The organism is Vibrio sp. ED002 (genome assembly GCF_023277445.1).
Taxonomy (GTDB): domain Bacteria; phylum Pseudomonadota; class Gammaproteobacteria; order Enterobacterales; family Vibrionaceae; genus Vibrio; species Vibrio jasicida.
The window spans coordinates 3,517,959-3,633,301 of sequence record NZ_CP080238.1; the positions used below are offsets into that span (position 1 = coordinate 3,517,959).

At 45.4% G+C, this 115,343-nt stretch carries 96 protein-coding genes (2 of these 96 cut by a window edge); 57 read left to right on the forward strand and 39 right to left on the reverse strand.

The features are described 5' to 3' along the window. Both ITG12_RS16370 and ITG12_RS16375 read left to right on the forward strand, forming a co-directional pair. A protein-coding gene (locus tag ITG12_RS16370; RefSeq protein WP_038881604.1) for a phosphatase PAP2 family protein crosses the window boundary here: on the forward strand, positions 1-952 show its 3' portion. Its footprint begins 155 nt before the window's first position; 952 of the gene's 1,107 nt are visible here — the last part of the coding sequence; its start codon lies off the left edge, out of view; the stop codon is at positions 950-952. Positions 953-1,044: 92 nt separating this feature from the next. Continuing rightward, entirely contained in the window at positions 1,045-2,319 is a 1,275-nt protein-coding gene (locus ITG12_RS16375; protein WP_038881606.1) for an MgtC/SapB family protein, read from the forward strand. A 70-nt stretch (positions 2,320-2,389) separates the two neighbouring features. On the opposite strand, the gene pta is transcribed toward ITG12_RS16375, so the two are convergent. Both pta and ITG12_RS16385 read right to left on the reverse strand, forming a co-directional pair. After that, the gene (pta, locus tag ITG12_RS16380; protein WP_038869401.1) at positions 2,390-4,555 is read right to left on the reverse strand and encodes a phosphate acetyltransferase; all 2,166 of its coding nucleotides are present in this window, start codon (positions 4,553-4,555) and stop codon (positions 2,390-2,392) included. A 135-nt stretch (positions 4,556-4,690) separates the two neighbouring features. After that, complete coding sequence (locus tag ITG12_RS16385) at positions 4,691-5,887, reverse strand: acetate kinase (protein WP_038869402.1); 1,197 nt, start codon at positions 5,885-5,887, stop codon at positions 4,691-4,693. A gap of 344 nt (positions 5,888-6,231) precedes the next feature. Between ITG12_RS16385 and yfbV the strand changes: the two genes are divergently transcribed. From yfbV to ITG12_RS16415, 6 genes are all read left to right on the forward strand, one after another. Further along, positions 6,232-6,684, forward strand: coding sequence for a terminus macrodomain insulation protein YfbV (yfbV, locus tag ITG12_RS16390; protein ID WP_038869403.1), 453 nt, complete (start codon positions 6,232-6,234; stop codon positions 6,682-6,684). Between the two features lie 319 nt (positions 6,685-7,003). Next, positions 7,004-7,969 carry an ABC transporter substrate-binding protein gene (locus tag ITG12_RS16395; protein ID WP_038869404.1) on the forward strand — a complete coding sequence of 322 codons (966 nt, stop codon included), beginning with the start codon at positions 7,004-7,006 and terminating at the stop codon, positions 7,967-7,969. Between the two features lie 54 nt (positions 7,970-8,023). Further along, positions 8,024-8,959: an ABC transporter permease gene (locus tag ITG12_RS16400; protein WP_038881609.1), complete on the forward strand. Its 936-nt coding sequence runs from the start codon at positions 8,024-8,026 to the stop codon at positions 8,957-8,959. After that, positions 8,956-9,750 (forward strand): ABC transporter ATP-binding protein, encoded by a 795-nt coding sequence (locus tag ITG12_RS16405; RefSeq protein WP_038869408.1) that lies wholly within the window; start codon positions 8,956-8,958, stop codon positions 9,748-9,750. The genes ITG12_RS16400 and ITG12_RS16405 overlap by 4 nt, the downstream gene beginning before the upstream one ends. A gap of 139 nt (positions 9,751-9,889) precedes the next feature. Next, positions 9,890-11,716, forward strand: coding sequence for a maltodextrin glucosidase (malZ, locus tag ITG12_RS16410; RefSeq protein ID WP_248873248.1), 1,827 nt, complete (start codon positions 9,890-9,892; stop codon positions 11,714-11,716). A gap of 113 nt (positions 11,717-11,829) precedes the next feature. Further along, the gene (locus ITG12_RS16415) at positions 11,830-13,290 is read left to right on the forward strand and encodes a GGDEF domain-containing protein (protein WP_061035823.1); all 1,461 of its coding nucleotides are present in this window, start codon (positions 11,830-11,832) and stop codon (positions 13,288-13,290) included. A 75-nt stretch (positions 13,291-13,365) separates the two neighbouring features. Here ITG12_RS16415 and dusC read toward each other — a convergent pair whose 3' ends face one another. Then, the gene (gene dusC, locus ITG12_RS16420) at positions 13,366-14,325 is read right to left on the reverse strand and encodes a tRNA dihydrouridine(16) synthase DusC (protein ID WP_038869415.1); all 960 of its coding nucleotides are present in this window, start codon (positions 14,323-14,325) and stop codon (positions 13,366-13,368) included. Between the two features lie 187 nt (positions 14,326-14,512). Between dusC and ITG12_RS16425 the strand changes: the two genes are divergently transcribed. Beyond that, the gene (locus ITG12_RS16425) at positions 14,513-15,121 is read left to right on the forward strand and encodes an SEC-C metal-binding domain-containing protein (protein WP_104048537.1); all 609 of its coding nucleotides are present in this window, start codon (positions 14,513-14,515) and stop codon (positions 15,119-15,121) included. Between the two features lie 79 nt (positions 15,122-15,200). On the opposite strand, the gene dsbB is transcribed toward ITG12_RS16425, so the two are convergent. Together dsbB and nhaB are read right to left on the reverse strand one after the other, a co-directional pair. Continuing rightward, entirely contained in the window at positions 15,201-15,737 is a 537-nt protein-coding gene (gene dsbB, locus ITG12_RS16430) for a disulfide bond formation protein DsbB (protein WP_038869418.1), read from the reverse strand. 86 nt (positions 15,738-15,823) lie between these two features. Further along, positions 15,824-17,410: a Na(+)/H(+) antiporter NhaB gene (nhaB, locus tag ITG12_RS16435; protein ID WP_038881618.1), complete on the reverse strand. Its 1,587-nt coding sequence runs from the start codon at positions 17,408-17,410 to the stop codon at positions 15,824-15,826. 639 nt (positions 17,411-18,049) lie between these two features. Between nhaB and fadR the strand changes: the two genes are divergently transcribed. Then, positions 18,050-18,889, forward strand: coding sequence for a fatty acid metabolism transcriptional regulator FadR (gene fadR, locus ITG12_RS16440; protein ID WP_038869421.1), 840 nt, complete (start codon positions 18,050-18,052; stop codon positions 18,887-18,889). Positions 18,890-18,960: 71 nt separating this feature from the next. Here fadR and ITG12_RS16445 read toward each other — a convergent pair whose 3' ends face one another. Further along, on the reverse strand, positions 18,961-19,767 hold the full coding sequence (locus tag ITG12_RS16445) for a hypothetical protein (protein ID WP_039977055.1): 807 nt from the start codon (positions 19,765-19,767) through the stop codon (positions 18,961-18,963). Between the two features lie 212 nt (positions 19,768-19,979). Next, positions 19,980-22,040: a methionine--tRNA ligase gene (metG, locus tag ITG12_RS16450; protein WP_104027004.1), complete on the reverse strand. Its 2,061-nt coding sequence runs from the start codon at positions 22,038-22,040 to the stop codon at positions 19,980-19,982. 157 nt (positions 22,041-22,197) lie between these two features. On the opposite strand from metG, the gene apbC reads away from it, so the two are divergent. The 3 genes from apbC (at position 22,198) to ITG12_RS16465 (ending at position 26,375) form a co-directional block, all read left to right on the forward strand. Continuing rightward, complete coding sequence (gene apbC / locus ITG12_RS16455) at positions 22,198-23,274, forward strand: iron-sulfur cluster carrier protein ApbC (RefSeq protein ID WP_248873250.1); 1,077 nt, start codon at positions 22,198-22,200, stop codon at positions 23,272-23,274. 181 nt (positions 23,275-23,455) lie between these two features. Next, positions 23,456-24,097 (forward strand): uridine kinase, encoded by a 642-nt coding sequence (udk, locus tag ITG12_RS16460; protein ID WP_038869428.1) that lies wholly within the window; start codon positions 23,456-23,458, stop codon positions 24,095-24,097. A gap of 190 nt (positions 24,098-24,287) precedes the next feature. Beyond that, the gene (locus ITG12_RS16465; protein WP_248873251.1) at positions 24,288-26,375 is read left to right on the forward strand and encodes an AsmA family protein; all 2,088 of its coding nucleotides are present in this window, start codon (positions 24,288-24,290) and stop codon (positions 26,373-26,375) included. A 77-nt stretch (positions 26,376-26,452) separates the two neighbouring features. Here ITG12_RS16465 and cobO read toward each other — a convergent pair whose 3' ends face one another. After that, a complete protein-coding gene (gene cobO, locus ITG12_RS16470; RefSeq protein WP_038869430.1) occupies positions 26,453-27,058 on the reverse strand; it encodes a cob(I)yrinic acid a,c-diamide adenosyltransferase in 606 nt (201 codons plus the stop codon). 117 nt (positions 27,059-27,175) lie between these two features. Between cobO and ITG12_RS16475 the strand changes: the two genes are divergently transcribed. After that, positions 27,176-27,625: a low molecular weight protein-tyrosine-phosphatase gene (locus ITG12_RS16475; protein ID WP_248873252.1), complete on the forward strand. Its 450-nt coding sequence runs from the start codon at positions 27,176-27,178 to the stop codon at positions 27,623-27,625. An 89-nt stretch (positions 27,626-27,714) separates the two neighbouring features. On the opposite strand, the gene ITG12_RS16480 is transcribed toward ITG12_RS16475, so the two are convergent. Continuing rightward, positions 27,715-29,274 (reverse strand): SulP family inorganic anion transporter, encoded by a 1,560-nt coding sequence (locus tag ITG12_RS16480; protein ID WP_038869435.1) that lies wholly within the window; start codon positions 29,272-29,274, stop codon positions 27,715-27,717. Positions 29,275-29,594: 320 nt separating this feature from the next. Further along, positions 29,595-32,636 (reverse strand): ribonuclease E, encoded by a 3,042-nt coding sequence (gene rne, locus ITG12_RS16485; RefSeq protein WP_248873253.1) that lies wholly within the window; start codon positions 32,634-32,636, stop codon positions 29,595-29,597. 636 nt (positions 32,637-33,272) lie between these two features. Between rne and rluC the strand changes: the two genes are divergently transcribed. Next, positions 33,273-34,217, forward strand: a complete 945-nt coding sequence (rluC, locus tag ITG12_RS16490; protein ID WP_248873254.1) for a 23S rRNA pseudouridine(955/2504/2580) synthase RluC — start codon at positions 33,273-33,275, stop codon at positions 34,215-34,217. Between the two features lie 223 nt (positions 34,218-34,440). Here the strand turns inward: rluC and ITG12_RS16495 are convergent, their stop codons facing one another. Continuing rightward, positions 34,441-35,022 (reverse strand): nucleoside triphosphate pyrophosphatase, encoded by a 582-nt coding sequence (locus tag ITG12_RS16495; protein ID WP_042602463.1) that lies wholly within the window; start codon positions 35,020-35,022, stop codon positions 34,441-34,443. 149 nt (positions 35,023-35,171) lie between these two features. On the opposite strand from ITG12_RS16495, the gene yceD reads away from it, so the two are divergent. The 15 genes from yceD (at position 35,172) to ITG12_RS16570 (ending at position 48,337) form a co-directional block, all read left to right on the forward strand. Then, complete coding sequence (gene yceD, locus ITG12_RS16500) at positions 35,172-35,696, forward strand: 23S rRNA accumulation protein YceD (RefSeq protein ID WP_038869444.1); 525 nt, start codon at positions 35,172-35,174, stop codon at positions 35,694-35,696. 59 nt (positions 35,697-35,755) lie between these two features. Further along, complete coding sequence (rpmF, locus tag ITG12_RS16505) at positions 35,756-35,926, forward strand: 50S ribosomal protein L32 (RefSeq protein WP_005396978.1); 171 nt, start codon at positions 35,756-35,758, stop codon at positions 35,924-35,926. 10 nt (positions 35,927-35,936) lie between these two features. Continuing rightward, positions 35,937-36,962, forward strand: a complete 1,026-nt coding sequence (gene plsX, locus ITG12_RS16510) for a phosphate acyltransferase PlsX (protein WP_038869447.1) — start codon at positions 35,937-35,939, stop codon at positions 36,960-36,962. A 5-nt stretch (positions 36,963-36,967) separates the two neighbouring features. Continuing rightward, complete coding sequence (locus tag ITG12_RS16515) at positions 36,968-37,918, forward strand: beta-ketoacyl-ACP synthase III (protein WP_038869448.1); 951 nt, start codon at positions 36,968-36,970, stop codon at positions 37,916-37,918. Between the two features lie 76 nt (positions 37,919-37,994). Beyond that, the gene (fabD, locus tag ITG12_RS16520; RefSeq protein WP_038869450.1) at positions 37,995-38,918 is read left to right on the forward strand and encodes an ACP S-malonyltransferase; all 924 of its coding nucleotides are present in this window, start codon (positions 37,995-37,997) and stop codon (positions 38,916-38,918) included. A gap of 34 nt (positions 38,919-38,952) precedes the next feature. Then, positions 38,953-39,687 (forward strand): 3-oxoacyl-ACP reductase FabG, encoded by a 735-nt coding sequence (fabG, locus tag ITG12_RS16525; protein ID WP_026000247.1) that lies wholly within the window; start codon positions 38,953-38,955, stop codon positions 39,685-39,687. Positions 39,688-39,932: 245 nt separating this feature from the next. Then, positions 39,933-40,166 carry an acyl carrier protein gene (acpP, locus tag ITG12_RS16530; protein WP_004406112.1) on the forward strand — a complete coding sequence of 78 codons (234 nt, stop codon included), beginning with the start codon at positions 39,933-39,935 and terminating at the stop codon, positions 40,164-40,166. Positions 40,167-40,259: 93 nt separating this feature from the next. After that, complete coding sequence (fabF, locus tag ITG12_RS16535) at positions 40,260-41,507, forward strand: beta-ketoacyl-ACP synthase II (protein ID WP_038869452.1); 1,248 nt, start codon at positions 40,260-40,262, stop codon at positions 41,505-41,507. Positions 41,508-41,613: 106 nt separating this feature from the next. Continuing rightward, complete coding sequence (gene pabC / locus ITG12_RS16540; RefSeq protein WP_248873255.1) at positions 41,614-42,429, forward strand: aminodeoxychorismate lyase; 816 nt, start codon at positions 41,614-41,616, stop codon at positions 42,427-42,429. After that, positions 42,426-43,442 carry an endolytic transglycosylase MltG gene (gene mltG / locus ITG12_RS16545; RefSeq protein ID WP_038881630.1) on the forward strand — a complete coding sequence of 339 codons (1,017 nt, stop codon included), beginning with the start codon at positions 42,426-42,428 and terminating at the stop codon, positions 43,440-43,442. Before pabC ends, mltG begins: the two co-directional genes overlap by 4 nt. After that, positions 43,439-44,071, forward strand: coding sequence for a dTMP kinase (gene tmk, locus ITG12_RS16550; RefSeq protein WP_248873256.1), 633 nt, complete (start codon positions 43,439-43,441; stop codon positions 44,069-44,071). Before mltG ends, tmk begins: the two co-directional genes overlap by 4 nt. Before the next feature lie 24 nt (positions 44,072-44,095). Next, entirely contained in the window at positions 44,096-45,058 is a 963-nt protein-coding gene (locus ITG12_RS16555; protein ID WP_038869460.1) for a DNA polymerase III subunit delta', read from the forward strand. Further along, positions 45,049-45,816: a YchF/TatD family DNA exonuclease gene (locus ITG12_RS16560; RefSeq protein WP_038869462.1), complete on the forward strand. Its 768-nt coding sequence runs from the start codon at positions 45,049-45,051 to the stop codon at positions 45,814-45,816. Before ITG12_RS16555 ends, ITG12_RS16560 begins: the two co-directional genes overlap by 10 nt. 445 nt (positions 45,817-46,261) lie before the next feature. Continuing rightward, entirely contained in the window at positions 46,262-47,692 is a 1,431-nt protein-coding gene (ptsG, locus tag ITG12_RS16565) for a PTS glucose transporter subunit IIBC (protein ID WP_038869464.1), read from the forward strand. Between the two features lie 243 nt (positions 47,693-47,935). Continuing rightward, entirely contained in the window at positions 47,936-48,337 is a 402-nt protein-coding gene (locus ITG12_RS16570) for a hypothetical protein (RefSeq protein ID WP_038869518.1), read from the forward strand. A 58-nt stretch (positions 48,338-48,395) separates the two neighbouring features. Here ITG12_RS16570 and ITG12_RS16575 read toward each other — a convergent pair whose 3' ends face one another. The 3 genes from ITG12_RS16575 to ITG12_RS16585 form a co-directional block, all read right to left on the reverse strand. Beyond that, entirely contained in the window at positions 48,396-48,491 is a 96-nt protein-coding gene (locus ITG12_RS16575) for a MetS family NSS transporter small subunit (protein WP_095760653.1), read from the reverse strand. Further along, complete coding sequence (locus ITG12_RS16580) at positions 48,491-49,951, reverse strand: sodium-dependent transporter (RefSeq protein WP_038869467.1); 1,461 nt, start codon at positions 49,949-49,951, stop codon at positions 48,491-48,493. The genes ITG12_RS16575 and ITG12_RS16580 overlap by 1 nt, the downstream gene beginning before the upstream one ends. A gap of 465 nt (positions 49,952-50,416) precedes the next feature. Beyond that, positions 50,417-51,007, reverse strand: a complete 591-nt coding sequence (locus tag ITG12_RS16585) for an outer membrane beta-barrel protein (RefSeq protein ID WP_038881634.1) — start codon at positions 51,005-51,007, stop codon at positions 50,417-50,419. 127 nt (positions 51,008-51,134) lie between these two features. On the opposite strand from ITG12_RS16585, the gene ITG12_RS16590 reads away from it, so the two are divergent. Together ITG12_RS16590 and ITG12_RS16595 are read left to right on the forward strand one after the other, a co-directional pair. Further along, complete coding sequence (locus ITG12_RS16590) at positions 51,135-51,227, forward strand: YnhF family membrane protein (protein ID WP_248873257.1); 93 nt, start codon at positions 51,135-51,137, stop codon at positions 51,225-51,227. A 22-nt stretch (positions 51,228-51,249) separates the two neighbouring features. Then, a complete protein-coding gene (locus tag ITG12_RS16595) occupies positions 51,250-52,395 on the forward strand; it encodes a patatin-like phospholipase family protein (protein WP_038869472.1) in 1,146 nt (381 codons plus the stop codon). A gap of 69 nt (positions 52,396-52,464) precedes the next feature. Here ITG12_RS16595 and pyk read toward each other — a convergent pair whose 3' ends face one another. After that, entirely contained in the window at positions 52,465-53,907 is a 1,443-nt protein-coding gene (gene pyk / locus ITG12_RS16600; protein WP_038881636.1) for a pyruvate kinase, read from the reverse strand. A 319-nt stretch (positions 53,908-54,226) separates the two neighbouring features. On the opposite strand from pyk, the gene ITG12_RS16605 reads away from it, so the two are divergent. Continuing rightward, positions 54,227-55,444 (forward strand): ROK family protein, encoded by a 1,218-nt coding sequence (locus ITG12_RS16605; RefSeq protein WP_038869476.1) that lies wholly within the window; start codon positions 54,227-54,229, stop codon positions 55,442-55,444. A 232-nt stretch (positions 55,445-55,676) separates the two neighbouring features. Beyond that, positions 55,677-56,618 (forward strand): chemotaxis protein CheV, encoded by a 942-nt coding sequence (locus tag ITG12_RS16610; protein WP_038869478.1) that lies wholly within the window; start codon positions 55,677-55,679, stop codon positions 56,616-56,618. A 355-nt stretch (positions 56,619-56,973) separates the two neighbouring features. On the opposite strand, the gene ITG12_RS16615 is transcribed toward ITG12_RS16610, so the two are convergent. The 4 genes from ITG12_RS16615 to ITG12_RS16630 form a co-directional block, all read right to left on the reverse strand. Next, the gene (locus ITG12_RS16615) at positions 56,974-60,048 is read right to left on the reverse strand and encodes an error-prone DNA polymerase (RefSeq protein ID WP_248873258.1); all 3,075 of its coding nucleotides are present in this window, start codon (positions 60,046-60,048) and stop codon (positions 56,974-56,976) included. 27 nt (positions 60,049-60,075) lie between these two features. Continuing rightward, positions 60,076-61,479, reverse strand: a complete 1,404-nt coding sequence (locus ITG12_RS16620; RefSeq protein ID WP_248873259.1) for a DNA polymerase Y family protein — start codon at positions 61,477-61,479, stop codon at positions 60,076-60,078. Between the two features lie 4 nt (positions 61,480-61,483). Then, entirely contained in the window at positions 61,484-62,176 is a 693-nt protein-coding gene (gene imuA, locus ITG12_RS16625) for a translesion DNA synthesis-associated protein ImuA (RefSeq protein WP_248873260.1), read from the reverse strand. Positions 62,177-62,306: 130 nt separating this feature from the next. Continuing rightward, positions 62,307-63,053 carry a YciK family oxidoreductase gene (locus ITG12_RS16630; RefSeq protein ID WP_248873261.1) on the reverse strand — a complete coding sequence of 249 codons (747 nt, stop codon included), beginning with the start codon at positions 63,051-63,053 and terminating at the stop codon, positions 62,307-62,309. A gap of 274 nt (positions 63,054-63,327) precedes the next feature. Between ITG12_RS16630 and sohB the strand changes: the two genes are divergently transcribed. Then, positions 63,328-64,389 carry a protease SohB gene (gene sohB, locus ITG12_RS16635; protein WP_248873262.1) on the forward strand — a complete coding sequence of 354 codons (1,062 nt, stop codon included), beginning with the start codon at positions 63,328-63,330 and terminating at the stop codon, positions 64,387-64,389. Positions 64,390-64,469: 80 nt separating this feature from the next. Here the strand turns inward: sohB and ITG12_RS16640 are convergent, their stop codons facing one another. Further along, positions 64,470-65,513: a polysaccharide lyase family 7 protein gene (locus ITG12_RS16640; RefSeq protein WP_039977034.1), complete on the reverse strand. Its 1,044-nt coding sequence runs from the start codon at positions 65,511-65,513 to the stop codon at positions 64,470-64,472. Positions 65,514-65,806: 293 nt separating this feature from the next. On the opposite strand from ITG12_RS16640, the gene cmk reads away from it, so the two are divergent. The 8 genes from cmk to ITG12_RS16680 all read left to right on the forward strand — a co-directional run bounded on the left by cmk (position 65,807) and on the right by ITG12_RS16680 (position 74,589). Next, positions 65,807-66,487: a (d)CMP kinase gene (cmk, locus tag ITG12_RS16645; RefSeq protein WP_038881643.1), complete on the forward strand. Its 681-nt coding sequence runs from the start codon at positions 65,807-65,809 to the stop codon at positions 66,485-66,487. A gap of 110 nt (positions 66,488-66,597) precedes the next feature. After that, the gene (gene rpsA / locus ITG12_RS16650; protein ID WP_005533588.1) at positions 66,598-68,268 is read left to right on the forward strand and encodes a 30S ribosomal protein S1; all 1,671 of its coding nucleotides are present in this window, start codon (positions 66,598-66,600) and stop codon (positions 68,266-68,268) included. A gap of 213 nt (positions 68,269-68,481) precedes the next feature. Next, on the forward strand, positions 68,482-68,766 hold the full coding sequence (ihfB, locus tag ITG12_RS16655) for an integration host factor subunit beta (protein WP_038869491.1): 285 nt from the start codon (positions 68,482-68,484) through the stop codon (positions 68,764-68,766). 140 nt (positions 68,767-68,906) lie between these two features. Next, entirely contained in the window at positions 68,907-69,200 is a 294-nt protein-coding gene (locus ITG12_RS16660; protein ID WP_038869494.1) for a lipopolysaccharide assembly protein LapA domain-containing protein, read from the forward strand. 18 nt (positions 69,201-69,218) lie between these two features. Beyond that, positions 69,219-70,394, forward strand: a complete 1,176-nt coding sequence (gene lapB / locus ITG12_RS16665; RefSeq protein ID WP_005431114.1) for a lipopolysaccharide assembly protein LapB — start codon at positions 69,219-69,221, stop codon at positions 70,392-70,394. Between the two features lie 83 nt (positions 70,395-70,477). Beyond that, positions 70,478-71,179: an orotidine-5'-phosphate decarboxylase gene (gene pyrF / locus ITG12_RS16670; protein WP_248873263.1), complete on the forward strand. Its 702-nt coding sequence runs from the start codon at positions 70,478-70,480 to the stop codon at positions 71,177-71,179. A 429-nt stretch (positions 71,180-71,608) separates the two neighbouring features. Next, positions 71,609-73,456, forward strand: a complete 1,848-nt coding sequence (locus tag ITG12_RS16675; RefSeq protein WP_038881646.1) for an extracellular solute-binding protein — start codon at positions 71,609-71,611, stop codon at positions 73,454-73,456. Between the two features lie 119 nt (positions 73,457-73,575). Next, entirely contained in the window at positions 73,576-74,589 is a 1,014-nt protein-coding gene (locus ITG12_RS16680; protein WP_102778931.1) for an IS110 family transposase, read from the forward strand. A gap of 254 nt (positions 74,590-74,843) precedes the next feature. Here ITG12_RS16680 and ITG12_RS16685 read toward each other — a convergent pair whose 3' ends face one another. The 3 genes from ITG12_RS16685 to ITG12_RS16695 form a co-directional block, all read right to left on the reverse strand. Next, positions 74,844-75,083, reverse strand: coding sequence for a hypothetical protein (locus tag ITG12_RS16685; RefSeq protein WP_038880670.1), 240 nt, complete (start codon positions 75,081-75,083; stop codon positions 74,844-74,846). 157 nt (positions 75,084-75,240) lie between these two features. Beyond that, positions 75,241-75,723, reverse strand: a complete 483-nt coding sequence (locus ITG12_RS16690; protein WP_038880668.1) for an SRPBCC domain-containing protein — start codon at positions 75,721-75,723, stop codon at positions 75,241-75,243. An 82-nt stretch (positions 75,724-75,805) separates the two neighbouring features. After that, entirely contained in the window at positions 75,806-76,585 is a 780-nt protein-coding gene (locus ITG12_RS16695) for a hypothetical protein (RefSeq protein WP_038880666.1), read from the reverse strand. Positions 76,586-77,024: 439 nt separating this feature from the next. Here ITG12_RS16695 and ITG12_RS16700 point away from each other — a divergent pair, with 439 nt between their 5' ends. Both ITG12_RS16700 and ITG12_RS16705 read left to right on the forward strand, forming a co-directional pair. Beyond that, positions 77,025-77,411 (forward strand): DUF4345 domain-containing protein, encoded by a 387-nt coding sequence (locus ITG12_RS16700; RefSeq protein ID WP_038880664.1) that lies wholly within the window; start codon positions 77,025-77,027, stop codon positions 77,409-77,411. A gap of 54 nt (positions 77,412-77,465) precedes the next feature. After that, positions 77,466-78,923, forward strand: coding sequence for an arylsulfatase (locus ITG12_RS16705; RefSeq protein ID WP_227741147.1), 1,458 nt, complete (start codon positions 77,466-77,468; stop codon positions 78,921-78,923). Positions 78,924-79,037: 114 nt separating this feature from the next. Here ITG12_RS16705 and ITG12_RS16710 read toward each other — a convergent pair whose 3' ends face one another. The 10 genes from ITG12_RS16710 to dsrO all read right to left on the reverse strand — a co-directional run bounded on the left by ITG12_RS16710 (position 79,038) and on the right by dsrO (position 91,360). Continuing rightward, complete coding sequence (locus tag ITG12_RS16710; RefSeq protein ID WP_038880660.1) at positions 79,038-79,610, reverse strand: TetR/AcrR family transcriptional regulator; 573 nt, start codon at positions 79,608-79,610, stop codon at positions 79,038-79,040. A 95-nt stretch (positions 79,611-79,705) separates the two neighbouring features. Beyond that, positions 79,706-80,275: an ABC-type transport auxiliary lipoprotein family protein gene (locus ITG12_RS16715; protein ID WP_038880658.1), complete on the reverse strand. Its 570-nt coding sequence runs from the start codon at positions 80,273-80,275 to the stop codon at positions 79,706-79,708. Further along, positions 80,275-81,921 carry an intermembrane transport protein PqiB gene (pqiB, locus tag ITG12_RS16720; RefSeq protein WP_038870551.1) on the reverse strand — a complete coding sequence of 549 codons (1,647 nt, stop codon included), beginning with the start codon at positions 81,919-81,921 and terminating at the stop codon, positions 80,275-80,277. The genes ITG12_RS16715 and pqiB overlap by 1 nt, the downstream gene beginning before the upstream one ends. Then, a complete protein-coding gene (locus tag ITG12_RS16725; protein WP_038880656.1) occupies positions 81,914-83,245 on the reverse strand; it encodes a paraquat-inducible protein A in 1,332 nt (443 codons plus the stop codon). Before ITG12_RS16725 ends, pqiB begins: the two co-directional genes overlap by 8 nt. 132 nt (positions 83,246-83,377) lie before the next feature. Next, positions 83,378-84,382, reverse strand: a complete 1,005-nt coding sequence (locus ITG12_RS16730) for a substrate-binding domain-containing protein (RefSeq protein WP_038880679.1) — start codon at positions 84,380-84,382, stop codon at positions 83,378-83,380. Positions 84,383-84,533: 151 nt separating this feature from the next. Beyond that, a complete protein-coding gene (locus ITG12_RS16735) occupies positions 84,534-85,595 on the reverse strand; it encodes a c-type cytochrome (protein WP_038880654.1) in 1,062 nt (353 codons plus the stop codon). Continuing rightward, entirely contained in the window at positions 85,592-86,215 is a 624-nt protein-coding gene (locus ITG12_RS16740) for a c-type cytochrome (RefSeq protein WP_038880652.1), read from the reverse strand. The genes ITG12_RS16735 and ITG12_RS16740 overlap by 4 nt, the downstream gene beginning before the upstream one ends. A 173-nt stretch (positions 86,216-86,388) precedes the next feature. After that, entirely contained in the window at positions 86,389-89,481 is a 3,093-nt protein-coding gene (locus tag ITG12_RS16745; RefSeq protein ID WP_248873264.1) for a tetrathionate reductase subunit A, read from the reverse strand. Between the two features lie 17 nt (positions 89,482-89,498). Next, on the reverse strand, positions 89,499-90,596 hold the full coding sequence (gene nrfD, locus ITG12_RS16750) for an NrfD/PsrC family molybdoenzyme membrane anchor subunit (protein ID WP_038880648.1): 1,098 nt from the start codon (positions 90,594-90,596) through the stop codon (positions 89,499-89,501). Further along, positions 90,593-91,360, reverse strand: coding sequence for a sulfate reduction electron transfer complex DsrMKJOP subunit DsrO (dsrO, locus tag ITG12_RS16755; RefSeq protein ID WP_038880646.1), 768 nt, complete (start codon positions 91,358-91,360; stop codon positions 90,593-90,595). Before dsrO ends, nrfD begins: the two co-directional genes overlap by 4 nt. A gap of 171 nt (positions 91,361-91,531) precedes the next feature. On the opposite strand from dsrO, the gene ITG12_RS16760 reads away from it, so the two are divergent. Beyond that, on the forward strand, positions 91,532-93,424 hold the full coding sequence (locus ITG12_RS16760; RefSeq protein ID WP_104026629.1) for a sensor histidine kinase: 1,893 nt from the start codon (positions 91,532-91,534) through the stop codon (positions 93,422-93,424). Next, a complete protein-coding gene (locus ITG12_RS16765; RefSeq protein WP_104026628.1) occupies positions 93,417-94,013 on the forward strand; it encodes a response regulator in 597 nt (198 codons plus the stop codon). The genes ITG12_RS16760 and ITG12_RS16765 overlap by 8 nt, the downstream gene beginning before the upstream one ends. Positions 94,014-94,112: 99 nt before the next feature. Here the strand turns inward: ITG12_RS16765 and ITG12_RS16770 are convergent, their stop codons facing one another. The 3 genes from ITG12_RS16770 to ITG12_RS16780 all read right to left on the reverse strand — a co-directional run bounded on the left by ITG12_RS16770 (position 94,113) and on the right by ITG12_RS16780 (position 99,482). Next, entirely contained in the window at positions 94,113-97,205 is a 3,093-nt protein-coding gene (locus ITG12_RS16770; RefSeq protein WP_248873265.1) for a beta-galactosidase, read from the reverse strand. Positions 97,206-97,295: 90 nt separating this feature from the next. After that, a complete protein-coding gene (locus ITG12_RS16775; protein WP_104026626.1) occupies positions 97,296-98,171 on the reverse strand; it encodes a MalM family protein in 876 nt (291 codons plus the stop codon). Positions 98,172-98,240: 69 nt separating this feature from the next. Beyond that, positions 98,241-99,482, reverse strand: coding sequence for a carbohydrate porin (locus tag ITG12_RS16780; RefSeq protein ID WP_248873266.1), 1,242 nt, complete (start codon positions 99,480-99,482; stop codon positions 98,241-98,243). 838 nt (positions 99,483-100,320) lie between these two features. On the opposite strand from ITG12_RS16780, the gene ITG12_RS16785 reads away from it, so the two are divergent. The 3 genes from ITG12_RS16785 (at position 100,321) to ITG12_RS16795 (ending at position 107,520) form a co-directional block, all read left to right on the forward strand. Then, complete coding sequence (locus tag ITG12_RS16785) at positions 100,321-102,438, forward strand: alpha-galactosidase (RefSeq protein WP_248873267.1); 2,118 nt, start codon at positions 100,321-100,323, stop codon at positions 102,436-102,438. A 395-nt stretch (positions 102,439-102,833) separates the two neighbouring features. Continuing rightward, complete coding sequence (melB, locus tag ITG12_RS16790) at positions 102,834-104,207, forward strand: melibiose:sodium transporter MelB (protein WP_038870574.1); 1,374 nt, start codon at positions 102,834-102,836, stop codon at positions 104,205-104,207. Between the two features lie 178 nt (positions 104,208-104,385). Then, positions 104,386-107,520 carry an HD domain-containing phosphohydrolase gene (locus ITG12_RS16795; RefSeq protein ID WP_248873268.1) on the forward strand — a complete coding sequence of 1,045 codons (3,135 nt, stop codon included), beginning with the start codon at positions 104,386-104,388 and terminating at the stop codon, positions 107,518-107,520. Between the two features lie 66 nt (positions 107,521-107,586). On the opposite strand, the gene ITG12_RS16800 is transcribed toward ITG12_RS16795, so the two are convergent. Further along, a complete protein-coding gene (locus tag ITG12_RS16800; RefSeq protein WP_248873269.1) occupies positions 107,587-108,492 on the reverse strand; it encodes a LysR family transcriptional regulator in 906 nt (301 codons plus the stop codon). Positions 108,493-108,631: 139 nt separating this feature from the next. Here ITG12_RS16800 and ITG12_RS16805 point away from each other — a divergent pair, with 139 nt between their 5' ends. The 7 genes from ITG12_RS16805 (at position 108,632) to ITG12_RS16835 (ending at position 114,318) form a co-directional block, all read left to right on the forward strand. Next, positions 108,632-109,030 carry a hypothetical protein gene (locus tag ITG12_RS16805; RefSeq protein WP_038870581.1) on the forward strand — a complete coding sequence of 133 codons (399 nt, stop codon included), beginning with the start codon at positions 108,632-108,634 and terminating at the stop codon, positions 109,028-109,030. 67 nt (positions 109,031-109,097) lie between these two features. Next, positions 109,098-111,209, forward strand: a complete 2,112-nt coding sequence (locus ITG12_RS16810) for a protein-disulfide reductase DsbD domain-containing protein (protein ID WP_248873270.1) — start codon at positions 109,098-109,100, stop codon at positions 111,207-111,209. Beyond that, entirely contained in the window at positions 111,206-111,718 is a 513-nt protein-coding gene (locus ITG12_RS16815) for a protein disulfide oxidoreductase (protein WP_039975310.1), read from the forward strand. Before ITG12_RS16810 ends, ITG12_RS16815 begins: the two co-directional genes overlap by 4 nt. Positions 111,719-111,823: 105 nt before the next feature. Continuing rightward, positions 111,824-112,453, forward strand: a complete 630-nt coding sequence (locus ITG12_RS16820) for a class I SAM-dependent methyltransferase (protein ID WP_045405764.1) — start codon at positions 111,824-111,826, stop codon at positions 112,451-112,453. Between the two features lie 21 nt (positions 112,454-112,474). Next, entirely contained in the window at positions 112,475-112,909 is a 435-nt protein-coding gene (locus ITG12_RS16825; RefSeq protein WP_248873271.1) for a GNAT family N-acetyltransferase, read from the forward strand. Positions 112,910-112,976: 67 nt separating this feature from the next. Then, the gene (locus ITG12_RS16830; protein WP_052478899.1) at positions 112,977-113,747 is read left to right on the forward strand and encodes a phospholipase A; all 771 of its coding nucleotides are present in this window, start codon (positions 112,977-112,979) and stop codon (positions 113,745-113,747) included. Between the two features lie 46 nt (positions 113,748-113,793). Continuing rightward, on the forward strand, positions 113,794-114,318 hold the full coding sequence (locus ITG12_RS16835; RefSeq protein WP_248873272.1) for a GNAT family protein: 525 nt from the start codon (positions 113,794-113,796) through the stop codon (positions 114,316-114,318). 43 nt (positions 114,319-114,361) lie between these two features. Here ITG12_RS16835 and ITG12_RS16840 read toward each other — a convergent pair whose 3' ends face one another. Beyond that, positions 114,362-114,871 (reverse strand): GNAT family N-acetyltransferase, encoded by a 510-nt coding sequence (locus ITG12_RS16840; RefSeq protein ID WP_248873273.1) that lies wholly within the window; start codon positions 114,869-114,871, stop codon positions 114,362-114,364. A 108-nt stretch (positions 114,872-114,979) separates the two neighbouring features. Further along, on the reverse strand, positions 114,980-115,343 hold the 3' portion of the coding sequence (locus ITG12_RS16845; RefSeq protein ID WP_104037891.1) for a TetR/AcrR family transcriptional regulator. 176 nt of this gene lie beyond the right edge of the window; 364 of the gene's 540 nt are visible here — the last part of the coding sequence; the start codon falls outside the window, past its right edge; the stop codon is at positions 114,980-114,982.

Sequence of the window (115,343 nt, forward strand, 5' to 3'; positions counted from 1 at the left end):
TTTCAGTAATCATATTTCACTATTTGCCTATATGTATGCGATGCCATTCGTTGTGCTTATTACGCTCTCTGTTGTTGGTGTTGGCTACTTTTTTATTTTAGCGGCACGCCGCGAGCCTAGACCTATCCAATGCTATTTGAATCTTCTGAAAGTTGCGCTTAATCATCGTGCTAGGCTGTGTGCAGCTTTTGTCTTGCTAACTGCAATTAGTGTGTTTATTTCAAGCTTTTCGACCATGAAAGGCTTAATTCCTCTTGTTCATCCTTTTGAGTTTGACCTTCTCTTTCACGATCTCGACTTCTGGTTACTTGGTGGGCACGAACCTTGGCTTGTTTTTCATTCAATATTTACATCGCCATATGTCATTTTAGCCATCAACTATAGCTATAAAATTTGGTTTTTTCTTCTATGGGGAACACTAAGCTATTTCCTTCTTCTTAGGCCATCAGTTCTTCGTTCACAATATTTATTAAGCTGGATACTTTGTTGGACTATTTTGGGTATGGTTGTCGCAATGACCCTGTCGTGTGCTGGGCCTGCCTTTACCGCAAGACTAAACCCAACTAACCATGATTATGACGCACTGATGTTTATATTGAATCAACACAACCTTTGGCTGGAGTCACATCAATTAACTGGAGTAATGGCACTCAAAACTCAAGATGACCTATGGCACGCTTATGCCAACGGGAAAGAAATGCTTGGAAGCGGTATTTCAGCAATGCCAAGTATGCATGTATCGATGGCGGTTTTAATGATGCTTGGGATGAATAAGGTAAATAAAAAGCTAGGTATCCTATTTGGCTTGTTCGCTAGCATTATTTTTGTTGGTTCATTTTCGCTAGGGTGGCACTACATGATTGACGGCCTTGTTAGTGGGCCAATGACATTATTTATATGGCGTGCGACAGGGCGTTTCGTTAGCTCATTATCCTTGCAGAAGAAAATCTAGTTTATAGTTTGCTTTTTATGGAGATACTCACAACATTAGGAGCGAAACGACTTAAACTTATGATATGAAACCGATCTTTTGTGAGGTGGGAAATGGATATCAATGAGTTCGTCAGTGGTGAGCAGCTAATTTGGAATCTGTTTATTGCACTATTACTGGGTGCGATTGTGGGCACACAACGTGGTTGGGTGATGCGCAATAGTGTCGAAGGTAGCCGTGTGGCAGGTATTCGAACCTTTTCCTTAGTTGGATTACTTGGTGGTTTGGTTGGGATTCTTGCCAATATCTATACCCCTTTACTGATTGGCTTTGCTTTAATTGCACTGGTTATCCTTGCTTGTATCGCATTTGTCATTCAACAACGAAAGAGTGAGGACATTAGCATCACAGGTGTGGTTAGCTTAGTGATTACTTTTGTTCTTGGCTGTTTGACCGTTTCTGGCGAACCTGTTTTGGCAGCTGCAGCAGCGGTCATTACTGCGGTTGTACTCGATAATAAGAAAGAGCTTCACCATGCCCTGCAAAGGCTGCAAGAGTATGAGCTTGACGCAGCTTTACGTCTGCTACTCATTTCCATCGTTTTATTACCACTTCTTCCGAATCAAGCTTATGGTCCTTGGAGTGCGCTCAACCCTTATGAAATCTGGTGGATGGTCGTACTAATTGCCAGTATTTCATTTGTGGGTTACTTCGCGATTAAGATTGGTGGCGCGAAGCGGGGCATTTTGTTTACGTCTGTCTTTGCGGGGTTAAGTTCTTCTACTGCACTTACGCTACAGTTCTCTCACCTCTCTCGTGAGCAAGCCAATATAAGCCCTTTGCTTGCCAGTGGCATACTACTGAGTTGTGGGACTATGTTCCCTCGTTTGTTAATCGTTCTCTCGGTGATTAACCCGCAATTAGTCGCTTTATTGTGGCCAATAGTGCTTATCATGATGGTCGCTCTTTATCTGCCTGCTTGGTGGATATGGCGTCGGAGCGAGATAGGGAAAGTGGAGCAATCTAATAAACAGCGTAACCCTTTAGCACTTCAATCGGCACTGTTCTTTGGCGTAGTGTTGGCGGCCATTATGCTGTTGTCCCATGCGCTGTCAGACTGGTTTGGTAATGCCGGGGTATTGATATTATCTGCGCTTTCAGGCATCACCGATGTCGATGCAATCTCGTTGGCTCTTGGACGACAAAGTACCCAAACCTTGAGTGTGACGACTGCCGCACTTGGTATTTTGATTGCTGCGTCTGTAAATACCATCGTTAAGATGGGGATGGTCGTTGCGATAGGGGATAAAGCGCTGTCGGCAAAAGTGGCACCGGTAATGATTGGCTGTGTGCTTTCTGGGGCTGCTTTGTTTTTGGTGATTTATTGATTAATCAAACCAAAAGGCAAAAAAAACCTCGCCGAGGCGAGGTTTTGTTATCTTGCAAGAAGCGCGGTTATTAGTTAACTGCTTTCTCTTTTGCTTGGTCAGCTTGATCTGCCTGAATCGCAGTTAGAGCAACTGTGTATACGATATCGTCTACTAGTGCACCGCGAGATAGATCGTTTACAGGCTTACGCATACCTTGCAGCATTGGACCGATAGAAACTAGGTCTGCTGAACGTTGTACCGCTTTGTAAGTCGTGTTACCAGTGTTTAGGTCTGGGAATACGAATACTGTCGCTTTACCTGCAACTGGAGAGTTTGGTGCTTTAGAAGCAGCAACGTTTTCCATGATAGCTGCGTCGTACTGTAGAGGACCGTCGATTACTAGATCTGGACGTTTCTCTTGAGCAAGTTTTGTTGCTTCACGAACTTTATCTACGTCTGCACCCTTACCAGATTCACCAGTAGAGTAAGAGATCATAGCAACGCGAGGGTCGATACCGAATGCCGCTGCAGAATCAGCAGATTGGATAGCGATTTCAGCAAGCTGTTCCGCTGTAGGATCTGGGTTGATCGCACAGTCACCGTAAACCAGTACTTGGTCAGGTAGCAGCATGAAGAATACAGAAGATACGATAGACGCATCAGGTGCAGTCTTGATGATTTGGAACGGAGGTACGATAGTATTCGCTGTGGTGTGAACCGCACCAGAAACTAGACCGTCAACTTCGTCGTTCTCAAGCATCATAGTGCCTAGGAATACTGAATCTTGTAGCTTCTCACGAGCAACAACTTCAGTCATGCCTTTCGCGCCACGTAGCTCAACTAGACGAGCAACGTAGTTTTCACGAACTTCATCAGAGTTGATGATCGTTACGCCAGCACCTAGTGTTACACCTTGCTGCTCAGCAACGCGACGGATTTCGTCTGGGTTACCTAGAAGCACACATTCTGCAATGCCGCGCTCAGCACAGATCGCTGCAGCTTTCACTGTACGTGGCTCGTCGCCTTCAGGAAGAACGATACGCTTGCCTGCTTTACGAGCGAATTCAGTTAGCTGGTAACGGAATGCTGGTGGGCTTAGACGACGAGACTTCTGAGTGCCCTCAGTCATAGACTCGATCCAGTTACCGTCGATGTGACCCGCAACGTGTTCGTTGATGAACTCGATACGCTCTTTATCGTCAGCAGGAACTTCGATGCTGAAGCTCTGTAGGTTTAGAGAAGTCTGCCAAGTGTTACCTTGTGCTTTGAAGATCGGCAGACCTGTTTCGAATGCTGGCTTACATAGACCAGAAATCTCTTCAGGGATGTCGTAACCGCCAGTCAACAGAATAGCACCGATATCAACGCCGTTCATTGCCGCAAGCGCTGCTGCAACGATAACGTCTGGACGATCTGCTGAAGTAACAAGTAGAGAACCTGGTTTGAAGTGCTCAATCATGTTTGGCAGAGAACGTGCACAGAAAGTGATGCTCTTAATACGACGAGTCGCAATGTCACCTTCGTTGATGATGTCAGCATTTAGGTGCTGAGCCATATCAATAGCACGAGTAGCGATCAGATCGATGCTCCATGGCACACAACCTAGTACACGAATTGGAGAAGTGTTGAAGATTTCCATCACTTTCATTTCGTTTTGCTTCGCGCTGTCTGCATCGTCAAAGATTTCAGATAGGTCAGGGCGAGTACGGCCAGCTTCGTCAACAGGTGCGTTTAGCTTGTTGATGATAACGCCAGAGATATTCTTGTTCTTAGTACCACCGAAGTTAGAACATGCTACTTCGATGCGCTCTTTAAGTTGAGCTGGGTTATCGGTACCTGGAGTTGCAACAAGAACGATTTCCGCACCTAGAGTTGCTGCGATTTCCGCGTTCACTTGGTTAGCGAATGGGTGCTTACGAGTTGGTACTAGACCTTCGATAAGCGTCACGTCTGCGTCTTTGTTGATTTGGTTGTAACGTTCAACAACCGTTTCTAGCAGCTCGTCCATGTTGTCGTTACCGATTAGGCTTTCTGCAACAGACATCGCTAGAGGTTGACCGATCTTCATATCGCTGTTGTAACCAACGATTGTTGAAGTTAGATCAGGTTGATCGCCGCCAGAACGTGGCTGTGAAATTGGTTTGTAGAAAGAAACCTTAACGCCTTTGCGCTCCATAGCGCGAAGAACACCCATGCTTACGCTAGTTAGACCAACACCAGCACTTGCAGGGATAAGCATAATAGTACGAGACATTCGTAGAGTACCTTTAGCTATTGGGGGATAAAAGCTCAACTCTTATTCCATGAGGTTCAGAGAATAGGAGTTGAGCCCCTAAGAAATTCGTTTGGAAGAAAAACTGGCTAGCCGAGGGCTAGCCAGTTCATTCTATTAAAGACCTGCTAGGCGTGCAGTGTCTTCAGCAATTACTAGCTCTTCGTTAGTAGAGATAACCATTGCTGGGATACGGCTGTTTGCTGTAGTGATAGTACCTTCGCCGCCGAAACGCGCTTTAAGGTTAGCTTCACCATCAACTTCGATACCGAAGATACCTAGACGGTTTAGAACCATTTCACGGATAGGGCCAGAGTTCTCGCCGATACCACCAGTGAAAGTGATTGCGTCTAGACGACCTTCCATAGAAGCCGTGTAACCCGCTACGTATTTAGCTAGACGGTGACAGAACACGTCCATTGCACGAGTTGCTTCTTCTTTCTCACCGTAGTTGTCTTCAACGAAACGACAGTCAGAAGTCACTTCAGTTAGACCTTGTAGGCCAGACTCTTTAGTTAGCATGTTGTTGATTTCTTCAACAGAGTAACCTAGAGCGTCGTGTAGGTGGAATACGATAGCTGGGTCGATGTCACCACAACGAGTACCCATTACTAGACCTTCAAGAGGAGTAAGACCCATAGAAGTATCTACAGATTGACCGTTCTTTATCGCACAAACAGATGCACCGTTACCTAGGTGACAGTTGATGATGTTAACTTCTTCAACTGGCTTGTTTAGTAGACCTGCAACTTCACGAGTGATGAATAGGTGTGAAGTACCGTGCATGCCGTAACGACGGATACCGTGTTCTTTGTATAGTTTGTAAGGAAGAGCGTATAGGAAAGACTCTTCAGGCATAGTTTGGTGGAACGCAGTGTCAAATACAGCAACGTTTTGAAGCTCTGGGAAGTTGTGCTTAGCAGCTTCGATACCGATGATGTGCGCTGGGTTGTGAAGCGGTGCGAAAGTCGCAGCGTCTTGAATACCCTTAAGTACTTCGTCAGTGATCAGTGCAGATTGAGTGAACTGTTCGCCACCGTGAACGATACGGTGACCGATAGCGCCTAGGTTAGCTTTAAGCTCTGGCTTAGAAGCAAGAATAGTTTCAACCATGAACGCTAGCGCTTCTTCGTGTGCTGCACCGTTGCCTAGTTGAGCTTCGTGTTTACCATCAAGTTTCCACTTGATACGTGCTTCAGGAAGGTGAAGACATTCAGCAAGACCTGATAGGTGCTCTGCACCTGTTTCTGCATCAACAACAGCAAATTTAAGAGAAGAACTACCGCAGTTTAAAACTAAAACTAGCTTAGACATGTGTGACTACCTGTTATTCGTCTGATCAAAATCAGTTAAAGGATGAAAAATTAATCACAAGAATAGACGATACCATCGAGGGTGCGTACTAATCTTGGTCAAAAATCGTTCTAATTCCGTATAAAAGAATAGTGATGAACCCATCCATCACTATGATGCGATCCGTGCAGATAGGAATCTCAAGTTGCTTAAATTGTAAATAACGGCAACAATGAGATTGAGGGTCTGCAAAGGATAGCGATAATAGGCAATGATAACAAAAAAATTTTGAAAGAATATTAACTTTCATCAATTTTTTGCGCCTTCAGTTGAAATGTTCAACTATTTTTTAGTGAGAGAGTGGTATGAGTAATAAAGTCGGATTGTTCCATAGCCTGAAAGATGGCCAAAACTACATGGAGATCTGGCCGGTTCGTAAAGAGCTGACCGCCATTTTTCCCGAACAACGCATTATCAAAGCAACGCGTTTCGGCATTAAAGTGATGCCGGCAGTAGCGGCGATCAGTGTTCTCACTCAAATGGCTTTTAACAATTACAATGCGTTACCGCAAGCCATTGTCGTCGCATTATTTGCCATCAGCATGCCTTTACAAGGGATGTGGTGGTTAGGCAGTCGTTCTAATACCAAATTGCCTCCAGCACTTGCGTCTTGGTACCGAGAACTGCATCAAAAGATCACTGAGACTGGCTTTGCACTTGAGCCAGCAAAAGCAAAACCAAGATACAAAGAATTGGCGATTATCTTGAACAGAGCTTTCCGTCAGTTAGATAAAACTGCGCTGGAGCGCTGGTTCTAATCTCGACAACAACAACCCTCAAGTCAATGTTATGAAAATGGAGTGAGCCTTTGTCACTCCATTTCTGTCTGTTCTACATTTCTCCATCCCACCGTTTTCTGTGCTGTCAAAACTATCTTTATAGCGGCGTCGCGATCACAAATGTTACTTTGTTGTTAAATCTTACTTTTATTTACCGAGAGTTAGCGTTAATAATGAAAACAAGATGCACAAAAAGTGCACAGAAAACACGACATCCCATCTTCTGAACAACCATGCTGGCATCATAATTTTTACGAACGCTCGTGGTACAAGGATGAAGAGACATCAAGGAGTAATGATGAGAACGAAACGTTTACTAGCCACCGCCATTTTAGCTGCTACGGCGACTTTTTCTTCCGCCAGCGTGTTTGCCAACACCGCAACCGTAGCGGTGTCCCAAATCGTTGAGCATCCAGCGTTAGATGCTACCCGACAAGGCTTATTAGACGGTCTAAAAGCCAAAGGTTACGAAGAGGGCAAAAACCTCGAGTTTGATTATAAAACTGCCCAAGGTAACCCCGCGATTGCCGTACAGATCGCTCGCCAATACGTCGGTGAGAATCCAGACGTTTTAGTGGGTATTGCAACGCCCTCTGCTCAAGCTCTGGTTTCAGCGACACGTTCAATTCCTGTGGTATTTACTGCGGTAACGGATCCGGTGGGCGCAAAGCTTGTGAAATCCATGCATCAGCCGGGGAAAAACGTCACTGGCCTTTCTGACTTATCACCTGTGGCACAGCATGTTGCTTTGATTCAAGAAATACTCCCAGCCGCTAAAACCATTGGTGTGGTTTACAATCCAGGAGAAGCAAACGCGGTGACGCTGGTACAACTGCTAAAAGAAAGTGCAGCAGCAAATGGATTAGAAGTCGTGGAAGCGACAGCATTGAAGAGTGCGGATGTTCAATCGGCGACGCAAGCCATTGCCGCTAAGTCGGATGTGCTTTATGCGCCAACAGACAACACAGTCGCAAGTGCGATAGAAGGGATGATTGTTGCGGCAAATCAGGCGAAGAAGCCAGTGTTTGGTGGTGCAACGTCTTACGTTGAAAAAGGTGCCATTGCCAGCCTCGGGTTTGACTACTATCAGGTCGGTGTGCAAACCGCGGATTATGTTGCTGCGATATTAGAAGGTAAAGAACCGGGTGAGTTAGATGTCAAAGTTGCGACAGGCTCTGACTTAGTGGTGAATGAAGGTGCTGCGACCAAACTCGGTATACAGTTACCTAGCGCTGTAGTGAAACGTGCAACTAGCATGCAATAAGAGTCCTTATCAGGTCGGTAAAATGCTGACCTGATTTATGCAGAGGGAGCAGTTATGTCTGCATTTGCTTTTTTTGGTGCGCTTGAGATCGGCTTGATTTATGGCTTGGTTGCATTAGGCGTTTACCTAACTTTTCGTGTTCTCGACTTTCCCGACTTAAGTGTTGATGGCAGCTTTCCAATGGGTGCTGCCGTGGCTGCAACTGCGATTGTAGCGGGCATCAATCCTTGGATTGCCACCGGAATGGCTGTTATTGCTGGTGGGATGACAGGGTGGGTAACGGCTTTTCTAGCGGTTCGATGTGGCATTCTTCACCTATTAGCTTCCATCCTTACCATGATTGCGGCGTTCTCTATCAATATTCGCATCATGGGCAAGCCCAATATGGCCCTTCTAGGTGAAGACACCATTCTTACCCCGTTTGAAGCCATAGGGGACTCTATGTACATCCGGCCGTTAGTTGTCGGTGTACTGGTCTTGTTCTCTGCTTGGTTTGTGGTGCGTTTACTGAACAGTGATTTTGGCCTTGGTTTAAGGGCTACAGGCGTCAATGCGCGTATGGTTGCAGCGCAAGGAGCCAGTACAGGGTTTTACACCTACTTTGGCTTGGCGCTATCTAACGGTTTTGTTGGCTTTGCTGGGGCCTTGTTTGCTCAGACCAATAGCTTTGCTGATGTGACCTCTGGTGTCGGTACGATAGTGGTTGGTCTTGCGGCAGTGATTCTTGGCCAGACACTCATTCCAGGTCGCAAAATATGGGTGGCGGTATGTGCGGTCATTATTGGCTCGGTTTTATACCGACTTGCTGTCGCGTTTGCTCTGAGCTCTGGCATGTTTGGCTTACAGGCTTCCGACCTGAATCTCGTTACGGCGGTGCTTGTAGCTGTAGCTCTAATTGCACCAAAGCTAAAACAAAAAATGAAAGCCAAACAACGCGTTAATGACGCCAAACAAACGGCATCTAAAAATGGTTCAGGGGAGGCGCTATGATTGAGTTAAGTAATATTCAGGTAACCTTTAACCCCGGAACGATTTTGGAAAACCGAGCGTTAAAAGGCGTATCTCTGGATGTGCCTGAGCACCAGTTCCTCACTGTGATTGGGTCTAACGGTGCGGGAAAGTCGACTCTGCTTGGTGCGGTGACTGGTGAAACACCGATGATTGGTGGGCAAGTCATTATCAACGGGCAAGACGTAACACGAAAGAGTGTGGACCAACGTGCTACGCAGTGTGCGAGAGTTTTCCAGGATCCTTTAGCAGGGACTTGTGGGGACTTATCCATCGAGGAGAATATGGCTCTAGCGTACATGCGCGGTAAGCGTCGTGGTTGGGGAATGGCGATTTCTTCCAAACGACGTAAACTTTTCCAGGAGAGAATCAGTATTCTTGGCTTGGGTTTAGAGGACCGGCTAGGAGACAGTATTGGTCTGTTGTCAGGCGGCCAACGTCAAGCCGTGAGTTTGGTCATGGCAACACTATCAGACAGTAAGCTGTTGTTGTTAGATGAGCATACTGCTGCGTTAGATCCGCGCATGGCGGCTTTTGTTATCGATCTAACCAAGCGTATCGTCAGCGAGTTCAACCTCACAGTGATGATGGTGACGCACTCAATGAAAGACGCGCTGGCTTGTGGTGACAGAACGGTCATGCTGCACCAAGGTGAGATTGTTCTTGATGTCGCAGGTGAGCAACGTGCCAATATGCAAGTTCCGGATCTCCTAGAGATGTTCTCAAAGGTGCGAGGAGAGGAGTTAGCGGACGACAGTTTATTGTTGAACTAATCTAAGCAAACACAGAACTACGCCTACCAAACGTGATCCTCCTTGAGAAATAACCTAAATGGTCGTTTTAAAAGGAGGATTTTTCGGTAAATACTCTTAATTAAAATAGTGGAATATTCCAATACTAAGAGCACTTGCCATGACCCTTCCATTTATCTTCCATAGCCAAACTGATGATGGCCTCACTTTTGATGGCGATTTGCTAACCGTCATCCTGAAAACCGAGAACACTGATTTTGATAGCGTGCACGTTCGTTGTGAACCGGATAATGAAGAATACCTGATTAGCATGTCACGCAGCGGAGAAGCTGGTGAGCTTACTCTCTGGAAAGCTCAGTTTGCGTCAAATAAAGACCGTGATGTGACTCACTACGTCTTCAAACTGCTCAAAGGCAAGCAGCAGTTTTGGCTCGATGGCAGAGGTGTACATAAACATATGCCGCCCAAAGAGTTTCACTTCAAACTCAACACTCAATCTCAACCGCCAAGTTGGGTACAAGAGCAGGTCTTTTACCAAATTTTCCCGGACCGTTTTGCCTCAAGTCGTTCTGAGCAAGTCACCCAAGATGATTATGCTGCCTATGACCCAGACGCACTCGTTAAGTCATGGGGAGACCCTGTTGGTTCTCATAAAAATACGGGTGCGCGCGAGTTCTTTGGTGGCGACTTAAAAGGCGTAGAGAAAAAACTGGATTACTTGGCCGAACTTGGTGTAACAGCACTTTACTTCAACCCAGTTTTCACAGCGCCAAGCAACCATAAATACGACACCACAGACTACTTCAAGATTGATCCAATGTTTGGCTCGAATGAGCAGTTTGCGCAGTTGTGTGAGCAAATTCGTGGTAAGCAGATGAAGATTGTTTTGGATGCGGTGTTTAACCACACATCAGTTCATCACCCTTGGTTTGATCTTAAACAAGAAGGCCAAGGGGCTTATGGGAATCCAAATTCTGACTTTCGTGATTACTACTTCTTCGAGGGACAAACCAACAATTACATTGGATGGAAAGGTATTGGCAATCTACCGGTTCTGAACTTTGAGAATGAACAAGTTCGTGACCATATCTACCAAGGTGAAGAGTCGGTCATCAAATATTGGCTTAAACCGCCTTATGCTGTCGACGGTTGGCGCTTCGATGTGATTCATATGTTAGGTGAGGGCGATGGCGCAAAGAACAACGCACACTATGTGGAAGCTTTTCGCAAGGCCACAAAAGAGGTCAATCCCGATGCCTATGTGTTAGGGGAGCATTTCTTTGAAGCGACACAATGGCTTCAGGGGGGACAAGAAGATGGCGCGATGAATTATTACGGCTTTGCTCATCCAGTTCGCGCTTTGATTGCCAAACAAGACATCATGTATGACCCAATTGATATTGATGTCATGGAGTTTAAAGAGTGGATAGATGAAGCTCGGGCTAAAATCCCATTTGCAAACCAACTCTCTCAACTTAATCAGTTAGATAGCCATGATACTGCCCGTTTTCTGACGCTTTTGAATGGCGATGAAGAAAAAATGCGAGTGGCATTGTTATTGTTAATGACTTATGTCGGTACTCCATGCCTTTACTATGGTAGCGAAGTGGGGTTAGAAGGGAGTTTAGATCCGGACAATAGACGTTGCTTCCCTTGGGAGGAATTAAATGGTTCTCAGTGGTTTCCTTTCTATCAGGTATTGATTGGAATTCGTAATAAATACAGCTCATTACAGTCAGGGAGTATACAATGGTTGCACTGTGATGAAAGCACAATGGTGTATGCCAGACAGTGGAAAGAAGAAACAATAGTTGTGGCATTTAACTTAAGCGAATACGACAAAATTGTTAATTTACCTTTATGGCAACTTGGCTTAAATGCAAAGCACTTGCATCAATTATTAGACAATGGTGAAGTTATCGATGCGCAACGTCATTTTTCTGTCAATATCCCAGCAATGAACTGCAAATTATGGCAGTTGGAGTGACACGTTAGCTCAGATTTATTAAAATTTATGAATACATAAATGAAAAACTATAAATAGCCCTTTGGTAACTTACGCTGTCGAAGGGCAAATAATAACTGAAACAATGGTGTTTAATGGGTAATAAAAGGCGATTTAGCCTCAAGTTTGTCATCTTCTTCCCGCTATTTTTGTTTATCGCAGTCATGATCGTGACTGCGAAGAACTATTACGATGCAATGAATCGCTACATTACGTTGGAATATGCGCAGATTGATCGCGCGCTTAACCGAGCGATTAAAGTACTTACCGCTTTAGACTACAGCTTTGTTAATTACTCAAATCCAGCCCATCCTTTGTTTCAAGAACACAATCACATGATAAGAAATGGCATGTGTTACGTATGGCCCATCGATGTATTGCTCTTAGAAAATAAACATTCGGGAGGTTTACCTGCGGTCGAACTGGATTACATGATTGTTGGTCAAAAAGAATTGTGTGAGCAAGGTTCTGATCTGTTTAATTTGGCAGAAAAGAAAGCGGGTTTTGCGCCGTCTTTGTCGTTCCTGCATGATATTGAATCGCACATTATAGGTATCCACTATATCGACCAGCGTGGCTACGTTATCTCATCACCAGACACCTATGCAGAGAACTTTTCCCAAGAGCTATGGAATACGCTAAAAGCGCGACCATTTTGGCAAAAGACAGCTCAAGAAACCGTAAAAGTCACCATGTCTGGCCCTGCGCCGATGCTGGCACGTCGTGATGGTCAAGTTATCAGCTTAACAGTGCCGATTTATGAGAAGGCTGTTCATCAAGGGGTTCTATCCATTGATTTTGATGTCGATGCACTACTCAAGACCAATGAGAATCTCGCGGGTAAGCTGCATATTATTTCTAACGTTACGCCGATACCTCAAAACGCAATGCGAATTCAACCTGTGGAGCACGACCGTTTAAGTGCTAACCACAGTATTTTTTATGAATACAAGCTTTGGGATGAATTTAAAAACCTGATTGCGTTTGAGAAATACAGTGTGGCTGTGGCTTTCTTTATTTACGTTTTGAGTACAGTGGCGTTGTTCCTAGTGAATACACAAACAGAGCGCCGTTACTTCAAGGAATTGGCCGCTAAAGACCCCATGACAGGACTATTAAACCGCCGCGGTATTCAAGCGGTGTGGCGAAACAAAATGACCAAAAAGCACGTTGCTTTAGCAGTGTTTGATATTGATGATTTTAAGGCGATTAACGATACTTATGGTCATGATGTAGGTGATGATGCGATTCGCTTAGTCGCCAAATGTATTCGAGATAACATTCGACATTCCGATGTTGCGTCACGCTTTGGTGGAGAAGAGTTTGTCTTGGCTATCTATGATGAAGACTTTGACAGCATGCTAAGAATTTTAGAGCGTGTAAGAAAAGCGATTGCCAAACACTCCATTAAAATCGTCGACGGAGGCTTTACGGTTTCGGGTGGGGTTGAATTTAAGTCTGCGGCTCAATTGGAAGGTTTTGATGAGCTGTTTAAGCTTGCTGATGAAAAGCTTTATGAAGCGAAAAGTACAGGTAAGAACAAAATCTGTTATTAAGCGACTTAAGCAATTTGTTGTTGGAAATTAGACATAAAAAAGGGCGAATTCATCGCCCTTTTTTATGTCGGTAGGTTAAGCGACGCGCGCGTGCAATTCATCTCGATAACGTTGAATGTACTCGACAATAGGGGCAGCTTTGTTAAACGTACGGATTTCTCGGAACAGTTCTTTCGCTTCTGGATACGCTTGTCGCAGATAAGAGAACCATTGTTTTACGCGATTCGGGTAGTACAAGCCTTTGTCGCCCTTCATTTCAAACTGTGAGTAGTAAATCAATAGATCAACCACTTCTGACCAAGGCATAGGCTGGTGGTTGTGTTTAACCATGTTTCCAAGGTTAGGAATGTTGAATGCACCTCGGCATACCATCAAAGAATCAACGCCTGTGGTCGCAATGCAACGTTGGCCATCTTCATAATTCCAGATTTCGCCGTTAGCGATTAATGGGATATCGAAACGCTCACGAATCTTCGTAATGTATTCCCATTTAATTTCAGAAGCTTTGTATCCGCCTTCTTTGGTACGAGCATGAACCGTGAGCTCATTCGCTCCAGCTGTTTGAATTGCGTCTACAATCTCAAAACAGTCTTCAGGGTTCTCCCAGCCAAGGCGAATCTTTGCGGTCACTGGAATATCATTAGGCACGGCATCGCGACATGCTTTAACCACATTATGGATGAGTTCAGGGTGCTGTAACAAGGCTGCACCACCTTTACTCTTGTTCACCAACTTTGCTGGGCAGCCAAAGTTCAAATCAATACCGCGCGCGCCAAGCTCCGCTGCTTTTATCGCGTTTTCAGCCATCCAGTTTGGTTCTTGTCCGAGTAGTTGGACATGGACAGGTACACCAGATGCAGTTTGAGAGCCTTGCAGAAGTTCAGGGCATAAGCGATGGAAAACATGATCTGGAAGAAGCTGATCGATCACACGAACAAACTCTGTCACACAAAGATCATAGTCGTTTATTTCAGTCAGGATTTGACGCATCAAATGGTCCAAAACCCCTTCCATCGGGCCTAATACAACTCGCATAGTTTGCCTAATACAGTTTGGTGAGAAAAAGGAGGGCGATTGTAGCGATGTGAGTGAAGTTTGTCATTAAAAGAGTCATCCGCTTGGAGTGACATCAACTAGCATTCTATATACCCAAGCATCTCGAGGTTACTTGGGTATAAGCTCTGAGGTATAATGCCGCCAAATTCATGGGAAACCAGATGTCATGCAATATACATTGATAGAAAAAGGTGAAGTCCAGCTAGATGAGTCTTCACTTTTTATTGAAGGCGCGGTACTTGCAGCCAACTTAACGACGAAACCTTTAGCTCCAGAAACTTGGCTAGAGCCGCTATTAGGTGAGGGTTTTAAAGCGATTCAACCAGTAGTAGAAGAACAGATTCACAAGCAGCACAACTATATCCTGCGTAATGAATACTCGATTCTGGAGTTAACTGATAGCAATACAGAGCAGCTAGCAGACTTTGCAGAAGGCTTTATGTCTGTATGGGCAACCATTGAGGAACAATGGCATGACGTTGCGCTTAATGATGGCTTAGAGCGCATGCTGCAAGCATTATTGACGACAATGATGTTGGCGATTGATGAAGAGCAAACACAGCAACAAATGCGTGATGCTGGCATCGTAACACCGCCTGCGCTTTCTGATTTTGTGGACCAGCTTGACTTGATGATCAATGAAGTCGCATTAGGCGCTGATGAGCTGATGGTCGGTAAAAAGTCGAAGAGCTTAAATCCATTCAAAGGTGTAGGCCGTAATGATGCATGCCCATGTGAGAGTGGTAAGAAATTTAAGCAGTGCTGTGGGAAGTAGATTTCACTCGCTGACTTGACGTGAAAAAGCCGACCTGAGGTCGGCTTTTTCATAACTATCGCTTGGTTATTGAACCGTGTTATTGGATCGGGTTCTTTCTTTTTGGGCTTACAAATTGAGCAATAAGAACAAAAGCAAAAGCGATCAAGTTGCCGGCAAAAATAACCACGAGCCATTGTGGCATCGATAATCCAAAGAATTGCCATACGATTTTTGCACAATCACCATACGCTTCAAACATCCATGGTGCCCATTGATTTAATGGCGCCCAGCTTGGGAACGTAACAAAGAGATCGCATGTAGCAAACGGCGATGGATTAAATTGGTAATCGACATGCTGCATTGCCAGCATTAAACCCTTATATGCACTTGCTCCCCAAGCTGCAAGCGCAATCCAACGCGTGATTGGGTTGTTTGGTGCAATAAGGCCGAGCATTGCAGCTGCCCCAATACCTAGCATGGCTACGCGTTCATAAATACACATAACACAAGGGGCTAGCATCATAATGTGCTGGAAAAATAGGGCACAGGCTTCAAAGAAGACAATAGCAAGAAGAAGTAGAAGCCAAGATAAGCGTCCCTTCGAAAACTGGTTTAGTGATGCGAAAATAGTCACGGGTTTCAATCCTGTCTGAAATATAAAAAAGCTCTGATTACTCAGAGCTTTTTAACGTGGATAAGTTTCCTAATCAACTCATATTTTTAGTGTCCACCTGACACAACGGGTGCTAGATCACCACTACTAGGCACAATCCAACCAGCATCGTAGAAGAATGCGGTTGCAGGTTCTAGGAAGAACATGATGCCCATCAAACCTACAAGAGCAAGTACGATAGTGTATGGCAATGCCATGACAACCATGCGGCCGTATGATAGACGAATCAATGGTGCCAGTGCAGATGTTAGCAAGAATAGGAAGGCTGCTTGACCATTTGGAGTCGCAACAGAAGGTAGGTTAGTACCTGTGTTGATTGCTACTGCAAGTAGGTCGAATTGTTCACGTGTGATTTGACCGTCGATCAATGCCGCTTTCACTTCATTGATGTAGACTGTCCCTACGAATACGTTATCCGATACCATCGACAATAGACCGTTTGCGACATAGAACAACGCAAGTTGCGTACCTTTGTCTTCAACGGCGAGAACCGCGTCGATAACAGGTTTAAACAACTCTTGGTCAATGATAACGGCTACAATCGCGAAGAATACCGCTAGTAGTGCCGTGAATGGCAGAGCCTCTTCAAAAGCTTTACCCATTGAGTGTTCTTCAATCACACCCGTGAACGAAGTCGCGAGGATAATTACCGAAAGGCCAATCAGACCAACTGCTGCCAAGTGTAGTGCAAGTGCTGCAATTAACCACACGGCAATAAGACCTTGAATCCAAAGTTTAGCGACGTCTTGATTTGTACGTGTTTTGCGTTCTTCTCGGTCGAAATCAACAAGGATTTGACGAACGTTATCAGGCAGTTGTGCACCGTAACCACAAATTTTCAGCTTCTCTACAACTGCACAAGTGATCAAACCGCAGAAGAAGACTGGAAGTGTTACCGGTGCCATGCGAATCAAGAACTCACCAAAGAACCAACCAGCTTGGTCAGCAATGATTAAGTTTTGTGGTTCGCCAACCATCGTCGTTACGCCACCTAGTGCGGTACCTACACCAGCATGCATAAGCAGTGAACGTAAGAAAGCACGGTAGTTTTCTAGGTCGTCACGAGTTAGCTCAGTGATGGTGTCATCTTGAGTATGATCGTGGTCGCCAATTGGGTTTCCTGAAGCCACTTTGTGGTAAATCGAGTAGAAACCAACGGCAACGCTGATAACAACTGCGATTACGGTCAGCGCATCTAAGAATGCTGACAAAAACGCGGCAGCGAAACAGAATGCGAGCGAAAGTAACGTTTTAGAACGGATACCAAGCAGGATCTTCGTAAAAATGAACAGCAGAAGCTGTTTCATGAAGTAGATACCCGCAACCATGAATACCAATAGTAGAAGTACTTCGATATTGGCAACCAGCTCATGCTTCACCTGGGCAGGGCTAGTCATACCGATAGCAACCGCTTCTATTGCGAGGAGGCCTCCGGGTTGAAGTGGGTAACACTTCAGCGCCATTGCTAATGTGAAAATAAATTCCGCTACTAGCAACCAACCTGCAACAAATGGGTCAATTAAGAAGAAAACAATCGGGTTAATAATTAGGAAGGCTATAATGGCAACTTTGTACCAATCAGGCGCTTTACCAAGGAAGTTCTTGATAAAGGCATTTCCGAGCGACATCGGCATGATAATTCTCTTTATAACAAAATTATGAATAGACACTACAATAGTGCTTAAGTATCTGTTTGTTAGACTTATTATTTAGTCTTTTAAAACAATAACTTAGAAAAACAACAATCCATTGTCTTACTGTAGTCTTGCCAAGTTACTTCCCCTGAACTTAAGCACCGCTCACTTTCGACCGCAACTCTACACCTCGGCATTTTATAGTCAATAACAAAACGTGATGCTTCCGACTAAAACTGCTTTTTATTTGTAATAACGCGATCAAAACGGCGTTACTATACCACGAAAAGCTTAAAAAAAATCACCTTGGAATTTAAAACGAAGTCAATTACGAGAAAAGATCAATTAAGAAAGAATATTAATCGTAAAACACAAATTTATTTTGCATATTTTGAGCAGAAAAATGTGACGAGGTAGGCTTTATTTTATATGACTTTATGACTGCTGTATTTTATACAGAATATGACTTTTGCGCCTTTGGTTCCAAGTGGTTGGTATTTTAAATTGAAGATATATGTAGAGTATTAACTCTATATTGAGAAATCGTTTCATTTATTGATCGTTAATTTTCGCTAATCGTTAAGTAGTGGTATGATGAGTGGTATCGACCCTTAGAAATCAATATTGGATAAAAACAGAATGGTCATTAAGGCTAAGAGCCCTGCGGGTTTCGCAGAAAAATACATAATCGAGAGCATTTGGAACGGCCGTTTTCCTCCTGGCTCAATTTTACCCGCTGAACGTGAACTATCTGAACTGATCGGGGTTACTCGAACTACACTACGTGAAGTATTGCAACGTCTTGCTCGTGATGGATGGTTGACTATCCAGCATGGTAAACCAACCAAAGTGAACCAATTCATGGAGACTTCTGGTCTGCATATCTTGGACACGCTAATGACGTTAGATGTTGATAACGCGACAAACATCGTTGAAGATTTGCTTGCGGCACGTACGAATATCAGTCCAATTTTTATGCGCTATGCATTCAAAGCAAACAAAGAGGCGTCTGAGCGTACAATCCAGAACGTAATTGAATCTTGTGAAGCACTTGTTAGCGCACCTTCTTGGGATGACTTTATTGCCGCGTCTCCATATGCAGACAAAATCCTGCAAAGTGTCAAAGAAGACAACGAAAAAGATGAAGCAAAACGCCAAGAGATTCTGATTGCTAAGACGTTCAACTTCTATGACTACATGCTGTTTCAACGCCTTGCATTCCATTCTGGCAACCAAATTTACGGCTTGATTTTTAACGGTTTGAGAAAGCTTTATGATCGTGTAGGCAGCTACTACTTCTCGAACCCAGCATCACGTGATCTGGCATTGAGATTCTACCGTCAGTTGTTTGAAACCTGTGAAACAGGTCAGCGTGATCAGCTACCGATTTTGATTCGTCATTACGGTATGGAAAGTGCACAGATCTGGAATGAGATGAAGCTGCAACTTCCAACCAACTTCACTGAAGACGACAGCTAAGCTTCAACTTAACGACGTTTTCAAGAATAAAGAAACCGCAGTCACTCGACTGCGGTTTTTTATTTTAACTACTAGGCTAAAGATAACTTTGGTAGCGGTTGATACAGGACTTCAATAATATCTGACAGAATGTGGTCGTAAGTGTTAAATATGGTCAAAGATAAATCCGAAGTAATATCATACAACTTCTCTACTTTAAGCGTGTTGATATCCCCATCAATGTATTCGTTGAGTGCCTGTATGGAACTTACTGATGTAGGAGAGGCAAGGCTCAAAGGGCTGATAACCGCAAGCTGATTAAGCCTTCTTATCATTACTGACGCATAATTGCGCATTCGTTCAGGACCGCCGCGATCTTCCATATCTTGGATACTGATCCGTAACTGAGTTAATGTTTCTAAGCTGTCGATGACAGTTTGCCAATTCATGTGATATTCGTCATTAAGTTCATCTCTTTGAGCGATAGCCAACCACGCAATGGTCACTTCATCCATCAGGAACAAACAGTGACGAATTAACCGGCCATGTTCCATCTGATTACGTGCTACAGAGTTATCCTCCCACTGCTCCATCAGTTTATCGATTTTGATTTGCAGCACGCGATACATGGGTTTGTTCTCGAAGTGTGACGTATCAAGTAATAGGTGTAACTTATTGCTCAACTCACGATGGACGTGTTCTATCTCATTTTCGTGGTTTTGATGATATTGGAGAGAGTGGTGAGTCATTGCTCGATGACGTCGTAATAGGTAGACAACATCACGCAATAAACTGAGTAGCTGGTATTTACGAGCATGTTGCTTCTCGCGCTTCGCAGCCAAGTGATAAATCCCCGCCAGAATGGCAATTGAAATGAAAGTTGAAATCAAAACAAACATAACCAACTCCTTGTTAGTGCTTTTGACCTAGCAAGTAAGTAGGAGCAGTTTTAATGCCAATAATTAAAGTCAATAAAAACAGTATTTTATGATTTTTGATTGAAATCGGGCGTACAAGTTTGGTGCGTACTCTCACCAAAAGTGTGAATTTGGTCAAAAAAAATCCCCGCCGAATTGGCAGGGATTTTTAAGCAATACGATAACGTAATGAATTACATTACACGCATACCTGGCTGAGCACCTTCGTGTGGCTCAAGGATCCATAGGTCGCTGCCGCCAGGGCCCGCTGCTAGGATCATGCCTTCAGACATACCAAACTTCATCTTACGAGGTTTTAGGTTCGCTACCATTACGGTTAGCTTGCCTTCTAGCTCTTCAGGTTTGTATGCTGACTTGATGCCAGAGAATACTTGGCGAGTCTCACCACCGATGTCCAGTTGGAACTTCAGTAGCTTGTTTGCTTTTGGCACTTCTTCACACGAGATGATGCGCGCGATACGCATATCAACGGCTGCGAAAGCATCAAACTCAATCTCTTCAGCGATAGGATCTTTGTCTAGCTCAGTTTGGCTAGCTTTGTTCTTTTCTGCTTCCGCTTTTTCTTTTGCTGCCATTTCTGCCGCAGCGTCTTCCTTCGATGCTTCGATCATTGCTTCGATGTTCTTAGGATCGATACGGTTAAACAACGCTTTGAACTTAGTGATCTCGTGATCAGTTAGCGGAGTAGCAACGCCTTCCCACGTTAGCTCTTCGTTTAGGAAAGCTTCAGTGCGAGCCGCAAGCTCAGGCATCACTGGTTTCAGGTAAGCCATTAGTACGCGGAATAGGTTGATACCTACAGAAGAAACCTCTTGAAGCTCTTTCTCTTTACCTTCTTCTTTTGCAAGAACCCAAGGTGCTTTCTCATCGATGTACTGGTTAGCTTTGTCTGCTAGCGCTGTGATTTCACGGATAGCACGGCTGAATTCACGAGTTTCGTACAGCTCACCGATACGCTCAGCAGCTGCAACAAATTCGTTGTAAAGCTCTGGTTCCGCAAATTCAGCAGATAGCTTGCCTTCAAAGCGCTTAGTGATGAAACCTGCGTTACGAGAAGCTAGGTTAACAATCTTGTTTACTACGTCAGCGTTTACACGTTGAGTGAAGTCTTCAAGGTTAAGGTCAAGGTCGTCGATACGGCTATTTAGTTTCGCTGCGTAGTAGTAACGTAGACACTCAGGGTCTAGGTGGTTTAGGTACGTGCTCGCTTTGATGAATGTGCCTTTAGACTTAGACATCTTAGCGCCGTTTACTGTTACGTAGCCGTGTACGAATACGTTGTTTGGCTTACGGAAACCAGAACCTTCTAGCATTGCTGGCCAGAATAGGCTGTGGAAGTAAACGATGTCTTTACCTATGAAGTGGTAAAGCTCAGCAGTGCTGTCTTTCTTCCAGTATTCGTTGAAGTCTAGGTCATCACGCTTGTCACATAGGTTCTTGAATGAGCCCATGTAACCGATAGGTGCATCTAGCCATACGTAGAAGAACTTGTCTTTTTCACCAGGAATTTCGAAACCGAAGTAAGGCGCATCACGAGAGATATCCCACTGTTGCAGACCAGACTCGAACCACTCTTGCATTTTGTTTGCTGTTTCAGCTTGCAGTGAGCCAGAGCGTGTCCACTCTTTTAGCATGCTTTCGAACTGAGGTAGGTCGAAGAAGAAATGCTCAGAGTCTTTCATTACTGGAGTTGCGCCAGATACTGCTGATTTTGGGTTAATCAGTTCAGTTGGGCTGTACGTCTCACCACAGTTATCACAGTTGTCGCCATATTGGTCTTCTGACTTACACTTAGGGCAAGTACCTTTAACGAAGCGATCTGGTAGGAACATTTCCTTCTCAGGATCGAACAACTGAGAAATAGTACGGCTAGAGATAAAACCGTTTTTCTTCAGCTCAAGGTAGATGTGAGAAGCCAGTTCACGGTTCTCTTCTGAGTGTGTGCTGTGGTAGTTATCAAAGCTAATATCAAAGCCAGCGAAGTCTTTTTGATGCTCTTCGCTCACTGCAGCGATCATCTCTTCTGGCGTAATACCCATCTGTTGTGCTTTTAGCATGATTGGCGTGCCGTGAGCATCGTCAGCACAGATGAAGTTTACAGTGTTGCCACGCAGGCGTTGGTAGCGAACCCAGATGTCTGCTTGAATGTGCTCAAGCATGTGACCTAGGTGAATCGAACCATTAGCGTACGGAAGGGCACAAGTTACCAGCAGTTTTCTTGGATCGTTTGCCATACTTAATAATCGCTTTTTGATAGGTATAAAAAATAGAGACTAATACTACCCCATGAGTTCCCTAACGCCAAGGCATCAAACCATGGATTGCCTTAGTTTTTTTGGGGTTCTGAATCTCGCCGCTGGGTGCTACGATTAGATGCATAAAGGAGGCCTCATGCATCAGTTCACTTCAAAACAAGATTTTTGTCATTGGCTTAACCAGTTTCAACATCCGCAGTTGGTGGAAAACTGGGCAGATATTAATGGTATGGTTGCGATCCCCGCGCAAGGTGGTATTCAAATTACCTTGCCGTTTGCGAGCAACGAACTCCAAGTTGCGTTGAGCCATTGGGTTAAAGAGCAACAAGCATCGGGTGATGTTCCAGCGTTCGATTGTCAAATCGAGTTGAATATCAAAGCGCTTGAGACGCAAGTTACCAATGCCGTTAAAGGCGTGAAAAACATTATCGCAGTTAGCTCAGCAAAGGGAGGCGTGGGTAAATCGACAACGGCTGTCAACCTTGCTTTAGCCATTGCACAGTCGGGGGCGAAAGTTGGCTTGTTAGATGCTGATATCTATGGCCCATCGGTTCCTATGATGCTAGGTCAAGAAGACGCAAAACCAGAAGTTCGCGATGCGAAATGGATGGAGCCTATTTTCGCACATGGTATCTATACTCATTCTATCGGTTACTTAGTGGCTAAGTCGGAAGCTGCCATTTGGCGCGGCCCGATGGCCTCTAAAGCGCTTTCACAGTTGCTGACGGAAACCGATTGGCCAGAGCTTGATTACTTGGTGATTGATATGCCACCTGGTACGGGTGATATTCAATTGACGTTGTCACAGCAGATTCCAGTAACAGGTACTGTGCTTGTTACGACACCACAAGATCTTGCATTAGCGGATGCTCGTAAAGGGGCGGCGATGTTCCATAAAGTGAACGTCCCAGTTGTCGGTGTAGTTGAGAACATGAGTTATCACATTTGTGGTCAGTGTGGTGCGGTCGAGCACATTTTTGGTACTGGCGGAGCTGAAAAAATGTCGCAAGAGTTTGGCTTAGCCTTACTGGGTCAAATCCCATTGCACATTTCAATGCGGGAAGACATTGATTTGGGCACTCCAACCGTCGCAAGACGTCCGGAGAGTGAGCATGCTGGCAACTACAAGCAATTGGCCGATCGTGTTTGTAGCATCATGTATTGGCAAGGAAAGACCAAGCCAGATGCAATCAGTTTTACAATGGTAAACTAAGTTCTTAAACAGTACTGGTTGAAAACTGTTCGTTTTATCGTTTGCCTAGAGGTTGATCCTCTAGGTAGACAGAAACTTATAACGAAACTCTAATTCCAGCTAGTAACTATGGGGTGAACTCCCTATAATCACGCAGTTTATCTTTTTATGTGACTAGAAAATCATCATCGGGTGCAAACTAATGTCTGATAATAATCAATGCGTCATCGTAGGTATTGCTGGCGCTTCTGCTTCTGGAAAAAGTCTGATCGCGAGCACGATTTACAATGAGCTTCGCGAGAAAGTGGGCGATCATCAAATCGGTGTCATCACGGAAGATTGCTACTACAACGACCAAAGCCAACTAAGCATGGAAGAGCGTGTAAAGACTAACTACGATCACCCGAGCGCGTTAGACCACGACCTACTTTGTGAACACTTGGAAAAATTGGTGCGTGGCGAAGCCGTAGAAGTGCCTGAGTACAGCTACACTGAGCACACTCGTACAAGTAACACCACACCAATGACCCCTAAAAAGGTAATCATTTTAGAAGGCATCTTGCTGCTAACGGACCCACGCCTGCGTAACCTAATGCACGCAACTGTGTTTATGGATACGCCTTTGGATATTTGTCTACTTCGTCGTGTTAAGCGTGACGTTGAAGAACGCGGTCGTACAATGGACTCTGTTCTTAAGCAATACCAACAAACTGTTCGTCCGATGTTCATGCAATTTATTGAACCTTCAAAGCAATACGCAGATATCATCGTTCCTCGTGGTGGTAAAAACCGTATCGCAATCGACGTTCTTAAAGCGCACATTGCAAAACTTCTGAAAGCTTAAGCCTTTAGACGGCTATATCGCTTTATTTTTGTGATAAGAAGTGGCACCTTAGGTGCCACTTCTTTTTTTTGTTTTTAAATTAGTCAGTTGCAGATAAAAATTGGATGTTTTTCACGCTTTTGCGGAACTGTCTGCGATAAGTGGCGTCAGCTATTATAATTTTAAAAACACACGAGCAAGGAAAAAGCGAATGAAGAAACTGCTCTTAATTATCGCCATACCTGTTGTGGCAATTTTGGCCGTTGTTTTAGCATTAATTATTTTCGTCAATCCGAATCAATTTAAACCCCTTATTGTGGAACAAGCGCAGAAGCAAACGGGTTTAGAGTTGGTGATTGAAGGCGATATCAGTTGGCAGTTTTTCCCATCGATTGGTTTCGAACTGGGACGCACCGAGCTGCGCAATCCTCAAGGTTTTAGCCAACCAAACTTATTCAAAGTCGACGCCGTCGGTGTGGATGTCTCAGTTACGCCTCTGTTGAGCAAACAATTAGAAATTGGCAATGTCACACTGGATGGCGCTGAGTTCTATTTAGAAACCTTGAAAGATGGCAGCAAAAATATTGATGCTCTTACCAAGGCGCAAACTCAACAAGCTGAGCAAACAACGAATACTACGCCGAAGCAGGAGAGTGCAACGCAAGGTTCTGGCTCCGATTGGACAATCAATCTTGCAGGAGTCAGCATCTCAAATGGTTATGTTGAAATCCAAGACAAGCAAGCAGATAGCCATATTAAGCTTTCTGATATCTCTTTAAATCTCTCCCAGTTTGCTTTTGATAACTGGACCACCGCAGATTTTGGTGTGAAAGGTGAGATGAATGAGCAGAAGTTTACCGCCCAAGGTAAAGCTGACTTTAAGTTGGCGAAAGGTCTTGCAAACTATGCTCTGAAAGACATTAACTTTGATGCGACTTATGCGGATGCGACAAACAAGATTGATTCGGCAACTATCGGTCTGGACACTTTTGAGTTCGATAAGGCCAATAACCTAAGCTATGCGCTCAAAGGCGAAGCGGGTGGCATGAAACTCGATATGAAAGGTGGCGGTGAGCTGAACGTTGATAAGGCGATTAGCAAAGTGCAATTAAACAAGTTGACGCTCAACTCAACTTTTGAGGGGGATACGCTGCCGCAATCACCAATGAAAGTGGATATGGCTTCGGATCTTTCGTTTGACCTAACTAAGAGTCACCTGAGCTTTGTGTTGGAGAAGCTAACGGCGAACGCCATTGCACTTGATGGTAAAGCGGATGTCACTCTGGGGGATATTCCTAAGGTACGCTTTGCTGTGCACAGCCCTAATATCGACTTAGATGAATTTTTTGGCTTGAATAATCAAGCTCCTGCGGGTGATAAACCAGCATCTGGTGGTAGCAAAGCACCAGCAGGACCAGAAGTTGAACCGGACCTGTCTGCATCGAAAACGTTAGACGTGAAAGGCGATATCACGATCGATAAATTCAAAGCGGCGAATGCAAAGATGGAAGCCGTAAAAGCAAGCTTCTCTATCAATCGTGGTGTGTTTGATCTGAACTCGTTCACCTCTAAGCTATATCAAGGTACGATTTCTGCAACAGCTAAGTTGGATGCTCGTAAATCACCTGCGACTTATACGGCTAAGAAGTCGATCAAAGGTATTCATGTTCAACCGCTACTTATTGATGTAGCGAACAACGATATGCTTGAAGGAACAGGTAATATTGACGTTAATGTCAAGGGCAGCAGCCTCACTCCAACAGGCATCAAAAAGAACTTAGTTGGTACTATCGCGATTAACTTTACCGATGGTGCAGTTAACGGCATTAACGTTGCTCAATTGATTCGTGAAAACTACGCACGTTTTAAAGGGCAGAGCTTAGACGGCACAGATGAAGTGAAGAAAACCGACTTCAGTGCTATGACAGCAACATTGAAACTGAATAAAGGTGTCGTTTCAACGGATAACATGAAAGCCCAATCACCGTTATTGCGTGTGCGCGGTAAAGGTAAAGCCAACTATCTGAATGAAACCGTCGATTTTACGATCAGTACCTCAGTGGTTGGTTCTTTAGAAGGGCAAGGTGGTAAGAACATCGATGAACTTAAAGACATTACCATTCCTATCAATGTATCTGGAAAATGGGCAGAGCCTAAATTCAAACTGGTCTTTGATGATGTGTTAAAACAAAAAGCGCAGAAAGAAATTGATCGTGGTGTAGAGAAGCTAACGGACAAGATCAAAGATGAGAAGACCAAAGAAGCCGTTGATGGCCTATTGAAAGGCTTGTTCAATTAACTGCGGTCTAAGTCTAAAAGAGAAAAGGGTTGGCAATACGCCAACCCTTTTTTATTAATTATTGCACGATGAATAGATTACCAATCCACACCTTTTAAAGCTTTTACGCCAGATTCAAAAGCGTGTTTGACGTTCTTTACTTCCGATACTGTATCGGCCATTTCAATCAGAGTGCGGTGTGCTCCGCGGCCAGTGATCACGACAGACTGCATTTTAGGACGGTTGTTTAGGGCTTCTACGACCTCATCCAAGTCTATGTACCCATAGCTCACCATGTAAGTTAATTCGTCAAACAGAATCACATCGATCGATTCGTCTTTAAGCATACGCTTACATTCTTGCCAAACTAACTGAGCAGCATCTGTATCCGCCGTTTTATTCTGTGTTTCCCATGTAAAACCCGTGGCCATCACTTGGAATTCTACCCCAAGTTTTTCAAGTAGATTACGCTCGCCGTTGTCCCAAGTACCTTTAATAAATTGAGCAACGGAACAATTCAAACCGTGACCAACTGCACGAGCGATCGTTCCGAAGCCCGAAGTTGACTTCCCTTTACCGTTACCTGTGATAACCAGTAGCAAGCCTTTTTCCTCTTGAGCCGCAGCAATTTTTGCGTCTACCTGTTCTTTTACTTTTTGTTGGCGAGCCTTATGGCGTGCTTCTTTGTTTTCTTCGATAGACATATTACTTCCTCAATTCCTTGTCGTGCCTTGCCCAAACTGACTTGGGTTCATTGGATTATCTCGCTATGATAGACCAACACATCGTGAAGAAAAACCATCGATAATTCAGGGAATAAAATGAAGAAAATACTCGTTGTTTGTATGGGAAATATTTGTCGCTCTCCAACTGGAGAGGCGGTACTGAGAGCGAAAGCCGAAAAGCTTGGTGTGGATGTCGAAATTGACTCGGCTGGCACAATTGGTTACCACGCAGGTAATTCACCAGATGCACGCTCTATGCAAGCCGGTAAGCAACGAGGCTATTCTTTTAAAGGAATACGTTCACGTCAGGTAAAGGTTGAGGATTTTGGAGAGTTTGATCTTGTACTCGCAGCAGACAAGGCGAATCTTGCGGATCTTCTGGATATTTGCCCGGTAGAGCATCGCCATAAAGTCTCGCTATTTTTGAGCCATTCGGACTCCAAATACGATGAAATTCCTGACCCATATTACGGTGGAGAAAGGGGGGTTGAATTGGTATTAGATTTGATTGAAGAAGCTTCAGAAGCGATTTTGAACAAGCTATAAATGTAAATAACAGATAACAAAAAGGGACGAGTATGACTCATCCCTTTTTCGCTTTCTAAAGAACTATACCTGAACAATCTAATTTGGGATTAACCCGCTAGAATGTCTGTTGCTACTTTATAGCTTGGATCTTCTTTCACATTGATTTCAACCAAGCTACCAGCTTTATCAAGAAGCTTGCGACAGTCAGGACTTAGATGACGCAGATGAAGCGTTTTACCAAGTGCGGCATAGCGCTCTGCAAGCGTTTCAATCGCTTCGATTGCGGAGTGATCTGTTACGCGAGAGTCTGCGAAGTCAACGATAATATCTTTTGGATCGCCGTGCGCGTTAAACAGTTCTAGGAAGTTAGCCGCTGAGCCGAAGAAGATAGGGCCATGGATTTTGTATTCTTTAGAGCCTTCTTCATTCAAACGAGTGTCTGCGTAGATGTGTTTTGCGTGCTGCCATGCAAACATCAGCGCTGATGCAATAACACCGACAGCAACGGCGACCGCAAGGTCAGTCAGCACCGTAACGACAGTTACTAGAACGATAACGAAGAAGTCTTGTTTAGGAACACGTCGTGCAAGCTTGAAGGTCGCCCATTCAAATGTGCCGATTACAACCATGAACATCACACCGACTAGCGCAGCTAGAGGGATCATTTCGATAAGCGATGATGCAAATAGGATAAAGATCAGAAGTGCACTTGCTGCAACGATGCCAGAAAGTCGACCACGACCACCTGAATTTACGTTGATCATTGATTGACCAATCATTGCACAGCCACCCATCGCACCAAATACTGAACACGTCATGTTTGCCATGCCTTGACCGATACATTCACGGTTCGATTGACCGCGAGTATTCGTCATTTCATCTAGAACAGTCAGCGTCAACAGAGACTCAATCAGACCGATAGCTGCAAGGATGATTGCGTACGGCAAAATGATTTGTAGTGTTTCAAGTGTCAATGGTACCGCTGGAATGGAGAATGTAGGGAGAGAGCCCGCCAAAGTCGCTGCTTCGTCACCAGACATAGTACGTAGGAAGTCTACTACTGTGCGAGTTTCCAGATCCAAACCAACAACAAGCGCTGTCACTGTCACGATCGCAACAAGCGAAGATGGCACAGCTGTGGTGATCTTAGGTAGGAAGTGGATGATGCCCATCGTCAAAGCAACCAAACCTAGCATAAGGAACATTTGGTCCTGTGGTAACCAAGTTAGCATACCGTTGATATCAGGCGCTTTAAACTGACCTAACTGTGCTAGGAAGATAACAATAGCTAGACCGTTTACAAAACCAATCATTACTGGATGTGGAACGATACGGATGAATTTACCTAGTTTGAATAAACCAGCAGCAATCTGAAGAATACCCGCCAGCATAATCGCGGCAAATAGATATTGCACTCCGTGGGTTGCAACTAGCGATACCATTACCACTGCCATTGCACCGGTCGCACCTGAAATCATGCCAGGACGGCCACCAAAGATAGAGGTGATAAGGCCTACAATGAATGCAGCATACAGACCGACCATTGGATCTACACCTGCAACGAAGGCGAATGCTACTGCTTCAGGAACCAGCGCAAGCGCAACGGTTAAGCCTGAAAGCACATCATTTTTTACGGAGTGCTTAGAAAATTGAGGAAATTCGAACATGGTTTGTATTGAGTTCTCTTGGCGATGAATTTCTCTCGACACATATTCATATTTGCACAAGTACTGATAGGTGAAGTGTTAGCCACTTCGATCAGCACAAACCGTAGTAAAAAAGAGCAGCATCAGAATGGTGTCGAAAACTTGAGTCGGCGAATGCTACCGAAAAGTGTGATTAAGTTCAAGAATGATAGGGATAATGACCGACAAATGTGATCAGTCGTTGATATTAATATGAACAATTTCAGTTAACACGATAAGTAACAAAAAAGGCTGCCAAATGGCAGCCTTTTATTTAGCTTTAAGCTATGACAGTTTTAAACTTAGTTAAAGTTCGGTTTTGTCATTGCCGCTGTTGCACTGTTTGTTGCTACTTGGCTACCAGCGCCTTTCGACGTGTAACGTTCAGCTTTAAGTGGTGCTGCGGTAACAGAAATTTCGCGAATTTCTTGAGGGCCCGGTGCTTTCGTCATTGGTGCGCTAGCTTGTGGTTTAGTTACAACTTTGATGACTTCTGCTTTTGGCTCTGCTGTTACTGCTGGTGTTTCGATTGCAACGGCAACTTCTTCTGCTGCTTCTTCAATCGCTTCTACCACAGGTGCTGCTTCTACAACGGTTTCTGTTGCATCAACAACTGGAGCTTGTTCAGCCACGACTGGTGCTTCAACAACAACCGTTTCTACAACTGGTGTTTCAGTTTTTGCTTCAACAGTCTCTTGAACTTTCGGTTCAACAGCTGGTGTTTCAGTAACAATAGGTTGTTCACGACGAATGATAACTTTACCCATCGCCATTTCTGGACAAGCAAAGCCACCTTGCATTGCTGGTACCGCTGATGTTGCAATAACGGTTTCTTCCTGAACTCGCTCTTCCTTCTTAGGCGCTGGTTTTGGAATGTAACGTGGCATTACTTTACCCATTGCCATCTCTGGAGAGGCTACACCACCTTTACGTAGGCGGAATGGGTTAGGGCGGCGATCACGACCACGACGACGACGTTGACCACTTGCACGTAGGTGACGTGGAGAACGACGGTTACGACGTTGCTTCGACTCTGCCTTGTTGTCTTGTTGTGCTTCTGCTGCTGCCTCTACTGGCTTTTCAACTGGCGCTTCAACAGGTTCAACGGCTTTTACAGTTTCAACTGCTTGCTCGGCGGCTTGTTGGTCCTTCACACGAACAGATTTGTTCAGTTTGCGACGTTGACGACGCTCTTTCACTTTTTCTGCTTTCGCGTTTGGCTTCGCTTTGTTTTCTTCAGGCTTCGCCTCTGAACCAGTACGAGCTTCGGCAGCTAGTTGTAGACCTTTTTCCGCAACTTTAGCGTTTGCCTTTTGCTCTTGAGCTTTTTCAGCTTGTTGAGGTTTTGGCTTGCGCTTTTGGTTACGGTTTTGCGGTTTATTAGACTGCTGCTGTGTTTCGTTCTGCTCTGTTGACTGCTCTTCACGTGGTTTACGACGACGTTTGTTGTCGCGGTTGCCATCACGGTTATCTCTGTCACCACGATTCTCACGGTTTTCGCCACGCTGATTGTTGCGACGGCGGTCGTTGCGATCACGTTTGTTGCGTTTATTGTCGCGGTTTGGTTTCTTCTCTTCTTGTTTCGGCTCTTCTTTAACTTCTTCAGAACCACCAAATAGGAAGCTACCTAGTGCTTTGAATAGACGGCTGAACAACCCAGGTTTCTCTTCCTGTACCACTTCTTTCTTCTTAGCAGCTGGTGCTGGTTTAGAAGCCGGAGCTGGTGCAGTTTGAGTTGGTGAAGCGAAGCCTTTTAGTACTGGTTCTTCAATACGTTTTGGTTTGATTTCAACTTCAACAGGTTCTTTGCCTTCTGCTTCTTTCATTGCTTCCAATTTCTTAGGAAGTAGGTAAGAAAGCAGGTCAAACTCTTCACCTTCGCGTACACGAATCACTTCGAAGTGTGGCGTTTCCATATCAGAGTTAGGAACAACGGTGATCTTAACTTCTTGGATACGCTCGATGTGGTTTACTGAGCGACGCTTTTCGTTCAAAAGGTAAGAGGCAATCGGAACAGGTACAACGGCAAGAACTTGCGCGGTGTTGTCTTTCAGTGCTTCTTCTTCGATTAAACGAAGGACGGATAGAGCTAGGGATTCATTATCACGAACGACACCTGTACCGCTACAGCGAGGACAGATATGGTGGCTCGCTTCTGCAAGAGAAGGGCTCAAACGTTGACGAGACATTTCTAGAAGGCCAAAGCGAGAAATACGACCAATCTGAACGCGAGCACGGTCTAGGCGAACAGCTTCACGTAGACGGTTTTCAACTTCACGTTGGTGGCGAACTGGTGTCATATCGATAAAGTCGATAACAACCAAACCACCAAGGTCACGTAGACGCAATTGACGAGCAATTTCGTCTGCTGCTTCTAAGTTAGTATTCAATGCTGTTTCTTCGATATCACCACCCTTTGTTGCGCGAGCAGAGTTGATGTCGATAGAAGTTAGCGCTTCTGTTGGGTCGATTACGATAGAACCACCGGATGGTAGACGCACTTCACGTTGGAAAGCCGATTCAATTTGGCTTTCGATTTGGTAGTGGCTAAATAGCGGTACTTCGCCTTCGTATTTTTTAACGCGACTGATGAAATCTGGGCGTACCAGCTGAATGTGCTCTTTAGCACGTTCGTAGATGGTATTGCTGTCGATTAGAATCTCACCGATATCACGACGTAGGTAGTCACGGATTGCACGAACGATTACGTTACTTTCTTGGTGGATTAGGAATGGAGCAGGGTTAGAATCTGCTGCGCCCTTAATCGCACCCCAGTGGTTAAGTAGTACGTTCAAGTCCCACTCAAGTTCTTCTGCACTCTTACCTACGCCTGCAGTACGTACGATTAGACCCATACCTTGTGGTAGTTCTAACGTGCTTAAAGCGGCTTTCAGTTGAGTGCGCTCGTCACCTTCGATACGGCGAGAAATACCGCCAGCACGAGGGTTATTAGGCATGAGAACAAGGTAGCTACCCGCAAGAGAAATGAACGTAGTTAGGGCTGCCCCCTTACTACCACGTTCTTCTTTTTCCACTTGCACGATTACTTCTTGACCTTCAGTCAGCACTTCTTTAATGCTTGGGCGACCTTGGTAAGTGTAACCTTCAGGGAAATATTCGCGGGCAATTTCTTTGAGAGGGAGGAAACCGTGACGCTCAGCACCGTAATCAACAAATGCGGCTTCTAAGCTTGGTTCGATACGTGTGATACGTCCTTTGTAGATATTCGCTTTTTTAGATTCATGACCTGGACTCTCGATATCAAGATCGAAAAGTCGCTGGCCATCAACCAGAGCGACACGCAACTCTTCTTTTTGAGTTGCGTTAATTAACATTCTTTTCATTGAAAATTTCTCGTTGTCTTTTCTTTTATATTTCTTTGCAACTTGTCACTGGTTTTTCGCTCTTTCACGGTGCCTGATCCCATGGCTTATATTTTGCAGCCTCCCGGCTGGAAGGGGATGCTCTCGGGCACTTCAGTCATCACAAATTCTTTTGGGTTTCGTTGGAAACGGAAACTTGTGACCCGCTATTCGGGCGGTTGATACTCAACGTGAATATGCGAGGAGTAGAGTGACAAGTGTGTTGAACTCAATGTGTCTTACGCCAATGCTGCACCTGACATTCAACAACCTACTCACATTGCTTGGGGTAAATGATTGGTAATGAACAAAATGTAACCAAACCTTCCTTAGCAGCTGTGAACTATAGCAGCGCAGGTTGATATCAGCAATCTGCTTTAGCGCAAACGATGGAAAAATTGGCGCTAAATTCAATTTTTGTAATTTATAACTGGCTGTTTCATAAGCACTTGAGTCTCGCAAACTGAGAAAGACGAGAAACAAATAGAGAAGTTGATAAAGACTTTTAATAATCTAAACAAAAGCTTGGCGTGTTTTGGGGCTATTTATGACTACAAGTGTTTCTTTTGCAGCAAGAATAATGTGAAGTCACACAGATTTGGGTTTACAATAGCGGCCATGAGCGAAATAAGAACACAAGTCCAGTTCGTCGATATCGACGAAGATATGGCGGGTCAACGCATTGATAATTTCTTGCGTAACCAATTAAAAGACATCCCAAAGAGCATGATTTATCGAATTGTGCGCAAGGGCGAAGTACGCGTAAATAAAAAGCGCATTAAAGCAGAGTATAAACTAAAAGCAGGCGATCTTGTTCGTATTCCTCCAGTTACGGTAGAAAAGAAAGAAGACGACGTTGCACCAAGTACGAAGCTAAATAAAGTGGCAGAGTTAGAAGATAAGATCATTTTTGAAGACGATCATCTTTTGATTCTCAACAAGCCATCCGGTACGGCAGTACACGGGGGAAGTGGTTTGAAGTTTGGTGCGATTGAGGCACTCAGAGCACTGCGTCCACAAGCTCGCTTCCTTGAACTTGTTCATCGCATTGACCGTGATACATCCGGAATCTTACTTGTTGCGAAGAAGCGTTCAGCACTGCGTCACCTGCAAGCACAGTTCCGTGAGAAAACAGTGAAGAAGTTTTACTTCGCGCTTGTGATGGGCGAGTGGAAAAACAGCTGCAAAGTTGTTAATGCGCCACTTCTTAAAAACGAAGTGAACAGTATTGTTCGAGTGAATCCAAACGGTAAGCCGTCTGAGACGCGTTTTAAAGTGTTGGAGAAGTTCGAGCAAGCAACGTTGATTCAAGCCAGCCCAATTACGGGGCGTACTCACCAGATTCGTGTGCATACTCAATACACGGGCCACCCAATTGCATGGGATGACCGCTATGGGGATCGTCGTTTTGATGCGTACACTGGTCAGGTTGGTTTGAACCGTTTGTTCCTACACGCAGCTAACATCAAGTTCCAGCACCCATCGAATGATGAGTGGGTGGAAATCAACGCGCCGATGGAAGCGAAATTAGAGAAAGTCTTAGCGGGTTTGCGTAAAAAGTAGAGGTAAGAGTATCTACTCCTTCTGGACTGCAAAAAGCTATGTAAAAGCCGATGTTAATACATCGGCTTTTTTGATCGTTGAGTTGGATTACAAGGGCGTTCGGAATGCAGCGCTCTAATATTCGGAAGCGCTCCGTTGGAGGGCATGTGAAAGAAGCTAAGTTCTAACTGGAGTTGACAGAATTGGTATGTAGAAAGACAAAATAGAGCTGATTCCTGATTCCCTACAAAATATCTAGCCCTTGTTTTTGCAGCATGTCGATCAAATCAATAAGCGGCAGCCCGACTAACGTATTCGGATCTTTGCCGACTAACTTCTTAAACAGACAAATCCCCATGCCTTCACTCTTAAAACTGCCTGCGCAGTAAAATGGTTCTTCTCTATCGACGTAACGTTCGATTTGTTCTTGGGTTAACGCTCTAAAATGCACTTCAAACGTATCGAAGCCGACCTCAGTATGGTTCGTATTAGTGTTGTGTACGGCAAGGCCAGTATAGAAAGTGATAGTTTTACCGCTTTGAGCTAATAATTGCTTAATGGCGTTTTCTCGGTTCAACGGCTTGCCAACTATATTACCGTCAATAACACAGACTTGGTCACTGCCTATCACTAAGCTGTTATCGGTTGTGTCACAAGAGGTGGCTTTACTAATTGCGAGCCTTTGCACCAATTCTAAAGGTGTCTCGTTCGACAAAGGTGTCTCGTCGCTGTTCGGTGACAAGCAAGTAAAAGGCACTGCTAGTTTTTCCAGCAGTTGTTTACGAAAAGGGGAGGTTGAGGCTAAAACCAGTTGGTAATTTTTCATTTTGAATTACAATTCGCACAAGCATTTCCAATAGGATAATCGATCAAAATCGATTCTGGCTAATGCTCTGTATGTTAAGCGTAAAAAAGTACAACTTTTTTGCCTTTTTCTTTGACTAATTTTGATTTGGAAGATAATATTCGCGCCCTATGCAAAAGGTAAAAATACCGCGAACGGTTGATCCGGCGAAGTCCGCACAGAAACGATTAGATTACGATGGCATCATCCAAGCTAGTCTTTTCAAGCGCTTAGCGGAAACAACTGAAGGCGTAAAACGCGACGCAGAAGTCTCATTGTCATTTGATCTTGATGAACAGCGACTTGTTGTTATCTCTGGTAAAGCTAACATCGAAGTCGATTTAGAGTGTCAGCGTTGTAATGAGGTATTCACACATCAGTGTGAAGTTGAATTCCTTTACACTCCTTACTACGGTGAGAAGACGGAAGAGGAAGCACCAGAAATTTATGATTTGGTAGATCTAAATGAGTACGGTGAATTAGACCTTATACAACTAGTTGAAGACGAGTTCATCTTAACATTGCCTCAAATCGCAATGCACGACGAAGCGGATTGTAGCGTTGATTCAAATAACATGGTTTTTGGTGAGATTCCTGAAGAAATTGAGGAAGAAAAACCGAATCCATTCGACGTTTTGAAAAATCTGAAAAAGTAACTGGTGTGGTAGCCGCTTCTTCTTTAGGTTTTTAACCCAATAGTATAGGAGTAGGGTCAATGGCCGTACAGAAAAACCGTAAAACTCGTTCTAAGCGCGGTATGCGTCGTTCACACGATGCGCTAACTACAGCTGCACTATCTGTAGACGCGACTTCTGGTGAAACTCACCTACGCCACAACGTAACTGCTGAAGGTTACTACCGTGGTCAAAAGGTTATCAACAAGTAAGGTTGAACCTTTGCAAAGTATTACCGTTGCACTTGATGCAATGGGCGGGGATTTCGGTCCACGCGTAACAGTGCCTGCCGCCGTGCAGGCACTGTCTCATTTCCCAGAGCTAAAAGTGATTCTTATAGGTGATCAACCTCTGATCACGTCTCAATTATCCCAACTAGGCACCTCGACCAGTTCTCGTTTGAGCATTCTTCATAGCGAGAAAGTGATTTCAAATTCAGAAAAGCCTTCATTAGCATTACGTAACAGCCAAAACAGCTCTATGCGTATGGCTATCGATCTCGTTTCTGAAAACGGAGCAGATGCATGTGTGAGTGGTGGGAACACCGGTGCCCTTATGGCGCTCTCACGATTTATTCTTAAACTGCTTCCTGGTATTGAGCGTCCTGCTTTAGTTTCCGCATTACCAACCATCAGTGGCAAACGTACTTGGATGTTAGATCTTGGTGCAAATGTGTCGTGCGATGCTGACAGTTTATTTCAGTTTGCTGTAATGGGCAGTGCATTAGCCGAAGAGCATCTTGGCCACCCACCTCGAGTGGCGGTACTGAATATTGGTGCTGAAGAAATTAAAGGAAACGATTTAGTCAAACGCTGTGCAGAAATGCTTTCTCAAACCGACGCAATTAATTTTGTGGGTTATATTGAAGGTAATCAAATTTTGCATGACGTGGCCGATGTCATTGTTTGTGATGGCTTTGTCGGTAACGTATGCTTAAAAGCCAGCGAGGGAACAGCGCAACTCTTTATCGAAAAACTAAAAACCAGCATGATGGCATCAACGATAAAGGGATGGATTGCTAGAAAACTGTTTTCTCGGCTATTTAATGAACTAAAAACACTGAACCCCGACCAGTATAACGGCGCAAGTTTGCTAGGATTGCGCGGCATCGTCATAAAAAGCCATGGAAGTGCGGATGTATCTGCGATTGTCAATGCACTTGGCGAGGCAGTACACGAGGTCAAACGACAAGTACCAAGCCGTATTAGCGATCGTTTGGAAGCGGTTTTACTCGAGAGGCATTATTAGTCTTCATGTATAGCAAAATTTTAGGTACTGGCAGCTACCTGCCATCTCAGGTGCGTACTAACGCAGACCTAGAGAAAATGGTAGATACAAGTGACGAGTGGATCGTAGCTCGTACTGGTATTAAAGAGCGTCGAATTGCAGCTGAAGATGAAACAGTTGCAGATATGGCATTCTACGCAGCTGAAAACGCTATCGATATGGCCGGCATCGACAAAAACGATATCGACCTGATTATCGTTGCTACTACTAGCAGTAGCCATACTTTCCCTTCATCTGCGTGTCAGGTGCAAGGAAAGCTTGGCATTAAAGGTTGTCCTGCATTCGACTTAGCCGCTGCTTGTTCAGGCTTTGTATACGCATTGTCTGTTGCTGATCAACACATCAAATCTGGCATGTGCAAAAATGTGCTTGTGATTGGTGCAGACGCATTGTCGAAAACATGTGATCCAACGGATCGCTCAACTATCATCTTATTTGGTGATGCTGCGGGTGCCGTTGTCCTTGGTGCAAGCGAAGAGCCTGGTATTATCTCTACGCACGTATATTCAGACGGCCAGTTTGGCGATCTATTGAGCCTGCCTGTTCCTGAACGTGGTAAAGATGCGAACAAGTGGCTGCATATGGCTGGAAACGAAGTGTTCAAAGTAGCCGTTACTCAGCTTTCAAGGCTAGTAAAAGACACGCTTGAAGCGAACGACATGCATAAGTCTGAACTAGACTGGCTGGTTCCGCATCAAGCGAACTACCGCATCATTTCAGCGACAGCGAAGAAGCTTTCGATGTCACTAGACCAAGTCGTGATTACACTTGATAAACACGGCAACACATCAGCAGCAACCGTGCCAACAGCACTGGATGAAGCGGTACGTGATGGTCGTATTAAACGTGGTCAAACTCTGCTTCTTGAAGCGTTTGGCGGCGGATTCACTTGGGGCTCAGCTCTGGTGAAGTTCTAACTTTCACAAGAATTCAAAATTTAAGATGCGCTGCGGTGCATCTTATTTCTTTTTACTTTGCTTAAAGGAAAACAACATGAGCAAGTTTGCTATCGTATTTCCAGGTCAAGGTTCACAAGCTGTAGGTATGCTTGCTGACCTAGGCGAACAATATGACGTAGTGAAACAAACATTTGCAGAAGCATCTGACGCACTAGGTTACGACCTATGGGCGCTTGTTCAAAATGGACCTGCAGAAGATCTAAACCAAACTTTCCGTACTCAGCCTGCATTACTAGCATCATCTGTGGCTATCTGGCGTGTATGGCAAGATCTTGGTCTAGAGCAACCAGCAAACCTAGCGGGTCACAGCCTAGGTGAGTATTCAGCGCTTGTGTGTGCTGGTGTGATTGACTTTAAAGAAGCAATCAAACTGGTTGAGCTACGTGGTCAACTGATGCAAGAAGCGGTACCTGCGGGTACTGGTGCAATGTACGCGATTATCGGTTTAGATGACGAAGCCATTGCAAAAGCTTGTGAAGAAGCAGCACAAGGTGACGTCGTTTCTCCAGTAAACTTCAACTCGCCTGGTCAAGTTGTTATTGCAGGTAGCAAAGACGCAGTAGAGCGCGCCGGCGCACTATGTAAAGAAGCAGGTGCTAAACGTGCTCTTCCTCTTCCAGTTTCTGTGCCTTCACACTGTGCACTAATGAAACCAGCAGCAGAGAAACTAGCTGTTGCGCTAGAGTCTATTGAATTCAATGCGCCACAGCTTCCAGTAATCAACAACGTTGATGTGGCAGCAGAAACAGATCCTGCAAAAATCAAAGATGCACTTGTTCGCCAGTTACACAGCCCAGTTCGCTGGACTGAGAGCGTGCAGCTAATGAGTGAGCAAGGCGTAGAAAATCTTCTTGAGCTTGGTCCTGGTAAAGTACTTACAGGTCTAACAAAACGTATCGTGAAAACACTAAGCGCAGCAGCTGTTAACGACGTCGCGTCGCTAGAAGCCGCTAAGTAATTTACTCACGATAAGAAAAGGGAAACACAACATGATGAATCTAGAAGGTAAAATTGCCCTAGTGACAGGCGCGAGCCGTGGCATTGGTCGTGCAATTGCTGAACTTCTTGTTGAACGCGGTGCGACAGTTATCGGTACTGCAACGTCTGAAGGCGGCGCAGCAGCGATCAGCGAATACCTAGGTGAAAATGGCAAAGGCCTTGCACTTAACGTAACTGACGTTGAGTCAATCGAAGCGACACTAAAAAACATCAACGATGAGTTTGGTGCGATCGATATCCTAGTTAACAACGCTGGTATCACGCGTGATAACCTACTTATGCGCATGAAAGATGATGAGTGGAATGACATCATCAATACGAACCTAACGCCTATCTATCGCATGTCTAAAGCGGTTTTACGCGGCATGATGAAAAAACGTGCGGGTCGTATCATCAATGTAGGTTCAGTTGTTGGTACTATGGGTAACGCTGGTCAAACTAACTATGCTGCAGCAAAAGCGGGCGTGATTGGCTTTACTAAGTCGATGGCTCGTGAAGTTGCTTCTCGTGGCGTGACAGTCAATACAGTAGCACCTGGTTTTATTGAAACTGACATGACTAAGGCGCTAAATGATGACCAACGTGCAGCAACGTTGTCAAACGTGCCTGCAGGTCGTCTAGGTGACCCACGTGAAATTGCATCAGCAGTTGTGTTCCTGGCTTCACCTGAAGCGGCTTACATTACTGGTGAAACTTTGCATGTAAATGGTGGCATGTACATGGTTTAATGCACAGTTCGCGCAAAATAAGCTGTTTTACTTTGTGAAAAATAGCCTATAGTTGCTGTTAACTGTCATTAAGTTGTCATGCTCATGCGCAAGATTTGTGCATGATTTAAGTCAAAAATGTATTGAAATTCGGTTAAATTCGCTAATTTTGTGGTTTGACCAGCAAGGACCCCCTTGCAACTTTCAATAGTTCGAATAAACTACGGAATCATCGCATTAGGCGAAATCTGTAAAGGAAAAGAAAAATGAGCAACATCGAAGAACGCGTAAAGAAAATCATTGTTGAACAGCTAGGTGTAGACGAAGCAGAAGTTAAAAACGAAGCTTCATTTGTTGATGATCTAGGTGCTGATTCTCTAGACACTGTAGAGCTAGTTATGGCTCTAGAAGAGGAATTCGACACTGAGATTCCTGACGAAGAAGCTGAGAAAATCACTACTGTTCAAGCTGCAATCGACTACGTAAACAGCGCTCAGTAATTATCTCTCCCAGGCGGTCTCCTAGACCGCCTGTGTTCTTTCTAACTTCTTCTATCCTCTCATAGAAACATTCAATTCCCGGAGAATTATATCGTGTCCAAGCGTCGTGTAGTTGTCACTGGCATGGGTATGTTGTCACCGGTAGGCAACACAGTCGAATCATCTTGGAAAGCCCTGCTAGAAGGTCAAAGTGGTATTGTTAACATCGAACATTTCGATGCAACAAACTTCTCAACTCGTTTTGCAGGTCTTGTAAAAGATTTCGATTGCACAGAGTACATGTCTAAAAAAGATGCGCGTAAAATGGATCTATTCATCCAATACGGCATTGCTGCTGGTATCCAAGCGCTAGATGACTCTGGCTTACAAATTACCGAAGAAAACGCGGCTCGAGTTGGTGTTGCAATCGGCTCAGGTATTGGCGGCCTAGACCTTATCGAAACAGGTCATACAGCACTTGTTGATAAAGGCCCTCGCAAAGTTAGCCCATTTTTTGTTCCTTCGACCATCGTAAACATGGTTGCAGGTAACCTATCTATCATGCGTGGTCTTCGTGGTCCAAACATCGCGATCTCTACAGCATGTACTACTGGTCTTCACAACATTGGCCACGCGGCACGTATGATCGCATACGGTGACGCTGAAGCTATGGTTGCTGGTGGTGCTGAAAAAGCATCTACTCCACTAGGTATGGCTGGTTTTGGTGCAGCAAAAGCGCTTTCTACTCGCAATGACGAACCACAAAAAGCGTCTCGTCCTTGGGATAAAGGCCGTGATGGTTTCGTTCTTGGTGACGGTGCCGGTATTATGGTTCTTGAAGAGTATGAACACGCGAAAGCACGCGGCGCTAAGATTTACGCAGAGCTTGTTGGCTTTGGCATGTCTGGTGACGCTTACCACATGACTTCTCCAAGTGAAGATGGTTCAGGTGGCGCTCTAGCGATGGAAGCAGCAATGCGTGACGCAAACATCACAGGTACTCAAGTTGGTTACGTGAATGCTCACGGTACATCAACGCCTGCGGGTGACGTTGCTGAAATCAAGGGTGTGAAACGTGCTCTTGGTGAAGAAGGCTCTAAGCAAGTACTTGTCTCTTCGACTAAATCGATGACTGGTCACCTACTAGGTGCTGCAGGTTCGGTTGAAGCTATTATTACGGTTCTATCGCTGGTTGACCAAATTGTTCCACCAACGATCAACCTTGATGATCCAGAAGAAGGCTTAGATATCGACCTTGTGCCGCACACAGCGCGTAAAGTTGATATGGAATACGCTATCTGTAATTCGTTCGGCTTCGGCGGAACAAACGGTTCGCTTGTATTCAAAAAATTTGCTGAGTAAAAATCTCTAACACTGTTTAGAGACACGAAACTTGTATTCTAACGGCTCGATGCTTAGCATTGAGCCGTTTTGTTTTATTTGGCGCTCACAAAGCAAGGGTATTTGAATGTTCTGGGTAAATGGACTTCCACAAACGCACGTTTCAGTTAGCGATCGTTCTTTTCAGTATGGCGATGGTTGCTTCACCACTATTTTGACTAAAAAAGGTGAACTGGTTTATTGGCCAGAACATATCGAGCGGTTGGAGGCGTGCCTAAAAACATTACAAATACCTTCTCCAAATTGGTGCACTGTCCATGAATGGGCTACCCAAGCTGTTTTGAAAGATGAATTGGCAGGTATCAAAATTCACATCAGCCGTGGTGAAGGTGGGCGAGGGTACAGTCCAAGTGGCATTGAGGGACCTACGGTCAGTGTCTCTAACTTTACGTTTCCTTCTCATTATCCTTTTTGGCAAGAAAATGGTGTTCACTTAGGGGTCTGTGAAACCCGCCTTGGTATTCAGCCGCTTCTGGCCGGACATAAGCATAATAACCGAATAGAACAAGTTCTCGCCAAAGCAGAAATAGAGGGCTCTGAATTTACCGATGCTGTGACGTTAAATGTGCAAAATCATGTCATTGAAACTACAATGGCAAACCTTTTTTGGGTTAAAGATAATAGTGTTTTTACACCGGATTTGAGCTTATCTGGTGTCGCTGGCGTCCAGCGCCGTAAAGTTCTGGAATATTTAGATGTTATTGGTATTAAAGTGGCAGTGAGTACTTATTCGCTTGCCGCGCTGCTTGAGGCCGATGAGATCTGGATGTGTAACTCTCTATTAGGTGTTGCTCCTGTTAGGAGTATTACGTCGCAAAACAATAAGACTCTATTTCCAATTGGAAAATTGACACAACGACTTCAAGGGAATCTAAATACGTGATTAAAAAACTGTTTGCTTTTGTTGTACTGATTGCCGTTATTGGTGCAGCTGGTGTTTTTTACGTTGTTTCACAGACTAAGCAATATGTTAACTCGCCAATTCTTATAGAGCAGCCTCAGCTGTTTACCGTAGAAAATGGCACCAGCTTTCACCGAGTGATGCGTGATCTTGTAAAAGACGACATCATAGAAGCTGCTGATTACATTCGTTTAATGCCCCACCTTTACCCAGAGCTTCTTCAGGTGCGAGCAGGCACTTACCAACTTGAGCCTAGTGTGTCGTTGTACGAAACTCTCGAACAACTTAATACTGGCAAAGAGCATCAATTTGCGATTACGTTTGTTGAGGGGAGCCGTTTTTCTGAGTGGGTCGAACAACTGAGTGCTGCGCCATATGTTAAGCATGATATGACAGATTTATCTGAAAAACAGATGGCGGAAAAATTGGGTATTAAACGAGATAAGCTAGAAGGTTTGTTTTTAGCAGAGACGTATCACTACACTGCGGGCGCAAGTGAAAGTCAAATTCTGAAGCGTGCTCATGATAAGTTGAATGCCATTTTGGATGCTCACTGGGGACAACGCCAAGAAAAACTGCCAATCAAAGATAAATATGAAGCATTGATTTTAGCGTCTATCATCGAGAAAGAGACGGCGATTGATTCTGAGCGTGAACGTGTAGCTTCTGTGTTTGTAAACCGTTTGAATAAACGTATGCGCCTACAAACAGACCCGACGGTTATCTATGGTATGGGCGATGCGTATGATGGCAACATCCGGAAGAAAGACTTACGAACACCAACGCCATACAACACTTACACGATTAATGGCTTGCCGCCAACACCAATTGCCATGGCTGGTGAAGCATCGATTGAAGCGGCTTTAAACCCAGAAAACAGCAACTATCTATATTTCGTAGCAAGTGGAAAGGGCGGACATGTATTTTCGAAATCCCTTGCTGAGCACAATCGTGCTGTACGTGCCTATTTAAGAGAACTAAGAAAGAACAAATGATGAAAGCAAACTTTATTGTCGTTGAGGGCCTAGAAGGCGCGGGTAAAAGCACTGCCATTAAAACAGTTTTAGATACGCTAAAGATGGCGGGTATCGAAAACATTGTTAATACTCGTGAACCTGGTGGCACACCGCTAGCAGAAAAAATGCGTGCGCTTGTAAAAGAAGAGCATGAGGGTGAAGACCTAAAAGACATGACCGAACTGCTTTTGCTTTACGCAGCGCGTGTTCAGCTAGTCGAAAACGTCATCAAGCCAGCTCTAGCAAACGAACAGTGGGTGGTGGGCGATCGTCATGATTTGTCCTCTCAGGCTTACCAAGGTGGTGGTCGTCAAATCGATGCATCTCTTATGGAGAACCTACGTGATACCACGTTAGGTGAGTTCAAGCCTGCATTCACACTGTACATGGATATCGATCCGCGTGTCGGTCTTGAGCGTGCTCGTGGTCGTGGCGAACTTGATCGTATTGAAAAGATGGACATCAGCTTCTTTGAGCGTACTCGTGAGCGTTATTTAGAGCTGGCGAATGCAGACGATTCTATTGTTATTATCAACGCACAACAGACGATTGAAGAAGTGTCACGAGACATCAAAGCCGCTCTTAATGAGTGGTTAGAGCAACAATAAGTGATATCTGGATTGAGGTGATTCATGTTGAATGATTTTCCATGGTTACAGCCAGTTTGGGATAACCTAAAAACGAGCCTAGATTCCGAACGGGTTCCCGGCGCTTTGATGCTGCAAAGTGAGAAAGGTTTGGCCGTGGATAAGCTCGTGGAAGTTTTCAGTCATGCTTTGTTGTGCCAAAACTACGCCAGCGAAGCTTGTGGTTTTTGCCATAGCTGTCAGTTGGTGAAGTCTCAAAGCCATCCCGATTTACACTGGATAAGGCCAGAGAAAGAAGGCAAAGCGATTACGGTTGATCAGATTCGCGCCTGTAATCGTCTTGCTCATGAGTCTTCTCAATTGAATGGCTATCGTGTGTTTATTATCGAGCCTGCGGATGCAATGAATGAGTCTGCATCTAATGCTTTGTTAAAAACACTCGAAGAACCAGGACACAAATGCTTGTTCTTACTTGTCACGCACAATCAAGAGCGATTACTGCCAACGATTCAAAGTCGTTGTCAGCAGTGGGTGGTGGCATCCCCTTCGACTGAACAGGCAATGAACTGGATTAAAGAGCAAGGCGAGTCAAATGTGCCTGCTTATGCGCTGAAGTTGAATATGGGGTCTCCAATAAAAACCCTAGAAGCTGTGAAAAGTGGCGAGTTAGATGAATATCAAACGTTTGAACGCTGTTTTATCGACACGCTATCTTCGCCGATATCGGATGTTTTTCAGTGCGCGACTATGATTGCGAAGAACCCTGATAAAGCGTTGGGCTGGGCATGGTATTTATTAACAGATGCGCAGAAGGCTCAGTTTGGCGTTGTCGAGGTGGATCAACTGCCTGGCGCGACGAAGTTCCCAACAAATAATTATGATGGGTTGTACCTATCAACGAAAAAGCTCCTTGAGCTTAAAGCACAGGTCCAGAATTTTCCGGGTTTGAACCTTGAACTACTATCAATGAACTGGTTAATTGAATCACGAGAGGCATTATGTTCGTAGATTCGCATTGTCATTTAGACAAGTTGAATTACGACGATCTTCATATCAATGTTGAAGACGTTATTAACAAAGCAAAACAAGCTAACGTAACCGAACTTCTATCGGTCGGTGTGACGTTGGACTCTTTCCCTAAGATGTTAGAGCTGATCACGCCTTACGATAATGTATACGCGTCTTGTGGTGTGCACCCACTTGATGTGGAAAGTGCATTTTCACTAGAGACGCTGCATCGTCATGCTTCTCACGAGAAAGTCGTGGCGATTGGTGAAACGGGGTTAGATTATCATTACAAACCAGAGACAGCGGGACTGCAAAAAGAGCGTTTTGAGCAGCAAGTTGAATTAGCGGTAGAACTAAATAAACCACTCATCATTCATACTCGTAACGCTCGTGAAGATACATTAGAAATTCTACGTAAAGGTGGAGCGGATAAATGTGGTGGTGTGATTCATTGTTTTACGGAAGATCTGCCATTTGCAGAAGCTGCGTTGGATTTGGGGTTCTACATCTCAATTTCGGGTATTGTGACTTTCCGTCAAGCGACAGAATTGAAGGAAGTAGTGAAAGCATTACCGCTAGAAAAGCTACTTATTGAGACGGACTCACCGTATTTAGCTCCCGTGCCACATCGTGGAAAAGAGAACCAACCCGCTTACGTAGTCGAAGTTGCAGCCTATATCGCACAGCTAAAAGGATGCTCGCTAGCAGAGGTAGGGCAAAAAACCACCGAAAACTTCCGAAATCTTTTTTTGCGATGAAAAATCAATAAGCGTAGTAAAAAAGGGGCAATAGCCCCTTTTTTGTTTAGAAATACGCCAAAAAGATCATTTAGTTTAATGTTTACTAAATTTGTTGATTTAACCGCATTCAAATCCCTCAAATGTAATTTTGTTACTAAAAATAACATCAGTCTTTATTTTATTTACGCCTTAAAATTAATTCTGTTGATAATAAAGTCTTTATAAAACAGTAATATAAGTTTAATGCAAACCTTTTCATTAGCGCTTTTTCGGTGTGATCTGAGACTTGTTTTGAAACTAAATTTCGTAACTGTGTGGAAAGTTTGAGGGCCATCAATATATATTTAGAGCCGGAAAATATAATGCAACGTGTGGTTACATTTTCATTGGGTGCTAACATTGAGGCTACGGGGGTGTGCCGTTAGTGCCCAAATAATACTTATAATTTATCAGGAGCATAAACATGTTTAAGAACCTTTTTGCAAACCTGCAAAAAGTTGGTAAAGCTCTGATGCTACCAGTATCAGTTTTGCCAGTCGCAGGTATTCTACTAGGTGTTGGTGCTGCCCACCTTAGCTTCATTCCAGAGATCGTTTCGAATCTTATGGAACAAGCTGGTGGTTCAGTATTCGGCCAAATGGCACTTCTATTTGCTGTTGGTGTAGCACTTGGCTTCACAAACAACGACGGTGTAGCAGGTCTTGCTGCTATTGTTGGTTACGGCATTATGACAGCAACGCTTGGCGTTATGGCTGGCATCATGGGCGTTGAAAAAATCGATACAGGCGTACTAGGTGGTATCCTTGTCGGTGGTGTTGCTGCTTGGGCATTCAACCGTTTCTTTAAAATTCAACTTCCAGAGTACCTTGGTTTCTTCGCTGGTAAGCGTGCAGTGCCAATCATCACTGGTTTTGCTGCGATTTTCCTTGCGGTAGTACTTTCTTTCGTATGGCCACCAATCGGCGGTGCAATCTCTGCATTCTCTGACTGGGCTGCACATCAGAACCCACAACTAGCATTCGGTATTTACGGTGTTGTTGAACGTTCTCTAATCCCATTCGGTCTACACCACGTATGGAACGTACCATTCTTCTTCGAAGCTGGTACTTGTGTGAACGCTGCGGGCGAAACTCAAAACGGCGTACTAACTTGTTACCTAGTTGCTGATGAAGCATCTCGTGCTGCTGGTAATGGCTTCGGTCAGCTAGCGGGTGGTTACATGTTCAAGATGTTTGGTCTACCAGCTGCAGCAATCGCAATTGCTCACTGTGCTAAACCAGAAAACCGCGCGAAAGTAATGGGTATCATGGCATCTGCTGCGTTGACTTCATTCCTAACAGGTATTACTGAGCCAATCGAATTCTCATTCCTATTCGTTGCTCCACTACTATACGGTATCCACGCTCTACTAGCTGGTTCTGCATACGTTGTTGCTAATACTCTAGGTTTCGTACACGGTACATCATTCTCACACGGTCTGATCGACTTCCTAGTTCTATCTGGCCACGCTCAGAAGATGGGTCTGATGGTTGCTGTTGGTCTAGTTTACGCGGTCATTTACTACGTAGTATTCCGCACAGTAATCACTGCTCTTGACCTAAAAACTCCTGGTCGTGAAGATGAAACAGAAACTGCTGCGGTTGCGACTGGTTCAGACATGGCTGGTGAGCTTGTTGCTGCATTCGGCGGTAAAGCTAACATCACAGGTCTAGACGCATGTATCACTCGTCTACGTGTAGCAGTTGCTGATACAGCAGCCGTTGACCAAGACAAGCTAAAACAACTTGGCGCTGCTGGTGTTGTAGTTGTTGCAGGTGGTGTACAGGCTATCTTCGGTACTAAGTCTGACAACCTGAAAACAGAAATGGATGAGTGGATTCGTAACCACGGCTAATCTCAGTCATTCATAAAAAAGGAGGCTTCGGCCTCCTTTTTTGATCTGTAAATTTTGGTCTACCTTTTTCTTTTCTATTGTTACTGCTTTCTCTCTTAGTCACTTCCTTAGTTACAGTGCGTGATCTTCTTCTCAGCCTTACCTTTGTAGCTTTATTCGTACGTCATCCTTACTCGTTACTGACAAAATAAAATGGTGTTATGTTTGAATTATGCACGCTGTTTTTTAGAGGGGGAGATGTTGATGAAAAAACTAATTTTGTTGGCAGCAGCTGCATTGCCAAGCGCCGTAATGGCTGCAGATGGACCAAAGAATTTTTCTGTGGGTATGGCTGTTGATCAGCAGTTGAGTGTCGTGATTGAAATTGAAGATAAGTATCGCGGCATCATTGGTAATGATGGGATGGCGTTTGACTACATTGCGAAGCGCGGGACGTTCGATCAAAGCATGCCACTGACCTGGTACGTCGGTATTGGTGGTTGGTATGAGTGGGATGACGAATTTGGTGTCCGTGTTCCATTGGGTTTGAACTGGGACTTATCTAAAGGTTGGGACCTCTACGCTCAAATTCACCCAGAACTTGAGCTTTATAAAGGACCTGACCTACAAATCGGTGGGGCACTTGGTATCAAGTATAATTTCTAACAGACACAAAAATGCCGGCTTTGTCGCCGGCACTTTATTTTTTAACTTCTAATTATGATTATTGCTTGTTCATTGCACGTTTGATGCAAATTGCGGCTCCGCCCCAAGTAATACCCAGACCGATAATCATCATGATGATTGCACTTGTCGTCATTACGCTTTCTCCTTGCTCATTACGTTAATTAATACACCAAACACGAACAGCGCAGCAATCATTGCCCAACCTAGGGTTAGGTCGTAGCCACCGTAGCCTTCTGTTAGAAGCGCGTACAGTTTTGTTGCCAAGATAATCGCTAGCATGATAGGCGTCACGAAACGTAGACAGATTTCAAACCATTGACCGATAGAGAAGTCAGAGCGTTCATTAACGTAATTGCGAACTTCTGGCACTTGTTTCAATAACCAAGCCATCAGAACGATTTCTACAAGGCCGCCAACCATAATACCAACGTTGTTTGCGAAGTGGTCGACAAGGTCAAGTAGAAGCAGTCCGCCGTTGGTCGCGAATGCCATCGAGACAACAAATCCCGCACCAATTACGACGTTAGCGGCTTTTTTACGACTCCATTTTAGCTTGTCGATAACCGCTGAAGTGACTGCCTCCATGATCGAAATGTGCGAGCTTAAACCAGCAACAACCAAAGCAAAGAAGAACAGCGGGCCAAGAATGTATGGTGCTGGTAATAAGTTAATTGCCGCAGGTAATGTCACAAATGCCAATCCAACACCTGCAGATACAACTTCAGTGAGTGGTTTGCCTTGCTCTTGCGCCATATAACCCAACACCGAGAAAATCATGATACCCGATAGAATTGAGAAGCCACAGTTGATCAATACCGTCATAAAGGCGTTATTGGTGATGTCCGATTTCTCTGGTAGGTAGCTTGAGTACGCCAGCATGATCGCAAAGCCAATGCTCAACGTGAAGAAGATTTGACCATAAGCCGCAGCCCATACCTTCACATCCCAAATTTTGCTGAAATCAGGCTCGAACATGTAGTTCACACCATCTAGCGCACCAGGTAGGAAAATCATGCGGCCAATCAAGAAGATCACCATAACAAACAAAATAGGCATCATGATCTTAGAAGCGCGTTCAATGCCCGATTTAACACCGCTCACAATGGCTGTGTAGGTAATCGCCCAAGCAATCAACATAGATACTGCGATCTTCCATTGAATACTGCCTAAATCCGTTGGTGAATTATCACCAAGCTTTAGGTATTCACTAAAGAAGAATGCATTCGTATCTGAGCCCCAACTTTGAGTAAACGACATACCAAAATAAGAAATTGCCCAACCAATAACGGCAACGTAATAGACTGCGATAACTGCAGCAACACCCACCTGAAACCAACCTAACCACTCAAACTTAGAGTGGATCTTCGCGAGTGTTTTTGGCGCAGAACCACGGTACTTTTGACCCATACTGAACTCTAGGATCATGAATGGAATACCTGCTGTGATCATGGCAAAAAGGTAAGGAATAAAAAAGGCACCGCCACCATTCTCATAAGCCATATAAGGGAAACGCCAGATGTTACCCAAACCGATGGCTGAACCGACTGCGGCTAAAATGAATCCCGCACGGGATCCCCATTGTTCTCGCTTCATATTTGACTCCTGTACAACTCCCTAAGGAATGAAGCTCTTTCAGGCATTATGAAAAAACCAGCAGAAGAAAGGGCAACTGTTATCCATCAGTTTTTGTTCTTAATTCCGAATTGTTACAAAATTCTGGTGTTTTACTTTGTAATGCATGCAAAGAAATAGAATTAAATGCTTAGTATTTTGATGTGTGTCTGTAAAAGCTGAAATATTCTTCTGCTCTCTGTGGTTAGACTAACTTTTTACATTATTTAGCGCAATAGATTCTAAATGTTAATGGCAGGGTTTTATGTGGTTTAAATATTGTTAAATGGTGTTTTTGTAGGGCATCCGATCGGTAATTAGTGGTTGTTTTTGAAATAAATATCTAAATTATCAATGTGATCTTGGTCTAATAAACTGTTTTTGTTTTATAGGGCGTCTGTCTGTATTGATGACACCCTATAGAAGATATTACGTTAAAACGACGTGTTAGAAGCGGAAGGTAAAACCAATATTTGACTGGAATTGGTTCATCCAATCGGTTTCAAACTTGATAATACAAGATGAACCGTCAGTCGGTAGGACGCAGGCTCCTGATGTGTCGTTATCGACAACAGTGCCCAACCAACGGATCTGAGCTGTCATCGCAAAGGTTTTCGAGAATTCGTATTCAAGACCGGCGAAAGCACTGCCAGAAAACCCGTATTTGTCATTAACCCAATCAACATCGGCATAAGAGGCTCCTAATCCCAAGCCAACATAGGTTTGCCATCCTTGAGAAAGAGGGTAGTAAATACTGCTTTGAAATTGGAGATAGTGAATATCTGCGGAGTTATTGATGTCTTGTAGCTCTGAGGATTGGTTTGAATAGAAAAAACCAATACGACCCATCTCGAAAGGTGTTTCTACGGATATCGCATAATTGATGGAAGGGTCTAAATCGTAGGTACGGCTGTTTTCATCCTCTACTTTTCCGCCCCCTGTAAAGCCGACGTAGGGAGTAACGATAACGTTTGCTTGAGCAGCCATAGAACTGCTCAATAAGATACTCCCAACTAGCCAGCCAATTTTATAGTTCATTTGCTATCTCCTTATTATGACTAAGCTAATTGTGATGCCTTAGTCAAAATCGTGCGACTAAATTAGGCAATTCTTGAACATAATTCACACTGGTGTTATTAATTTGTTACAACTAAAGGAGGTGTCTATGGAACACGATCTAAAATCCGCCCTATTCATTGTCGTCACGGTGTTCGCAGTTTTACTGTCTTTTGGCATTATTGCGATTACTACGGCTTAACTAACATACTGGCATCACGCCTATGATACGTAACAGCGGTATAATCACCGACAGCCATGCAGAGCTTGATGTAGATGTTTACGAGCGCTTTAGAAATGGCAAAACTGCCCTTGTCGCACAAGGTGGAGGGCAGAGAGGGATTTTTACCGCTGGTGTATTGGATGCATTTCTTCTTTCCAATTTCGACCCGTTTGATGAGTTCTATGGAACTTCAGCCGGCGCGCTTAACCTCTGTGCTTATCTCTGCCGACAACACGGAATGGGGAAAGCTTTCATTACTGACCTCACGACATCTGACGAATTCTTCAATCTCTTCCGCTACATCCGTAAAAAGCAGTATTTGGGGCTAGAATGGGCCTTAGAGCGGATTCAGGATTACCCTTACAAACTTGACTTAGATATGGGTAAAAGTGTGTTAGGAGCCCGTAGCGCCTTCGCAGCGGTTACTAACGCCGACACTCTCTCAGATCAATACCTGCCGATTTTGAGCCAAAATTGGGTTAATACCATGGTAGCGACGTGCGCCATACCAAAATTGTACCAAAGCCCCGTGAGTATTAATGGTCAGCAGTTTGTGGATGGAGGTGTATCTGCGTCTATCCCAGTGCAAGAAGCATGGCGACAAAATGCACGTAATATTATTGTGATTCGTACCGAGCCTTTTTCTGAATCAGAAGCTAAAGCGCAAAGTGAGATTGGTGATGGTGGCGTTGAGTGGTATCGAGAATCTATCAATTCAGTACAAGAATCTTGGCAACAAAAAGTTACTCAATGGAAAGATGATTGGAGTGACTTCCTTCAACAAAAAATCAATGCCGCTCATGACTCTAAGTTAACTGGCCACAAACTGCTGAATGGCGGACGTTGGTTGTTTGGGGCGGACAATTTGTATCGTTTGAGTCATTTGATCGGAGAGAACTTCGACTCCGGGCTGGCAGATATGTTGATGATTCACTACCAAACGTTCGAACTGACACAAGCTTTCTTGTCTGCGCCGCCGGATGATACCTTTATCCTCCAGTTGGCTCCTAAAGAAGAACTCCAGTCCTCTTCTCTACTTAGTGACCCAGAAGCGCTAGAGCATGACTACCAACTCGGACTACAAGCGGGTTTTAACCTAATTCAGCTCTATGATAAGTTAAACGTAGATGGCCGAGAGACCGCTTAGGTTTGAATCCGTAATTCGATAAAAGAAAAGGCTCCAGTTGGAGCCTTTGTCATGTATTCGAGTCAAATGCTACGCAGATAGGATTCGCATACAGTTCGTTGAACCAACCACATCCATGACATCACCTTGAGTGAAGATCACGAGATCCCCTTCATCGAGCAATCCTTGTTCTTTAAGCGTTACAATTGCCGCGTGAGCGGTCGTCAATCCAGCGCCCCCCTTAGAATCAAAGAACACTGGTGTTACACCACGGTATAGTGCTGCACGGTTCAATGTGGACTCGTTACGAGAGAGTGCGAAAATCGGTAGACCAGAACTCAAACGTGACATCATCAATGCTGTGCGGCCTGATTCTGTTAATGAAATCATCGCTTTTACGCCTTCCATATGATTGGCAGCATACATAGTCGACATTGCAATGGTCTCTTCTGCGGTCGCAAACGTGCGATCCAATCGGTAAGTCGAGAGGCTTGCTTCTGACATTTTTTCTGCACCCATACAGACTTCTGCCATGGATTTAACGGTTTCTACTGGGTATAAACCCGCAGCTGTTTCACCTGAAAGCATAACGGCGTCTGTACCATCAAGCACGGCGTTGGCAACGTCCATTACTTCTGCACGAGTTGGCATCGGTGCGGCCATCATAGATTCCATCATTTGGGTTGCAGTGATAACAATGCGGTTTAAGCTACGCGCACGGCGGATCAGCTTTTTCTGTACGCCGATAAGCTCTGGATCGCCAATTTCTACCCCTAAGTCACCACGAGCCACCATCACCACATCGGAAGCGAGGATGATGTCATCAATTGATTCATTGTTCGCTACCGTCTCTGCTCGCTCGACTTTAGCGACAAGCTTCGCTTCTAAGCCAGCGTCACGCGCTAAACGACGTGCGTAGTTCATGTCTTCCCCGTTGCGAGGGAATGAGATGGCTAAGTAATCCACTTTGATTTCTGCTGCGGTTAGGATGTCTGCCTTATCTTTTTCTGTTAGAGCATCCGCAGAAAGACCGCCACCTTTTTTGTTGATGCCTTTGTTGTTGGACAATGGACCACCAACAGTGACTCGGGTGTGAACTTTATTTCCTTCAACGCTGGTAACTTGGAGCTGTACTCGGCCATCATCAAGTAACAGTATATCGTTAGTTGAGACGTCCTGTGGAAGTTCTTTGTAATCTAAGCCAACCGATTCTTGGTTGCCTTCGCCTTTAGGTAAGTCACTATCTAAAGTGAACTTGTCTCCGACACTGAGGATGATTTTACCATCTTGGAAAGTTGAGACTCGTATTTTAGGACCTTGTAAATCGCCGAGAATAGCAACTTGTCGACCCAGTTTAGCCGCAATCGCACGGACTTTATTGGCTCGTTGAATATGGTCTTCGCTCGTACCGTGGGAAAAGTTCATACGTACGACGTTTGCGCCCGCTTTGATGATTTCTTCAAGGACATTGTCTTTGTCGGTTGAAGGGCCTAGCGTTGTGACGATTTTTGTTCTTCTCAATATAGAAGTCATAGATTCTCCGAAGAATGCAGGTGTAGGACGAGATAACTGGAATTCTATTCTCGCTAAGTATATGCACACTATGTACATATTGTTCGTATTTAGGTCAAAGTGCTGAAAAAACGCTGAGTCTCAGGCTTTGCTTCCTAATTTGATGAATAAAATAAGTCAATTTTCAAACAATTTAACAGGAGTAGATTTCTCGTTATTTGATTGAATACACAAACAAACATGTTTATACGTGATGCTTGTCACGGGGATTTATCAATTCACTTCACAATTACTTCGCAAAGTAAAAAAATTATCCCGTTATAGAATTTCGGAGTGCAAGATGTACATGGCTCAACCGGGCCATATTGATCATATCAAACAGGTCAATGCTGGTCGTGTATACAAACTAATTGACCTGAAGGGTCCAATTTCTCGAATCGATTTATCCAAGAAAAGTGAGCTTGCACCTGCGAGTATCACTAAGATCACTCGAGAGTTGATTGAAGCACATCTGATTCATGAAACTACCGTGCAAGAGGCGACCAGTCGTGGCCGTCCAGCGGTAGGTTTGCAAGTCAATAATGAAGGCTGGCAATTCTTATCGATGCGTTTAGGGCGAGGGTATTTGACCATTGCTTTGCATGAACTTGGTGGGGACGTGCTTATCGATACCAAAATCGATATCCACGAGCGCGATCAAGATGATGTTTTGGAACGCTTACTCTACGAAATTGATGAATTCTTTCAAACCTACGCCGATCAACTTGATCGTGTGACTAGTATTGCTATCACGTTGCCTGGTCTGGTGAACTCAGAGCAGGGTATTGTGCTGCAAATGCCGCATTACAATGTTGAGAACCTTGCTCTAGGGCCTGAGATCTACAAAGCAACAGGTTTACCAGTGTTTATTGCCAACGATACACGTGCGTGGGCATTGGCTGAGAAGCTGTTTGGTCACTCACAAGAGAACGATAACTCGGTTCTGATTTCGATTCACCACGGCTTGGGGGCCGGTATCATCTTAGATGGGCGTGTCCTACAAGGCCGTCATGGTAACATTGGTGAACTTGGCCATATTCAAATTGACCCGAATGGTAAACGTTGTCACTGTGGTAACATTGGCTGCTTAGAGACCGTTGCGAGTTCACAAGCTATTCGTGAAGAAGTGGTGACTCGTATTGCTGATGGCGAACCCTCAATTCTTGCTGATCAGGAAGAAATGAGCATCGAAAGTATTTGTGAGGCGGCGGCAAATGGCGATCCTTTGGCTGTCGATGTTATCGAGAAGCTTGGTCGTTACTTGGGATCTGCAATTGCTATTGTGATCAACTTGTTTAACCCAGAGAAGATTTTGATTGGTGGGGTAATCAACCAAGCGAAAGAGGTGCTTTATCCTGCCGTTCGCCGCTGCATTGAAGAGCAGAGTTTACCGGTCTACCACCAAGATCTTGAGCTGGTGGAATCTCGTTTCTACAAACAAGCGACCATGCCGGGTGCCGCGCTTATCAAACAAGCTTTGTATGATGGTCAGTTACTGATGAAGGTAATTGAAGGCTAATTTCCCGTATTGTTGTGGCGTAGTTTCAAAGGGTGAGCTTTAAGAGTTCACCCTTTTTTGATCGCCAATTTGATGCAAAGCGCCAATCTGAGCTTTGCTTCATTGCTATATCAATAGCATTAATGTAATTTCCCTAAGTAATGTAAAACACTCATACAAAAGTTTTACTTTGTTGTTTCAGCACGGTTTTCTTTAAAGAGTGAAGGATAGTTATTCAGAGTTAGGTAGTGGTATGTCCGGAGTGTTAAATACAGTGGATCAGCGTACGAATCTAGTGGGTGAGAACCGACTGGAGCTTTTGCTGTTCACATTAAATAGTCGCCAGTTATTTGCGATCAACGTTTTCAAAGTGAAAGAGGTGATCAAACTGCCGCCACTGACCAAGCTACCTGGTTCGCACTACAATATTCGTGGTGTCGCTTCTCTCCGTGGTGAAGCAGTACCTGTGATTGATTTGCGTGGTTCAATTGGCTTTCCCCCTTTGCGTGGTGAAGCGGAAGAAGAAAACCTGATCATCACGGAATATAACCGCTCAGTTCAAGGCTTCCTTGTTGGGCCTGTACGAAACATCATCAATACAGCTTGGACCGAAATTCAGCCTCCACCTTCCACATCTGGTCGCTCTAACTACCTCACGGCAATTACCCAAGTGAAAGAAGGGGATAGCTCTCAAATCGTCGAAATCATCGATGTAGAAAAGGTGTTAGCGGAAATCATCCATTACGATGTCACGATTTCTGAAGGCGTGTTAGACCACGAACTTGCTCAAGCTATGATTGGTCGTAATGTGCTGATTGTGGATGACTCCTCAACAGCTCGTAACCAAGTACGTGATACCTTGTCTCAATTAGGTTTGAATATTATTGAGTGCCGAGATGGCCTTGAAGCATTGACGGTATTAAAACGTTGGTGTGACGAAGGTAAAGATGTCGCGAACGAGTTACTGATGATGATTACTGATGCTGAAATGCCAGAAATGGATGGCTATCGACTGACGCATGAAGTCCGTAGTGATCCGAGAATGTCCAAACTGTTCATCACGCTAAATACTTCTTTAAGTGGGAGTTTTAATGAAGCCATGGTGCAAAAGGTGGGCTGTGACCGCTTTATATCTAAGTTCCAACCAGATCTTCTTGTTGAAGTCGCACAAGAACGTTTGCGTCAGGTGGTTTAGGTTATCCAAGGTATAATTATCTTGTTACAAACTCATTCATAAGTTTTTATGATGTCTGCTTCATGAGTTGCTATACTTTACTTACATATTTTTTACAGTGAAATATGTCAGGTATATCACGTTACTTTTCACCTACGAGTCAACTCGACTCATCAGTATAGGGTACTTCCTTTTAATGATATGGCTAACATCTAAAGTTATTATGACTTTATCCTTGTTACTGTATAGGGAATACAAGAAAAAACGTACGGAAGCGGAAGCTGATGACTAATTTCAGCGGAATTGAAAGGGAGGGTCGACCTCCCTTTATTTTATTCAGTTTACCCTGTGTCAATCTGTCTCTATTCTCATTTCTTTAATGAAAATCCCGCGATTTATTTTGCAGTCCCGCAAGGTGTTGAGTGCAATCAATGAGCCTACCTGCAATGATGTGCGTGACTTCTCCCTCTCTTTCTAAAATTCCTTTTACCATTAACACCTTTGAGGTGAGATAAGCTTGTTTCTGCGCGCGCGCTGTTGCTCGCCACACAACCACATTAATGTTACCAGTGTCGTCTTCTAACGTGAAAAAGGTGACGCCAGCTGCAGTGCCAGGGGATTGCCTGCCTGTGACGACACCGACAACCGTCACCAAGGACTTGTGCTCTTTTTCTACTAGCTGCTTCATACGAGTAAAGCGTGGTAGTTTGCCAGCTTCCTCCAGTAGGGTAATTGGGTGACGGCTAAGTGATAACCCTGTACTGGCATAATCTTCAATGAGATTTTCGTACTCAGAAGGCTGAGGTTGATAGCTCACCTCAGGCTCTTCAATTTGATTAAATAAGGGCAAGTCTGATAACGAATCCATAGCTGACCAGCGTGCGTTATATCGGTTACCTGAGAGTATTTGAAAAGCATTCGCAGAAGCTAATAACTCAATATCACGACGACTTCTCAGAATTTGTTTTACCTCTTGGATAGAACGATAACCATGAGTTGGGCGGTGTTCAACCAAGCGGATAGCGTTTTCTTCATTAAGGCTTTTGACTAACCGCAAGCCTAGTTGGATACCAAGGCGTCCATTGGGGCGTTTTACCAAGTGATGCTGGTAGTGTGAGTGGTTCACGCAAGTAGGCAGTACTTCCACTCCGTGTCGACGTGCATCCTGAACCAGCTGTGAAGGGCTATAAAAGCCCATGGGTTGGCTATTCAGTAGCGAAGTATAAAACTCAGCGGGATAGTAGAACTTTAGCCATGCAGAGCAATAAGCCAGTACCGCGAAAGAGGCGGAATGGCTCTCAGGAAAACCATACTCACCAAAGCCACAAATCTGATCAAAGATACGTTCGGCAAACTCAAGATCGTAGCCGCGTTCAAGCATCCCATCGATAAGCTTTGGTTTGAATTTAGCGAGATCGCCGTTCTTCTTCCATGCTGCCATTGCTCTACGCAATTGATCCGCTTCACCGCCGCTAAAACCAGCCGCGACCATTGCCAACTTGATCACTTGTTCTTGGAAAATCGGTACGCCCATGGTGCGCTCTAGTACGTTTTTCACTTCTTCCGATGGGTAGCTGATCGGTTCTTCACCATTTCGTCTTTTTAAAAACGGGTGCACCATATCTCCTTGGATTGGGCCCGGACGAACAATGGCAATCTGCACGACTAAGTCGTAGTAACGTGCAGGTTTTAAGCGTGGCAGCATGCTCATCTGCGCGCGAGATTCAATCTGGAATACGCCAACAGTATCGGCTTTTTGGATCATGCGGTATACGTGCGGATCGTCTTGCAGGCGTGTGATCTCGGCAATCGACAGGGATCGCTGGTGGTGCTTCTCGACTAATTGAAAGCATTTACGGATCGCGTTCAACATGCCAAGTGCAAGTACATCGACTTTCAATAGCTTTAAGCTTTCTAAATCATCTTTATCCCATTGAATAATCGTGCGATCTTCCATCGAAGCATTCTCGACAGGCACCAGTTCATATAAAGGGCCAGATGAAATCACAAAGCCGCCGACATGCTGAGATAAATGGCGCGGGAATCCGATGATCTCATTCACCAACTGGATAAACTGCTGGCCTTTTAATGACTCTGGTTGTAACCCCAATTCGATGATTTGCGCTTGCCAACCTTGGTTACGATCACGGCGATTGACGTTTTTAATGAAAAAGTCGAGTTGAGTTTCTTCAATCCCCAACGCTTTTCCTACTTCACGCACTGCACTTTTAAAGCGATAACTGATCACGGTGGCTGCCAAAGCAGCACGTTCGCGCCCGTACTTTTTGTAGATGTATTGAATCACTTCTTCACGACGCTCGTGCTCGAAATCCACATCGATATCTGGCGGCTCGTCTCGCTCTTTACTAATAAAACGCTCGAATAAGACAGAGATTTGCCTCGGGTCAACCGCTGTGATTTCTAAGCAGTAGCACACCACGGAGTTAGCCGCGGATCCACGTCCTTGATAGAGGATGCCTTGCTGCTTAGCGAACATCACAATGTCGTGAATGGTTAGAAAATAATAATGGTACTCTAGCTCTTTAATGAGTGTGAGTTCACGCTCAATCGTTTGATTGATGTCTGTTGGAACCCCTTCGGGAAAGCGTCGTTGCTTACCTCGATCAACTAAAAAACGTAAGTAAGAGTCTGGTGTGTAACCATCTGGAATGAGTTCGGCTGGGTATTCGTATTTCAGGTCAGACAGCTCGAATTCGCACAAATCTGCGATGGTTTTGCTTTCTGCAAGCCACTCTGGTTTATAGATGCGGAGTAGCTTATTCATTGGGCGCAACGCTCTTTCTGCATTGGATAGGCGATCAAAACCAAGTTTATCGACATTGCATCCATGCTTAACGGCAGTGAGTACGTGCTGTAGAGGTAGGCGTTCGACAGCATGCATCAAAACACCACCACAAGCGGTAATAGGAAGCTGAAATTCATTAGCCAATAACTCACAATGAGTTGTGTATGCTTCATCACTTCCACTGAGGTGACGTTGAATCGCGACCCATAATCGTTCGGAATGGTGTTGATTAAGCCAACGTCCCCAGTAGTGATCACTTTCCTGATGTGCAGGTAACCACAGCACGAAACAGTGACGAATCGACATTAAATCCCATTCGGAAAGTTGGTAGCTGCCTTTCTCGCTGCGTCTTCTTGAATTGGTGATGATACGGCACAGCTCAGCGTAGGCTTTTCGACAAGGGCAAAGCAGCACGACTTGGCATTCCTCGTTCAACCAAAACATGCTGCCGACGATTTGTTTAATATCGAGCTTGTGCTGTTTAATAGTCGCGTACGCTTTGACGACACCGGCAACAGAGCATTCATCAGTAATCGCAATAGCTTGATAACGATAAAAAGCGGCTTGCAGTACTAACTCTTCCGCATGAGAAGCCCCAGTGAGAAAGGAAAAATTGGACTGACAAAATAGTTCTGCGTAACTCATAACAACCTAACAAAAATAACTGCCGATTTAACAAAAATAGCCATGAAGAAACCAATGCTTGTGTTGATCGCGAAAGACCCATAACCAGCGCCCTTGCTTGGTATGTGCTACGTAGTAATCACGCATGATTTCATCGCCATCCCACCATCCAGAGACAATTCGCTCCGGTCCATGAATGAGAGATACTTGCTCTTGTAGCGCGATAGGTTCGGGTAATTGCATCGCTGGGCGTAACAACGCAGGGATGGTGTTAATCGACACATCCGGCTCATCGGCTGGGCGATACTGACTGGCTTTCTCTGGTCTTGGGTCGCAGGCGATATTCGGTTTGAGTACTGCGCTTTTACCCAATTTAGCTTGCAGTAGAGAGAGCAACTCTAATGCATTCATTTGGCCCTTTTGCCCGGCAAAGAGATCACGAGTTGCGCTTAAAGGCTCTCCTTGACGGACGATTTTTAACGTTAAGCCCATCACTGGGCCGTTTAAGGTCAGTGATTCTAGATTCAAACTGGCCAGTTGTTGCCAACGCTGATATAAGTAATCGCCCTGCGCTGAAGTCAATTGAAGATGTTGTTCTTGCTTATCTCGCTGGTGGAGCGTCAAGCACAGCTCAAACGCGACTTTATCGCGCAGCTTGAGGAAGGTTTCGAGCTGCTGAAGGAGCTTGGCTAACGGTCTTTCCACCCATTGCACGTTTTCAATTTCAAACAGCAATTCTAGATAGACTTGGAATGATTCCGTTGGATGATAAAAATCAACAGGATGTTTGAACTGGCCTGTTAACCGCCCAACGTAGTTGACTAAATCGATATCAAATCGGCGTGCAATATCTTGTAACGGCAACTCAAGCAAACCTTCGAGGGTTGTAACTCCAACGCGCTGTAGCTTATCGACAGTGGAGGTCGACAAATCGGTCAATGTCAGTGGCAAAGGTTGTAACGCTTGTAGCATGAAGGCTTTATCTTCACTCAAACAATTACTGCCAGATAAGGCCATCAATTTGGCTGAAAAGGGTGAAAAGCCGCAGCCGAACTGAAAGCTCAGCTTGAGCGTTGCTAGGTGAGTCGTGACTTTTTGCCAGTAATTTTGCAGCCCTTCATATAAGTTAAGCATCGGGGTTGCGCGTAGTAGAACCCCTTGGCTTGGCATCAATACGACATCAGACGTAATCAAATACAGCCATTGAGCAATTTCTTGTAACTTGCTCAATTCGGTTTGCGGATGATAAGGATGCACTTGCAAATCCCGGCACAAAGAAGCCGCGCTACCCAAGCCCATATTTGGCTTAATGCCTTGTTGCTCGGCAATCTTGTTGTATTGAATGATCCGACAACGTTGGCTTTCTACAATCACCACGGGCTGCTCTTGGTTATCACCAAAGAGTGCATCTAACTGTAGGCGAGGGAAGTGCAAGTATATCCACAAAGTCATATCACTAACCTTGATTCGCCAATGGGAAATTGACCACCGTGGATGGAATACGAGTTGTGCTTGGCATCACCAGTTGCGGGTAGTGGTGCTGGAAGTTGATATCGACGCTGCCTTTGCTCCAACCGCCTTTTCTTTTGAGCACTTCTACACTCACACCTTGCTCGTGACCGTGAAGTTTTAAGCTGAGTGACACAGGCAAAGACAAGCGATTTGTCATGTTAGGTTTGAGCATAAACAGAGGGCAAGCGCCTTGCTCACTTGCCACTTGCAGACGTTTTACTTGGTGGATCTCTAGTTCATCTTGCCATAGCAAAACGTTAGTACATACGCCGCTTTTGAGGCATTGCTCTGCTGCCCATAAGGCATCGCGTTGATGTTCCGGTGTGACAACCCATACTTGGTTGATGTCCACCCCAATGCTGTGTAGGAACAATGAGTTCATCAATGCGGGAGGCTGAATGAATGCCGTTACTCCTCTTGCCAGAGATGCTTTTAAATAAGGCGCTAAAAGACGCAATTCACCAATACTGCCAACGGACTCCATTTCCACGACACCATGGGGAGGAAAACCGCCCCCAAGCAAGGTATCTAACTCAGGAAAACCTGAGCTATGGAGAGTCTGGTGTGTATCAGCTTTGGTTAAATTTGCTTGCCAAACAAGATGTTGGCTTTTTAAATTCTGGATAATGTCTTGCATAATAAAATACCTGTATATATGTACAGTATATTTCTGTAATGGAAAGTCGCAAGATTTTTATGGGCAGAAATACGAAAAAAGGCAGCGTTTGCTGCCTTTTCAATCGATTATGCGAGGTCGTGAGAATTTATCACTTACGCTTTGGTTGTGCGTCAATACACTGACCGTTGATATCAGTGACGGCTGGATCCATTAAATGCAGGTACAACGGCATAATATCTAAAGGTGTTTTTAATGTATTTGAATCTTCACCAGGGTAGGCTTTTTCACGCATACGAGTACGAGTTGCACCGGGGTTAATGGCATTAACTCGCATTGGTGTGTCACTCAGTTCGTCGGCGAGAACCTGCATCATACCTTCTACGGCAAATTTGGAGATGGCGTACGAACCCCAGAAAGCACGGCCAGAATGGCCCACTGTTGAAGACGTAAAGATAATACGACCTGCATCTGAATTACGCATAATAGGCAGCAGTGCCTGAGTCATTAGGACTTCTGCTTTCACGTTAATCTGCATGATGTCGTCAAAGTCTTCTTCATTGATTTGCTCAAACGGGCACAGCGTGCTTAAAACACCGGCGTTGTGCAGCAGGCCATCCAAACGACCAAATTGACCTTCGATGGTTTCTGCCATATCGATGTAGTGCTGCTTAGTTGCGCCTTTTAGATCAAGTGGAATGATCGCGGGTTGAGGGTAACCTGCAGATTCGATTTCATCGTAGATGGATTCAAGGTTTTGAACGTTTCGACCAAGTAGAATCACAGTCGCACCGTGCTGAGCGTAAGAAAGTGCCGCTTGGCGACCAATACCATTGCCTGCACCAGTGACAAGAATGACTTTACCTTTTAGGGCATCTGCTGAAACGGAGTAGTTCACGGTAGTTAATCCTTATTATTGTATCTAATTCCGACGAACAGACGTCATCTTGGTGTAGAAATGCGCCTGTTTCTCAATGGAAAATCTTGGTAATCGTGACAAGTTGGTTACAATACACCAATTCATGTGTTATACCAATTCCAGAACGGTTGTCCGGTATGTTATTTGAACACCATCAATCAGAACAAGAGGTTACTGATTTTCTTGCCTTCTCTCTGATTTTTCTACGTAACATATTGATGACTATTACTGGTATGAGATAGAGGAACTCTCATTGGAATTTTTATTAGATTATGGTCTGTTTTTAGCCAAGATTATCACCGTTGTTGCGGCCGTGGTTGTGCTGCTGATTATTGCAAAATCGGCGGGTGGTAAATCGGGTGCTGCGAAAGGCGAATTGGAAGTCACCAATCTTTCTGAGCGTCATAAAGATGCAATCGAACAGTTAGAACATCACCTGCACGATGACGCTTTCATCAAAGCTCGTGATAAAGCGGCTAAGAAGGAAGAGAAAGAAAAGAACAAATCTCGTGAGAAAGAAATCAAACAAGCGAGCAAAGAAGGTTCTCTTGATAGCAAGCGCGAACCGCATCTGTTCGTGTTGGACTTCAACGGAAGTATTGATGCAAAAGAAGTGGGCTCTCTACGTGAAGAGATCACTGCAGTATTAGCAGTAGCTCGTGAAGGCGATGAAGTGCTGCTTCGTCTAGAGTCTGGTGGTGGTATGGTCCATGGCTATGGCTTAGCAGCTTCTCAACTTGATCGAATCAAAGCTGCAGGTCTGCCTCTGACGATTTCTGTCGACAAAGTGGCAGCAAGTGGTGGCTACATGATGGCATGTGTGGCAGACAAGATTGTGTCTGCGCCGTTTGCGATTGTAGGTTCTATCGGCGTTATCGCGCAGATCCCTAACTTCAACAAACTGTTGAAAAAACACGATATCGAATATGAGCAGCTAACAGCTGGTGAGTACAAGCGTACACTAACGATGTTTGGTGAGAACACCGACAAAGCGCGTGATAAGTTCAAACAAGAACTTGAAGAAACACACGTACTGTTCAAAGACTTCATCAGTGAACGTCGCCCAGCGCTAGAACTTGAAAAAGTCGCAACCGGTGAGCACTGGTTTGGTACGCAAGCGAAAGAGCTAGGGCTGGTGGATGAAATCAGCACTTCTGACGATCTGGTTGTTGCGGCATGCAAAGAGAAAACCGTACTAGCAGTGCATTACGTACAGAAGAAAAAACTGGCAGACAAGCTTGCCGGTGTTGCAAGTAAAGTGGCTGATAGTGTCGTACTTAAACTTGCAGAACGCGGTCAAAAGCCAATTGTGTAATGCTTAAGAAATAACAAAAAAAACCAACTGTTTAGTTGGTTTTTTGTTTCCGCTGAGGGTTGTTAGTTCAGCTCTAACCGTTATTGGTTCAGTTCTAACTGATAGAAGCTTGCTTGAGCATAATCACCCGCTTCCATGCCGCGCCATTCACAGTCTGAACTACTCTTCTTCGTGTTACATTGGTTGTAAGCACCGGCTTTGTAATACATCCAATCGTTACCATAGCCTTGGTCTACTTCATGACCTTGGTATTTGCCTTCTGCTAGATTCACATCAAATGTCTTAGTGACTTCATTTTTCTCACCAGGGTTCTTAGTGAAAGTCAGGTGCATGATCTCACCTTCCACATTCACGCTGTATGAGAAGATTTCACCCAGTTTGATGCCGTCTTGTGGGTCTGCGTCGCCTTTACGTAAGTTGTATTGTCCGAACACGTTGTGGCGGATGTCTTGGCGAAGTTTCTTACCATTTTCATCTTTCGCGTCTTGAAGTTCTTTGGTTGGGTTTAACTCGTAGTTCCACGAAAGAGAGCCGTATTCATGCTCAGGCAGTTTTCGGTAAGAAATCTTTAAAGGCTCATTGTCAGAGCCATGAATTTGGCCAATCACGACAGCGAATGCGCCATTCTTTTTGTAGTTGCCACTTGTACTTACTTGGTCAACAGATAGGGTCGCGTTTAGCTCGCCACCAATCGCACCATACTCAGCAGCATTTGGGTGAGAAGCGACGACAAAGTTGTTTTTTGGCTCACCGTAGTGCGTAGCAAGCATGGCACGAAGTTCACTACGGGTGTTCTTACTATTAGGAGTGGTCGGTGCTTCATTTGGTGCAACAAAAACCACGGCGCCTGTTTCTTTGTTGGTATAGAACCACTCAGGGTGAACATAAGGGTTTTCTGTATTGCCCAGCTCATCTTTGGCTATTTCTAATGCTTTACCTTTGCGTTCACCTTCTTTAGTTAGTTCAGGCAAGGTAATTTTCCAATTCGTCATATCAAAGTTTTGAGCTGGAGCCTTTGTCGGATCTAGCTCATATTTGTTCGCTAATTCATTAGACGAAGTTGCAGCCATAGCAGACGCAGAGGCAATGCTGGCAGCAAGAAAAGTAAGCGCTAATTTCTTCATATTGTGTTCTCAATTTTTATAGGGTCGTCGATAAGATGATTTAATATACAATAATATTGTATTACTAATATGTGATCGGGTCGGAAAAATGAAACTTAGAGAAAATCCGCCATTTGGTATTGCGTTTTAAAGAGAAAAAATCAGAAGAGAGAAAACGGCAAATTCTGAACCGGGGAGAGGGCAAAGAAATGGTATCCTGAGGCTATTAGGTATATACTCCCGCACCGTAAAATTAAGAATGAAATGAATTTGGGTGGAAGCACCGAAATTCGCACATCAACGTGGAGAAAAACATGTCCTCTCAAACTCCGGTTGTTACCGTAGATGGACCTAGTGGTGCAGGTAAAGGCACTTTATGTATGTTGCTGGCGAAGAAGTTGGGCTTTCATCTTCTTGATTCTGGCGCAATTTATCGTGTCCTTGCACTCGCAGCGATTCACCACGGCGTAGACACTGAGTCAGAAGATGCGCTTGTTCCACTTGCTACTCATCTAGACGTTCAGTTTGTTGCTGAAGGTGACCTAGTAAAAGTGATTCTAGAAGGCGAAGACGTCTCTGGTGAGCTTCGTAAAGAAGAAACGGGGATGGCGGCGTCTAAAGTAGCAGCTCTGCCACGCGTTCGTGAAGCATTATTGCGCCGTCAGCGTGCATTTGAGACTGCTCCGGGTCTGGTTGCTGATGGCCGTGATATGGGTACGGTCGTATTCACGAATGCACAAGCGAAAATTTTCCTTGATGCGAGCGCAGAAGAGCGTGCAAATCGACGCCTTAAACAGTTGCAAGAGAAAGGGTTAGATGTTAGATTTGCTGACCTTTTGAGCGAGATCCAAGAGCGTGACGATCGCGATCGTAACCGCCCAGTGGCACCACTACGCCCTGCAGAGGATGCGCTTGTGCTAGATTCTACGTCGATGAGTATCGACGAAGTAGTAGAAAAGGCACTACAATATATCGAATCGAAGCTAGCTGAGTAATAACACTCGGCTAGACTAAGAGCGTTGGTCGCAAGGATGATGACTGGCGAATTTAATAACCCCATGCGGTAGGATACCCGTGGACGTTTAATTTATTGAAGATTAAATAAATGACTGAATCTTTTGCTCAACTCTTTGAAGAGTTTCTAAACGAAACAGAATTCCAACAAGGCAGCATCGTTAAAGGTACTGTAGTAGCTATCGAGAACGGTTTCGTTCTTGTTGACGCTGGTCTTAAGTCTGAATCTGCTATCCCTGCTGAACAGTTCAAGAACGCTGCTGGCGAACTTGAAGTTGAAGTTGGTGCTGAAGTAGACGTAGCTCTAGACGCTGTTGAAGATGGTTTCGGTGAAACTCAACTTTCTCGTGAGAAAGCTAAGCGTCACGAAGCTTGGATCGTTCTTGAGAAAGCTTACGAAGAAGCTGAAACTGTTGTTGGTATCATCAACGGTAAAGTTAAAGGCGGTTTCACTGTTGAACTAAACGGTATCCGTGCTTTCCTTCCTGGCTCTCTAGTAGACGTACGTCCAATCCGCGACACTGCTCACCTAGAAAACAAAGAGCTAGAGTTCAAAGTTATCAAACTTGACCAAAAACGTAACAACGTAGTTGTTTCACGTCGTGCAGTTATCGAATCTGAGAACAGCGTTGAGCGTGACGAGCTTCTAGAAACTCTACAAGAAGGTTCTGAAGTTAAAGGTATCGTTAAGAACCTTACTGACTACGGTGCGTTCGTTGACCTAGGTGGCGTTGACGGTCTTCTACATATCACAGATATGGCTTGGAAGCGCGTTAAGCACCCATCTGAAATCGTTAACGTTGGTGACGAGATCCAAGTTAAAGTTCTTAAGTTCGACCGTGAGCGTACTCGCGTATCACTAGGTCTTAAGCAACTAGGCGAAGATCCATGGGTAGCAATCGCTAAGCGTTACCCAGAAGGTCACAAACTAACTGGTCGCGTAACTAACCTAACTGACTACGGCTGCTTCGTTGAAATCGAAGAAGGCGTTGAAGGTCTAGTACACGTTTCAGAAATGGATTGGACTAACAAGAACATCCACCCATCTAAAGTTGTTAATGTTGGCGACGAAGTTGAGGTTATGGTTCTTGAGATCGACGAAGAACGTCGTCGTATTTCTCTAGGTCTGAAACAGTGTAAAGCTAACCCATGGCAGTCATTCGCTGAAGCACAAGCTAAAGGCGACAAAGTTACTGGTAAGATCAAGTCTATCACTGACTTCGGTATCTTCATCGGTCTAGAAGGCGGCATCGACGGTCTAGTTCACCTATCTGACATTTCTTGGAATGTTGCTGGCGAAGAAGCTGTACGTGAGTACAAGAAAGGCGACGAGATCTCTGCAGTTGTTCTAGCAGTAGACGCTGAGCGTGAGCGCATTTCTCTAGGCGTTAAGCAAATGGAAAACGACCCATTCAATGCTTACGTTGCTGACAACAAGAAAGGTGTTCTAGTTAACGCTACTGTAACTGCTGTTGACGCTAAAGGCGCTACAGTTGAAATCGCAGAAGGCGTTGAAGGTTACATCCGTGCTTCTGAAGTATCACGCGATCGCGTAGAAGATGCTTCTCTAATCCTAAGTGCTGGTGATGTTGTTGAAGCGAAGTTCACAGGTGTAGACCGTAAGAACCGCGTAATCAACCTATCTATCAAAGCTAAAGATGAAGCTGATGAGCAAGAAGCAATGGCATCTATCAACAAGCAAGACGAAGCTGCTTTTGGTAATGCAATGGCTGACGCTTTCAAAGCTGCTAAAGGCGAATAATTTACTCGCTTAAGCTAAAAAGGGGCCGCAAGGCTCCTTTTTTATGCTTGCTATAAACTAAGTAGTAATACTAATGTTGATAAACTATGCTAAAAAAAGACATTTTTTGATTGCACATTTTGTGTAAAAATTGTCTAGAATTGATAGCAAGTGTTTGTTGGAATTAGTATTACTTACTATAATGAGTGATAAAGATACTCAAAGAGGGCAACTATGACTAAGTCTGAACTGATTGAAAGACTCTGCGCTGAGCAAACACATTTATCAGCGAAAGAGGTAGAAGATGCTGTAAAAGATATTTTAGAGCACATGGCCTCTACACTAGAGACCGGTGACCGTATTGAGATCCGTGGCTTTGGTAGTTTTTCTCTTCATTACCGCGAGCCTCGCGTAGGTCGCAACCCTAAAACGGGCGACAAGGTGGAGTTAGAGGGTAAATACGTTCCTCACTTCAAACCAGGCAAAGAGCTTCGTGAACGCGTAAATATGGATAGCTAAGGCTCTCTTATTAGTTTGAAAAAGCGGCATACTCTCGTGTATGCCGCTTTTTTATAACTAGATTATTGGTAATATACATGGTCTGAAGAAACATTTTACTGCATAATCTTACCTACTTACTCCTCGAAGGGTGATGTAACATGAAAATTATAAAAATCATTGCTGTTTTAGCTCTCTTTTTAATTGCACTGGCTTTAGGTTCTCAAAACCAAGAGATCGTAACCTTTAATTATCTTCTGGCGAAAGGTGAGTTCCACTTATCAACCTTGCTGGGTGTAGTGTTTGTCGTTGGTTTTGGCATAGCATGGGTTATCTTTGCTAGCATTCAGTTCAAAACTCAACTGCAAGTGCGTCGTCTGAAAAAGAAACTTAAAAAGTATGAGCCCGCTGAAGCAGAACAACCTGCAAAACCAGCAGTAGAAAAACAGGCATAAGGATAAGGCTTAACTTTAATGCTTGAACTACTCTTCTTGTTATTGCCAATAGCCGCCGCCTATGGTTGGTACATGGGCCACCGTAGCGCTCAGCAAGACAAGCAGAAGCAATCTCATCAGATATCCCGTCAGTATGTGACGGGTCTTAACCTGCTCCTATCTGATCAATCAGATAAGGCGGTTGACCACTTCATTGAATTGCTCCAAGTTGATAACGAAACGATAGATACTCACCTAGCGTTGGGTAATCTTTTCCGTTCTCGTGGTGAAGTCGACCGAGCAATTCGAATCCACCAAAATCTCATTTCTCGTTCTGGCCTCACGCTAGATCAGAAGAACCTCGCACTTCAGCAGCTCGCAAAAGATTACATGGCCTCTGGTTTCTTAGACCGTGCAGAAAAAATCTTTGAACAGTTAGTTGAGGAGCCAGACCATCGTGAAAGTGCACTTCAGCAACTTGTCACCATCTACCAACAAACGCGTGAGTGGGAAAAAGCCATTCATTACGCAAACCAGTTGGCGAAGATGGGTAAGAAGCGCACTCGTATTCGTGCCAACATTGCACATTTCTGGTGCGAGTTAGCCATGCTTGACCAAGCTGATGGTAACACCAGTAAAGCGATTCAACATTTCAAGAAAGCACTGTCAGAAGACCCTAAATGTGTTCGTGCGAGTATTGCCCTTGGCCGGGTGTATTTAGAGTCAGAAGATTACAAACACACCATCAAGTACCTGACAGGCGTGCTTGAGCAAGATAAAGACTTTATTAGTGATGTCCTACCAACGATTGCTGAGTGTTATCACCATTTAGGTCAGGAAGATGAACTCGTAGAATTCTTACGTGCCTGTATCGATAAAAAGGCGGGTGTATCGTCCGAATTAATGTTGGCGCAACTTGTCGCGCATCATGAGAGCGTTGGTGCCGCGCAAGAGCTGTTGACGAAACAACTACTGAAAAACCCAACGATGAAAGGCTTCTACCGCCTTATCGACTACCATATTGCTGAAGCAGAAGATGGCCGTGCGAAAGACAGCTTATCGACGCTACAAGCGATGGTTGGTGAACAGTTAAAAGTTAAACCGCATTACCGATGCAGGAAATGTGGTTTCTCCACCCATTCTCTTTACTGGCATTGTCCATCATGTAAAGGATGGGGGACGATCAAGCCAATCCGAGGATTGGACGGTGAATAGTTTTAATGCAGCTGGCAGAGTTTCTGTCCGCTGCATTTTTTTGACCTTTATTTAATAAGAACCAAAAACAGTTAGGAGATGAAATGATCGACCAAAAAGTTATTGTCGCACTGGATTATGATAACCAAGCAGATGCGCTTGCGTTTGTGGATAGAATTGATCCTGCGTCATGTCGCCTAAAAGTAGGCAAGGAAATGTTTACGCTATTTGGTCCTGATTTCGTACGTGAGCTTCATCAACGTGGTTTCTCTGTATTTCTAGACCTGAAGTTTCACGATATCCCGAATACGTGTTCAAAAGCAGTTCGCGCTGCGGCTGAACTGGGTGTATGGATGGTGAACGTGCACGCGAGTGGTGGTGAACGCATGATGGCGGCATCACGTGAAATTCTTGAGCCTTACGGTAAAGACCGTCCGTTGCTGATTGGTGTGACGGTATTGACCAGTATGGAGCAAAGCGACCTTGCTGGTATTGGCTTGGACGTTGCGCCTCAAGAGCAAGTGATTCGTCTAGCTACGCTGACTAAAAACTCTGGCCTAGACGGCGTAGTCTGTTCAGCTCAAGAGTCTTCAATGCTTAAGAGTGAGCTTGGTAAAGAGTTTAAGCTCATTACTCCTGGGATTCGCCCAGCAGGTTCTGAACAAGGCGACCAACGTCGTATTATGACACCAGTCGATGCGATTCAAGCAGGCTCAGACTACCTAGTGATTGGTCGTCCTATTACACAAGCTACCGACCCAGCAGCAGTGCTTAAATCCATCAACGAAAGTTTGGCGAATATGTAAACATTGTTGAAATGGAAGATGGAAAGGTGAAGTGAAAGTGCTTCACCTTTTTTGTTTTTTTTAACACGGAAAATCTGAGGTGTAAGCTTGAATTGAATATCGCCGGATAGTGTTAGATTAGGCGATAGGACTGCTACGATCACACTTTGGTAACATAACTCGCTGTGATGATGTGAAATTGCAAGCATGTGTTATGGATGGGTTGCGTTACAAATGTGTAACGAATACTATGAGGTTGATGCATTCACTGCGTTGTAAGGTCTAGGATGACCTCGTGAAACTCTCTGATATTAATACGTAAAGTGGACAGGAATTCACTTGGTATTAGCGCTTATTATTTCCTTTACTGTGCCTTGGCATAGCCTCTCCGAGATTCACTTGTTGTCGCTCCATCAGTCTTACCGCGTAAACACAACAAGGAAGAATACAATGATAAAAACCCTGCCATTTGCAGCACTGGCAACCTTGATGGCAACCAGCTTTCAAGTTAGCGCAGCTGAGCTACCAGCAGAGGTAGAATGGATTTCAAACAATAATGAGCCTCTGTTTGCTTCAGAAGAAGCGGTACGAGGTGGAACATACCGTACTTTTATTCGAAGCTTCCCTCAAACGTTACGCAGTGTCGGTCCTGATGCGAACTCTGGTCTTCGCCAATACTTAATGGATGGCACTCCTAAACTCGCTCAGCGCCATCCTGATACGGGTAAATGGATTCCCCAACTTGCTAAGGAATGGGCATTTGGCGATGACAACAAAAGCGTTTATTTCAAGTTAGATGAGACGGCAAGATGGTCCGATGGTGAGAAGATAACCGCCGATGATTACGTGTTTATGATGAAGTACTACACGTCAGAAGACATCATTGATCCGTGGTACAACGATTTCTTTAAAACAAGCATTGTAAGCGTAGAGAAAATCGATGACTACACAATCCAAGTAAACCTTGCTGTGGAACAGAGCCAAGATGCTTTGATGGTTCTGATCAACATGCCAAGTAATGGTTTTCAGCCTCGCCCAGAGCACTTTTTTGAAGGGGAAAAAGATGAAAACAAAGATGGTATGCCGGACAACTTTGTTCGTAAGTTCAACTTCAAATCAGAGCCTACCGCGGCACCTTATTACATTGATAAAGTAAAGAAAGGTAAGAGCGTGACGTTTAAACACGTTGGTGAAGATTGGTGGGGTTATAACAACCGTTACTACAAAAATCGTTACAATGTAGACAAGGTTCGTATTACCGTGATTCGTGATGAAGACATCGCAATGAAGCACTTCGAGAAGGGCAATTTAGACTACTTCGAGATGGTGTTACCTAACTTCTGGCATGATAAAACAGACAGTGAAGTGTACAAGAAAGGCTATGTACAAAAATACTGGGGCTTCAACCAGTCGCCTCAGGGGGCGGGTGGTCTGTGGATGAACACGGCAATGCCGATGCTAGACAACTTAGAAGTGCGTAAAGGTGTGATGGCAGCAACAGACTACGACGGTATGATCGCAAACATAATGCGTGGTGACTACTCTCGTAAGCCACATGGTCTTGGTTTTGGCCACGGTGAGTATGATGATCCAAGCAACACACCACCGAAGTTTGATGCTGCAGAGGCAGTAAAACATTTCGAGAAAGCCGGCTTTGGTAAAATTGGTTCGGATGGTATCCGCGTCAATGATAAAGGTGAGCGTTTGAGTTTTGCGATTACCTACGGTTACAACTCACACACTCCACGTATTGCGTACTTAAAAGAGCAAGCGAAGTTGGCAGGTTTGGAGTTTACCTTAAACCTTGTTGATGGTTCTTCGGCGTTTAAATACATTCTGGAGAAGAAGCACCAACTAGCATTTTTGAATATGGGCTCTGGTGAGATCCCTGCGTACTGGGAATACTTCCACTCAGATAATGCGAATAAGCCTCAAACTAATGCACATACAAACTACAGCAGCCCAGAGCTAGATAAGCTAATTGAAGCGTATGATAATGAGTTTGAACAACAAAAACGCTACGACTTGTCTCGTCAGATCCAAAAATACATCGGTGATGCAAACGTCATTGTTCCTGGTTACATGGTCCCTTACACACGTGATGCCCATTGGCGTTGGGTTAAGATTCCTAAGAATGGGATGACAAAAAATACCGAATGGATTTTGCACCCAATGGATATTTCAAACTTCTGGATTGATAAGTCTGTGAAGAAAGAAACAGAGAAAGCGATGAAGGCGGGCAAATCGTTCCCTGAAGTGACGGTTATCGACGATCGTTATAAGCTTTCAGCAAATTAGTTATTTAGTAAGTAGACAGTAAAAAGCCCCGAAACTCGATTGAGTCGGGGCTAATTATATGGTCCGCCTCACTCTCAAGCCCTACGCTTAGAGTAGGCTCTCAGAACGAGGTGAACCATATGTCTACCATTCACATCTTAGGTATCGATTTAGGCAAGCACTGCTTTCATGCGGTTGGCAACAATCACACTGGCAAAGACGTTATTCGCCGTAAGTTTAGTCGAAGCCAACTACTCCGTTTCTTATCTGTACTTGAACCTACCATCATCGCTTTTGAAGCCTGTGGTGGTGCTCACTGGCTTGCGAGAAAGTGTGAAGCCTATGGGCATCGAGTTCGACTTATCCCGCCTCAATATGTAAAACCTTACGTCAAAGGTAATAAGAACGACTTTATTGATGCGGCTGCGATAGCAGAAGCAGCGAGTCGACCAAGCATGAGATTTGTCTCTGCCAAGTCAGAGGAAGCTCAGGTAATCGCAGCTATCCACCGAGTGAGGGATGGCTATATCAAAGAACGAACGGCTTGTATGAGCCGAATTGGAGCAATACTACTTGAGTTTGGGCTGAGTTTTCCTAAAGGCCATGCCAAGATGAAAGCGCTATTTCAGTGGTTGGCCGAGCAAGATATAAAGTTACCACCGAGCCTGGTCGCTGAGTTGCTCTCGATTCATGAGCACTATAAATACCTAAATGAGCAAGTATCTACTCAAGATAGAAAACTGAAAGCGATTACTGAAAATAATGAAAATGCTGAACTTTTGAAGAGTATTCCTGGTATTGGTGATTTAACAGCAACGTTGTGTGTGGCCAATATCAGTTCTCCTTCAAACTTTGGTGGAGGTCGCGAGATGGCTGCATGGCTAGGACTCGTTCCAAGGCAGTATTCAACGGGTGGCAAATCAAAGCTATTAGGCATGAGTAAACGAGGGAACAAACACCTTCGCGCTCTATTTATACATGGAGCGAGGTCCGTGCTATCTAGGATAGAAACAACAGGAAAAGTGTTTGGAGATTGGTTAGTCAATTTACGAGCAACAAAGCCGTTTAATGTAGTGGTAGTCGCACTTGCCAATAAGCTAGCAAGAATAGCTTGGGCGGTGTTGTACCACCGCCAAGCTTTTAAGGCTGTATAGCCATAACCAAGTTTGCAACGCCAATGAACGTGATGACAAAAACGGTCGAACGGCCAGATTAGTAACCTGATACAAAAAATAGCACCTAGTTGCTTTGGGGCTTTTAAGGATAATCTGGCGCGGATATCATCGTGGAGCTGGGAAGCTAGTGTTCCCAACAAGGACTCCGAATACATTAGCGCAAACCAACTCCGTTATTACTTAATTGTAGTTGCAATAACGGGGCGGACCATACATTTTTATTCTTGAGGCATTTAGCTTACTAGGTAAGAGGCTTCTAGCAGGTAAGTTTTAGCATCGCCCAACAAAGCAAATTCTTTGTCGATAGCTTTAAAACGTTCATCAATAGAGTCCGTTGCCACAATTTGGCTAAAGGCCTTTACCGAGAAAGTTTCGTTAGACTTAAAAAACTGATGCACGTTTTCCAATTGAACTTTGTGGATGTGCTCCACCTTGCTTAATGCGGTGGTTAGATCTGAAATGTTAATCGACATTGCTGCTCAAGCGCCTTATCTATTGACCATGGGGTCATATGATTGGGTTTTATAGTTTTCGCTAAGGGTATCTCATGCAATGTGTCTCAAATATGATTGAGATCAGGGAGGGAGCATTTATTGTACATATCCGTCGGTAGGCGGGGGGCATTGGTGCTTATTTGCCGCAGTGACCATGAGACTGACGACATAACTCTTCTAGCCATTTGAGCTGGTATCTTCTCAACCTTTTTGGTGCAAAGTATTTGGTAAGCCAAGTCATGCCACCACGTTGTGTGCTTTCGGTGACAATACTGCAACCGGTTTTGGTTGGTTCCAACACCCACGCGTGATACATATCAACGCCGCCTTTTTTCCCTTTCCAAGCCAAGCGCTGATGCTGTGTGTATTCGACAACCGTACAATGAAAGTCTAGCCAAGAGGCTTTCCAACGAAACATGGTGTTTTTGCACAATGTGCTGTCGCCACTTAGGATCTGCACCATGGTTTTTCCGTCTCGCCATGCGGGCCATTCATGAGCACGAACTAAGTGTTGCCAAACAACCTCGGGAGGTTCAGGGATTTCGATTTGGCTACGCACATGAATATGAGAATGTTTGGGATGATAATAATCCGGCCAGATAACTTCCGGTTTGTTCATCTAAGCAACACCTTATGACACTCGTTCTTATTAGCTTAGGAGAATCCGGTACGAAGTGCCGAAACACTTCGCCCTAAAGTGATTAAAAGTACAAACCAAGACCGATTAAGAAGCCGTGCGAGGCGGTATCGTATTCAAAGGTTCCTTCGTTTACGTAATCAACCCAAGTGGATTTGTAAGCGAGGTTAACGTCTGACCAATCATTAATGTGGTAACGCAAACCAAATTGGGTCGCATAGGTAAAGTTGGTGTCTTTACCTAAACCGGCATCCAAGCTGGCATGAAAGCGCCAATCTTTGGTTAGGTCATTGATCCATCTAACACCCATTAGAAAATCAACCCAGTCTTCTTTGATGTTGAGCCTATCCACCAGAATGCGGTTATCGTTGCGGTAAACCTTGCCCTTGATGTCGTTATCCCACCAACGTAAGCCAAACATGTAATCGATCATGCCGAAGGAGTAGGTTTCTCGCTGAAATGCTTTTGCTTCTAGAACGCCTTGGCGGATCTCCAAATCAGCACGATAACTGACATTAGGGAGAATACCTGACAGGTTATTTACGTCACCACTGAGATCCATAAAACTGTAATCGATGTAGTAACCCCATTTGTTTTGATATACCCCTTCAAGTCTTGCCATAGCACCAATGTCGAGATGATCCATGATGAACTTTGGATCGACATCGAGACTGGAAGAGAAGTTACCCATGGTGGTATCACCATTGATATTTAAGGCGAGCATGTAGATCTCGACACTGTGTTGCCAGTTGCTTGGTGAGGATTGCGTATCTTCTGCTATTGCGCTTGGCGCCACTGCAAGCGAGGAAATAAGGGCGATAGAAGGGAAGGTCATCTTAGCCATATCAACGTCCGTGTTTGTAATCGTTATTAAATGAATTGCACAAAATTAGCGTAGAGCATGGATTGCAGTAATTCAAAATCTCAGGTTTATGGATAACTTTCTTTTCAATTCAGTGTGATACCAATTCTCTATGATCGAGCTAAGATCTTTTTGTAAATAACACTAGACCGACCGGTTTGTATTGTGTATTCTTTGACCATCGAAGAGCGTGGTAACGCGTTCAACATTCAACGTCGATGGAATGACATTTGACGGAGAATCCCAGATGAAAATCGAAAACGTCCTGCTATCCGGTTTGTGTATTTTGGCGCCTTTATTGATGTTTGCTTAAAGACACACAGGCTTCATCAAGCCTCTTTCAAAAACGCATTAGCTATGCAACTTGTTTAATTTGTTAATTTAACTACGCTGTATGTGAAACAGCGAATCAGGAGACGTCATGAAAATTCAAAGTATTTTTCTTCTCTTAGCTGCGGCAGGTCTTACCCCAATTGCACTTTCTTATGGTTTTTCACCAGTTGACTCGCTCTCATTTTTATTTGGGATTGATGTGTCCTCGGTGAACGTTAGCCACATTTTTCGAGCGGTTATGGGATTGTATTTAGCGCTCGCTATGTTTTGGGTAATGGGGGCGATGAGCACCAAATATCGTCTACCTGCACTGTATAGCTTGGTCATTTTTATGTGGGGCTTAGCGATGGGAAGGCTCTTGAGTTTGCTAGTAGACGGAATGCCGCATTGGTTGTTAGTCGTGTATCTATTTTTGGAGTTCGGCTTTGGCTTGGTGGGGCTGAAGATGATCAGAAAAGAAGAGCAAACAGCATAAGGAAAATCTATGAAAGGGATACTTCGTCGTATAGCGCTAGGATTGGCTTCATTGATGTCCTTCGCTGCAACTGCAGGGCAGGGCCAACCCAATATCTTCGTGATATTTACTGATGATATTGGTGTCTCTAACGTCAGTGCTTATCACCGTGGGTTGATGAGTAGCCAGACGCCAAACATTGATAGCATCGCTGAAAAAGGCATGCTACTTACCGATTATTACGCCCAGCCATCTTGTACTGCTGGGCGTTCTGCTTTTTTAACTGGGCAATTACCGGTAAGAACAGGCATGCACACTGTCGGCTTACCTGGTGGTCCTGTTGGGCTTAACCAAAATACTCCAACTCTGCCTGAGTTACTTAAAGAGCTTGGCTACGTCACAGGGCAGTTTGGAAAAAACCATTTAGGTGACCGCGATGAGTTTCTTCCAACTATGCACGGCTTTGACGAGTATTGGGGTTGGCTTTACCACCTAAACGCAATGGAATACACCGAAGATCCTGATTGGCCGAAGGATGAAGCTTTCCAAAAGTTTGCGCCACGTAATGTCATTCATGCGAAAGCCGATGGAAAAGGTGGTCAGTCGATTAAAGATGATGGCGCTCTCACCATTGAGCGAATGCGTACTCTTGATGATGAGGTCAACAAGCATGCGATCGATTTTATTGAGCGTGCGGTGAAGGCCGAAAAACCTTTCTTTACTTGGTACTGCCCATCAAGAGGTCATGTATGGACGCATCTCTCTCCGAAATATGAAGCGATGCTTGGTACTAACGGTTGGGGATTGCAAGAGGTCGTAATGAAAGACCTCGATGACCACGTTGGAGAAATGCTTGCGAAGCTTGAAGAGCTCGACGTTGCTGACAACACCATAGTGATCTTCACCGTCGATAATGGGCCTGAGATCATGACATGGCCAGACGGTGGTATGACGCCATTCCATGGTGAGAAAGGAACAACATGGGAGGGTGGGGTTAGAGCGCCTTTCTTGATCAGTTGGCCTGAAAAAATCCCAGCAAATAAAGTCAGCAACGGTATGTTTGATGGGATGGATCTACTGCCGACGTTGGTCGAAGCTGCTGGTGGCCCTGCTGATTTAAAACAGCAAATGCTGAAAGGTTACAAAGGCCACAAAGCACACCTTGATGGCTACAACCAAATGGAAATGTTAACCAACAACGGCAAATCTAATCGCAATGAAATCTTTTACTACGAGCGCGATAAACTGCAAGCCGTTCGTGTGGGTGATTGGAAAGCACATTTTGTGGTACAAAACCACGGTTGGAGTGGCCCGAAAGAAGAGTTGAATGCGCCACTGTTATTCAACCTACGCCAAGATCCTTATGAACGAGCGGAAGAAGAATCCGGTATGTACTTAAAATGGATGGGGCAGAAAATGTGGGCCTTTGGTCCTGCCCAAGCCGCTGTTCAGCAGCATTTGGAAACCTTCAAGAAGTGGCCTCCAGTGACGCCAGAAACACCTGCAGAAACCGTCGGTGGAGTCGGAAATTAGCATCACCCATCTAATAAACATAAAGCCAGCGAAATGCTGGCTTTGTTGTCTTTATTTTGATGATTTCTACTGACGTGTTGCACTGTGTTTTGCCGAGTATGTGAGAGGTTCTGCTTACTCGCTTAGCAGCTTGATGGTGGTTTGCATCGCATCATCTAAAATTGCGCGATCTTTTTGCATTGCCGCAAGCAAGGTATAACCCAACCACAAGCTAAACAGTGTTTTTGCTGTTTGTTCCGGTGCAGACAAACAAAGCGTGCCTTCTTGATTGCTGCGCTCAAAGAAAGTCGTCATTATCTCAATCATTTTCTTAGTGCCGACAGCCATTTCACTTTGCATTTCAGTGTCGTGACCAGAAACTTCACCAGCGAGTTTGACGACCAAGCATTGAATACGAAAGTCGTCGGTTAACTTCACCACACACCAATCATCAAAGTAAGCTTGTACGCGTTCTTGCGGCGTTTTTGTTTCATCTGAAAGGAAGCGGCCTAAGCGTTCGAGATGCGTTTCAAAGTAGTCGTGCAGCAAAATCGCACCGAAGTGTTCTTTTGATTTGAAGTAGTGATAAAACGACCCTTTAGTACCTTCTGCTTCGTTAATGATCTTCATTAAACCCACACCAGCAAAGCCGTGTTCATTGATCAAATGCAATCCGGCATCGAGTAACGCTTGTCGCATGTCTTTCATTCTTTATCACTCACTAAAAGGGCAGGGTTACAGTGTATCGGGAAAATAAGGGGAGAAAAAGTCGCCCACTCAGAGAACTGAATGGGCGAGGAGTGTTATAGCTGAGCTGCGATTTGATCTGTCAGGTTGTTCAAACCTACCGATAGTGCATCGACAAGTGCATCGTAGCCTTCATCTTGTAAAGGCATACTGATTTTGACCGGTGCACTGGTCTTCACTTTGCCGTTAGCATCAACAATGAGCCATTCGCCTTCGATCTCAGCGTTGCCCTCATAACTGCCATTGAACTTGCTTAGTGACAATTGAAGCTTGCTTTCGCCACTCTGGTCGAGCAGGTTATTGACGTCTACCGGCCAGTATTGAGTTTGTTTGCCACGCAGTTCATCGATTACACGTGTCGTAATTTGCTCAGAGATACTGTGCGCCCACTGATTATGTTTCGCTTGGATGATCTGGGTCTCTGAAGCGCGATACACTATGCCACTGTCGGCAAGATAGCTTGCTAATTCAACTGGGCGAACCACAAGTTGTGGACGCTGTGCAATCATGGTGTCGCTTACCTTTGCTGAGCTTGCTTCCGGTAAGACATACAAAGCGCCTGTGTCTTCAGGAGCGCTACTGCAACCTGCCAGAAGGGCAGAAATCAATAAAAGTCCGCGTTTCATTATTTTTGTCCTCTAACTGGGATTGGGTCGTTGACTTCATCTTCGCCAAATACCAATGAATTTGGTTTTTCGTTCAACTGCTTAAGGACTGGTTTGAACTCAGTCATTACTTGTTCTAGCTCTTTCAGCGTCGACTCCATTTCACTGTACATGGTGGAGTTCGGACCGTAGCCATCTAATGTTCTTTGCAGCTGTTCTAGGCTCTTACGAATGTCGGCTGGAATCGCTTTGGTGTCTTCTTGGTTGAGAAGACGATCCACACTGCTCGCAACACGCTCTGCTGAAGCAAGCGTTTTTTCCGAGTTCTTCAATGTCTTGTTCAGTGAGTTCAACGTGTCTTCCATTGGTAAGCTGTTTAGCTTGGTTAGGAAGTCATTCACTTGGCGTTGAACCTGAGCAAAGCCACCTTGTTTGGTTGGGAAGACATCTAAATCTTCAAATTGGCTCGGCACGTAAGGTTCATCATCAGGATAGAAATCCGCATCGATATACAGCGCACCCGTTAACAAGTTACCCGTTTTCAGCGTACCGCGAAGACCTTTGGCAAACTCTTCTTTTAGCTTCTCTTTGAACCTTGGCAGTTGGCTTGATGGTAAATTTTCATAAACTCGGCCAAGCTCAATACGTACAAGCACTGGGATTTTCTTCGCGGAGAAGTCTTCTTCTGGCGTTGGCATTCGCATAGGCACTTTGATAACGGTACCAATGCGTAAACCACGGTATTCAACCGGTGCTTTAGCTTTCAGACCACGAACAGACTCTTCAAACATCATCACAAACTGAATGTATTCATCGTACATGCCTTCGCGCACTTGTTTAACATCATCGAACAAACGGAAGTGTGTCATGTCTTCTTTGAGCTCATCTCCTGCGCCCATTCCTGGCAGGGTATCGAAGGTTACGCCGCCCGTAATCATGCTTTCTAGTGAACCGAACTTCACCTCAAAGCCTTCTGCATTAAGCTGTAAATCGACACCTGAGCTCAACCAAAAATGAGTTTTGGTACGCACAAGACTGTCATATGGCTTGAAGATAAACAGTTGGTACAAAGCGCGACGAGTGTCGACATCGAAACTCGTCGTTTCAACTCGACCCACGGTAAAGCCTTTGTAGATCACTGGGTCACCAACGCCAAGTTTTCCGGCTTCGCGGTGTGTCAATACAATGCGTAGACCTTCTGCGTCAGGGGAAGCGACAGGTGGCACATCGAGAACATCAAAATGCTCTTTTTCGACCTGAGAATTGCCTGGTTGAAGTTGAATGTAGGCACCAGATAACAGGGTTTCTAAACCTGACACGCCCTCACGACCAATACGAGGCTTAACGACCCAGAACATGGAGTCTTCACGCAGCATGCGTTTCGCGTCTTTGTTCATTTGTGCTGTAGCGATGATGTGGTCATAGTCTTCGCTGAGTTTAACGTCAGTAACCACGCCCACTTTTACGTTCAGTGCTTTGATCTCTGTTTTACCGACTTCAATACCTTCTGCTGTTGGTAATTTCAGTGTGATCTCTGGCCCTGTGCTGTTGATGTATTGGAACAGCATCCACGCTCCCATCGCTAACGCAAGGATCGGAATGATCCAAATCGCAGAGACCTGCTTTTGCGGTTTTATTTGAGCGGTTGCCTTGTTCTCATCACTCATATTTGGCTTTCTCATTTAAGTTATTAGTCATTGGCTCCTGCGCTTCGTTTTGTGGTAATTGCCACAACAAACGCGAGTCAAAAATCATTGCAGAGAGCATGGTGAGTATGACCACAGCAGCAAATGAAAGCGCTGCTGGACCAGGGTAAATCGCCATTAGGTTTTGCAACTGCACGAGCGCAACCAGAATAGCGACAACAAAAATATCAATCATCGACCAACGACCGATAAATTCTGTAATTCGGTAGATTTTCAAGCGTGAAATACTTTCTTCAGGAGGCAAGTATTGTGCTTTTTGAGCGTTGAAATACAGCCAAGCGAGTGCCAACATTTTTGCCATTGGGATAAACACACTGGCGAAGAAGATAACCGCTGCAATAGGGTAGGAGCCCAGTTGCCACAGAAGAACCACACCTTCCATGATGGTCGAGCCTTCGGAATGACCGAGGCTCACTGTGTACATCATTGGATAAAGGTTCGCTGGAATGTAGAAAATGATTGCCGCAAAAAGTAAGGCCCATGCTTTCTGCATGCTGTCTGTAGGGTTGTATTTGTGTATTGGGCTATCACAACGAAGACACTTTTGATGTTTTTTGTCTTCAATAGGGTTGAGTTGATGACAGGTGTGACAACCAATGTGGTTTTCATTGTGGTGCGTATCACCTTCTTTCACATTTGGCAGTTCAATCGCAGGAATGAAGTGTCCCCACAGCCAGCTCTTATCGACCATTGAAATACATTTCACGACCAGCACGGTGTAAACACAGAATGCCCAAAACGAACTACCCATGCCAATCTCAGCCAGTGAGGCGATTTTAATTAAGCTCACTAAGACACCGATCAGGAATACATCGACCATCAACCATGGTTCAACACGGAATAAGATCCGGCATAGGGTTTTCGCCATGCGAATCTGCTTCTTACCTAATGGATGCTTGAGTGACTTCAAGGCTTCAAGGTGTAAAAACAGAATTAATCCGACGTAGATTGCGGGCAGCACCACGACGGTCGCCAGAAGCAAAGCCCCGAGTAATGCGTTATGAAACTCGGCTAGCATCTTAGCGGCATGCATCAAGGTAATCTCTTGAGATAAGCCTTGAACACTGAATGACATAAACGGGAATGAGACACTTAAAACTAAGGTGATCAAGCAAGCCACCGATACAGCAATGACGCTTTGATACGGTTTCGCGTTCACTTTGGTAAGCGAATGTTCGCAACGAGGACACTGCGCTTTTTGACCTTGCTCGATATCTGGGATACGAACGACCAAGCCGCACTCCTCACAGGAGACTAATTGACGTGAATTGGGTTGAATGCTCATTCAGTTATTATTTCGTACTTTTAATCACTAAGAATAACCCTTTTTCAAGATATGCGCTTGTTTTTGCGGGGATGTTTTACAAGCTTCTTACCTGTTTAATAGAAAAAACCAGCCGGTGAGGCTGGTTTGAGGTTATTTGATATTGCCAACAGAAGCACGTCTGACCAGAATTGGCATGAACAATTTGTGTTCTGTGCGTTCGGCTTCTTCGTTATTTACTAACTGAAGTGATAGTTTGACCGCTTCATTTGCCATGACTTGAATTGGGTAACGAATGGTCGTTAGGCGAGGGTAAATGTAGCGTGCGATATGGCCATCATCGAATCCAATCACCGACATGTCCTCAGGAATACGGATGCCATTTTCTTGCAGTAACGTCATGCAACCTGCGGCCATATAGTCATTGTAGGTAGCAACAGCAGTGATGGGCGTGTTCTTCGCCATCAGGTTTACCATGCCTTGCTCACCGCCGGTTTCGTCTGGCTCGCCGTATTCGATGTATTCTTCACGAATCTTGATGCCGTTATCTCGCAGAGCATCAAGATAGCCGTCGCGGCGATCGCGTGCATCTTCAATATCATGACCTGAGCAGATATAGCCGATGTGTTCGTGTCCATTGCGAATCAAATGCTCAGTGGCAATGTAAGAGCCTTTTCGGTTATCCAACGCAATACAGCGTGAAGCGATGTCTGGCACGATACGGTTGATCAACACCATGCCCGGAATTTCATTGGCGAGCGTGGCTAACTCGTCATCTGTCATGCCTTTGCTATGCACGACCAAAGATTCACAGCGGCTGTTGATCAGCAAGTTGATCGCGTTGCGCTCTTTCACGGCATCATGATAGCCACTGCCAATCAGAAGCTGTTTCTCTTGCTCACTGGCAATGGTGTCGATGGCTTTGACCATGGTGCCAAAAAAGGGCGCAGAAACGTCGTTCACCAATACCCCAATCGCGTTGGACGATTTACTGACCAGTGCGCGCGCATTGGCGTTCGGGCGATAGCCTAGTTTCTTCATTGCTTCTTTGACGGCGACAATCGCGGATTCACTGGTGTGTGGGGCGTCATTGATGACGCGAGATGCGGTTGCAATGGATACGCCAGCTTCTTTTGCGACGTCTTTGATGGTAGCCATAGGGAACTCAGGATCTGAAATTTGCTTCATTTAACAATGCACAGCGGATGAACTCAAACACCCAATTGAGAATAGTGGCGGTGTATCAAGGTTTTAAAACAAAAAAAGCGAGCTCAGGTGAACACGCTTTTAGTCGAATTGAAGTTACGCTTTAATCTACCGTAGTTGGCGGGAAGGCTTTGCTGCCTAAAATATGACCATTCACCTCTTTGCCGTAGTACCCTTGGTGGTTGTGGTACTTCGCTGCATTTGCTTGCAAATCACCTTTGTAGCGAGGGTCTTGTGGTCGTTCATGGCTGTTGACATAAGCCGCGACATCCCATGCCTCTTGTTTACTCAATTGAACGCTTTTGCCCAAAGGCATGTTCTCGTAGATGAAATAAGCCGCAGTGTTGATTCGGTGCATGCCTGCACCCCAGTTGTAAGCGTATTCGCCCCACAAAGGTGGAATGTAAGAGCGGCCGTTTTCATCGTGAATACCTTGACCACTTTCTCCATGACAGGCCGCGCAGTTATCAACGTAAACTTGCGCGCCACGCTCTGGTGAAGGATCAAGCTCTGGATTGTCAATTTTTGGGTAGCCACGGCCTGCTAGGTTGCCACGTTTATCTGTAGGCAAAGCGTTAGCGATTTTTTCTGGCAACGGAAAGTCTTCTGCCTTACCGCCCGTCAATAATTGTTCAGTGCTGATGGCAGGAACTGGCTCATCTTGCATACCGTATTGGTCCAATAAGCCTCCCATTGCTAACCAGTAAGCATAAGCGCTGAGCGCCTCTAGTTCTTTTGAGTCTTTTGCTGGTGGCTTACCATTCATCGAATAGGTGAAACAGCCTTGAATGCGGTCGGCGTAACTGTTTACTTTGTCGTTCTTTTTGCGATAAGCAGGGTAGGCCATATAAGCCGCCCACAGAGGCGCGGCGTTGGCTTTACGTCCGGCTTCCATGTGACAATTCACACAGTTTTGTTCGTTACCCACATAACGTCCACGCATTTGCTGCGAGTTCACAAACAGTGAGTAGCCGTATTTTACTTTCTCACCAAATTCGTCGTTTTCGATGGTGCTTAAATCGCGAGGTTTAAGGTACTGCGTGTCAGCGTGCTTTTGTACCGCTGGTAATTCGGTTTGGCGATCTGGCAGTTCATGGTTTGCTGCATCACTGGCGTGTGCAAGGGTAGAGATGCTTGCAAGCAGTAGGGAATAAATCAGTTTCATTTCGACTCCTCATAACGCAAAGAAGCGAAGTAGTAAGACAAGTTTTTGATTTCTTTATCGGTGAGCTTTTTCGCAATACCACCCATCATATTGAGCGGGTCACCGCTACGTGTGCCGTTCTTCCAAGCATGAAGTTGGTTTTGTAAGTAATCGGCTTGTTGGCTCGCAAGGCGCGGGAATTTGTCTACGCCCATACCACTTGCGCCGTGGCAAGTTGAACAAGCGGGAATGTTTCTATCCCAGTCTCCTTGATAAACCAGTTTGCGATAGGGGTTGCTGATATCGGCTTGGTCTCCGCGCTGCTCAAGGTCGGTAAATTCCCAAGTCGGCAATTGAGCAAAATATTGCAGAACTTCTGCACGAAGTGTTGGGTCGCTAAGCTCATCGGCCATGCCTTTCATGATGACATTGTGGCGTTTATCGCTTGAGAAGAGTTCGAGCTGGCTTTCCATATAGCCGGCATTCAGTCCGGCAAGCATAGATGCGATACCTGCTTGGCCTTTACCGTCGACACCATGGCATCCGGTACAGATCTCACCGTGTTCGGGGAGTGGTGCAGAATAGGCTGCGAAAGAGGCGGCACTCAAGCAAAGCGCAGCCAAAGATAAGTTACGAAACATGCTGACTCACATTTGATTATTATTTGAGCGCATTATTGTGAGTATTGTTATTAGTTGTGGCTATTGTGGAAATCCACATAAATCCTGTGGAGAGGCATTGCGGCTTGCTGCAGAAATAAAAAAGGCTTCCTCCCTAAAAGGGAAGAAGCCTAACAAATGGTGGCTGAATCCGCTTACGCTTTGCGAATCTTCGCTGGCAGAGATTGACGTGCCGCCGCACCAACTACCCAATCCAGCATCACGCCTTTACCTTCACGAGTAGGGTCAATCAAACCGACGTCGTTGATGTTGACGCCATCATTGCCGCTGGTTTTCACTGGTTGTTGTTTATCACCAATCCAGTGAGCACGCTGACCTAGCTCTGTGTGGCCAAAGCCATGTTCAAAACCGAGCGTACCTTGGCGAATACCAGACATGACCATTGCAAGCGCTGTGGTGCTGGCTCCTGGAGTTTCAATCACGAAATGATCGCCAGTTTGAATGCCAGCCGCAGCGGCATCCACTGGATGGATGTAAACAGGGTTAACGCCTTTAATCGAGTTCAAGCGTGGTGACAAATTGGATACCGCGCTGTGAATGTTCGATTTAAAGTTGGTCAGGCTGAATGGCCACTCGGCTTTCGGGTACTGAGTCTCAAGTGGTGTGCCATCTGCGAGCTTTTGTGGATGCCAAGTCGGACAGCCACTGTAGAACTCGCCTGTCATGGTGTTTCTTGCGCTGCCAACACGCTCGTTCCAAATCGCGACAGGGCGCGTCCACTTGTACTTCATTTGCTCACCTTTGTAGGCTTCTGTGGCATTTTCAAAACGGCCACCACGAGCAAAAATGTACGCGACGCGCTTCATCTCATCTGGTGTTAGTGCTTTTCGCATGCTTGGCAGTAGGCGCTCAAGACCAGACCAAGCAATGTCTTCTGCACTCACTTCCGGAACGCCACCTTTCACGTAGGCAAGGTTGGCTGCTGAGCGAAGATAGAAGTCTTCAGCAGAGTGAATACCGTGCAAACGACCTTGCGTGTCTTTGATGGCGTTGTCACCAAAGCCGCCTAGCTGCATCTTTTTGGCGATATCAATCAGGAAGTTCTCCAGACAAATACTGCGACCATCGGCGGTTTTTTCTGTGCGCGCTTCCACGATTGGCCAGCGAGCCGTTACTGCTTTTACTGGAACATCATGCCAAGGTGATGCCATGCCCCAGCTTTCGTAAGTGACGGTATCAGGCACTATGTAGTCCGATAGTGCAGTGGTCTCGTTGATGAAGGCATCGACAGAAACAATCAAACCAAGTTGCTTTGGATCTTTTAGCTTGTCTTCAAGCAGCGTTTTTAAACCCGGTACCCCATAAATTGGGTTCGCCATATGGTTGAGCCACGCTTTTACTCGGTATGGATAACCATCGATCGCTGCCGATAGATGCTCGGTAAGCAAAGGCGCTGCAAACGGATACCAAGGTGCACGAGTTGGGTAAGGGGATTCGCCTGCCTCCACGCGACGTTTGTATTCGCTGGTTTTCTGATAAGGGAATTTGCTGCGTGAGAGGAACACGCCTTTTGGTCCCACTTTGCCTTCAAACTTAGTGAAGTCGTAGCGAGGGCCCGCGGCAGATGTCGGATAACCGCCTGCTTTCGCCATTGCGCCGCCTTTCATGTTGATGTTACCAATCAGAGCATTAAGCATCATGATGGTGAAGGCGTTGTAGAAACCGTTGGTGTGCATGTTGCCGCCGTGAGTATCAACCACCGCTTTAGTGCCATGACTGGTAAAGCGTTTTGCTAGCGCGATGATTTGATCCACAGGGATCTCACATTGCTCGCTGTAGAAGTCCAGATCGTATTTAAACGCTTCTTCTTTCAAACGTTGCAATGATGACTTAACGCGAACGACACCAGAAGCCAGCTCTACATCTTGGTCGACAAACAACGATGCTTCACCCGCCTGCTTGTGTACGCTCAACTCGCCGCTTTGCGCATCGACAATCACGTATGGATCTGTTTCTGAAAGTGCTTCCCCTTCAAACGGCATGCCCATTTCAGATGCACGTAAGAAGTGCCCGTGACGTGGGTGAGATTCATCGCTGATCACAAGGTGAGTGGCATTACACCAATGTGCCGTGCCCGCTCTTTGCATCGCCGTTGCTCCTGGCTGCGCAAGGAAGGTTTTGTTGTAGCGTTCGTTGGCGATGATCCACTGAATCATGCCAAGAACCAAGGCAGAATCGGTGCCCGGTTTAATTGGCATCCAATGGTTGTTGTCACCTGCGGCAAGGCTTGATGAACCTGCTGGCAAGCTCGGCGTGATGATGGTGTATTCCAGTTTGCCTTCGGTGCGCGCTTTGGCTAGCTGACGAGCCTGACGTTTGAACGGGTTACCCGCTTGTGCTGGTGACATGCCAATAGAAATAACGTATTCGGCATTATCGAAGTCTGGCTTTAAGTGAGCATTCTTATCCAAATCGTTCATGAAAGCGCCGCTGCCTGCGCGGAAAGCGTAGCCACAGTAAGAACCATGATGGCCGAAGTTACGTGTGCCAAAGCTATTAAAAGCAAAACGTTTGAAGATGTCGTCACGGCCTTCGTTACCGGCGTTGGTCATCAACAGTTGGTTGGCCTTCGGGCCATATTCTGGGTTTTGCGAATCAACAGGCGCCGTGAGGTCACGAATGTCTTTCAAACCTTCAACATGACCTTCGCCAAACAGATCGCCACCGTTGACGACTTCGTCCACCAATTGCTCGTAGCTGATCGGTTCCCATTTGCCTTCACCACGTTTGCCCACACGCTTCAGTGGTTGGGTAATGCGATAAGGGCTATTACGAATTTCCATCATGCCGTTACCGCGAGCACATGCTGTGGAGCGGCCTTCTAAACCGTTTTCCCCCGCCAAGCTCAAGTACGCGTCTTTTACAGGCGTCTCAAATGGTATGTGCTGCTGATGTGATAACGGGTGGTATGGGTTGCCCGAAATGCGCAGGATCTCGTCGTTACGATTGTCGATACGAACGCGCAAACCACATAGGCTCCAACAACCAAAACACATTGATGGCGCAACGCGCTGATTTGGATTCGGGATTAAGTTGCCCTTGTCGTTCACCTTGTATTCGGGCTCCAGTGAGTTGCCGTGGTGAATATCACGGGTTTTCTCACCCGCAGTGCCGTGAATAGCACCTTCTACCATGTGTTTTGTGGTGGTTGCGTAGCCCGCAGCAAAGGCTCCAAGCCCGCCCACTGTAAGGCCAGATTTCAAAAACTGACGGCGTTTGTTATCCATAATGAAATCCTCTTAGATCAGTGTTGAGTTAGGGTTGAAGGAGCCGATTCACGCTTCGGTTGAATCAGTTCGGAACCAAGTAATGCCAGCGCAATCCACAGGCCAAACATGCCGATGATGCCGAGCAGACCATTATTGCCAATTGGTAAGTCGTATGGATATGGGCCAACATCAAACTTAGCGATGGTTTGTACTTCCATCATGGTGATCCAACGAACAGTCCACGCTGTGGTCAGTGCCATCCCAGACATGAATAACACTCGAATGAAGTGACGGTTGGTATCGCGCAGCGTAAACAGTGCAAGCAGCACGCTACCCAGCAGCAAAGACGTTAGTAATGCGATGTGCTGTACCCATAATGGAGAAGCGTAAAGGGATGAACTGGCATTGTTAGAAGCCCAGATAGGAATCAACAACAGCGATAATGCACCACTAATTGCCGTCGTCTGGCGCAGTAAACGAGTATCTCCGAAGGTCAGGCGATCCGACTTCGATGGAATCAAAAGCCAAATAAGTAGGGTAAAGCCGACCGCGCCGATAAATGCCGTGACAAACCAAAGCACAGGCGATGCAGGTTGATGCCACAACGAACGAGATTTCACGATGGCGATTTCAGCGCCAGTGTAAAGCGCAATGGTGAGGCCAGATAGGACGGTCACAATCGACGCTGCCATCATCAGCTTGCGGCTAGTTTTCCAACGGCCTAGCGAGAGCTTCGCAAGTAGCGGAAATACCTTACCCGGTTGGTTCTCTAGGTTGATCAAATCATTACGCAGATATAACCATGCCGTTGCCACAGCCAAGCCAGAGAACAGAGGTAAGAACAACGAACCTAATGACATCCAAGACCAAGGGGTGAGATGTGCGTAGAAATGCCAAGCACGTCCCGGCTGGTGGAGATCGCCTGTTAACGCGAGCGGACCAACGATCGCGCCAATCGCCAAAGTCAGCACCAAGGCTGCGCGCAGACGATGACTAGTGTGAGATTCAAACAACAGCGCGATTAAGAATAAGATAGCCGCCGCATAAGCTGAGCCGATGTAGAAGAAATATTGCACTGCCCACGGAAGCCAAGCGATGGCCTGAGGCTGTACCAGCACTTCGGTTATGTTCATGCTTTTTCTCCTTGTGGATCGTAAATCGCAGGCTGACCTTCAATGTGTTGAGTGAAGCGTTCATTCATGCCGATGTAGAACACGTGCGGTTTGGTGCCCTCGTTTGGTTTAAGCACTTTGATGTCGTCTTGGTGCTCTGTCATCAAGCGGCGAACTTCGCTGTTCGGATCGTTGATGTCACCAATCACGCGAGCACCACCGACGCACGTTTCCACACAAGCCGGCAGCAAACCTTCTTCAAGGCGATGTGCGCAGAAAGTACATTTGTCCGCAGTTAGGGTCTCTTCGTTGATGAAGCGCGCATCGTAAGGGCAGGCTTGAACACAGTAAGCACACGCCACGCAGCGACTGTTATCGACCATCACGATGCCGTCTTCTCGTTGGAAGGTGGCTTGCACTGGACATACAGCCACACACGGTGGGTTATCACAGTGGTTACACAAGCGCGGCAGCATGAAAGATTTCACTTCTTCCGTTGCAGTTGAGCCATCATCAAGGGTGACTTCATACTGTTTTACTGTGGTTCGAAACTGGCCAATAGGGGCTTGGTTCTCGATGCTACAACCGACAGTACAAGCCTGACAGCCAACGCATTTACGCAAATCGACAACCATGGCGTAGCGTTTACCGACTTGGCCTTTTCGGTCGGGTTCATTGTTGTTTCTGATCACTGTGCCTGCTGTGGCTGTGCCAATTCCGGCGATCGGAATCAGCGCAGCGCCTGCGGTAACGGCACTGAGAAAACGGCGTTTGGTGGAATCCATAACTCACCTGCTAAGATTGATTAGAGCTTGTTTTCATTGTCAGAATTGCAGCCCTTTGTCGATATAGTGGATTTCCACATACCGAGAGCAAAGTTGATCTAAAACAAATGTGGATTCCGCTATGTTGCTGTTATTCTGATGCTCCCAATACCGAGGATTAAGAAACAATTCATGCTGAAAAAATCGCTAAACTTCATTCGCTTATGGATTGTTTTTATCAGTCTTATATCCGGCTGCTTCACGGTTTCTTTTGTACATGCAGCACCAACACAAACATTAGATTCCAGCGCTTTCTCTAAACCGCAAGTCGATGTGGGTGTGCTAGCCATACGTGGCCATTTATATGCGGAGCAGCGTTGGCAACCGACGATTTACTGGCTCAATCAACAAATCCCTGAAGTGCGGTTTGTTCTCCATCCGCTAGATCTCGATGGCATGACCAAAGCAGTCGAAAACCAAAGCATGGACTTCATTCTCACTAACCCCGGACAAGCAGTGCGCTTGGGGCGTCAGTACGCGTTGTCTTGGATCGCGACGTTGACCAGCCAAGCGCCAGAAAACTCCAATTACGGCATTGGTTCGGCGCTGGTGGTACGTTCTGATTCGCCTTATGTCACTCTCAATGATGTGTCCGGTTTGCCGATTGCAGCGGTGTCAGAGAAAGCCTTTGGTGGTTACCTCACATTGCGTTATCAAGTGATAGAGAAAGGGTTAGATCCGAATGACTTCTTCTCGGACGTGCGCTTTTTGGGTTTCCCAATTGATGCCAACCTCTACCAACTGCGTGATCACAATGTGGAAGCCGCCGTGGTTCCAGCTTGTTTGGTTGAGCAAATGGAAGGTGAAGGGCTATTGGAAGAGGGGCAACTGCGGGTTTTAAGTCCGCTTAAACTTCCTCAAACCGAGTGTGCAGTGTCGACGCCCCTGTATCCAAACTGGTCCTTTGCGAAAACGGAGCGTGGATCGTCCCAATTAGCCAAGAAGATCAGTCGAGCCTTACTTGCGATGCCTGCCGATAATCCCGCTGCGATTGCAGCCAAAGCATCCGGTTGGACATCACCAGTCAGCTTGTTGTCGATAGACAAACTCTACCAAGCGATGGACTTGCACCCATTGCAGCAACCTTGGTGGAAAGAGGCGCTGCGCTGGCTGCGTTTCCATCAAGAATGGGCATGGGCGTTATTTCTGTTTGTGATTGTGTTGAATATTTACCACTTTTGGCTGGAGTATCGTTTCAGTAAGAGTAAACAAGCGCTAGAGAAAACCTTACTGCGCTTAAAAGAGAAGAGCGAAATGCTAGAGCACTCACAACGAGTGGCTATTGTTGGCGAATTAGGCAGCAGTCTTGCGCACGAGATAAACCAACCTTTAGCGGCGATCCGAAACTACAGCGAAGGTGGCTTGTTACGATTAGCTAAGAAGCGCCCTCATGAAGATATCGTGCCGGTCCTAGAAAAGATCCAGACCCAAGTAGAACGCGCCGATGCGATCGTTTGTCGCCTGCGAACTTTGATTAAAAAGCGCAGCGTCGACATGGCTGCGTGCGATGTGGAGCAACTGATTTCTGATACGGTTGAGCTGCTGAATTTCCGCTTGCAGAAACAAGGTATTGAAGTGGTTCGTAGCAACGAAGGACAATCCCAACTGGTCGAAGCTGATGCCGTAGGTCTGCAGCAAGTGTTGGTGAACGTGATGAACAACTCGATAGATGCTTGTGTGATGTACGCAGAAAATCACCCTAATAATTATCAAGGCAAAATTGCGCTTCACACGGATTATCAAGCCCAAAGTATGTCGATTCGAGTGTGGGATAACGGTACGGGCTTGGAGCATGAGAACCCAACCGCCGCCTTTGTGAGTACAAAGCAGGAAGGGTTAGGGCTGGGGCTGGCGATCTGTCGTGATGTGATGGAGATGCATGGTGGTGAATTCGTTATTCAATCTACTCAGCCACACGGTTGCTTGGTGGTATTAACCTTGCCGTATCAAACCATGAAAACCGCCAATACAAAACGCAACGAAGAAGAGCAAACAAAAAGAAACACAGGAGAAGTGAATGAGTGACAAGCAACTGCCCGTATTTGTGGTCGACGATGATGAGTCGGTGCGAGATTCGTTGGCGTTTATGCTCGAAGAACATGACTTCTCTGTGACGACGTTTGCCGATGGGCAGGCATTTCTTGATGGCGTGGATATTCATCAAGCAGGCTGTGTGATTCTGGATAGCCGAATGCCGAATTTGCGTGGCCAACAAGTGCATCAAATTCTCAATGAAGCCAAAAGTCCATTGGCAGTGATTTACTTAACCGGACATGGCGATGTGCCAATGGCGGTGGATGCTCTGCAAGCCGGGGCGGTGAATTTCTTCCAAAAGCCCGTAAAAGGGGACGAGCTGGCACAAGCGATTTTGAAAGGCCAAGTTCAATCTGCGGCGAATCTGGATATCGCGGGCGCGAAAGCCGCGTATGAATCACTGACGCCAAGAGAGAAAGACATTCTGCGTTTGATCATCGCGGGTAAGCGCAATATTCGCATTGCCGATGAGCTGTGTATAGCGATGCGAACGGTAGAAGTACATCGCGCAAGTCTGTTGAAAAAGTTCTCGGCAAAAACGGTGGCAGAGCTGGCTTACATCTACGGCAAACTGGCGTAATAAAACAGGCATAAAACTTATGCTCAAATAAAAAATCCCCAAGCCAAAACTTGGGGATTAAGCCACACTGACGTGTTTTATGTTTAGAGTATCAATCGATTACTGAGCAGGTTTAAACGTCACTTTGTAAGCGTATTGATTGTCCGTTAACTGGAATTCCTTGTGCACACTAGGGCTCCAAGAGTCATCACCGCCAACGCCCATGTGTTTATGGTCTAGGCGCACGTAAATCTTCTCTTCTGCGACTAAATCGTTGGTGTGTTTCGCTGCAGCTAAGTGCTGCTGAGCGTACTGACTCACACTGAACTGGAAGTTACCCGAGATTTCTAACTCATTCACCTTCAACCATTGCGTACCACAGCGCAGACCGCTGTCGGTTGGGAAAATGTATGGTGTGTGCATTTGCTCAAGTGTTTGTGTGTGCTGGCCGAAGCGCGCCGCTGCCAAACGGTCTGGGTAGTTTTCAAACGGACCTAAGCCTTGCCATGTGATCGGAGCGTTTTGCTCATTCAACGGCAGTTCAAATTCCAAACCGATGCGTGGCATTGGTGGTAAATCATCAGCCAGCTTCACGTCGACAGCCAATGCCATCTCACCGTTATTGCTCAGGGTGTGCGTCCAAGTCGTGATCGCTTGTACTTCACCATTAAAGTGGTAAGCGAACGTCGAAGTCACTTTCACCGCATGTGCCAGAGTTTCACTGTGGCAAGCGACACATTGACGTTCCCACTGGCCGATACCCGCCATGTCCCAACGATACATCCAAGCATTTGGATCGACGTTGTCGATTTCGCTCACGCCGATGTCGTTATCCAGTGGCGCACGGAAGAAGTTATCTTGTGGTGCTGCAAGCATTTGTGCTTCACCATCGACACGCCAGTCGATCATCAAGCCAGTTTGGCTATCCCAACGCCATTGATGTTTTTCATCCAAGCTAGACACCAAAACGGTGTTGTCTTGCTGCGTTAGCATTGGCGCTGGTTGCGTTTCCAATCTTGGCAGAGCAAGGCCTGCTGTATTGCGTAGTGACATTTGCTCAGAAGCGACTAGGTGCTCAGCTTCAGCCCAAGGTGTTGCTGCAATCAGAGTAATGTCGGTATTTAAGTGATATTGCGCTTCCGCTTTTGGCGTGAAATGAAGGGCAATCTCAATACTTGTTTGGCTATCCGCTTCTACGTTAAGCGCCAATGAACCGGTTTGAATCACTTTGCCATTTTCCAACAGAGACCATTTCAATTGCTCATTATCGGTCGCGCGGAATAAGTTCTCGTTAGTCACCAACAGTGTGCAAGCTTCTTTGGTTTGTTCTTGCAGTGATACGGTGATCATACGTTGGCAGTATTTTGCTTCTTCCAACGTTGGATGAACCGTGCGATCTGGGAAGATCAAACCGTTGATGCAGAACTGACGGTCATTGATTTCATCGCCAAAGTCGCCGCCGTAAGCCCAGAAGTGTTGGCCGTTTTCATCCCATTGGCTCAAGCCTTGATCCACCCAATCCCAAATAAAGCCGCCTTGTAGGCGAGGGTAATCGCGGAACGCATCCCAGTAATCATTAAAGCTACCCAGACTGTTGCCCATCGCGTGTGCGTATTCACACAAAATTAAAGGGCGAGTTTCGTTTGGTAACGACACCCATTTCTTGATTGCCCATTTAGGCACGGCTTCGTCTTCAATGACCGTGTTCACACGCGCGTACATTGGCGCAATGATGTCGGTTGCTGTGGTGTTTGAACCGCCGCCTTCGTACTGCACAGGGCGAGACGGGTCGTAGTTTTTAGACCAAGCGTACATCGCATTGTGGTTGCTGCCGTGACCGGATTCGTTACCTAAAGACCAGATGATAATCGAAGGGTGGTTCTTATCGCGCATCACCATTTGGGTGAAGCGGCTCATGTAAGCGTGCGCCCATTGTGGATCGCTCGATAGGCGGTTCATTGGCTGCATGCCATGAGTTTCGATGTTCGCCTCATCGCACACGTACAAGCCGTATTGGTCACACAGTTCGTACCAACGAGGGTGGTTCGGGTAGTGCGCCGTACGTACCGCATTGAAGTTGTATTGCTTCATCAAGCAGATATCGCGGATCATGTCTTCTTCCGTCATCACATGACCAAGCTCAGGGTGATGTTCGTGACGGTTCACGCCGCGGATCAACAAAGGCTTACCGTTTAGCTTCAATTGCCCATCGGTGATTTCGACTTTACGGAAGCCCACAGGGTACGCTTCGCTTTCTAAGTGCGCGCCATTTTCATCCAACAATGAAACGACTAAGCGGTAAAGGTTCGGTGTTTCCGCCGTCCATTTCTTTGGCTCGCGTACGTGCAATGTTTGGAATACCACGTCATCCCACGTGCCACGTTCGTCAATGCGACGGTTGTGCGGACGGTCGATGCTTGGCTCTGTCACGGCTTGTTCGCCATCAAACAGCTGCACTTGAACTTGGTAGGTGTCCGGCGCAGAAATCGAAGTCACAACCGACAGTGAACCATCGCGGTAACACGCGTCTAAATCCGGTGTGATGAACACATCTTCAATGCAGTGTTGTGGTTTAGACAGCAAAGTTACGTCGCGGAAGATACCACTTAGCCACCACATATCTTGGTCTTCTAGGTAGCTGCCATCACTCCAACGAATCACCATGACGGCTAGGCTGTTGTCACCTGCCACAAGGTAAGGTGTTAGGTCGAATTCAGAAGGTAGGCGGCTATCTTGACTGTAGCCAACCCAAGTGCCGTTACACCAAAGGTGGAAAGCCGAGTTCACGCCATCAAAGATAATGCGCTGCGTATTGGCTAAATCTTCTGCTGAAAGTGACACGGTAGTGCGGTAGCAACCCGTTGGATTATCAGTTGGTACAAACGGTGGGTTTACTTCGAATGGGTATTTCACGTTGGCGTAAATAGGTTTGTCGTAACCTTGCATTTGCCAGTTTGAAGGGACAGTAATCTCATCCCAGTCTTTGTCATTGAATTGTGACTCGATGAACTCGCCGTCAACTTGCTCTGGCGCATCAAACAGTTTGAATTTCCATTGTCCGTTCAGCGATTGACGCTGGGCCTGAATACTGTCGCGGGCATGGTCAATATCGCGGAAACTGGAAAGAGGGCTGTGAGCCTTAAGACAGTGAATGTTCACTGATTGCGGGTTTTCCCAGTCGCGTCTTTGGAGAATTTCTGAAAATGCCTTCATGGTTTTCCTACTTAACTTTTTGTTTCTAATCTTGTTTCGCTACGGAGTTTGAGCCCGTAGCGAGAGTGCCTTTGTTCTTGTTGTGAAGCGTTATTTCGCTAATTGCTTCACGAGATAATCTTTTGCTTGGGTAAAGCCTTGCTCAGCTGCTTGGTTGGCAATCGCCGCAGCTTGTTTTACGTCGTTGTCTTTGAGCGCTGCATCGATTTGAGATTGGTACAACGTCCATTCATCTTGTGCTTCAGGCGATGCGGCAGGGGTTAGCTCTGCTTTTGCGGTGTCGTTGGTTTGTGTGCCCAATTCCGCCAAAAGCGTTAATACCGCGTTGTTGTCGGAGGCACTCGCCGTAACATCAATAACGCCAAAAGGTTGGAACTGAGCAGTGAGCGGAAGCTGTTTACTGCCAATGACGTTTTGCGTTTCTGCGTAAACTTCTTCTGGGTGCTTGCGAATCAATTCGGTGCCAAGCAGTGTCGAATCTGAAGCGATGACCACGTATTTCGCGCCATTAAGTTGTGGGTTTACCGTGATCACCTGTTCAACACGTTCTAAGCCGCGCATGCCCGTTGTGTGGTAGTTAAAGTCTTTTGCTGAGTAATCGGTTAGAAGCTGCCATTTCGAGTCATAAATAAGAACATTCGCAGCAAATAGCGCATTGTTATCAACATAAGAGCGAACAAGTAGCGAGAATGGCGCGTCAGAAGTGATTTGATAGCTCATCACTGGGAGCGGTTTGGATGAAGCTGAATCTGAAGAAAGTAAAACCGCACTGCTAACACTTGGCAGATTTGCATCCATAACCACCTGCTGGTGGAAAGGAATCGATAGGGCGGTCAGAGGCAAAGCATCTAACGTTGAGCAACATTGTGGTTGGCTCAAATCAGTATTGAAGGTTTGCTCTGGTAATCCACTGCACGCGCCAAGAGACAGAGCCATGAATAGAGTTGCTAGCGGTTTTAGTTTCATCTGCGTTGTCCTTTGTGGGGTGAGCGTATTACTCACCCCGTTGGGTTCATAAATAGTAGCGGGTTTGGATTACCACCATGTTTCGACGTTAAAGCCGAAGGTGATTTCGTCGACGTTTTGTCCACCATTGCTGCGAGCATGGCCGTAGACTTCGCCGCCACGGTTCCACTCATCGGTTTTCTCTGAGTAGGTCGCGAACAAGCGCAGTGATGGACGAGCCCAAACGCCTTTGCCTGCTTGGAACATTTGCACCACCGTCACTTTGTACATGTCGTTGGTGCCAGCGCCGTTTTGTGCTTCGACTGATTCGTAGCCAACTTCAAGTGCGGTTGCCATGTATTCTGTCCAGCTGTACTGAGGACGAGCGCCTACGCTGAACCATTTCTCACCTTCGTTGTTATCCAGGTTTTTGTCTTGGTAAGCGATGGAGTACATCACTTGGAAATCTTCATTCACGTTAAGATCGCCAGAGTTGAAAATACGCCAGCTGTAACCATCGTGCTCAACGCCTGTGTTGTATTTACGGTTTGAGCCGCCTTCAGCACTCATCAAACCGCCCGCAAGTGCATCCGTACCGTATTGGAAAGCGAATGTGTTTGAACCATAGTTCCAAGCTTGACGGTAAAGTGCAGAAAGCATGGCGCCAGAAGTGGTGATGTCACTTTCGTCATAACTAGAGTTTTGCGTGAACACATAGTTCAAACCGACCGTAAGATCTGCACTGTCGCTCAGTTCAATGCCGCTCAAACGTGCATCGATGTTGTGTAAGCTGCGGCCATCTGCGCTAGAGTTTGGCGCCATCCATGCGATGTGACCTTTAGCAAAACCAAGATCCCAGTTTTCAATACCGATACCCGTGCTCGATGTGTCCCAGTATTTTATGTCGATCATGTGCACTTCATGACGGCGGTAAAAACGTTCGCCCGCCCAAACGGTGGCATCCGCTTGGCCTTCAAACAGCCCATGACCTGCTGACCACATTTGGATCAAGCTAACGTCGCCCCAGCTTTCGCCGCTACCAAGGTAAAGTGTGGTATCAAAGTACGCGTCGCCTTGTTGCCAAACGTCGGCTTTGAGGCCCGCTTCCCACCAGTTCAGTTCGTTACCCAAACGGTAGTTACCGTAACCTTGACCAGCACGAATCACATCGTTGCGTTCGCCTTTGCCACCATTGTGTTCATCGTTATCTGTGTAAATGTTGCCCCACTTGGCGTAGCCGAAGTAAGTGATGTTCTCCACTGCAGCCATACTAGCAAGTGGTGCTAGGGCGAGGGTTAACCCAAGCGCTCTTACAAGCGTCTTTTGTTTCATGAAGTGTCTCCATTCTATTTTTATGGATTTATTTTTTATTGGTTTGAGTCCTAACTCGCTGCGCAGTGTAAATAAACTCTGGAAACGTTTTCATGATGAGGTTGGCATTTTTGTCGTAATGAGGAGTTTATTGCTATTTTGTGTGATTTCGATCTCTTAAATTGAGGTTTTAAGCGCGGTTTTAGATTGATTTCTGACCACGTGAGTTGGAATCGTTTACTTGGGTTGGATGGTGTTTGAGTTGGAAGATGGAAGTTTATTTTGTTTAAAGTGCTGATTTAAATTGGTTTTTATCTAAGGGGAGGGAGTTGTTAGGAAGAAGAGGAAAGAGAGCCCAATTGAAATCAACTGGGCATGTGAGACAAGGAAGCATATACAACAAGTGGTTCGCGGGCGCACTGCACACGAGCATTTGCGGTATCGTCAAACTGGGATTTTGAGTTAGGACCCAAGAGAGACACTTCATAAAGAATCTCGAAGCCTCAAGAATACGGTTGTCGGTTAACCACTTCAAGAGGTGAGGAGTTCAACTGAGCGGTCTGTAACCTTATTTATGATTTTGTTGTTGTAAGGTAATGAATTAAATGACGAAAAATTCTTTATAAATCAGTTTGGTATTCGAGTTTACGTGCAGTGCTTTAAAGAACTCGGTCACCAAAGAATCTGAGTTTTTTGGAGCTGATCGCTGCGTAATATAAGAAGGAATAAGGTGTAGCGGGCGATGGCACAAGTTTGAAAAATTAACTGTAAACGTTTCCATGATTTTGGTGTGGCTCACAGATTCTTTTGTTTTTTTCATTATGATGCAGCGTAATTTCCAGTTTCAAGGTAAGACAAGATGACGGACAAAACACTGATTGAGCTAACCGGTCAGCAAACTCAATTGATTGTAGAGTTAGGCGAATATGCAGAGATCCTGCATTGGGGACAAAAAGTAAGTGGTGACCTTAGTGGTTTCCGCATGGCTTTACATCGTCCCGTGCCATACGGTCGTTTGGACAGCGATGTATCCATGACTCTACATCCAGAGCTTGGTCGTGGCGTTTTCAGCAGCCCTGGTGTGGAAGGGCATCGCGATGGTCAAGATTGGGCTCCAGTGTTTGTCATCTCCCATATTGAACAACAGCAAGACAGTATTGTGATTGAGAGCGAAGATGCGATCGCAGGTCTTCGTTTACAAACCGAGCTTAAGCTTGATAGCAACGATGTGGTGAAAACGCGTCATAGGCTCACCAACAAAAAAGCGGGTATTTATCATGTGAACCGTCTTGCCAATACGTTGCCTTTGCCAGCTCGTGCGAATGAATTGATGACTTATTACGGCCGTTGGGTTCATGAGTTCCAAACGGTGCGCCAGCCATTGCTGCAAGGCGGCTACCAACAAGAAAACCGTCGTGGACGTACTTCTCATGAGCACTATCCTGCGCTTGTTGTTGGTACGACTCACTTTGATGAAATGAATGGCGATGTGTGGGGCTTCCATTTCGCATGGAGTGGCAACCACAGATTGCGCGTAGACGTGAAAGCTGATGGCCGCCGTTACACGCAGGCTGAAGTCATTTACTTGCCTGGTGAAGTGGCGCTAAAAGAAGGTGAGAGCATTACGACGCCTTGGCTTTACGCGAGCCACAGTAATTGTGGTTTGAATGGTATGAGTCATCACTTCCACTCTCATGTACGCGAAACGATTTTACCGAGTGATTTCACGGACAAACCTCGCCCGATCCACCTCAATACGTGGGAAGGCATTTACTTTGACCACGATCCTGAATACATCATGTCGATGGCAACTCAGTCCGCAGAGATGGGTGTAGAACGCTTTATCATTGATGATGGTTGGTTCAAAGGACGCAACGGTGATAAAGCAGGGTTAGGGGATTGGTTTCTGTGTGAAGCTAAGTACCCAAATGGCTTGCACCCGATTGTGGAACACGTAAACAAGCTGGGCATGGAATTTGGCTTGTGGTTTGAGCCAGAAATGATCAACAAAGATTCCGAATTGTTCCGTACTCATCCTGATTGGTTACTGGCTGTAAACGGTTACGATCAGCCAACTGGTCGCAACCAATACGTGATTAACCTACAAAACGATGATGCGTTTAACTTCTTGTTTGAGCGATTGGATCACTTCCTCTCGACTTACAACATTGCTTACATCAAGTGGGATATGAACCGCGAAGTCGTTCAGCCAGCGCACTTAGGTCAGGCTGCGGCGCACAATCAAACCCAACGTTACTATCAGTTAGTCGATAAAGTTCGTGAAAAGCACCCGAAAGTCGAGATTGAATCTTGTGCAGCTGGTGGTGGTCGTATTGATTTTGAGGTTCTGAAACGCACGCATCGTTTCTGGGCTTCAGACAATAACGACGCGCTTGAGCGTCAAACCATTCAACGCGGTATGAGCTACTTCTTCCCGCCAGAAGTGATGGGCAGCCATATTGGTGCTAGCCACTGTCATAGTACGCGCCGCCGCCATAGTATTGAGTTCCGCGGGCTTACGGCACTGTTCGGTCATATGGGGATTGAGCTTGACCCAGTGAAAGAAGAACAAGCGGAAAAAGAAGGCTTTGAGCGTTACATCAAGCTGCACAAAATGCTGCGTCCATTGCTACACAGTGGAAGAACTTGGCGAATCCCAACGGACGATAAAGCACATCAAATTCATGCGGTTGTCTCAAACGATCAATCGGAAGCCGTGGTGATGATTGCTCAGCTCGCGATGCCAACGAACTCTTTAAGTGGGCATTTGCGTGTTCCGGGCTTGGATCCACAAGCGACATATCGAGTGACGGTATTGGATAAACCGTCTAACTACGATGACATCGTGAATTACCAACCGCCTTGGACTGAATCTGGTTGTGAGTTATCTGGCGTATGGTGTGAAGAGGTTGGCTTAACCATGCCAATCCTCGATGCAGAAAGTGCCATGTTGGTGAAGTTCGAACGCATTCACTAAGCCTTACCGATTTAGAACCTTGCCTATTTAGAATCATAGCTATTTAGACGATTTCATCGTTTCTCATTGGTTTTCTATCGCCGTACAGACATCAGGTTTGTACGGCTTTTTGCGTTGGTTTTAATTGGCCATTTTGAAATCGTTCTCATGCTTAATGAGCGTAAAGTGTTGATAAAATGACGTAAATAACACGATCTCATCACATTAATAGGTCTAAATATTGTTCGATGTCTCATTTTGAAAACTTGTCTGTAAACGTTTCCATAAAGCGGTTTTTGATCACAGTAAGGCATTCAGTGTGTGAGTAGCATTAGCATCGAAATATAAATAAAAGACGTCGACGTTATGAATTCTAGTTAGGGGAATGAATAGCAGTACGACACTAAGGAACTATTATGTCTGATAAAATTACGCTACAAACCAAGCTGTCCTACGGCCTTGGCGCACTCGGTAAAGACTTTGCCTGTGCACCTATCTACATCTTCTTAATGTTCTACTTCACTGACGTAGCCGGCTTGTCTGCTGCTTTCGTTGGTACTATCTTCTTAGCCGCTCGTGTTATCGATGCCATCACTGACCCAATGATGGGAGTGATTGTTGACAACACGCGCTCAAAATTCGGTAAATTCCGTCCTTGGATTGTGATTGGTACGCTTTTAAACGCAGTAGTGCTGGTCGGCCTTTTCAGTACTCACATGTTTGAAGGCACTACGCTTTACATCTACGCAGCGGCGGCATACATCCTTTGGGGCCTAACGTACACCATTATGGATATCCCATACTGGTCAATGATTCCTGCGCTATCAAGCTCTCGCCAAGAACGTGAAAAGCTTGTGGTATGGCCACGTTTGTTCGCGAGCCTTGCATGGTTCATTACTGGTACTTACGGTCTGCACATTGTGGGCGAGTTAGGTAACGGCAACCAAGGTGACGGTTTCTTCAATGTTGCGATGCTGATTGCGGTTCTGTTTGTGATGAGCGCATTCTTAATTGCTCGTAACGTAAAAGAGAAAGCGGCACCAGCTAACGCAAAACCAGCAGAGAAATTCAGCTTCAAAGACGTTTTGACTATCATCGGTAAAAACGACCAGCTTAAAGCGCTAATCGGCACGGTTCTGTCTTTCCAAATTGCGAACCTATTAGTTGGTGGCTTTGCGATTTACTACTTCTCTTACGCACTGGGTAACGCAGAGCTATTCCCAGTTTACATGGCGGTCGCAGGTGCGGCAGAAGTCGCGGGTGTGTTCTTATTCCCACGTCTTGCAGCATTCCTTCCACGCAAGCTTCTATGGCCTATCGCGTGTGGCTTCCCAATTCTGTCTTGTGTACTTCTACTGTTGATGGGCTTTATCGCTCCAGCTAACGCGCTAATGATTGGTATGGCGGGTGCAGCAATTAAGTTTGGCGTGGGTATTGCGAACGCGCTGCAAACTGTAATGCTGGCTGACGTTGTGGACTACGGTGAGCACAAAACAGGTCGTCGTAGCGAGAGCGTTATCTTCTCAGTACAAACCATGCTTGTGAAGTTCGCAGGCGCAGCAGGTGGCTTCATTGTGGGTGTTGGTCTGTCTGTTGTGGGTTACGTACCAAACGTAGAGCAATCAGCAAGCACCATTATGGGCTTAGAATTTATGATGATTGGTCTACCTGCCATCATGATGACCATCAGTGGCGTGATTTACCAACGTTACTACCATCTACACGAAGGCTTCAACAAAGAAGAAGCTGAGCAACAAACTCAAGTTGAAAGCGTTCCAGCACAAGCATAATCGTTACGTTTTCACTTAAGTACCCCAACTCAATTTAGTCACCAAGATAAAGCGCCTCCCGATGGAGGCGTTTTTGTTTGCTTCGATCAAATTTCGTGATTGGCTTAAATTCAATTTTTAGACAATAATTTCAGTTGGTTAAAGGATTAAGGCGCTTGGATTACTCCAAGCTGAAACGATGAAGAAACGTAAACGGATTTCGTTAAGGACAGTGCTAGGGTTGATGTTTGTCTTCTGTACCCTAGTGACAGCAGGTGTGGCGATTACTTTGCAATACCATTTTGCAAGGAAAACTGAGCTGCAACACACCCTCACCCGATATCAAACCATCGCGACAGGTGTATCGAGTCATTTATCTAATCTACAAAATTTAGCTGAGAACGTGGCACGAAGCGGCGCGCAGCTAGTGTCGCTCATCGGGGTAGATTCGCCCGAAGAGAGCATCATTATCCCTTTGTCTAAATTGTTGGTAAGAGAACCCAGCATTCATAGTATTTTTGTTGCCAAAGCGAACAATGACTTCTTCCAGCTGATCAACCTTTCCTCAGAGGACATTCGTTCACGCATAGATGCTCAACCAGGGGACAAGTGGTTGTTGATCGCGCATAGCGGAGTGAAGCGAGAGCGTCGTAAAGTAAGTATTTATTATGATGAAAACTTTGTATCACGCCATGTTTTAGATGAGTTTAGTAACTTCATCCCGACTCAACGCAGCTGGTTTGAAAATGCTGACCATGATGACATTTACAATACTTCTCCATATTTGTTCAACACTCTAAAAGTATCTGGGGAAACCTTTTCCATTAAGGTGCCAGAATCCGATACTGTGGTGGGTGTGGACATTCTTCTCTCCTCGTTAGAGGCGCAACTCACCAACCGTTTTGTCGAAAACAAGAAAGCGCCAGAAGCTGAGGCGTTTATCTATCAAGCCAATGGCCGATTGATTGCAACTAACAAGATGGTCGACATCGAAGATCGCTTACCTTTGGTCTCTCCGGTGAACTTAACTGATGAGCAACGAGCACTGGTCGCCCAAACGCCAGAATTGAAAGTGTCGAACCAAAATAATTGGGCTCCGCTTGATTACACCGTTGGCGGTCGCCCAAATGGCTTCTCGATTGATTTGTTCAAGATGATTTCTGAAATGACCGGCTTAAAGTTTAAGTTTGTGAACGGTCGACGTTGGAATGAGCTCGTCAACGATTTTAAAAATGGCAATATCGACATTCTTCAATCGATTGCCGACCAAGATGACCTTTCGAGCATCGGTGTCGTCGGTGAACCTCTTTATCACGCAAAGTTTGCTTTGCTCACCACAGAAGAGAACAAGCACATCAATACCTTAGAGCAAGTGAAGAACGAAAGAATTGGTTTGCTGAAAGGGTGGAGCATTCAAGATGACTTGTTAGAAGCTTACCCACAAATGACCATCGTCAATTACGCTTCTTTGCACGATGCGATCGACGGGGTATTGAATGGTGACATCGTAGCTGTGCTCGACATCCGTCAAATATTGGCCAACAAAATACGCGAAACATTTCGTCAGAACTTAGCCATCACTTTGGTTAAGGATTCAAACCTCTCCAACGCGTTTTACTACTTGGCAAATGAGGAACAAAGACCTTTAGTTGAGATCATTAACCGCGCTATTGACGCGATTACGCCAGAGCAAAGAAAAGAGCTGCGTGAAAAATGGTTTGAGGGTAAGGCAGCAGTGTCGACCTATACCTTTACGCCATACGAAGAGCTGGTCAAATTTGCCAAAGATCCTAAGTTCATCAATTCCGTTCAACTAGTGACGCTCAATGGGAAAGACAAGTATGTTTTTGTCTCCAAACTCACTCATAAGGAAGAGCGTTACTTTGCTGTCGTGATTCCACAGTCTTACGTCATGTCAGGCGTAAATGAAGTGACGCTATATGCTGTGGGCGCATCGTTGTTTGTTCTTGCACTACTCATTCCCGTCGCGTGGGAAATGGCAAAACCGATCTCAGACCCCATCAATGCATTGAGAAAGCAAGTCAGGTTTGTACGTGATCGCGAATACGACAAAGTGCAGCGTGTGCATTCTCGCATTGAGGAAATTCATCAACTTAGTCTTTCGCTGATGCGAGGCAGCAACTCGCTTAAGCAGTTTGAACAAAGGCAAAATGAGTTTTTTGATTCCGTGATTCAACTTATCGCACGCGCCATCGATGAAAAATCACATTATACGGCAGGTCACTGTAACCGTGTGCCGGAGATTGCGTTGATGCTTGCGGAAGAAGCAGAGAAATCTGACCAAGGCGTGTTTGGAGCTTTTGAGTTTGCCAATGACGAGGAGCGCCGTGAATTCCGTATTGCCGCTTGGCTTCATGATTGCGGTAAGATCGCCACGCCGGAATACGTGGTCGATAAAGGCAGTAAGCTAGAAACCAACTACAATCGAATTCACGAAGTTCGCATGCGCTTTGAGGTGCTGTGGCGAGATGCGCAGATTCAATATCTACTCAAAAAACTAAAAATTATGGGTGTCAATGAACAACCTGAGCAAGCACTTGAACAAGAATTTGCTGCGCTGAAAGAAGAGTTCGAATTTGTCGCCAGTGCGAACGTGGGGGCGGAGTTTATGTCGGATCAAGGCATCGAACGTTTACACAAGTTGGCTGAGAAAGAGTGGACGCGTTACTTCGATTGCGGGCTTGGCTTATCGCCATTAGAAGAAACACGCTATCAACCACAACCAACGCCAGCAACGGAGAAGCTGCTTTCTGACCGTCCTGAGCATGTGATTGAGCGTGAGCAGCCGTTTGATCTTGACCCTGAGTTTGGCATTAATATGACGGTGCCAGAGAAGCTTTACAACCATGGTGAACTTTATAACTTGGCGGTGCAGCGCGGTACGTTATCAGCAGAAGAGCGCTTTAAGATTAATGAGCACATGATCAGCGGCATTAAGATGCTAGAGAGCATCCCATTCCCGCCAGAGTTAGAACGTGTACCTCGTTATGCTACGACTCACCACGAGGCGATGGAAGGGTTTGGTTATCCACGTGGATTGATGGGCGAAGACCTGTCGATTCCGGAGCGTATTCTTGCGGTTGCTGACATCTTTGAAGCATTAACCGCGGCCGATCGACCTTACAAGAAAGCCAAATCCTTGAGTGAGGCAATCAGCATTATGTCGAAAATGGCACTCGGTGGTCACATTGATAAAGACGTATTTAAGCTGCTGTTAACCAGTGGCACTTACCTAAGTTACGCCAAGCGCTATTTACCGGATGAGCTTATCGATGATGTCGATATAAAGATCTATTTAGAAAAGTTATCTTAGCCTTCATTAAGCTCGAAAAAAGTGCGTAAGAGCTTCGGTTCTTACGCACTTTTTTATGCGCCAAACTTAAACATAAAAGTCTTGTGCAAATTTGGTTTTGACGAAATCGATGAAGGTGCGCAGGCGCTTAGGTTGGTAGCGATCACGGTGGTAAATCGCTGATAGCGGCACCGACGGAATTTCCCATTCCGGCATTACTTTAACCAGTTTGCCTTGTTCGACCTCGTTATCACAATAACTGAGAGGGACACGGATGATGCCGTTATCGAATAGCGCGCCCATTACCAGTGCACGTCCGTTTTTACAGCGTAGATTACCTTTCACGATGACATCGCTGTGCTCTTGTGGGTTAGCCACGTTACGGTAACTCCAGCGAGTGACTGAGCCTGTCAGAGTACGATGCTTCGCCAGTTCTTTTGGCGTGACAGGTTCGCCGTACGTTTTGAGATAGTTCGGACTTGCAAGCGTAACCATATCGATCATCATCAATTTGCGTGCGACGAATCCTGCGTCTTCCAACTCGCCCATGCGAATCGCGACATCGAATTGGTCTTCAATCAAATCAATACGTGGTGAAGAGAAATCCAAATCTACGGTGATGTTCGGATATTCCAACATGAACTCATTGACGTATTTAGCAATGATGTCTTCACCGATGTAGCCACCCACACAGTTCACTCTAATCAAGCCGCGCACTTCTTGAGTATCGTCAACAGCAGCGATTAACGCTTGGTCGATGTCGTGCAGCGCTTTTTCGCACTCTTGATAGAAATGCTCGCCAGCGTGAGTGAGGCGTAATGTTCTCGTGGTGCGAGTCAGTAAGGTCACACCCATTTGTGCTTCAAGTCCACTGATTTGGCGAGACACATGAGACCGAGAGACGGAAAGCGCTTCTGCCGCTTTGGTGAAGTTACCCAGTTGAGCGATCAAAACGAAGGAGCGAATATCAGCAAGATTAACTTTATTGAGCATGTTGAATTATTTACAGAAACGGTAGTCATAAGACTATCACAGTTAGTTACGAAAACGCGCTGTTCAAAAAATCATACTACTTGAGGTTTATATTAACTTGCGTATGATTTCCCGCGTTTCCACATTTATCGAAGTTAGAATGCACTCATCCACTCTACAATCTGCCGCGTCCCGACAACAGGGAAAATGGTTCCTAGCACTAATCGGCTGGGTGATTGTTGTGTGCTTGATGAAAAATTCTGGCTTGATGTTCAGTTGTGCTATGCAATATGACTCTAGCTCTACCTCTGTGCTCATTGGCGATGAAGTTAAAATCGTAAAAGCAGAAAAAGGGCATGACACGAGTAAATGTGAATTGTCTGAAAAGCTGATTCAATTTGCTCAGCAACAACTGGAAACCTTGGTCGTTGTATTATTTGTTGGCATTTTCGCGCTTGTCGTGTGGCGCTGTTGTGCGTTCGCCAGCAAAAGACAATGGACCGAACCGATAGTCCAAAAGTATCGAGTCCATCTCACCCTGTGTGTATTCCGCGAATGACAAGTGATTTCTGACGAGTTTCGTATCGTCAGTTTTTCTCTACACTTGTTTTTAACTAGGAATAACTATGAACCACATGAAAAAAACGACTCAAGCCGCGTTGATGCTTATCATGACGCTGGCACTGAGCTTATTCTCGCTAATTACCCAAGCACAAACGACAGACACGGGATGGTTGACCAACCCTCAGCATCCACCTGTGCAAACACGCTTTGTCCTTACTGGCCAACACGATCCTAAAGCAAAAACGCTGACGGGATATCTCGATGTCAAATTGAGCGGCGACTGGAAAACCTACTGGCGTTCGCCGGGCGAGGGCGGTGTTGCGCCATCCATTGATTGGGAAAAATCACAAAACCTAACTAAGGTGGATTGGCAGTGGCCATATCCGCAGAAATATGAACTGCTTGGTATTGAAACGCTGGGTTACAAAGGCGACACGCTTTTCCCGATGACCTTGCACGTTGAAGATATGACTAAACCTGTGACGATTGATGCGACATTGACGCTTTCTTCGTGCACAACGATTTGTGTCCTGACGGATTACCATATTCAATTGTCTTTCATGCCTTCTGACTTACAAGTCGATGAAGGTGTGATGTTCAGCTATGCGCAAGCGGTGAGCAGTGTGCCTCAAGCTTCGCCATTTATTGATGTGACAGAAGCAAACTGGGATGCAAACCAATCTAAACTACAAATCAAACTGACCAATTCACAAGGTTGGCAAAAACCAGAGGTGCTGGTTGATGGTGTTGATGAAAACACCAGCGATTACAGTTTCAAACTGCTTGGGCTGCACCAAGAAGGCAATACCCTGATAGCAAACTACAAAGTAAACACGTGGCTGGGTGATGTGGAACTGGATAATCAATCGGTTTTCGTTTCAATTAAAGACAGCAACTTGCTAGCAGAAGAAGTGGCACCTGTTAAAACAGGATTGATCACAGAGACGTTGCCAAGTACATCACTGGTGAGCATCTTCCTATTTGCGTTGCTCGGTGGCTTGATTCTCAACATCATGCCTTGTGTGTTACCGGTTCTGGGCATGAAGCTAAGTAGTATTGTTGCCGCGCAGGGGGTAGAACGCCGCCAAATTCGCACGCAATTCATCGCGTCTTCATTAGGTATTTTGACTTCGTTCTGGATCTTAGCTGGCTTTATCTTGGTGCTTAAGCTTACAGGCAGCGCTATCGGCTGGGGCGTTCAATTCCAAAGCCCTTGGTTCCTTGGTGTGATGGTTTTAGTTACTGCACTGTTCGGTGCCAATATGTTGGGCTTGTTTGAGATTCGTCTTTCTTCAGGTACCAATACTTGGTTGGCGTCAAAAGGCGATAACTCGTTAGTGGGGCATTACGTTCAAGGCATGTTTGCGACACTATTAGCTACGCCTTGCTCTGCACCTTTCCTTGGCACAGCGGTGGCTTTCGCATTGGGTGCTGATGTCATCACGTTATTCGCAGTCTTTACCGCACTTGCGATTGGTATGGCGCTGCCATGGATTTTAGTGGCGATCTTCCCAGGTATTGCCTTAAGCCTGCCAAAACCGGGTCAGTGGATGAATGTCGTAAAAATCGTCTTTGGCATCATGATGCTGGCAACTAGCGTTTGGTTGTTGTCATTGATGGCAAACCACTTACCAATCTTCTGGGTTATCTTGATTGGCTTGGTAGCATTTATCGCGGTCATGGCACGTGTGAAGCATATTTATGGCAACAAAGCGTTAGCTATCTCAGGAAGCGCCTCTTTGATTCTGATCGCTGGTGGTTTGGTGTTAGGCAGTGTGACTGCAAATCATTGGGCTACGCCATTGCCAGAAGATTTGGCTTGGGAAAAACTCTCTAACGAAGCCATCACAGAGCACGTGAAAAATGGTCGTGTGGTATTTGTCGATGTGACGGCAGATTGGTGTGTGACCTGTAAAGCCAACAAGATTGGTGTGATCTGGCAAGATCCGGTTTATTCACTGTTGCAAAGTCCGAACGTGGCGACACTGAAAGGCGATTGGACACATCCGAACGGCTCAGTGACCGACTTCCTACGTGCACACGGTCGCTTTGGTGTGCCATTTAACATCGTATATGGACCAGCAGCGCCAGAGGGTATTCCTTTGCCTGTGATTCTGACTGACGATGTTGTGGTGAAAGCAATCGAACAAGCAAGTGGAGGCACGATTAAGTGAACACAGTAAAAAAGCGCAAATCGCTGAAATACTGGCTTAGTCAAGCGTTGCAAATGGTGCTTATGGTGACCGTGATTTCGGTCGCCATGGATTGGTATCGCACCAAAGACATTCCTAAAGAGCAAGCGCCGCCGCTAAGCGTAGTCATGGCTGATGGTGAATATATGGACGTGATCGCCAAAAGTCATGAAGAGCCCGTTGTGGTCTACTTTTGGGCAACCTGGTGTCCGGCATGTAAGTTTGTTAGCCCAAGCGTGAGTTGGCTGAGTGATTACTATGAAGTCGTCACTGTGTCAGGTGCGTCAGGTCCGCAAGAACGGGTAGACCAATTCATGCAGGCGAAAGGTTACCAGTTCAACAACATCAACGATCCGAAAAGCAGCATTATGCAAGAATGGAGCATCAGTGTGACGCCCACAATCTATGTATTAAAAGATGGAGAGGTGAGCTCAATCACCACAGGAGTCACAACGCCAATTGGCATTCTGGCAAGGATCTGGATGGCATAAACTAATGTGTAGCACGTCGACCTTTTTCACGCTTTTACAATGACATAAGTGTGTAGGTGAGTATGGCGTGCTACATTGGCAACGTTCAACGATCAAGGAGGAATCATGGACGTTGCCACAATGTATGATGAAGTATCTGAGCGGTATCAGAAATTAATCGAAGACAGCCAATATGTTGGTCCGCGTTGGATAGATGGGAAGCTAAAAACGCTTAATCTCCAACAAGTTTCTGCTCTTGATTTGGCTTGTGCCACAGGCAGCATCGGGGAAGTTATCAAAACTCATTACCCAGAAGTTACTCTGCATGGCTTGGATATCTCATCCAAAATGGTCGATAAAGCACGCGAAACAAACCTCTATCAAAGCGTCAGTGTTCATAACCTCGACCAACCTTTCTCTCCAATTTTCAATCAAACCTTCGACATCATAACCGCGCTTGGTTTCACGGAGTTTCTTGCCAAACCCCAGTCGTTACTTCAATGCATTGCTAACAAGCTCAATGCTGACGGGCGCTGTTTTATCAGTTTCCAATGTCACGACCCAGATGGAAAAGACCTGCCAAGAAATACCTACAGTGGCGCGGTTGTACATACCGCTTACACCGAGAGCGAAGTCCGTGAATTCAGCCAAAACGCAGGGCTTGAAGTCGTATCACTAGAAAACCTCGTTGGTTACACATCAGGTGCTGGCTATGTATGTCGTTACCTGCTCTTGGAGCTAAAAAAGCCAAGTTAATTAACTGTCACGGAGAGCAACATGCAAGGATATCGTATTAGCACCGTCTTTGAAGAGATGGATCTGGATTGCATCCATCAGTTCATTTCACAGAGCTATTGGGCGAAAGGTGTGCCGAGAGAAACGTTAGATAAAGCCATACGAAACTCTCTTTGTTTCGGCGTGTTTACTGATTCGAATCAACAAGTCGCGTTTGCTCGCCTTATTACTGACAAAGCCACGTTCGCCTATCTCGCCGATGTTTTCGTGCTCTCTGAGTACCGCGGCAATGGCATTAGTAAGTGGTTGGTTTCTGAAATTGTGTCCCACCCAGATCTTCAAGGTCTACGTAGAATGATTCTTGCGACGCGTGATGCACACGGCCTTTATGAACAGTGCGGCTTTAAGCCCATTGAGCCTGTCGAGAGCTTTATGCAGATATGGCAACCTGATGTTTATCAAGACAAGATAGGTTGATTCAACAGATAAGTTGTTAATTATCTTCTATATTGAATTCATGGATTTACAGATAAAAAGGACGATGATGCTTAACCGTAAAGAAGTATGCGTACTTGCTGCTTTTACATCGATATTTGTAACAGAGGTCTATGCAGAGGAGAGACGTTTCTCTGCTCATGAAGACAACTATTTATTGCCTTTCTATACGGAATCAAAGGTAAATCAAGAGCGCTTCGCTCCGCTTAATCCTAACGGTCATGATGCGAAAGATGTCATGGTTCAGTTCCAAATCAGCATGAAATATAAGTTACTGGTTTTTGGTGATGATGGGCTTTTTGTCTCTTACACCCAGCGTTCTAACTGGGAGGCATACGATGATTCTGCTTACTTTAGGGATGACCAATATAATCCTGCCGTCTTCTATCGTTGGAACTTAAACCCTTGGCGCATTTCGCTTGGTTTTGAGCATCAATCCAATGGTGCGGGTGGAAATGATGAAGTCAGTTGGAATCGCGTATACCTAGATAACAAGTGGCGCTTTGACTCTGGCTTTGTCCGTTTTAAGACGTGGCTTGATGTTGGTAGTAACCATTACAACCCGGATATCGTTGACTTTCTTGGTTATGGCGAGCTAGAAGCAGCTTGGATTTCTGAAAATGATCACAAACTAAAGTTCACGGTATCCAACGTGTTTACAAAAGATTGGGAAAAGGGTTTCTATCGCGCATCTTGGAACTTCCCCGTTTATCAAGGGCTAAGAGGTTACATGAAAGCAGAAACAGGTTACGGCCTAACAATCTCTAATTACAACTTCGACGAAAGTGCGTATGGAGCCGGATTTGCGTTCGACTTTTAGTGGCCAACCTTTAACACCCAAAGAAACTTGTTCGAGAGGGAAGTGAATGAGGGTTGAAGCGCAAGATGTGGCAATTAGGTACCTTGAAGAAACAGATGCCGCTCCTTTGTTTGAAAACTACCTTGGTGATGAACAAGCGTGTTTGTACCTAAACCGACAAGCGCATCAAAGTTCAAGTCAAACGTTACAAGCTATCAATAGATGGCGAACCCAATATGAGCTGGATGTCCCTAGTATTTTGGTACTCGCAATTGAAGAAAGCGCAACTCAAGTTCCCATTGGTTGCTTAGTCTTAATCCCTGAAAACAGTCATAGCGAAATTCACTTTGGGATCTCTAGAAATTATCAAGGTAAAGGGTATACGACTCAGGCGTGTAAGCTCGGGATTGAGTATCTGAAAAGTGTCGGAGTCAAGCAGATTCATACAGCGCCTCATATCGACCATCAAGCCAGTATTCGCGTGCTCGAAAAATGTGGATTTAAGAAACAAGGTGTGTTGAAAGAGTATGCGGTGTTTCCTGCACTCAGCCCCAATCCACAAGACTGTCTAGACATGTGGTTGGAAGATTAACAAAAGCCCAAAACAAGTGTTTTGGGCTTTTGTTATTTAGGCGTTATTGAACCTGTTCGTCTGGATGATCCCACATCAATGGTTCTGCGTAAGGGCCTTTGACTGATGAGGTTGATTCGCCGATACCATCTAATGCGCCTGGTGTTAATTCACGTGCAAACCAACATTCCAAAGGTGCCTGCGTTCTTACTGGTGGCAACACATTGTGCGGCGTGTTGTAACGGTTTCCATAGTGGAACGGCTCTCCCATGACAAAGATAACGTCAGCATCTAACTGCTTTTCTGCTTCTTCCATCAATCTTGTCGCGTAGCCTTTACCTTGGTATTCAGGTAGTACGGCTAGTGGCGCAAGTACATAGCATTTTAGGTGTGGTGCTGCGTCAATTACGATAGGGGTATAGCATGCGTGTGCCACGCCTTCGTAGACGATTGAAAAGCTACCATCCGCAATAAGATTGTCGGCAAATTCTGCATAGAGTTTGGCGTGTCTCTCGTCGTATAGTCCACCTGCTTTTGCGAACGCTTCGTATTGAATTTGATAAGGTGTATTCATTGGTTTCTCCTTCGTTTTCTATATTTAATAGATGTACCGACTGACCGTGCAGTCAGTTAGTTTGGTCAAAAAAAACACGCATCGATATGTGCATGATTTTTGGTATTTCTAACAGTACTTTTTGATGAACTCTTGTCTGATTTCTTCGATAGGGAAGTCCTCATTCAGTAAGTAGTTCATGGCAATGCCGTCTATCTCTGCGATGAACATTTTTGTCACCACTGCCGGGTTCGCGTGCCCCAGCGAGCGGAAGACTTCTTCAGTGGATGCCTGTAAACCTTGGTAGCGTTCGTCTATCAGGTCGACAACAATCGCTCTGGTTGTCGGGTGAACCATCACACTAAAGTTGAACTGGTAAATCTTGCGATGTTCAGGAACCGTCATGCCATCGAAGATCGAGTGGATCATCGCTTCAATGCCACCTTCTTCGTTGGATAAATGCTCATCATTTTTATCCGTTTCTTCAATGATC

Coding starts and splice junctions, on each gene's coding strand:
- ITG12_RS16375 (WP_038881606.1), top strand. CDS start 1,045: ATGGATATCAATGAGTTCGTCAGTGGTGAGCAGCTAATTTGGAATCTG.
- pta (WP_038869401.1), bottom strand. CDS start 4,555: ATGTCTCGTACTATTATGCTTATCCCTGCAAGTGCTGGTGTTGGTCTA.
- ITG12_RS16385 (WP_038869402.1), bottom strand. CDS start 5,887: ATGTCTAAGCTAGTTTTAGTTTTAAACTGCGGTAGTTCTTCTCTTAAA.
- yfbV (WP_038869403.1), top strand. CDS start 6,232: ATGAGTAATAAAGTCGGATTGTTCCATAGCCTGAAAGATGGCCAAAAC.
- ITG12_RS16395 (WP_038869404.1), top strand. CDS start 7,004: ATGAGAACGAAACGTTTACTAGCCACCGCCATTTTAGCTGCTACGGCG.
- ITG12_RS16400 (WP_038881609.1), top strand. CDS start 8,024: ATGTCTGCATTTGCTTTTTTTGGTGCGCTTGAGATCGGCTTGATTTAT.
- ITG12_RS16405 (WP_038869408.1), top strand. CDS start 8,956: ATGATTGAGTTAAGTAATATTCAGGTAACCTTTAACCCCGGAACGATT.
- malZ (WP_248873248.1), top strand. CDS start 9,890: ATGACCCTTCCATTTATCTTCCATAGCCAAACTGATGATGGCCTCACT.
- ITG12_RS16415 (WP_061035823.1), top strand. CDS start 11,830: ATGGGTAATAAAAGGCGATTTAGCCTCAAGTTTGTCATCTTCTTCCCG.
- dusC (WP_038869415.1), bottom strand. CDS start 14,325: ATGCGAGTTGTATTAGGCCCGATGGAAGGGGTTTTGGACCATTTGATG.
- ITG12_RS16425 (WP_104048537.1), top strand. CDS start 14,513: ATGCAATATACATTGATAGAAAAAGGTGAAGTCCAGCTAGATGAGTCT.
- nhaB (WP_038881618.1), bottom strand. CDS start 17,410: ATGCCGATGTCGCTCGGAAATGCCTTTATCAAGAACTTCCTTGGTAAA.
- fadR (WP_038869421.1), top strand. CDS start 18,050: ATGGTCATTAAGGCTAAGAGCCCTGCGGGTTTCGCAGAAAAATACATA.
- ITG12_RS16445 (WP_039977055.1), bottom strand. CDS start 19,767: ATGTTTGTTTTGATTTCAACTTTCATTTCAATTGCCATTCTGGCGGGG.
- metG (WP_104027004.1), bottom strand. CDS start 22,040: ATGGCAAACGATCCAAGAAAACTGCTGGTAACTTGTGCCCTTCCGTAC.
- apbC (WP_248873250.1), top strand. CDS start 22,198: ATGCATCAGTTCACTTCAAAACAAGATTTTTGTCATTGGCTTAACCAG.
- udk (WP_038869428.1), top strand. CDS start 23,456: ATGTCTGATAATAATCAATGCGTCATCGTAGGTATTGCTGGCGCTTCT.
- ITG12_RS16465 (WP_248873251.1), top strand. CDS start 24,288: ATGAAGAAACTGCTCTTAATTATCGCCATACCTGTTGTGGCAATTTTG.
- cobO (WP_038869430.1), bottom strand. CDS start 27,058: ATGTCTATCGAAGAAAACAAAGAAGCACGCCATAAGGCTCGCCAACAA.
- ITG12_RS16475 (WP_248873252.1), top strand. CDS start 27,176: ATGAAGAAAATACTCGTTGTTTGTATGGGAAATATTTGTCGCTCTCCA.
- ITG12_RS16480 (WP_038869435.1), bottom strand. CDS start 29,274: ATGTTCGAATTTCCTCAATTTTCTAAGCACTCCGTAAAAAATGATGTG.
- rne (WP_248873253.1), bottom strand. CDS start 32,636: ATGAAAAGAATGTTAATTAACGCAACTCAAAAAGAAGAGTTGCGTGTC.
- rluC (WP_248873254.1), top strand. CDS start 33,273: ATGAGCGAAATAAGAACACAAGTCCAGTTCGTCGATATCGACGAAGAT.
- ITG12_RS16495 (WP_042602463.1), bottom strand. CDS start 35,022: ATGAAAAATTACCAACTGGTTTTAGCCTCAACCTCCCCTTTTCGTAAA.
- yceD (WP_038869444.1), top strand. CDS start 35,172: ATGCAAAAGGTAAAAATACCGCGAACGGTTGATCCGGCGAAGTCCGCA.
- rpmF (WP_005396978.1), top strand. CDS start 35,756: ATGGCCGTACAGAAAAACCGTAAAACTCGTTCTAAGCGCGGTATGCGT.
- ITG12_RS16515 (WP_038869448.1), top strand. CDS start 36,968: ATGTATAGCAAAATTTTAGGTACTGGCAGCTACCTGCCATCTCAGGTG.
- fabD (WP_038869450.1), top strand. CDS start 37,995: ATGAGCAAGTTTGCTATCGTATTTCCAGGTCAAGGTTCACAAGCTGTA.
- fabG (WP_026000247.1), top strand. CDS start 38,953: ATGAATCTAGAAGGTAAAATTGCCCTAGTGACAGGCGCGAGCCGTGGC.
- acpP (WP_004406112.1), top strand. CDS start 39,933: ATGAGCAACATCGAAGAACGCGTAAAGAAAATCATTGTTGAACAGCTA.
- pabC (WP_248873255.1), top strand. CDS start 41,614: ATGTTCTGGGTAAATGGACTTCCACAAACGCACGTTTCAGTTAGCGAT.
- tmk (WP_248873256.1), top strand. CDS start 43,439: ATGATGAAAGCAAACTTTATTGTCGTTGAGGGCCTAGAAGGCGCGGGT.
- ITG12_RS16555 (WP_038869460.1), top strand. CDS start 44,096: ATGTTGAATGATTTTCCATGGTTACAGCCAGTTTGGGATAACCTAAAA.
- ITG12_RS16560 (WP_038869462.1), top strand. CDS start 45,049: ATGTTCGTAGATTCGCATTGTCATTTAGACAAGTTGAATTACGACGAT.
- ptsG (WP_038869464.1), top strand. CDS start 46,262: ATGTTTAAGAACCTTTTTGCAAACCTGCAAAAAGTTGGTAAAGCTCTG.
- ITG12_RS16570 (WP_038869518.1), top strand. CDS start 47,936: ATGAAAAAACTAATTTTGTTGGCAGCAGCTGCATTGCCAAGCGCCGTA.
- ITG12_RS16575 (WP_095760653.1), bottom strand. CDS start 48,491: ATGACGACAAGTGCAATCATCATGATGATTATCGGTCTGGGTATTACT.
- ITG12_RS16580 (WP_038869467.1), bottom strand. CDS start 49,951: ATGAAGCGAGAACAATGGGGATCCCGTGCGGGATTCATTTTAGCCGCA.
- ITG12_RS16585 (WP_038881634.1), bottom strand. CDS start 51,007: ATGAACTATAAAATTGGCTGGCTAGTTGGGAGTATCTTATTGAGCAGT.
- ITG12_RS16590 (WP_248873257.1), top strand. CDS start 51,135: ATGGAACACGATCTAAAATCCGCCCTATTCATTGTCGTCACGGTGTTC.
- ITG12_RS16595 (WP_038869472.1), top strand. CDS start 51,250: ATGATACGTAACAGCGGTATAATCACCGACAGCCATGCAGAGCTTGAT.
- pyk (WP_038881636.1), bottom strand. CDS start 53,907: ATGACTTCTATATTGAGAAGAACAAAAATCGTCACAACGCTAGGCCCT.
- ITG12_RS16605 (WP_038869476.1), top strand. CDS start 54,227: ATGTACATGGCTCAACCGGGCCATATTGATCATATCAAACAGGTCAAT.
- ITG12_RS16610 (WP_038869478.1), top strand. CDS start 55,677: ATGTCCGGAGTGTTAAATACAGTGGATCAGCGTACGAATCTAGTGGGT.
- ITG12_RS16615 (WP_248873258.1), bottom strand. CDS start 60,048: ATGAGTTACGCAGAACTATTTTGTCAGTCCAATTTTTCCTTTCTCACT.
- ITG12_RS16620 (WP_248873259.1), bottom strand. CDS start 61,479: ATGACTTTGTGGATATACTTGCACTTCCCTCGCCTACAGTTAGATGCA.
- imuA (WP_248873260.1), bottom strand. CDS start 62,176: ATGCAAGACATTATCCAGAATTTAAAAAGCCAACATCTTGTTTGGCAA.
- ITG12_RS16640 (WP_039977034.1), bottom strand. CDS start 65,513: ATGAAGAAATTAGCGCTTACTTTTCTTGCTGCCAGCATTGCCTCTGCG.
- cmk (WP_038881643.1), top strand. CDS start 65,807: ATGTCCTCTCAAACTCCGGTTGTTACCGTAGATGGACCTAGTGGTGCA.
- rpsA (WP_005533588.1), top strand. CDS start 66,598: ATGACTGAATCTTTTGCTCAACTCTTTGAAGAGTTTCTAAACGAAACA.
- ihfB (WP_038869491.1), top strand. CDS start 68,482: ATGACTAAGTCTGAACTGATTGAAAGACTCTGCGCTGAGCAAACACAT.
- ITG12_RS16660 (WP_038869494.1), top strand. CDS start 68,907: ATGAAAATTATAAAAATCATTGCTGTTTTAGCTCTCTTTTTAATTGCA.
- lapB (WP_005431114.1), top strand. CDS start 69,219: ATGCTTGAACTACTCTTCTTGTTATTGCCAATAGCCGCCGCCTATGGT.
- pyrF (WP_248873263.1), top strand. CDS start 70,478: ATGATCGACCAAAAAGTTATTGTCGCACTGGATTATGATAACCAAGCA.
- ITG12_RS16675 (WP_038881646.1), top strand. CDS start 71,609: ATGATAAAAACCCTGCCATTTGCAGCACTGGCAACCTTGATGGCAACC.
- ITG12_RS16680 (WP_102778931.1), top strand. CDS start 73,576: ATGTCTACCATTCACATCTTAGGTATCGATTTAGGCAAGCACTGCTTT.
- ITG12_RS16685 (WP_038880670.1), bottom strand. CDS start 75,083: ATGTCGATTAACATTTCAGATCTAACCACCGCATTAAGCAAGGTGGAG.
- ITG12_RS16690 (WP_038880668.1), bottom strand. CDS start 75,723: ATGAACAAACCGGAAGTTATCTGGCCGGATTATTATCATCCCAAACAT.
- ITG12_RS16695 (WP_038880666.1), bottom strand. CDS start 76,585: ATGGCTAAGATGACCTTCCCTTCTATCGCCCTTATTTCCTCGCTTGCA.
- ITG12_RS16700 (WP_038880664.1), top strand. CDS start 77,025: ATGAAAATTCAAAGTATTTTTCTTCTCTTAGCTGCGGCAGGTCTTACC.
- ITG12_RS16705 (WP_227741147.1), top strand. CDS start 77,466: ATGTCCTTCGCTGCAACTGCAGGGCAGGGCCAACCCAATATCTTCGTG.
- ITG12_RS16710 (WP_038880660.1), bottom strand. CDS start 79,610: ATGAAAGACATGCGACAAGCGTTACTCGATGCCGGATTGCATTTGATC.
- ITG12_RS16715 (WP_038880658.1), bottom strand. CDS start 80,275: ATGAAACGCGGACTTTTATTGATTTCTGCCCTTCTGGCAGGTTGCAGT.
- pqiB (WP_038870551.1), bottom strand. CDS start 81,921: ATGAGTGATGAGAACAAGGCAACCGCTCAAATAAAACCGCAAAAGCAG.
- ITG12_RS16725 (WP_038880656.1), bottom strand. CDS start 83,245: ATGAGCATTCAACCCAATTCACGTCAATTAGTCTCCTGTGAGGAGTGC.
- ITG12_RS16730 (WP_038880679.1), bottom strand. CDS start 84,382: ATGGCTACCATCAAAGACGTCGCAAAAGAAGCTGGCGTATCCATTGCA.
- ITG12_RS16735 (WP_038880654.1), bottom strand. CDS start 85,595: ATGAAACTGATTTATTCCCTACTGCTTGCAAGCATCTCTACCCTTGCA.
- ITG12_RS16740 (WP_038880652.1), bottom strand. CDS start 86,215: ATGTTTCGTAACTTATCTTTGGCTGCGCTTTGCTTGAGTGCCGCCTCT.
- ITG12_RS16745 (WP_248873264.1), bottom strand. CDS start 89,481: ATGGATAACAAACGCCGTCAGTTTTTGAAATCTGGCCTTACAGTGGGC.
- nrfD (WP_038880648.1), bottom strand. CDS start 90,596: ATGAACATAACCGAAGTGCTGGTACAGCCTCAGGCCATCGCTTGGCTT.
- dsrO (WP_038880646.1), bottom strand. CDS start 91,360: ATGGATTCCACCAAACGCCGTTTTCTCAGTGCCGTTACCGCAGGCGCT.
- ITG12_RS16760 (WP_104026629.1), top strand. CDS start 91,532: ATGCTGAAAAAATCGCTAAACTTCATTCGCTTATGGATTGTTTTTATC.
- ITG12_RS16765 (WP_104026628.1), top strand. CDS start 93,417: ATGAGTGACAAGCAACTGCCCGTATTTGTGGTCGACGATGATGAGTCG.
- ITG12_RS16770 (WP_248873265.1), bottom strand. CDS start 97,205: ATGAAGGCATTTTCAGAAATTCTCCAAAGACGCGACTGGGAAAACCCG.
- ITG12_RS16775 (WP_104026626.1), bottom strand. CDS start 98,171: ATGAAACTAAAACCGCTAGCAACTCTATTCATGGCTCTGTCTCTTGGC.
- ITG12_RS16780 (WP_248873266.1), bottom strand. CDS start 99,482: ATGAAACAAAAGACGCTTGTAAGAGCGCTTGGGTTAACCCTCGCCCTA.
- ITG12_RS16785 (WP_248873267.1), top strand. CDS start 100,321: ATGACGGACAAAACACTGATTGAGCTAACCGGTCAGCAAACTCAATTG.
- melB (WP_038870574.1), top strand. CDS start 102,834: ATGTCTGATAAAATTACGCTACAAACCAAGCTGTCCTACGGCCTTGGC.
- ITG12_RS16795 (WP_248873268.1), top strand. CDS start 104,386: ATGAAGAAACGTAAACGGATTTCGTTAAGGACAGTGCTAGGGTTGATG.
- ITG12_RS16800 (WP_248873269.1), bottom strand. CDS start 108,492: ATGCTCAATAAAGTTAATCTTGCTGATATTCGCTCCTTCGTTTTGATC.
- ITG12_RS16805 (WP_038870581.1), top strand. CDS start 108,632: ATGCACTCATCCACTCTACAATCTGCCGCGTCCCGACAACAGGGAAAA.
- ITG12_RS16810 (WP_248873270.1), top strand. CDS start 109,098: ATGAACCACATGAAAAAAACGACTCAAGCCGCGTTGATGCTTATCATG.
- ITG12_RS16820 (WP_045405764.1), top strand. CDS start 111,824: ATGGACGTTGCCACAATGTATGATGAAGTATCTGAGCGGTATCAGAAA.
- ITG12_RS16825 (WP_248873271.1), top strand. CDS start 112,475: ATGCAAGGATATCGTATTAGCACCGTCTTTGAAGAGATGGATCTGGAT.
- ITG12_RS16830 (WP_052478899.1), top strand. CDS start 112,977: ATGCTTAACCGTAAAGAAGTATGCGTACTTGCTGCTTTTACATCGATA.
- ITG12_RS16835 (WP_248873272.1), top strand. CDS start 113,794: ATGAGGGTTGAAGCGCAAGATGTGGCAATTAGGTACCTTGAAGAAACA.
- ITG12_RS16840 (WP_248873273.1), bottom strand. CDS start 114,871: ATGAATACACCTTATCAAATTCAATACGAAGCGTTCGCAAAAGCAGGT.